The organism is Xanthomonas sp. CFBP 7698 (assembly GCF_003600855.1).
Taxonomy (GTDB): Bacteria; Pseudomonadota; Gammaproteobacteria; order Xanthomonadales; family Xanthomonadaceae; genus Xanthomonas; species Xanthomonas cannabis.
Map to the genome: position 1 here is coordinate 173,015 of NZ_PRDN01000005.1, position 110,626 is coordinate 283,640.

The 110,626-nt window shown below is 66.8% G+C and carries 109 protein-coding genes, 1 tRNA gene and 1 other RNA gene (2 of these 111 cut by a window edge); 54 read left to right on the top strand and 57 right to left on the bottom strand.

Translation table 11 applies throughout. The annotated features are described in order from the left end of the window. Positions 1–175, bottom strand: partial view of a hypothetical protein gene (locus XnspCFBP7698_RS17815; RefSeq protein ID WP_104581226.1) — the 5' portion only. It extends 272 nt beyond the left edge of the window; only the first 175 of its 447 coding nucleotides appear in the window; it begins with the start codon at positions 173–175; its stop codon lies off the left edge, out of view. A gap of 250 nt (positions 176–425) precedes the next feature. Between XnspCFBP7698_RS17815 and XnspCFBP7698_RS17820 the strand changes: the two genes are divergently transcribed. From XnspCFBP7698_RS17820 to XnspCFBP7698_RS17830, 3 genes are all read left to right on the top strand, one after another. Further along, a complete protein-coding gene (locus XnspCFBP7698_RS17820; RefSeq protein ID WP_179456633.1) occupies positions 426–668 on the top strand; it encodes a hypothetical protein in 243 nt (80 codons plus the stop codon). An 88-nt stretch (positions 669–756) separates the two neighbouring features. Next, positions 757–1,752 (top strand): porphobilinogen synthase, encoded by a 996-nt coding sequence (gene hemB, locus XnspCFBP7698_RS17825; RefSeq protein ID WP_104581225.1) that lies wholly within the window; start codon positions 757–759, stop codon positions 1,750–1,752. 677 nt (positions 1,753–2,429) lie between these two features. Further along, positions 2,430–4,961, top strand: a complete 2,532-nt coding sequence (locus tag XnspCFBP7698_RS17830; RefSeq protein WP_104581224.1) for a sulfite reductase flavoprotein subunit alpha — start codon at positions 2,430–2,432, stop codon at positions 4,959–4,961. Positions 4,962–5,193: 232 nt separating this feature from the next. Here the strand turns inward: XnspCFBP7698_RS17830 and XnspCFBP7698_RS17835 are convergent, their stop codons facing one another. Then, positions 5,194–6,093 (bottom strand): PD40 domain-containing protein, encoded by a 900-nt coding sequence (locus XnspCFBP7698_RS17835; protein ID WP_104581223.1) that lies wholly within the window; start codon positions 6,091–6,093, stop codon positions 5,194–5,196. Positions 6,094–6,145: 52 nt separating this feature from the next. Between XnspCFBP7698_RS17835 and aroE the strand changes: the two genes are divergently transcribed. The 9 genes from aroE (at position 6,146) to XnspCFBP7698_RS17875 (ending at position 14,633) form a co-directional block, all read left to right on the top strand. Beyond that, a complete protein-coding gene (gene aroE / locus XnspCFBP7698_RS17840; protein WP_104581222.1) occupies positions 6,146–6,997 on the top strand; it encodes a shikimate dehydrogenase in 852 nt (283 codons plus the stop codon). Between the two features lie 10 nt (positions 6,998–7,007). Continuing rightward, on the top strand, positions 7,008–7,361 hold the full coding sequence (locus XnspCFBP7698_RS17845; RefSeq protein ID WP_104581221.1) for a hypothetical protein: 354 nt from the start codon (positions 7,008–7,010) through the stop codon (positions 7,359–7,361). Then, the gene (locus XnspCFBP7698_RS17850; protein ID WP_039406336.1) at positions 7,358–7,594 is read left to right on the top strand and encodes a hypothetical protein; all 237 of its coding nucleotides are present in this window, start codon (positions 7,358–7,360) and stop codon (positions 7,592–7,594) included. The genes XnspCFBP7698_RS17845 and XnspCFBP7698_RS17850 overlap by 4 nt, the downstream gene beginning before the upstream one ends. A gap of 218 nt (positions 7,595–7,812) precedes the next feature. Then, positions 7,813–9,945: an ATP-dependent DNA helicase DinG gene (dinG, locus tag XnspCFBP7698_RS17855; RefSeq protein WP_104581220.1), complete on the top strand. Its 2,133-nt coding sequence runs from the start codon at positions 7,813–7,815 to the stop codon at positions 9,943–9,945. Between the two features lie 255 nt (positions 9,946–10,200). Further along, on the top strand, positions 10,201–10,791 hold the full coding sequence (locus tag XnspCFBP7698_RS17860; protein ID WP_104581219.1) for a DUF6624 domain-containing protein: 591 nt from the start codon (positions 10,201–10,203) through the stop codon (positions 10,789–10,791). A 586-nt stretch (positions 10,792–11,377) separates the two neighbouring features. After that, positions 11,378–12,883, top strand: a complete 1,506-nt coding sequence (katB, locus tag XnspCFBP7698_RS17865; protein WP_184390185.1) for a catalase KatB — start codon at positions 11,378–11,380, stop codon at positions 12,881–12,883. 59 nt (positions 12,884–12,942) lie between these two features. Then, positions 12,943–13,518 (top strand): ankyrin repeat domain-containing protein, encoded by a 576-nt coding sequence (locus tag XnspCFBP7698_RS17870; RefSeq protein ID WP_104581218.1) that lies wholly within the window; start codon positions 12,943–12,945, stop codon positions 13,516–13,518. Positions 13,519–14,139: 621 nt separating this feature from the next. Beyond that, the gene (locus XnspCFBP7698_RS21585) at positions 14,140–14,313 is read left to right on the top strand and encodes a hypothetical protein (protein WP_158255460.1); all 174 of its coding nucleotides are present in this window, start codon (positions 14,140–14,142) and stop codon (positions 14,311–14,313) included. A 95-nt stretch (positions 14,314–14,408) separates the two neighbouring features. Beyond that, positions 14,409–14,633 (top strand): hypothetical protein, encoded by a 225-nt coding sequence (locus XnspCFBP7698_RS17875; protein ID WP_047692873.1) that lies wholly within the window; start codon positions 14,409–14,411, stop codon positions 14,631–14,633. 33 nt (positions 14,634–14,666) lie between these two features. Here XnspCFBP7698_RS17875 and XnspCFBP7698_RS17880 read toward each other — a convergent pair whose 3' ends face one another. Beyond that, positions 14,667–14,972, bottom strand: coding sequence for an NIPSNAP family protein (locus XnspCFBP7698_RS17880; protein ID WP_104581217.1), 306 nt, complete (start codon positions 14,970–14,972; stop codon positions 14,667–14,669). Between the two features lie 125 nt (positions 14,973–15,097). Here XnspCFBP7698_RS17880 and dusA point away from each other — a divergent pair, with 125 nt between their 5' ends. The 6 genes from dusA (at position 15,098) to XnspCFBP7698_RS17910 (ending at position 21,862) form a co-directional block, all read left to right on the top strand. After that, positions 15,098–16,102 carry a tRNA dihydrouridine(20/20a) synthase DusA gene (gene dusA / locus XnspCFBP7698_RS17885; RefSeq protein ID WP_104581216.1) on the top strand — a complete coding sequence of 335 codons (1,005 nt, stop codon included), beginning with the start codon at positions 15,098–15,100 and terminating at the stop codon, positions 16,100–16,102. Positions 16,103–16,430: 328 nt separating this feature from the next. Beyond that, positions 16,431–16,730 (top strand): hypothetical protein, encoded by a 300-nt coding sequence (locus tag XnspCFBP7698_RS17890; RefSeq protein WP_104581215.1) that lies wholly within the window; start codon positions 16,431–16,433, stop codon positions 16,728–16,730. A gap of 71 nt (positions 16,731–16,801) precedes the next feature. Further along, positions 16,802–17,485, top strand: coding sequence for a response regulator transcription factor (locus XnspCFBP7698_RS17895; RefSeq protein ID WP_002808458.1), 684 nt, complete (start codon positions 16,802–16,804; stop codon positions 17,483–17,485). A 74-nt stretch (positions 17,486–17,559) separates the two neighbouring features. Next, a complete protein-coding gene (locus XnspCFBP7698_RS17900; protein ID WP_184390380.1) occupies positions 17,560–18,930 on the top strand; it encodes an ATP-binding protein in 1,371 nt (456 codons plus the stop codon). A gap of 110 nt (positions 18,931–19,040) precedes the next feature. After that, a complete protein-coding gene (locus XnspCFBP7698_RS17905; RefSeq protein ID WP_104581213.1) occupies positions 19,041–20,636 on the top strand; it encodes a DUF1800 domain-containing protein in 1,596 nt (531 codons plus the stop codon). Positions 20,637–20,677: 41 nt separating this feature from the next. Further along, entirely contained in the window at positions 20,678–21,862 is a 1,185-nt protein-coding gene (locus XnspCFBP7698_RS17910; RefSeq protein ID WP_104581212.1) for a DUF1501 domain-containing protein, read from the top strand. 86 nt (positions 21,863–21,948) lie between these two features. On the opposite strand, the gene XnspCFBP7698_RS17915 is transcribed toward XnspCFBP7698_RS17910, so the two are convergent. Together XnspCFBP7698_RS17915 and XnspCFBP7698_RS17920 are read right to left on the bottom strand one after the other, a co-directional pair. Continuing rightward, a complete protein-coding gene (locus XnspCFBP7698_RS17915) occupies positions 21,949–22,704 on the bottom strand; it encodes a M90 family metallopeptidase (RefSeq protein ID WP_104581211.1) in 756 nt (251 codons plus the stop codon). Positions 22,705–22,712: 8 nt separating this feature from the next. Beyond that, positions 22,713–23,027 carry a hypothetical protein gene (locus XnspCFBP7698_RS17920; RefSeq protein ID WP_039414699.1) on the bottom strand — a complete coding sequence of 105 codons (315 nt, stop codon included), beginning with the start codon at positions 23,025–23,027 and terminating at the stop codon, positions 22,713–22,715. Positions 23,028–23,102: 75 nt separating this feature from the next. On the opposite strand from XnspCFBP7698_RS17920, the gene birA reads away from it, so the two are divergent. The 4 genes from birA (at position 23,103) to XnspCFBP7698_RS17940 (ending at position 25,780) form a co-directional block, all read left to right on the top strand. Next, complete coding sequence (birA, locus tag XnspCFBP7698_RS17925; RefSeq protein ID WP_343125106.1) at positions 23,103–24,083, top strand: bifunctional biotin--[acetyl-CoA-carboxylase] ligase/biotin operon repressor BirA; 981 nt, start codon at positions 23,103–23,105, stop codon at positions 24,081–24,083. After that, on the top strand, positions 24,080–24,808 hold the full coding sequence (locus XnspCFBP7698_RS17930; protein WP_104581209.1) for a type III pantothenate kinase: 729 nt from the start codon (positions 24,080–24,082) through the stop codon (positions 24,806–24,808). The genes birA and XnspCFBP7698_RS17930 overlap by 4 nt, the downstream gene beginning before the upstream one ends. A gap of 9 nt (positions 24,809–24,817) precedes the next feature. Then, positions 24,818–25,672 carry an SPOR domain-containing protein gene (locus XnspCFBP7698_RS17935; RefSeq protein WP_104581208.1) on the top strand — a complete coding sequence of 285 codons (855 nt, stop codon included), beginning with the start codon at positions 24,818–24,820 and terminating at the stop codon, positions 25,670–25,672. A gap of 32 nt (positions 25,673–25,704) precedes the next feature. Next, a tRNA-Thr gene (locus XnspCFBP7698_RS17940) sits at positions 25,705–25,780 on the top strand. Positions 25,781–26,362: 582 nt separating this feature from the next. On the opposite strand, the gene tmk is transcribed toward XnspCFBP7698_RS17940, so the two are convergent. The 5 genes from tmk to XnspCFBP7698_RS17965 form a co-directional block, all read right to left on the bottom strand. Continuing rightward, the gene (gene tmk / locus XnspCFBP7698_RS17945; protein ID WP_104581207.1) at positions 26,363–27,031 is read right to left on the bottom strand and encodes a dTMP kinase; all 669 of its coding nucleotides are present in this window, start codon (positions 27,029–27,031) and stop codon (positions 26,363–26,365) included. A 584-nt stretch (positions 27,032–27,615) separates the two neighbouring features. Further along, positions 27,616–28,155 carry a GTPase gene (locus tag XnspCFBP7698_RS17950; protein ID WP_047692844.1) on the bottom strand — a complete coding sequence of 180 codons (540 nt, stop codon included), beginning with the start codon at positions 28,153–28,155 and terminating at the stop codon, positions 27,616–27,618. After that, positions 28,152–29,069, bottom strand: coding sequence for a hypothetical protein (locus XnspCFBP7698_RS17955; protein WP_047692842.1), 918 nt, complete (start codon positions 29,067–29,069; stop codon positions 28,152–28,154). Before XnspCFBP7698_RS17955 ends, XnspCFBP7698_RS17950 begins: the two co-directional genes overlap by 4 nt. 94 nt (positions 29,070–29,163) lie before the next feature. Further along, entirely contained in the window at positions 29,164–29,523 is a 360-nt protein-coding gene (locus XnspCFBP7698_RS17960; protein WP_047692840.1) for a hypothetical protein, read from the bottom strand. Positions 29,524–29,589: 66 nt separating this feature from the next. After that, the gene (locus XnspCFBP7698_RS17965) at positions 29,590–30,042 is read right to left on the bottom strand and encodes a roadblock/LC7 domain-containing protein (protein ID WP_039404601.1); all 453 of its coding nucleotides are present in this window, start codon (positions 30,040–30,042) and stop codon (positions 29,590–29,592) included. 332 nt (positions 30,043–30,374) lie between these two features. Here XnspCFBP7698_RS17965 and rocF point away from each other — a divergent pair, with 332 nt between their 5' ends. The 7 genes from rocF to XnspCFBP7698_RS18000 all read left to right on the top strand — a co-directional run bounded on the left by rocF (position 30,375) and on the right by XnspCFBP7698_RS18000 (position 36,817). Further along, positions 30,375–31,298: an arginase gene (gene rocF / locus XnspCFBP7698_RS17970; protein WP_039404638.1), complete on the top strand. Its 924-nt coding sequence runs from the start codon at positions 30,375–30,377 to the stop codon at positions 31,296–31,298. A gap of 109 nt (positions 31,299–31,407) precedes the next feature. Continuing rightward, positions 31,408–31,560 carry an entericidin A/B family lipoprotein gene (locus XnspCFBP7698_RS17975; RefSeq protein WP_039404598.1) on the top strand — a complete coding sequence of 51 codons (153 nt, stop codon included), beginning with the start codon at positions 31,408–31,410 and terminating at the stop codon, positions 31,558–31,560. A gap of 77 nt (positions 31,561–31,637) precedes the next feature. Then, complete coding sequence (locus XnspCFBP7698_RS17980; protein ID WP_016904515.1) at positions 31,638–31,772, top strand: entericidin A/B family lipoprotein; 135 nt, start codon at positions 31,638–31,640, stop codon at positions 31,770–31,772. 239 nt (positions 31,773–32,011) lie between these two features. Beyond that, positions 32,012–32,221 (top strand): CsbD family protein, encoded by a 210-nt coding sequence (locus tag XnspCFBP7698_RS17985; protein WP_039404591.1) that lies wholly within the window; start codon positions 32,012–32,014, stop codon positions 32,219–32,221. Between the two features lie 182 nt (positions 32,222–32,403). Further along, the gene (locus tag XnspCFBP7698_RS17990; protein ID WP_104581206.1) at positions 32,404–33,693 is read left to right on the top strand and encodes a tryptophan--tRNA ligase; all 1,290 of its coding nucleotides are present in this window, start codon (positions 32,404–32,406) and stop codon (positions 33,691–33,693) included. A 189-nt stretch (positions 33,694–33,882) separates the two neighbouring features. Continuing rightward, complete coding sequence (locus XnspCFBP7698_RS17995; RefSeq protein ID WP_104581205.1) at positions 33,883–34,821, top strand: MBL fold metallo-hydrolase; 939 nt, start codon at positions 33,883–33,885, stop codon at positions 34,819–34,821. Positions 34,822–35,164: 343 nt separating this feature from the next. Next, positions 35,165–36,817 (top strand): M28 family metallopeptidase, encoded by a 1,653-nt coding sequence (locus tag XnspCFBP7698_RS18000; RefSeq protein ID WP_146093261.1) that lies wholly within the window; start codon positions 35,165–35,167, stop codon positions 36,815–36,817. A gap of 275 nt (positions 36,818–37,092) precedes the next feature. Here the strand turns inward: XnspCFBP7698_RS18000 and XnspCFBP7698_RS18005 are convergent, their stop codons facing one another. Beyond that, positions 37,093–37,482, bottom strand: a complete 390-nt coding sequence (locus XnspCFBP7698_RS18005) for a Rap1a/Tai family immunity protein (RefSeq protein ID WP_104581203.1) — start codon at positions 37,480–37,482, stop codon at positions 37,093–37,095. A gap of 120 nt (positions 37,483–37,602) precedes the next feature. Here XnspCFBP7698_RS18005 and yedA point away from each other — a divergent pair, with 120 nt between their 5' ends. After that, positions 37,603–38,499 (top strand): drug/metabolite exporter YedA, encoded by an 897-nt coding sequence (gene yedA, locus XnspCFBP7698_RS18010; protein ID WP_104581254.1) that lies wholly within the window; start codon positions 37,603–37,605, stop codon positions 38,497–38,499. Next, positions 38,496–39,413 (top strand): EamA family transporter RarD, encoded by a 918-nt coding sequence (gene rarD, locus XnspCFBP7698_RS18015; RefSeq protein WP_047692824.1) that lies wholly within the window; start codon positions 38,496–38,498, stop codon positions 39,411–39,413. The genes yedA and rarD overlap by 4 nt, the downstream gene beginning before the upstream one ends. A 79-nt stretch (positions 39,414–39,492) precedes the next feature. Here the strand turns inward: rarD and XnspCFBP7698_RS18020 are convergent, their stop codons facing one another. From XnspCFBP7698_RS18020 to XnspCFBP7698_RS18040, 5 genes are all read right to left on the bottom strand, one after another. Next, entirely contained in the window at positions 39,493–40,608 is a 1,116-nt protein-coding gene (locus tag XnspCFBP7698_RS18020) for an alpha/beta fold hydrolase (RefSeq protein WP_104581202.1), read from the bottom strand. 185 nt (positions 40,609–40,793) lie between these two features. Beyond that, positions 40,794–42,119 (bottom strand): ABC transporter permease, encoded by a 1,326-nt coding sequence (locus tag XnspCFBP7698_RS18025; RefSeq protein ID WP_162183169.1) that lies wholly within the window; start codon positions 42,117–42,119, stop codon positions 40,794–40,796. Between the two features lie 7 nt (positions 42,120–42,126). Then, entirely contained in the window at positions 42,127–43,287 is a 1,161-nt protein-coding gene (locus tag XnspCFBP7698_RS18030) for an ABC transporter permease (RefSeq protein WP_047692823.1), read from the bottom strand. 12 nt (positions 43,288–43,299) lie between these two features. Then, positions 43,300–43,989 carry an ABC transporter ATP-binding protein gene (locus XnspCFBP7698_RS18035; protein ID WP_039404566.1) on the bottom strand — a complete coding sequence of 230 codons (690 nt, stop codon included), beginning with the start codon at positions 43,987–43,989 and terminating at the stop codon, positions 43,300–43,302. 371 nt (positions 43,990–44,360) lie between these two features. Further along, complete coding sequence (locus XnspCFBP7698_RS18040) at positions 44,361–45,605, bottom strand: efflux RND transporter periplasmic adaptor subunit (protein WP_199680228.1); 1,245 nt, start codon at positions 45,603–45,605, stop codon at positions 44,361–44,363. A gap of 414 nt (positions 45,606–46,019) precedes the next feature. On the opposite strand from XnspCFBP7698_RS18040, the gene XnspCFBP7698_RS18045 reads away from it, so the two are divergent. The 3 genes from XnspCFBP7698_RS18045 to XnspCFBP7698_RS18055 all read left to right on the top strand — a co-directional run bounded on the left by XnspCFBP7698_RS18045 (position 46,020) and on the right by XnspCFBP7698_RS18055 (position 48,918). Beyond that, positions 46,020–47,207 carry a sensor histidine kinase gene (locus tag XnspCFBP7698_RS18045; RefSeq protein ID WP_104581201.1) on the top strand — a complete coding sequence of 396 codons (1,188 nt, stop codon included), beginning with the start codon at positions 46,020–46,022 and terminating at the stop codon, positions 47,205–47,207. An 81-nt stretch (positions 47,208–47,288) separates the two neighbouring features. Then, a complete protein-coding gene (locus tag XnspCFBP7698_RS18050; protein ID WP_047692816.1) occupies positions 47,289–47,891 on the top strand; it encodes a response regulator transcription factor in 603 nt (200 codons plus the stop codon). Positions 47,892–48,129: 238 nt separating this feature from the next. After that, on the top strand, positions 48,130–48,918 hold the full coding sequence (locus XnspCFBP7698_RS18055) for a ThuA domain-containing protein (protein WP_104581200.1): 789 nt from the start codon (positions 48,130–48,132) through the stop codon (positions 48,916–48,918). A gap of 253 nt (positions 48,919–49,171) precedes the next feature. Here XnspCFBP7698_RS18055 and XnspCFBP7698_RS18060 read toward each other — a convergent pair whose 3' ends face one another. Next, positions 49,172–49,714, bottom strand: a complete 543-nt coding sequence (locus XnspCFBP7698_RS18060) for a cytochrome b (protein ID WP_123137645.1) — start codon at positions 49,712–49,714, stop codon at positions 49,172–49,174. After that, a complete protein-coding gene (locus XnspCFBP7698_RS18065; RefSeq protein WP_047692811.1) occupies positions 49,711–50,802 on the bottom strand; it encodes a catalase family peroxidase in 1,092 nt (363 codons plus the stop codon). The genes XnspCFBP7698_RS18060 and XnspCFBP7698_RS18065 overlap by 4 nt, the downstream gene beginning before the upstream one ends. 162 nt (positions 50,803–50,964) lie before the next feature. On the opposite strand from XnspCFBP7698_RS18065, the gene XnspCFBP7698_RS18070 reads away from it, so the two are divergent. Together XnspCFBP7698_RS18070 and XnspCFBP7698_RS18075 are read left to right on the top strand one after the other, a co-directional pair. Beyond that, the gene (locus XnspCFBP7698_RS18070) at positions 50,965–51,480 is read left to right on the top strand and encodes an RNA polymerase sigma factor (RefSeq protein ID WP_104581198.1); all 516 of its coding nucleotides are present in this window, start codon (positions 50,965–50,967) and stop codon (positions 51,478–51,480) included. Beyond that, the gene (locus XnspCFBP7698_RS18075) at positions 51,477–52,229 is read left to right on the top strand and encodes an anti-sigma factor (RefSeq protein ID WP_104581197.1); all 753 of its coding nucleotides are present in this window, start codon (positions 51,477–51,479) and stop codon (positions 52,227–52,229) included. Before XnspCFBP7698_RS18070 ends, XnspCFBP7698_RS18075 begins: the two co-directional genes overlap by 4 nt. A 55-nt stretch (positions 52,230–52,284) precedes the next feature. Here XnspCFBP7698_RS18075 and XnspCFBP7698_RS18080 read toward each other — a convergent pair whose 3' ends face one another. From XnspCFBP7698_RS18080 to XnspCFBP7698_RS18110, 7 genes are all read right to left on the bottom strand, one after another. Then, entirely contained in the window at positions 52,285–53,655 is a 1,371-nt protein-coding gene (locus XnspCFBP7698_RS18080) for a leucyl aminopeptidase family protein (RefSeq protein WP_104581196.1), read from the bottom strand. A gap of 42 nt (positions 53,656–53,697) precedes the next feature. Continuing rightward, the gene (locus XnspCFBP7698_RS18085; protein WP_104581195.1) at positions 53,698–54,435 is read right to left on the bottom strand and encodes an HAD-IA family hydrolase; all 738 of its coding nucleotides are present in this window, start codon (positions 54,433–54,435) and stop codon (positions 53,698–53,700) included. A gap of 100 nt (positions 54,436–54,535) precedes the next feature. Continuing rightward, on the bottom strand, positions 54,536–55,642 hold the full coding sequence (locus XnspCFBP7698_RS18090; protein WP_104581252.1) for an AI-2E family transporter: 1,107 nt from the start codon (positions 55,640–55,642) through the stop codon (positions 54,536–54,538). A 167-nt stretch (positions 55,643–55,809) separates the two neighbouring features. Then, complete coding sequence (locus tag XnspCFBP7698_RS18095) at positions 55,810–56,193, bottom strand: hypothetical protein (protein WP_047692800.1); 384 nt, start codon at positions 56,191–56,193, stop codon at positions 55,810–55,812. Then, positions 56,190–56,672, bottom strand: coding sequence for a hypothetical protein (locus XnspCFBP7698_RS18100; RefSeq protein WP_039404543.1), 483 nt, complete (start codon positions 56,670–56,672; stop codon positions 56,190–56,192). Before XnspCFBP7698_RS18100 ends, XnspCFBP7698_RS18095 begins: the two co-directional genes overlap by 4 nt. 3 nt (positions 56,673–56,675) lie before the next feature. Beyond that, complete coding sequence (locus XnspCFBP7698_RS18105; protein ID WP_010374821.1) at positions 56,676–57,038, bottom strand: hypothetical protein; 363 nt, start codon at positions 57,036–57,038, stop codon at positions 56,676–56,678. A 116-nt stretch (positions 57,039–57,154) separates the two neighbouring features. Continuing rightward, the gene (locus tag XnspCFBP7698_RS18110) at positions 57,155–58,591 is read right to left on the bottom strand and encodes a Do family serine endopeptidase (protein ID WP_039404527.1); all 1,437 of its coding nucleotides are present in this window, start codon (positions 58,589–58,591) and stop codon (positions 57,155–57,157) included. Positions 58,592–58,834: 243 nt separating this feature from the next. On the opposite strand from XnspCFBP7698_RS18110, the gene XnspCFBP7698_RS18115 reads away from it, so the two are divergent. Next, positions 58,835–59,674, top strand: coding sequence for a histidine biosynthesis protein HisIE (locus tag XnspCFBP7698_RS18115; RefSeq protein ID WP_104581194.1), 840 nt, complete (start codon positions 58,835–58,837; stop codon positions 59,672–59,674). Between the two features lie 420 nt (positions 59,675–60,094). On the opposite strand, the gene XnspCFBP7698_RS18125 is transcribed toward XnspCFBP7698_RS18115, so the two are convergent. The 8 genes from XnspCFBP7698_RS18125 to XnspCFBP7698_RS18160 form a co-directional block, all read right to left on the bottom strand. Further along, on the bottom strand, positions 60,095–60,757 hold the full coding sequence (locus XnspCFBP7698_RS18125; RefSeq protein ID WP_047692795.1) for a DUF3313 domain-containing protein: 663 nt from the start codon (positions 60,755–60,757) through the stop codon (positions 60,095–60,097). Between the two features lie 55 nt (positions 60,758–60,812). Further along, positions 60,813–61,016, bottom strand: coding sequence for a hypothetical protein (locus tag XnspCFBP7698_RS18130; RefSeq protein ID WP_233549024.1), 204 nt, complete (start codon positions 61,014–61,016; stop codon positions 60,813–60,815). Between the two features lie 183 nt (positions 61,017–61,199). Further along, positions 61,200–62,384 carry an ATP-binding protein gene (locus XnspCFBP7698_RS18135; RefSeq protein WP_047692793.1) on the bottom strand — a complete coding sequence of 395 codons (1,185 nt, stop codon included), beginning with the start codon at positions 62,382–62,384 and terminating at the stop codon, positions 61,200–61,202. Continuing rightward, on the bottom strand, positions 62,381–63,046 hold the full coding sequence (locus tag XnspCFBP7698_RS18140) for a response regulator transcription factor (protein WP_047692791.1): 666 nt from the start codon (positions 63,044–63,046) through the stop codon (positions 62,381–62,383). Before XnspCFBP7698_RS18140 ends, XnspCFBP7698_RS18135 begins: the two co-directional genes overlap by 4 nt. Before the next feature lie 148 nt (positions 63,047–63,194). Further along, positions 63,195–64,082 carry a TIGR01777 family oxidoreductase gene (locus XnspCFBP7698_RS18145; RefSeq protein ID WP_104581251.1) on the bottom strand — a complete coding sequence of 296 codons (888 nt, stop codon included), beginning with the start codon at positions 64,080–64,082 and terminating at the stop codon, positions 63,195–63,197. A gap of 212 nt (positions 64,083–64,294) precedes the next feature. After that, positions 64,295–64,888 (bottom strand): DUF4142 domain-containing protein, encoded by a 594-nt coding sequence (locus XnspCFBP7698_RS18150; protein WP_104581192.1) that lies wholly within the window; start codon positions 64,886–64,888, stop codon positions 64,295–64,297. 77 nt (positions 64,889–64,965) lie between these two features. Then, positions 64,966–65,232 carry a hypothetical protein gene (locus tag XnspCFBP7698_RS18155; RefSeq protein WP_166750701.1) on the bottom strand — a complete coding sequence of 89 codons (267 nt, stop codon included), beginning with the start codon at positions 65,230–65,232 and terminating at the stop codon, positions 64,966–64,968. Positions 65,233–65,285: 53 nt separating this feature from the next. Continuing rightward, a complete protein-coding gene (locus XnspCFBP7698_RS18160) occupies positions 65,286–65,567 on the bottom strand; it encodes a hypothetical protein (protein ID WP_039404509.1) in 282 nt (93 codons plus the stop codon). A gap of 651 nt (positions 65,568–66,218) precedes the next feature. Between XnspCFBP7698_RS18160 and XnspCFBP7698_RS18165 the strand changes: the two genes are divergently transcribed. Both XnspCFBP7698_RS18165 and XnspCFBP7698_RS18170 read left to right on the top strand, forming a co-directional pair. Next, on the top strand, positions 66,219–67,325 hold the full coding sequence (locus tag XnspCFBP7698_RS18165; protein WP_104581190.1) for a DUF3182 family protein: 1,107 nt from the start codon (positions 66,219–66,221) through the stop codon (positions 67,323–67,325). Beyond that, entirely contained in the window at positions 67,325–68,188 is an 864-nt protein-coding gene (locus XnspCFBP7698_RS18170; RefSeq protein WP_104581189.1) for an alpha/beta fold hydrolase, read from the top strand. Before XnspCFBP7698_RS18165 ends, XnspCFBP7698_RS18170 begins: the two co-directional genes overlap by 1 nt. A gap of 226 nt (positions 68,189–68,414) precedes the next feature. On the opposite strand, the gene XnspCFBP7698_RS18175 is transcribed toward XnspCFBP7698_RS18170, so the two are convergent. From XnspCFBP7698_RS18175 to XnspCFBP7698_RS18185, 3 genes are all read right to left on the bottom strand, one after another. Continuing rightward, complete coding sequence (locus XnspCFBP7698_RS18175; RefSeq protein WP_104581188.1) at positions 68,415–69,215, bottom strand: hypothetical protein; 801 nt, start codon at positions 69,213–69,215, stop codon at positions 68,415–68,417. A 207-nt stretch (positions 69,216–69,422) separates the two neighbouring features. Then, complete coding sequence (locus XnspCFBP7698_RS18180) at positions 69,423–70,646, bottom strand: RtcB family protein (protein ID WP_179456588.1); 1,224 nt, start codon at positions 70,644–70,646, stop codon at positions 69,423–69,425. Between the two features lie 54 nt (positions 70,647–70,700). Continuing rightward, positions 70,701–71,825: a slipin family protein gene (locus XnspCFBP7698_RS18185; RefSeq protein ID WP_104581186.1), complete on the bottom strand. Its 1,125-nt coding sequence runs from the start codon at positions 71,823–71,825 to the stop codon at positions 70,701–70,703. A 75-nt stretch (positions 71,826–71,900) separates the two neighbouring features. Between XnspCFBP7698_RS18185 and XnspCFBP7698_RS18190 the strand changes: the two genes are divergently transcribed. After that, positions 71,901–71,976: non-coding RNA, sX9 sRNA (locus tag XnspCFBP7698_RS18190), on the top strand. Between the two features lie 1,289 nt (positions 71,977–73,265). On the opposite strand, the gene fabR is transcribed toward XnspCFBP7698_RS18190, so the two are convergent. Continuing rightward, positions 73,266–73,913: an HTH-type transcriptional repressor FabR gene (fabR, locus tag XnspCFBP7698_RS18205; protein WP_039411152.1), complete on the bottom strand. Its 648-nt coding sequence runs from the start codon at positions 73,911–73,913 to the stop codon at positions 73,266–73,268. A gap of 93 nt (positions 73,914–74,006) precedes the next feature. On the opposite strand from fabR, the gene XnspCFBP7698_RS18210 reads away from it, so the two are divergent. Together XnspCFBP7698_RS18210 and XnspCFBP7698_RS18215 are read left to right on the top strand one after the other, a co-directional pair. Continuing rightward, the gene (locus XnspCFBP7698_RS18210; RefSeq protein WP_104581184.1) at positions 74,007–75,083 is read left to right on the top strand and encodes a ferredoxin reductase; all 1,077 of its coding nucleotides are present in this window, start codon (positions 74,007–74,009) and stop codon (positions 75,081–75,083) included. A gap of 9 nt (positions 75,084–75,092) precedes the next feature. Beyond that, entirely contained in the window at positions 75,093–76,214 is a 1,122-nt protein-coding gene (locus XnspCFBP7698_RS18215) for an acyl-CoA desaturase (protein WP_123137646.1), read from the top strand. A 399-nt stretch (positions 76,215–76,613) separates the two neighbouring features. Here the strand turns inward: XnspCFBP7698_RS18215 and XnspCFBP7698_RS18220 are convergent, their stop codons facing one another. Then, positions 76,614–78,185 carry an EAL domain-containing protein gene (locus XnspCFBP7698_RS18220; RefSeq protein ID WP_104581182.1) on the bottom strand — a complete coding sequence of 524 codons (1,572 nt, stop codon included), beginning with the start codon at positions 78,183–78,185 and terminating at the stop codon, positions 76,614–76,616. A gap of 382 nt (positions 78,186–78,567) precedes the next feature. On the opposite strand from XnspCFBP7698_RS18220, the gene XnspCFBP7698_RS18225 reads away from it, so the two are divergent. Further along, entirely contained in the window at positions 78,568–78,744 is a 177-nt protein-coding gene (locus tag XnspCFBP7698_RS18225; RefSeq protein WP_068835690.1) for a hypothetical protein, read from the top strand. A gap of 583 nt (positions 78,745–79,327) precedes the next feature. On the opposite strand, the gene XnspCFBP7698_RS18230 is transcribed toward XnspCFBP7698_RS18225, so the two are convergent. From XnspCFBP7698_RS18230 to XnspCFBP7698_RS18240, 3 genes are all read right to left on the bottom strand, one after another. Then, a complete protein-coding gene (locus XnspCFBP7698_RS18230; RefSeq protein WP_039411161.1) occupies positions 79,328–79,837 on the bottom strand; it encodes a lipocalin family protein in 510 nt (169 codons plus the stop codon). Between the two features lie 219 nt (positions 79,838–80,056). After that, complete coding sequence (locus XnspCFBP7698_RS18235) at positions 80,057–81,577, bottom strand: YifB family Mg chelatase-like AAA ATPase (RefSeq protein WP_104581181.1); 1,521 nt, start codon at positions 81,575–81,577, stop codon at positions 80,057–80,059. Between the two features lie 15 nt (positions 81,578–81,592). Then, entirely contained in the window at positions 81,593–81,877 is a 285-nt protein-coding gene (locus XnspCFBP7698_RS18240) for an accessory factor UbiK family protein (RefSeq protein WP_039411142.1), read from the bottom strand. Between the two features lie 153 nt (positions 81,878–82,030). On the opposite strand from XnspCFBP7698_RS18240, the gene XnspCFBP7698_RS18245 reads away from it, so the two are divergent. Then, positions 82,031–82,405 (top strand): P-II family nitrogen regulator, encoded by a 375-nt coding sequence (locus XnspCFBP7698_RS18245; RefSeq protein ID WP_199680230.1) that lies wholly within the window; start codon positions 82,031–82,033, stop codon positions 82,403–82,405. 458 nt (positions 82,406–82,863) lie between these two features. Then, positions 82,864–84,837, top strand: a complete 1,974-nt coding sequence (locus XnspCFBP7698_RS18250) for a beta-N-acetylglucosaminidase domain-containing protein (RefSeq protein ID WP_104581180.1) — start codon at positions 82,864–82,866, stop codon at positions 84,835–84,837. A 219-nt stretch (positions 84,838–85,056) separates the two neighbouring features. Here the strand turns inward: XnspCFBP7698_RS18250 and XnspCFBP7698_RS18255 are convergent, their stop codons facing one another. Next, on the bottom strand, positions 85,057–85,713 hold the full coding sequence (locus XnspCFBP7698_RS18255; protein WP_184372067.1) for an RIO1 family regulatory kinase/ATPase: 657 nt from the start codon (positions 85,711–85,713) through the stop codon (positions 85,057–85,059). A 546-nt stretch (positions 85,714–86,259) separates the two neighbouring features. Between XnspCFBP7698_RS18255 and XnspCFBP7698_RS18260 the strand changes: the two genes are divergently transcribed. Beyond that, positions 86,260–87,072 carry an outer membrane beta-barrel protein gene (locus XnspCFBP7698_RS18260; RefSeq protein ID WP_104581179.1) on the top strand — a complete coding sequence of 271 codons (813 nt, stop codon included), beginning with the start codon at positions 86,260–86,262 and terminating at the stop codon, positions 87,070–87,072. Positions 87,073–87,264: 192 nt separating this feature from the next. Further along, the gene (locus tag XnspCFBP7698_RS18265) at positions 87,265–87,873 is read left to right on the top strand and encodes a PH domain-containing protein (RefSeq protein ID WP_104581178.1); all 609 of its coding nucleotides are present in this window, start codon (positions 87,265–87,267) and stop codon (positions 87,871–87,873) included. 370 nt (positions 87,874–88,243) lie between these two features. On the opposite strand, the gene speE is transcribed toward XnspCFBP7698_RS18265, so the two are convergent. Then, positions 88,244–89,101: a polyamine aminopropyltransferase gene (gene speE / locus XnspCFBP7698_RS18270; RefSeq protein ID WP_123137647.1), complete on the bottom strand. Its 858-nt coding sequence runs from the start codon at positions 89,099–89,101 to the stop codon at positions 88,244–88,246. 233 nt (positions 89,102–89,334) lie between these two features. Here speE and speA point away from each other — a divergent pair, with 233 nt between their 5' ends. Further along, positions 89,335–91,221 carry an arginine decarboxylase gene (speA, locus tag XnspCFBP7698_RS18275; protein WP_123137648.1) on the top strand — a complete coding sequence of 629 codons (1,887 nt, stop codon included), beginning with the start codon at positions 89,335–89,337 and terminating at the stop codon, positions 91,219–91,221. 324 nt (positions 91,222–91,545) lie between these two features. Then, a complete protein-coding gene (locus XnspCFBP7698_RS18280; protein ID WP_123137649.1) occupies positions 91,546–92,673 on the top strand; it encodes an acyltransferase in 1,128 nt (375 codons plus the stop codon). A gap of 255 nt (positions 92,674–92,928) precedes the next feature. On the opposite strand, the gene XnspCFBP7698_RS18285 is transcribed toward XnspCFBP7698_RS18280, so the two are convergent. The 5 genes from XnspCFBP7698_RS18285 to radC all read right to left on the bottom strand — a co-directional run bounded on the left by XnspCFBP7698_RS18285 (position 92,929) and on the right by radC (position 97,824). Beyond that, positions 92,929–93,684 (bottom strand): SDR family NAD(P)-dependent oxidoreductase, encoded by a 756-nt coding sequence (locus XnspCFBP7698_RS18285; protein ID WP_047692751.1) that lies wholly within the window; start codon positions 93,682–93,684, stop codon positions 92,929–92,931. Between the two features lie 48 nt (positions 93,685–93,732). Beyond that, positions 93,733–94,266 (bottom strand): hypothetical protein, encoded by a 534-nt coding sequence (locus tag XnspCFBP7698_RS18290; RefSeq protein WP_104581174.1) that lies wholly within the window; start codon positions 94,264–94,266, stop codon positions 93,733–93,735. 6 nt (positions 94,267–94,272) lie between these two features. Further along, entirely contained in the window at positions 94,273–95,160 is an 888-nt protein-coding gene (locus XnspCFBP7698_RS18295; protein ID WP_104581173.1) for an SPOR domain-containing protein, read from the bottom strand. Between the two features lie 175 nt (positions 95,161–95,335). After that, the gene (argS, locus tag XnspCFBP7698_RS18300; RefSeq protein WP_104581172.1) at positions 95,336–97,024 is read right to left on the bottom strand and encodes an arginine--tRNA ligase; all 1,689 of its coding nucleotides are present in this window, start codon (positions 97,022–97,024) and stop codon (positions 95,336–95,338) included. 86 nt (positions 97,025–97,110) lie between these two features. Then, the gene (gene radC, locus XnspCFBP7698_RS18305; RefSeq protein ID WP_184372119.1) at positions 97,111–97,824 is read right to left on the bottom strand and encodes a DNA repair protein RadC; all 714 of its coding nucleotides are present in this window, start codon (positions 97,822–97,824) and stop codon (positions 97,111–97,113) included. 60 nt (positions 97,825–97,884) lie between these two features. On the opposite strand from radC, the gene coaBC reads away from it, so the two are divergent. From coaBC to XnspCFBP7698_RS21445, 3 genes are read left to right on the top strand one after another with little or no spacing between them, the layout of a single operon-like run. After that, positions 97,885–99,150 carry a bifunctional phosphopantothenoylcysteine decarboxylase/phosphopantothenate--cysteine ligase CoaBC gene (gene coaBC / locus XnspCFBP7698_RS18310; protein ID WP_104581171.1) on the top strand — a complete coding sequence of 422 codons (1,266 nt, stop codon included), beginning with the start codon at positions 97,885–97,887 and terminating at the stop codon, positions 99,148–99,150. Continuing rightward, entirely contained in the window at positions 99,147–99,614 is a 468-nt protein-coding gene (gene dut / locus XnspCFBP7698_RS18315; protein WP_039411114.1) for a dUTP diphosphatase, read from the top strand. The genes coaBC and dut overlap by 4 nt, the downstream gene beginning before the upstream one ends. A 12-nt stretch (positions 99,615–99,626) precedes the next feature. Next, positions 99,627–101,972, top strand: coding sequence for a phosphomannomutase/phosphoglucomutase (locus XnspCFBP7698_RS21445; RefSeq protein ID WP_146093260.1), 2,346 nt, complete (start codon positions 99,627–99,629; stop codon positions 101,970–101,972). A 104-nt stretch (positions 101,973–102,076) separates the two neighbouring features. On the opposite strand, the gene XnspCFBP7698_RS18325 is transcribed toward XnspCFBP7698_RS21445, so the two are convergent. The 9 genes from XnspCFBP7698_RS18325 to pyrE all read right to left on the bottom strand — a co-directional run bounded on the left by XnspCFBP7698_RS18325 (position 102,077) and on the right by pyrE (position 109,223). After that, complete coding sequence (locus tag XnspCFBP7698_RS18325; protein ID WP_123137652.1) at positions 102,077–102,604, bottom strand: hypothetical protein; 528 nt, start codon at positions 102,602–102,604, stop codon at positions 102,077–102,079. A 340-nt stretch (positions 102,605–102,944) separates the two neighbouring features. Then, complete coding sequence (locus XnspCFBP7698_RS18330; RefSeq protein WP_039411109.1) at positions 102,945–103,286, bottom strand: lipid-A-disaccharide synthase N-terminal domain-containing protein; 342 nt, start codon at positions 103,284–103,286, stop codon at positions 102,945–102,947. Further along, positions 103,286–104,008 carry a glycosyltransferase family 2 protein gene (locus XnspCFBP7698_RS18335; protein ID WP_047692737.1) on the bottom strand — a complete coding sequence of 241 codons (723 nt, stop codon included), beginning with the start codon at positions 104,006–104,008 and terminating at the stop codon, positions 103,286–103,288. Before XnspCFBP7698_RS18335 ends, XnspCFBP7698_RS18330 begins: the two co-directional genes overlap by 1 nt. A gap of 514 nt (positions 104,009–104,522) precedes the next feature. Next, the gene (locus tag XnspCFBP7698_RS18340; protein ID WP_123137650.1) at positions 104,523–105,488 is read right to left on the bottom strand and encodes an SDR family NAD(P)-dependent oxidoreductase; all 966 of its coding nucleotides are present in this window, start codon (positions 105,486–105,488) and stop codon (positions 104,523–104,525) included. 204 nt (positions 105,489–105,692) lie between these two features. After that, positions 105,693–106,001 carry a helix-hairpin-helix domain-containing protein gene (locus XnspCFBP7698_RS18350; protein ID WP_042824054.1) on the bottom strand — a complete coding sequence of 103 codons (309 nt, stop codon included), beginning with the start codon at positions 105,999–106,001 and terminating at the stop codon, positions 105,693–105,695. 34 nt (positions 106,002–106,035) lie between these two features. Next, positions 106,036–106,965 carry a ParB/RepB/Spo0J family partition protein gene (locus XnspCFBP7698_RS18355; protein WP_039413397.1) on the bottom strand — a complete coding sequence of 310 codons (930 nt, stop codon included), beginning with the start codon at positions 106,963–106,965 and terminating at the stop codon, positions 106,036–106,038. After that, positions 106,965–107,762 (bottom strand): AAA family ATPase, encoded by a 798-nt coding sequence (locus tag XnspCFBP7698_RS18360; RefSeq protein ID WP_039413394.1) that lies wholly within the window; start codon positions 107,760–107,762, stop codon positions 106,965–106,967. Before XnspCFBP7698_RS18360 ends, XnspCFBP7698_RS18355 begins: the two co-directional genes overlap by 1 nt. 113 nt (positions 107,763–107,875) lie before the next feature. Beyond that, a complete protein-coding gene (locus XnspCFBP7698_RS18365; RefSeq protein ID WP_104581169.1) occupies positions 107,876–108,541 on the bottom strand; it encodes a hypothetical protein in 666 nt (221 codons plus the stop codon). A 22-nt stretch (positions 108,542–108,563) separates the two neighbouring features. After that, on the bottom strand, positions 108,564–109,223 hold the full coding sequence (pyrE, locus tag XnspCFBP7698_RS18370) for an orotate phosphoribosyltransferase (protein ID WP_104581168.1): 660 nt from the start codon (positions 109,221–109,223) through the stop codon (positions 108,564–108,566). A 118-nt stretch (positions 109,224–109,341) separates the two neighbouring features. Here pyrE and XnspCFBP7698_RS18375 point away from each other — a divergent pair, with 118 nt between their 5' ends. Both XnspCFBP7698_RS18375 and XnspCFBP7698_RS18380 read left to right on the top strand, forming a co-directional pair. Then, a complete protein-coding gene (locus tag XnspCFBP7698_RS18375) occupies positions 109,342–110,142 on the top strand; it encodes an exodeoxyribonuclease III (RefSeq protein ID WP_104581167.1) in 801 nt (266 codons plus the stop codon). Positions 110,143–110,401: 259 nt separating this feature from the next. After that, positions 110,402–110,626 carry the 5' portion of an MFS transporter gene (locus XnspCFBP7698_RS18380; RefSeq protein ID WP_166750676.1) on the top strand. Its footprint extends 1,071 nt past the window's final position, so 225 of the gene's 1,296 nt are visible here — the first part of the coding sequence; the start codon lies at positions 110,402–110,404; its stop codon lies off the right edge, out of view.

Sequence of the window (110,626 nt, forward strand, 5' to 3'; positions counted from 1 at the left end):
CGCTGGTGGATTCGAGCTGGGCGATCTCCACCGAGCCGACCGGGGCGTTGGAATACACCTGCACCTGCGCGGGGTCGATTGGCGCGCGGGCCTGGCCCAGCATCACCTTGGAACTGCTGGCGCAGCCGGCCAGCAGCAGGGCCAGCGTGGCGCCGATGACGATGTGCTTGTTCATGCAATAGCCCCCTGTTGACGACAGTGACAGCGATGATCCGGTGGCCGAACTGAAGAGTGGCTAACAACACGGCGCGGGCGGCCGTGGTGCGAGTGGTTGCGAAGTGCACCGGAGTTTGACGCACCCTAGCCACGCCCATGTGAGGCTGCCGCCAAGCCGCCATTGGTCAGGGTGACCACCCGCCCACGGCGTCTTGGCAGGCGCACCGTTAAGCTGCGCCTTTCTTCGACGGACGAGGTGGCACGTGGGACTGATCAGCCTGCTCTGGGGCATTGTGGCGCTGCTGTGGATGGTGCTGGCCTTCATCCCGCTGCTGGGGTGGGGCAACTGGTTCCTGATTCCGTTCGCGGCGGTCGGCGCCATCATCGCGGCGATCGCGCTGTTGTTCACCTCGGCAGGCAACCGTGGGCGGGCCAAGACCGGCCTGCTGCTCAACGGCCTGGTGATCGTGGTCGGGGTGATCCGCCTGAGCCTGGGCGGCGGGGTGATCTAAGCCGTTGCAGCGCTGCGACAGTGCGTCGCAGCGCGTCTGCGGCAAGGCGGCGGGCGTAGACTTGTGGGCTGTCTCCAGGAGCCTTGTCATGGCCCATCCGCACTATCGCCCCCGTCGCATGCGCCACGATGCGTTTTCGCGTCGGTTGATGCGCGAAAACACGCTGACCATCGATGACCTGATCTGGCCGGTGTTCGTGCACGAGTTGCCTGGCCGCGCGCCGATCGCCTCAATGCCGGGCGTGGAGCGGCTGTCGCTGGACGAGTTGCTGCGCGAGGCAGAGAACGCCCTGGAACTGGGCATCCCGGTGATCGATCTGTTTCCGGTGATCGACCCGGCCGGCAAGAGCTTGGACGCAGCCGAAGCCTGGAACCCGGACGGCCTGGCGCAGCGCGCGGTACGTGCGCTCAAGTCGCGCTTCCCCGAGCTGGGCGTCATGACCGACGTGGCGCTGGACCCGTACACCACGCACGGGCAGGACGGCATCATCGATCACAAGGGCTATGTGCTCAACGAGATCACCGTCGAGGCGCTGGTCAAGCAATCGCTGTCGCATGCGCAGGCCGGTGTGGACATCATTTCGCCTTCGGACATGATGGACGGCCGCATCGGTGCGATCCGCCGCGCGCTGGATGCCGATGCGCATCTCAACGTACGCATCATGGCGTATTCGGCCAAGTACGCCTCGGCGTTCTATGGCCCGTTCCGCGATGCGGTGGGCAGCGCCGGCAATCTGGGCAAGGCCGACAAGACCACCTACCAGATGGACCCCGCCAACGGCGACGAAGCCTTGCGCGAGATCGCGCTGGATCTGGAAGAGGGTGCGGACATGGTGATGGTCAAGCCGGGCATGCCGTATCTGGATGTGGTGCGCCGGGTAAAGGACGAATTCCGCGTGCCGACCTTCGCATATCAGGTCAGCGGCGAGTACGCCATGCTCAAGGCGGCGGCGGCCAACGGCTGGCTGGACGAGCGCAAGTGCGTGCTGGAAGCGCTGATGGCCTTCAAGCGCGCCGGTGCCGATGGCGTGCTGACCTACTTCGCCCCGCAAGTGGCGCGTTGGTTGCGCGAAGACGCACGCTGACCCGCACGGCGCGGCTGCGCCACGGCGACGCAGCCGCACGCGCTGAATGCGCGACTGACAGAGCCGTGGGTGGAGCCGAGTGCGGGAGTAAACCCCGCGCAGGAAGAGGCTAAAGCGCGCCGGTTCCAGTCACCCATCCGCGGCGAGCGGCCGCGCGGATGGGTTGAGTGCACTCGACCCGCAACGACATCATGGTTCGATGAGCGGCACGTTCCGAACGTTTTGCGGTGCGACCGAGTCGGTTCCCTGCGGTGTCCAACCCGCACGCACCGGGATGCACTGCGGCGTGGCCAATGCCGTTTCAAACAGCATCCAGGTGCCACGAAAGTCACTGCGATGACTGCGATCACTGCATCTGGAGCATGGCGATTCGGTGCGTCGTGTTCAGATGCAGCACGACCCGTTCCAGATCGCTCCAGGCGCTGTGCAGACACTTCCTGCCACGCCGGTAACGCCATGCGGATCGCGCTGTGTTGCCGATTTGGCCACATGCGATCGATCACCGCGTCGCACGCCGCATGCTGCACGGTCGTCGATCGAGAGCATCCAGCAGTCCCACGTGCGGCTGATGACGGTTGGACCACATGCGCCGCCGTGGCGCCGAGTCACCCATGCGGCGGCGCATGCGAGACGCATTCTCATCTACAATGCCGGGCCGTCACTGATCTTCTGCCGTCTTGATCAAAACGCTGCTGTTCCAGCTGCACTGGTTGCTCGGCATCACGGCCGGTCTGGTGCTGTCGGTGATGGGGCTGACCGGCGCCTCGATGTCCTTCGAGAACGAACTTGTTCGGCTGGCCAATCCGCCCCTCGTGCAGCTGGCCCAGCGGCACGCGGCAGGCGAGCGTGCGTTGCCGGTGGATGTGCTGCTGCAGCGGCTGGATCTGGCACCGACCACGTCCGGGCCGCCGCCGGTCACCCGGATGCTGATCGACCCCACCGGTGAGCGGCCCTCCAATGCGCGGCTCGCCGCCAAGGGCAGTGCACGTGTGTATTTCGACCCGTATACCGGTGAGCGGGTGGCGGCGCCGCGGCTGAGCAGTACGTTTGCCTTCCTTGAGGATCTGCACCGCCATCTGGCGGCGGGCAAACGCGGCCAGGCAGTGACTGGCGCCTGCACGCTGATCCTGCTGTTTTTCTGCGCATCCGGGCTCTATCTGCGCTGGCCACGCCGGTGGTGGAGCCTGCGCACCTGGTGGGTGGTGGAGTGGCGCCGGCAGGGCCGCAGTTTTCTGTGGAGCCTGCACGCGGTGTTCGGCACCTGGTGCCTGCTGGTGTATCTGCCCATCGCGTTGACCGGCCTGACCTGGTCCTATCCCTGGTACCGCGACGGCATGGCGGCCGTGCTCGGTGGCGAGCCCGCGGCGCGCGACGACCGGCGCGACCGGCGTCCGGCAACGGTGGATTTTGCGCGCGTGCAACGCACCCTGGATGGCATCCCGGCAACGCATCACGCCGCGCTGGATCTGCGTATTCCAGCGCGTGCCGGGCAGGCCTTGAATGTGCGGTTTCTGCCCGATCACGCGGATCACGACCGCGCCTTGAACGCCCTGGACCTCGATGCCGCCAGCGGTGCCGTGCTGCGCCGGCAGGACTACGCGGCAAGGCCGCGCGGGCAGCAGTTGATGGTCAGCATGTTTGCGCTGCATTCGGGCAGTTTCTTCGGCTTGCCGGGGCGCATCGTGGTGATGCTGGCCAGCCTGGGCATGTCGGTGTTTTTCGTCAGCGGCTGGATGCTGTATCTGGACCGGCGCGGCAAGAAGCGCGCGTTGCGCGCCGCCCGGGTGATGCTGCAAAGCGCCCCGCCGGCGTCGCAGGTCGAACCATGGTTGATTGCGTTCGCCAGCCAGAGCGGCTTTGCCGAGCGGCTGGCCTGGCAGGCGGCCGGGCATCTGCAGGCCGCCGGCCTGCCCGTGCAGGTGCGCCCGCTGGCACAGGTGGATGCGCAGCACCTGCAGGGCACGCGGCACGCCCTGCTGGTGATCAGCACCTTCGGCGATGGCGAGCCGCCGGATGCAGCACGCGTGGTCGAGCGTGAGCTGCTGCGCCAGCAGATCGCCTTGCCGCAGCTGGCCTATGCGGTGCTGGCACTGGGCGACCGCCAGTACGCGCAGTTTTGCGGGTTCTCGCGGCGTGTCGAACAGTGGCTGGACGCGCAGGGCGCCCGCGCGCTGTTTGCAACGGTGGAAATGGACAACGCCGATCCGCAGGCGCTGGCGCAATGGCATGCGCAGCTGGAGCAGATTGCCGGCGCACCGGTGGCCGCCGCGACCCTGGCGCGACCACGCCTGAGTTCTTGGACATTGCTGGCGCGCGCCCATCTCAATCCGGGTAGCGAAGGCGCGCCGATCTGGCGCATCGACCTGCAGCCACCGCCCGAGGCGCACTGGCAGGCCGGCGACATTCTCGAAGTGCAGCCCGCGCATGCCGACGCGCAGGTGCGGGCCTGCCTGGCCGCATGGAGCCTGCCGCCCGGGGCGCTGGTGCATGTCGATGCGCAGTTGCTGCCGCTCCATCAGGCCGCCGCCGAGCGTGTGCTGCCGCAGGCGCCCGCCACGCCGCCAGCGCAGCATCCGGATCCACAGGCCTGGCTGGATGCCTGCGACTGCTTGCCCACCCGCGACTATTCGCTGGCCAGCGTGCCGGCCGATGGCGTGGCGAGCGCGGTGGTCCGGCTGACCACGCGCAGCGACGGCAGCCCCGGCCTGGGCTCGGGCTGGCTGATCTGCCACGCGCCCGTCGGCACGCCGCTGCGTGCACGTCTGCGCACCAACCCGGGCTTCCATCGCGTCGAAGCGGCACCCATGGTGTTGATCGGCAACGGCACCGGCATCGCCGGGCTGCGCGCGTTGTTGCGCGAGGCCGAACTGGCCGGCGTGCATGGGCACTGGCTGTTGTTCGGCGAGCGGCAGGCCGCGCACGACCAGTTGTTCGCCGATGAGCTGCAGGCCTGGCAGGCCAGTGGGCATCTGCAGCAGCTGGACCAGGTGTTCTCGCGCGACCAGCCGCAAAAACGCTATGTGCAGCATCGGCTGCACGACACCGGCGAGGCGCTACGGCACTGGATCGATCGCGGTGCGGTGATCCATGTCTGCGGCAGCCTGGACAGCATGGCGCGCGCGGTGGACGCCACGCTGCGCGAACTCCTCGGCGAGGCACGCGTGGAATCACTGACCGCCGCCGGCCGTTACCGGCGCGATGTGTATTGAGCCAGCGCGGTTGCCGACTGCCTGCGTGAGGCAGCGCGCTGCGCACGGTGGCTGGATGGGGCCACCACATCGTGCGATACGGCGATCAGCACGACGGTGCGAGATCGTGTGCCGCGATGATGCGGCCTCGCCGGGGAGTGGTCCTACGTTTCAGCCACCCTGCGCGGCGCCGGCACAAGATCGTGCGTTGATCCGGCGATGAAGCCTCCACGCGTGCCACCGTGGCGCGCGCTCAGCGGCAGCTGGTATCGCCGTCCACCGACGGCGCCTTCATCCGGTACAGATCCAGTTGCCCTGCGCGTGGCGCGCGGGCACTGCCGGTGACCAGGAGTTCGCCCGGTTTGGCGACGTCCACCACTGCACCAAATGTGCGCTCCTGCGGGCCATTGAACGACAGCGGCACTGGCTGACCGTGAGCGTAGTGCCCGTCCTTGCAGGCAGCCAGCAGGAGCTGGCTGGGGCCTGCACTCTTCCCGCGCGTCCACACCAGCCCACGCCCGTCGCCGAGCCAGGCCGCATCCAGCTCGTCGGCCGGCGTATTGATGTCGCCCAGCGGTGCCGGTGCGGAGAATGCGTGCCCATCCCAGCGCGCCACGAATACATCCAGGCCACCGGCGCCACCGGCGCCACCGGCGCCGCCGTGGCCATCGCTGGCAAACAGCAGGCGCGTGCCATCCAGCGACAGGCTGGGCGCGCGCTCATCGCCGCGGCTGTTGATCGCGGCACCCAGCGATTGCACCGCACCGAGCTTGCCTTGCGCATCCACCGGCACCCGGTACAGATCGCTGCCACCGGCGCCGCCAGGCCGCGCCGAGGCAAACAGCAGCCAGCGTCCATCGGCACTGAACAGCGGCGAGGTATCGTCCTGGGCGCTGTTGATCGGCAGCGCTTGCGCATCCTGCCAGCGCCCACCGCGCAGCTGTGCCTGCCACAGGTCCCAGCCGCCGGCGCCACCGGCGCGGTCGCTGGCCCAGACGATGCGCTGCCCGTCCGGGCTGAGCGTGGCGTGCGCCTCGTTGGCCGCCGTGGACACCACGCCCATGCCTTCGATCCCGAATTCAGCAAGCCCCGAAGCAGACGGGACGCAGAGTAAACTCGCCGCCAGCGCGAGCAGTGTCCATCGATAGTGCATGCGGTGTTCCTGCCTCATCTTGCGCACAGTCTAGTCAACCAGAGAGCGTTTCATGCCCGTATCCCGTTATGCCGTATTCGGCCACCCCGTCGCCCATTCGCTGTCGCCGGCCATCCATGCCGACTTCGGGAAGCAGACCGGCATCGCGTTGGACTACACCGCCATCGACGCACCGCCGGAAGAGTTCACCGCCGCGCTGGAGCGCTTTGCCGATGAAGGCGGCAAGGGCGCCAACGTCACCCTGCCGCTGAAGGAAGCGGCCTGCGCGCTGGCCGGCAGCCTGAGCGATCGCGCGCGCCTGGCCGGAGCGGTCAATACGCTGGTGCGGAACGATGGCCAATGGCAGGGCGACAACACCGACGGCGTCGGCCTGGTACGCGATCTCACCGATCGCCATGGCCTGGATCTGCGCGGTCGCCGCGTCCTGCTGCTGGGCGCCGGTGGCGCCGCCCGCGGTGTGGCTCCGGCGCTGCTGGATGCCGGCATCACTGAAATGGTGGTGGTGAACCGCTCGCCCGAGCGTGCCGACGCGTTGTGCGATGCGCTGGGCGAACCCGGGCGCGTGGTGTCGCGCTACATCGAAGACCTGCGGGATCTGGGCGACTTCGAGTTGATCGTCAACGCCACTGCTGCGGGCCGCGACCGTGAGGCCGGCGCGTTCGCGCTGCCGCTGGGCCTGGTCAACAGCCTCACCGCAGCGGTTGACCTCAACTATGGCCCCACCGCCATCGCCTTCCTGGCCTGGGCGCGCGCGGCGCAATGCCGCTACGCCATCGATGGTCTGGGCATGCTGGTGGAGCAGGCCGCGGAAAGTTTCTCGCTGTGGCATGGCGTGCGTCCGCAGACCGACCCGGTCTACGCCGCGCTGCGCGCGCGCGAGGCGGTGCTGGTCAGCGCCGACTGAGCCGGCGGCGATGAACGTCACCGAGATCCTGCTCAGCCTGATCACCAGCCTGCTGTCGCGCGCACCGATGCTGATCGCACTGTTGCTGGGCCTGGTGTTGCTGTGGCGTGCCCCGCGCGGGCGCCTGCGCGGCGCTGCACTGGCCGCGCTGTGGGTGCTGCTGGGCTGCGTGCTGGCCGAGGTCGCCCTGCAGGCAATTCCGATGCTGCTGCTGCAGCAGGGCAACGTGCGCCAGATCAGTCTGGTCATGGGCATCGGCCGCTTCGTGCTGACCGCCGTGCAGGGCGTGGGGGTCGGGGTGCTGGTGTGGACCCTGGCGCGCAGCCTGCAACGACTGCCGCCGGCAGCCGGGCCGCGCGCATGATCCCGATCAAGCCGCTGGCGCTCGTGCTGATTGGCCTGCTCTGCGCAGGGCAAGGCGGTTGGACACTGCTGCACCCGCAGGCACTGGCCGCCGTCAACCGCGGCGGCCTGCTATACGAACGCTTCGGCCCGGCCGGCGTGGGCGTCGGCATGCTGGTGATGGGTGTGGTGACCTTGCTGATCGGTAGCGTGTGGGCGCGCTACGCCTGGCCGCGCCGCAGGGCGCGCGGCTGACCGGACACGTGGTCTTCGGCCGTCGCCTGCCCGGCCGCTGATCTCGCTCGCACGGCGCAGCACTGGTTCTTTGCTGCGTTGCCCGCACCCAGCCGCCGCCCGGCCACGCCGCCATGCGAGCGGCATGGCCGCAGCTGTGCCGGTGCACCGGACAAACACGTTCAGCTGCCCAACCGGCCGGTCGCAGGCGTTGCGCCGGTCCGTGCGAAAATAGCGCGATGACTGAAGTTGCCCCACCGGCCGGGCCGTCCGCGCCCGTTCCCACCCAGCGTGTTCTCACCGACCCGATCAAGGCCGGCATCCGCGATGCCTACGCCAAGCTGCAGGCCAATACACCCGGCTTTGCCACGCGGCGTGCGCAGAGCCAGATGATCGGCCTGGTCTCGCGGGCACTGGCCACCTCCGGCGGCATCGGCATCGCCGAAGCACCCACCGGCGTGGGCAAGAGCCTGGGTTATCTCACCGCCGGCGTGCCGATCGCGCTGGCCACCAAGAAGAAGCTGGTCATCAGCACCGGCACCGTGGCGTTGCAATCGCAGCTGGTGGAACGCGACATCCCTGCCTTTCTCAAGGCCACCGGGCTGGAGGCCACCGTGGCGCTGGCCAAGGGCCGCACCCGCTACCTGTGCACCCGCAACGCCGCCGAGCTGGAAGGCGACACCAACCAGAACGCCATGTTCGAAGACGAGCAGGGGCTCTACGACCGCCCGCTCAGCCCGGTGGATGCCGATCTGGCCAAGCGGCTGGCCAAGGCCTATGCCGCGCGCACCTGGAACGGCGACCTGGATGACGCGCCCGAGCAGATCTCGGTGCCGCTGCGCATGCGTATCACCACCCCGGCCTCCGGCTGCGCGGGGCGGCGTTGCAGTTACGCCGCGCAGTGCCCGGTGCTCAAGGCACGTACCGATGTGCGCGAAGCGCAGATCGTGGTCACCAACCATGCCTTGCTGCTGTCGTCGCTGTCGCTGGGCGATGCCGAAAACGGCCAGCCCTTGATCGCCCCGCCCGCCGACATGCTGCTGGTGCTCGACGAAGGCCACCACATCGCCGGTGTGGCCATCGACCAGGGTGCGGCCAGTCTGCCGCTGGACGAGATGGCCAAGCGCACCGGCCGCATGCAGATCCTCATTGCCGCCGCGTACCGCGCGGTGGACAAGGACAAGATCGGCAACCTGCTGCCCAACGAGGCCATCGAGGTGGCTGCGCGCGTTTCCAAACTGCTCAAGGCCTTCCATGCCGAAGTCGAGCGCCTGTGGAAGCCCGAGCCCGGCGAGCGCGATCCGTTGTGGCGTGCGGCCAACGGCAAGCTGCCGCCGCAATGGGGCCCGGCCATCGAAGAACTCGGCGAAGACACCCGCGCGCTGTTCAACTGGGTGCACGCTGCGCATAGCGCGGTGGCCAAGGGCAAGCAGGACGATGCGGCGCGCGAGCGCCTGCAGCGCAACCTGGGCCTGGCGCTGGAGATGGCCGAGCAGCAACACAATCTGTGGAGCGGCTGGCGACGCGAAGACAAGGAAGGCCAGCCGCCGATGGCGCGCTGGATCACTCTCTCGCGCGACGGCGACCTGATCTGCCATTGCTCGCCGGTCTCGGCTGCGCAGGTGCTGCGCACGATGATCTGGAACGAGGTGGATTCGGTGGTGATGACCTCGGCCACGCTCACCGGTGGCGGCGATTTCCAATCCTTCGCCATCGACAACGGTCTGCCCGAGCACGCCGAAATGGCCTCACTGGCCTCGCCGTTCGACCTGCCCAATCAGGCCGAGTTGATTGTGCCCAATTTCCCGGTCACGCCCGACGACCGCGAAGGCCACCCCAAGGAAGTGGCCAAGTATCTGGTGCGCGAACTGGACTGGACCGCCAAGGGCAGCATCGTGTTGTTCACCTCGCGCTGGAAGATGGAAAAGGTCGCCGACCTGATGCCGCTGGCGCAACGCAACCGCGTGCTTGTGCAGGGCGAGGGCAACAAGTCGCAGCTGATCACCGAACACCTGCGCCGCATCGCGGCAGGCGAGGGCTCGGTGCTGTTCGGCTTGAACTCGTTCGGCGAAGGGTTGGATCTGCCCGGCGAAGCCTGCACCACCGTGGTCATCACCCAGGTGCCGTTCGCCGTGCCCACCGACCCGCAAACCTCCACCTTGAGCGAATGGCTGGAAAGCCGCGGCCATAACGCCTTCAACCTGATCGCCATCCCGCATGCCTTACGCACGCTCACGCAGTTTGCCGGCCGCTTGATTCGTAGCTCCAACGACCATGGCCGCGTGATCATCCTTGATTCGCGCCTGCTTACCCGTCGCTACGGCAAACGCATCATCGATGCCTTGCCGCCGTTCAAGCGGGTGATCGGTTAATCCAGCCAATCAGGGTTTCTGCTGCGGATAGGTCGATATGACGGAATATCGTTATGCGACGCAGTGCGCTTTACAGCACTCATTTTGCTTGGACGACAAGTGTTCCGGAATGGAGATCGCGAGTAAATTTTGTTCCTTTCTGGTTTATGGTCAGACCAGTAGGTATCACGAATTTCCACGCTTATCCGAGAGACCCGTGGTGCTCCAGGGTGAGGCAGTTATCGAACGCGTTCCAGCATCGGGGGTTGCGTGCTCATGAAGACCGTGGTGATGGCGTTGCTGCTGTTGTGGCAGGTAGCGCTACCGGGGCAGGGTGTTGCCACAGACAGCAAAGCGCTGCAATCAGGGCATCAGTCCATGAATGCGTCCTACCGTGAACAGCTGTTAGCCCTGGCCGACGCCGATCAGAAGATCCGCGAACAGATTCGTGGCGCAGTCACGCCGCAGCAATTGCAGGCCAATCAGGGCGCGGCGAAGGAGGTGGCAATGCGTCTGGTCGCGTCGCAACGGGAAAACCAGGTGGCGCTGTCCGCCTTGATGGACAAATTCGGCTTTCCCGACATTGCCTCGGTCGGTCAGGACGGCGCACATGCGGGGTTTTTGGTTGCGCAACACTCCACTGATCGCGAGTTCCGCGATGCCTTCCTGCAGAAGATGCAGGCCGCATCAGAGCGTGGGTCCTACAGCACTGCCGACCTTGCGTTGTTTGTAGATCGGAACCTCGTCATGTCGGGCAAACCACAGCGCTACGGTACGCAACGCAAGGCCGACGGCAGCTTGTTCGAGTTGGAGAATCCTGCCCAGCTGCGGCAGCGCAGGACAGAGGCGGGTCTGCCTGACGAGTAGAGCGGCACCGGGGGGCACTGATCCGAATACGCTGCCATGGTCGCTGGGTGGCGCAGTGGGAGTACGCCTGCATTCGTGCGGAATCGGCAGCCTGTGTCCTGTCCCCTTGCGTGAGTGCGTGGACCCCCGCTATCGGCCAGACTAAGGGTCGGCGCAGTGCATGCTGTATCTGCTTGGCTCATGCAGCATGACGGCCGGAGCGGGTACTGTGCGGCAGCGTTCCGACAGGATGATTGAACGAGACCAGGTGCGTTCTGATCCACTGGATGTTAGATAGCGCGGACGCACTTGCACGCCGTGCACCACAACGCTCCACGGATTGTCTGTTCTTTTGCGTTGCACTATTTTTGTTGCTGTTGCCATGTGAGCAGATTTGGCGTGACGCTGCTGCTTAGGGAGCCTCAGCGAGATATTGCTACGATCTGCAACAGACGGTCACCCTTTAACGCGATGTGTATCACGCAACGCAGTCATCATCATGTTCGCCTATCGAAGCGATCAGAACTAATGACTTCTCACGCTTCGGTCTGCTGGCCATGATTCAGCTCCCTCAACACGAGCTGACGCCATGCGCCCTGGATCCCTCATGGTGCTAGCCCTGCTAGCCCCCACGCTGATCGCTCCGCCGGTCTTCGCCCAATCCGTCCTGACCCGCGACAACGGCGCCAAGGTTGGCGACAACCAGAACTCGCAGACTGCCGGTGCCAACGGCCCGACCCTGTTGCAGGACGTGCAGCTGATCCAGAAGCTGCAGCGCTTCGATCGCGAGCGCATCCCCGAGCGCGTGGTGCATGCGCGCGGTACCGGCGTCAAAGGCGAGTTCACCGCCACCGCCGATCTGTCCAACCTGACCAAGGCAAAGGTGTTCAGCGCCGGCGAAAAGACGCCGGTGTTCGTGCGCTTCTCCTCGGTGGTGCACGGCAATCATTCGCCGGAGACGCTGCGCGACCCGCATGGCTTCGCCACCAAGTTCTACACCAGCGAAGGCAACTGGGACCTGGTGGGCAACAACTTCCCCACCTTCTTCATCCGCGATGCGATCAAGTTCCCCGACATGGTCCACGCGTTCAAGCCGGATCCGCGCACCAACCTGGACGATGATTCGCGTCGCTTCGATTTCTTCTCGCACGTGCCCGAAGGCACCCGCACCCTGACCCTGCTGTATTCCAATGAAGGGACGCCGGCCGGCTACCGTTTCATGGACGGCAATGGCGTGCACGCCTACAAGCTGGTCAACGCGCAGGGCGAAGTGCATTACGTCAAGTTCCACTGGAAGACGCTGCAGGGGATCAAGAACCTCGATCCCAAGCAGGTCGCTGCGGTGCAGGCCAAGGACTACAGCCACCTGACCAACGATCTGGTCGGCGCGATCAAGAAGGGCGATTACCCCAAGTGGGACCTGTACGTGCAGGTGCTCAAGCCGGAAGACCTGGCCAAGTTCGATTTCGACCCGCTCGATGCCACCAAGATCTGGCCGGACGTGCCGGAGCAGAAGGTCGGCCAGATGGTGTTGAACAAGAACGTCGACAACTTCTTCCAGGAGACCGAGCAGGTGGCGATGGCGCCGGCCAACCTGGTGCCCGGTATCGAGCCGTCTGAAGATCGTCTGTTGCAGGGCCGTATCTTTTCCTACGCCGACACCCAGCTGTACCGCATCGGTGCCAACGGCCTGAGCCTGCCGGTCAACCGTCCGCGTGTGGCGGTCAACAACGGCAACCAGGATGGCCAGGGCAATATCGGTCAGACCACCAGCGGCGTGAACTACGAGCCGAGCCGTCTGGAGCCGCGTCCGCAGGAGACCGCCGCGCGTTACAGCGAATTGCCGCTGTCGGGTACGACCCAGCAGGCCAAGATCACCCGCGAACAGAACTTCAAGCAGGCCGGCGAGTTGTATCGCTCCTACAGCAAGAAGGACCGTGCGGACCTGGTGCAGAGCTTTGGCGAGTCGCTGGCCAACACCGACACCGAGAGCAAGCACATCATCCTGTCGTTCCTGTACAAGGCAGACCCCGAGTACGGCACCGGCGTCGCCCGCGTTGCCAAGGGCGACCTGGCCCGCGTCAAGCAGCTGGCCTCCAGCCTGCAGGACTGATCCACCCCGACGGCATCGCGGCCACGCCGCGGTGCCGTCCCCGTTTTCAGGAGAGCGATATGCGCACTCTGATGTTGGTTCTGCTGAGCGCGGTGTGCGCGCCGGCCCTCGCTGCCTCGCCGTCGGCGCCTGCCGCCGCGTCCACCTCGGCGGCCGCCAATCCCGAACAGGTCAAGCTGCAGCTGCGCGAGTACTTCTTCGATGCCGCGCGCGAAGGCCGGCAGGACATGCTGGCCGAGTTCATCCGCTCGCATTACGACCTCAACACCCGCGACGAAAAGGGCTATACCGCCCTGATCCTTGCTGCCTACCACGGCCAACGCCCGGCAGTGGAACAGTTGCTCAGCGCTGGTGCCGACCCCTGCGCGCAGGACAAGCGTGGCAACACCGCGCTCATGGGCGCCATCTTCAAGGGTGAACTGGGTATCGCCAAGCGCCTGATGCAGGCCGATTGCGCGCCGGACCAACGCAACAACGCCGGCCAGACAGCGGCGATGTACGCAGCACTGTTCCAGCGCACCGACGTGCTCAAGGACCTGGCCGCCAAGGGCGCCGACCTCAGCCTCAAGGATGGCCAGGGCAACGATGTGACCAAGCTGCAACGCGGCGAGTTCGCCACGGCACCGGCGCGCTGAGCGCAGCGATCGCGCGTTCCACCACGCGCTGCGTGCCTCGTCAGTGGCTCGCTCGCCGGGGCGTCGGCCACACTTCGCGCATCGATCCACTAGCGCTGCGCTCAGGCTGGGCGCAGCAGGTGCCTGCAACCTCGAGCAGGGTTCTGCTGCGCAGCGATGCACGGCGCCACTTCGCATCCGCGAACGGGTGGCCACGCTCCGACCTGAAGCGACCGGCACATCCTTGGACCGCCTGGTCAGTGGCCAGGCGCGCCGCGGACCGCCGTAAGCCGTCTTGCTCCCGGCAGGGCCTACCGGCGCAATGACCGCATCACGGACGCCCCGCATGACGCGATCGCCATGCCCCGATCCGGGGGCACGAGAGGACGCAGGCAACTGCTGCGGCCGCCGCACGCACGGCAACGTGGCCCGTATTGGGGAGACGTTTGCAGGAATAAGAAACGGCGAGGTAGAGCCGTGCATCGCATCCAACGGATTCCCCCGGGCCCCCGCACAGCACAGCCCACGGTGTCTCAGCGCCCGGCAGGCACGTGGGCACCAGCGCCGCTGGCAGGGCATCGGCAGACCGCACACGCCGCTCCACCAGGGTGGCCGTCCCATGCCGCGTCCTGCGAACGGTCGGTGCGCATCGCGATTGTGCAGCGCAGCATCGCGGTTTTGGCCCTGTCGGTTTTCCGCCACACCTGCGTTGGAACTCTGGCGAATGTGGTGGTTGAACCGGCGCGGCGTCAGGAGATTTCCGACGCGCAAAGCCTTGTGCGCCAAGGCTTTGACATAAAACTGAGCGCGCGCTGACCCGCTTGGGATTCGCTTGGAAAAAGCGCAGAAAACAGTTCAAGAACGGGCCGGGAACGCCGATGCTTCAGCCATCGCAGCTTGGAACCCCCGCCATGAAGATCGATCCCTCCCTCCCTTTCCTGATGTCGCTGTTGGCCATGGTGCTGTGCACCGCCACCGCCGTCGTCGCCCTGGTGTTTGGCCAGATCCACGTTCTGGCGACCTCGTGGAGCTTCTATGCGGTGATGGGCACGGCCCTGATCACGCTGGCGGCCTCGTACCACGCCCTCGGCAAGCCGCTGAGCGCCGAAGAGCGTGTGGGTTTCCGCAACCCGTAATTCCATCTGTGTCCTGTGCAGTGCGCGCCGCGCCTATGCCAGCACCGGACGCAAGAAGCTGCGTTCGTAACTGATGATGCAACGCGTTCGCTCGGCATAGGCGAACGCCGACAGACACGCTGCATCCTGCAGCGATGCCTCGCGATAACGCTCGTACTCGGCAAGCGAGGGAAACGAAAACAGCGCCAGCGCGATGTTGTTCGCCCCTTCCGAGGGAAGAAAGTAGCCGTGATGCTGGCCGCCAAAGCGCGTCACCAGCGGAATCCACAGCCGCGCGTAATGCTCGAATTCGGCCAGTTGATAGGGGTCGATCACGTAGCGCAGCGAACAGGTGATCATGGAGCGGGTCCGGCAGGCGGGGAGCTTCAGCATGCCATGCCGCACTGCCGCAGATTCATCGGCGCCCGTGTAAGCTGCTGATCCTGCTCCGTATTGCAATGGCTGCTCGCTGCGGCCAACCGTCGATGACCGCTTCCGCCGATCGCTACGCCGCCTCCCTGCGCCTGTCCGTCGCTCCGATGATGGACTGGACCGACCGCCATTGCCGGGTGTTCCACCGCCTGCTCGCGCCGTCCGCACGCCTGTATACCGAGATGGTGCACGCCAATGCGGTGATCCACGGCGATCGCACGCGATTGATCGGTTTCGACCCGGTGGAGCACCCGCTGGCCCTGCAGATGGGCGGCAGCGAGCCGGCCCTGCTGGCGCAGGCGGCGGCCATCGCCCAGGACTGGGGCTATGACGAAATCAACCTCAATTGCGGCTGCCCGTCCGATCGCGTGCAGGCCGGGCGCTTTGGCGCCTGCCTGATGCGCGAGCCGGCGCTGGTGGCGGAGTGCGTGGCGGCGATGTGCGCCGTCACCGACCTGCCGATCACCGTCAAATGCCGTTTGGGCGTGGACGACGATGACGACTACGCGGTGTTTGCCAGCTTTGTCGACCAGGTGGTCACCGCCGGCGCCGCGATGGTGGTGGTGCATGCCCGCAACGCCTGGCTCAAGGGTCTGTCGCCAAAGGAAAACCGCGAAGTGCCGCCGCTGCGGTACGACTGGGCCTACCGGCTCAAGCAGCAGCGCCCCGACCTGCCGGTCGTGATCAATGGCGGCATCGCCGCCGTCGACACGGCGCTGGCCCACCTGCAGCACACCGACGGCGTGATGCTCGGCCGCGCCGCCTATCACGACCCGTATGTGCTGCATCAGCTCGATGCCGCGTTGAACCGGCGCCCCGAGCAGTCGCGCGAGTCGTTGCTGCGAGCGCTGGAGCCCTATGTCGTCACTCAGCTGCAGCAGGGTCTGGCCTTGAAGCACATCACCCGTCACGTGCTGGGCCTGTTCCATGGTCAGCCGGGCGGGCGCGCGTTTCGGCAGGTATTGAGCGAGGGCGCACACCGCCCTGGCGCCGGCTGGGAGCTGGTGGAGCAGGCCCTGCAGCGGACCGACACCCGGCCCTGGCGCGTAGTGGCCTGAACTGGCCCGGCGCTTGCATATGCTGAATGGGCAGGTGGTATTCCGGAGTGGTATCGGCAAAGGCGTCGCTCCTTGGGCCTTTTATGGCAGCCGATGCGGAAGCCAGACTATTCATTTGACTGAACGGTGTTAACACCAAGCTAAAAAGTTCAGATCGGATTCACCCCGAAAAATCAAGAATTTGGCTCGATTTCGGGGTCCGACCACACCGTGACGTATGCCCGCTTTCACGGATTTTGAATGCTCCTGAACAACCCGCTAGGATTCGTTTGTGACCCAACCGCTATGCCGCGCTCGCCAAGTCGCTCTGGTTGCCCTCTGGGTCGCCATGGCCGCGCCATCGGCCTGGGGACAGGGTTATCCAATGGTGCAGGGGCGCGGGGGGGCGTCTGCCTCGTCACGCGACCAAGGCCGCACCCTGTCTGAAAACATCCGGCTGGTGCAGCAGAGGACCGGTGGAGAAATTCTTGCCGCTGAACGCGTGCCTTTTGGTGGCGGTAATCTCAATCGCGTCAAGTACATGAAAGATGGACGCGTACACACCGTGTATGAGCCGGAGCAGGCGCCGGCCACGCCGCCGCGTAACCCGCCGCCGCCTGATGCGCCGCCACGCGACGATAACCACTGAACGTAGATACTTCTGCGTTCAGTCTCATAAATTCTCCGGCCAGTGGCCGACAACGTAAGTAGGGAGAGTGCATGCGTATCCTTTTGGTCGAAGACGAAGCTCCGCTGCGCGAAACCCTGGCGGCGCGCCTCAAGCGCGAGGGCTTTGCGGTCGACGCTGCACAGGATGGCGAAGAAGGCCTCTACATGGGCCGTGAGGTGCCGTTCGACGTCGGCATCATTGATCTTGGCCTGCCCAAGATGTCGGGTATGGAGCTGATCAAGGCGCTGCGCGACGAGGGCAAGAAGTTTCCGGTGCTGATCCTGACCGCGCGTTCGAGCTGGCAGGACAAGGTTGAAGGCCTCAAGCAGGGCGCCGACGATTACCTGGTCAAGCCGTTCCATGTCGAAGAGTTGCTGGCGCGCGTCAATGCGCTGCTGCGGCGCGCGGCCGGCTGGAGCAAGCCGACCCTGGAATGCGGGCCGGTGGCCCTAGATCTGGCGGCGCAGACGGTGAGCGTCAATGGCGCCAACGTCGATCTGACCAGCTACGAGTACAAGGTGCTCGAGTACCTGATGATGCATGCCGGTGAACTGGTCTCCAAGGCCGACCTCACCGAGCATATCTATCAGCAGGACTTCGACCGCGACTCCAACGTGCTGGAAGTATTCATCGGTCGCCTGCGCAAGAAGCTCGACCCCGATGGCGAGCTCAAGCCGATCGAGACCGTGCGTGGTCGCGGCTACCGTTTCGCCATTCCGCGTACCGAAGGCTGAGTTCGCACGGCGGCAAGCAGGACGATCGGGTGCCGGTGCGCTCCAAATGGTACAAACGCTGGCGCCCGCGCTCCCTGCAGGCGCGCCAGCTGCTGGCCGCTACCCTCAGTCTGGTAGCTTTCCTTGCGCTGGCTGGCTACGCGCTAGATGTAGCGTTCGCCGATACCGCCGAACGCAACCTGCGCGAGCGGCTGAAGAACTACGCCTCTGCGTATGCTGCCAATATCGATTTTGTTCGCGATGGATCGCTGTACATCGGCGGGCAGCCGCCTGACCCACGGTTCGACGTTCCCGGTGGCGGGCTGTATGTCGAGGTCGTGCGCCCGGACGAGAGCTGGACCTCGATGTCGGCGGAAGGCCCGAACATTCCGCATGGCCGCATGCTCGAACCGCGGCAGGAAGAGTTCATCGGCCCGCTGGAAATGACCCAGATCGATGGCAGCCTGGGCCAGTTGTATCGTTACGGGCTGGGTGTGAGCTACGTCGAGCGCGAACACGGCGGCGAGATTCCGTACACGATCTACGTGATGGAAGACGCGCGCTCGATGGGCGCGCAGCTGCGCGTGTTCCGTGGTGCGGTGTGGTTCTACCTCGGTAGCGCCGGCGTGGTGCTACTGGTGTTGCAGGCCTTCATCCTGCAGTGGAGCTTGCGCCCGCTGCGGCGGGTCATCAACGAACTGACCAAGGTGCAGCGCGGCGAAATCCAGCGCATGAGCGAGCAGCATCCGCGCGAGCTGGAGCCGCTGACCGACAGCATCAATGCCTTCATCGAGAGTGAGCGCGACAACCTGGAGCGTCAACGCAACACGCTGGCCGACCTGGCGCATAGCCTCAAGACACCGATCGCGGTGCTGCGCACGCAACTGGACAGCGGTGCCTCCGAGCGCGATCTGCATGCGGAAATGGACGTGCAATTGCGGCGCATGAACGATCTGGTGTCGTACCAGCTCGCGCGTGCGGCATCCAGTGGCCACAAACTGTTCGCCGCGCCCTTGCCGATCGAGCCCAGCGCCGAAGAAATCGTGCGCGGGCTGGAGAAGGTGTACTCGGTCAAGGGCGTGCTGTGCGAATTCGACATTTCACCGGAGGCGCGCTTCCACGGTGAGCCTGGCGATCTGCAGGAACTGCTCGGCAACCTGCTGGAAAACGGCTTCAAATGGGCACGTAGCCGCGTGTTGCTCACGGCCCAGCCTGGTCCCACCACCGGTAGCCGGCGTGCCGGCCTGATCCTGTCGGTGGAAGACGATGGCCCCGGTATCGCGCCCGAGGATGTGGCCAAGATCCTGCAGCGCGGCGTGCGGGGCGACGAGCGCGTGCAGGGCCATGGCATCGGTATGTCGATCGTGCAGGATCTGATCAAGGCCTACCGCGGCGAACTGCAGGTGGTGCGCTCGCAGGAACTGGGCGGTGCCCGCTTCGATGTCACCCTGCCGGCGGGGCTGTGAGCGGCCGTCTGGCCCGATGAACCCATGGGCAATCGCCCACGCGGCTCCGACAACCGTTTAACGCCTCGAACGTTGGCTTGCCCATACTGGTCCGGTTGCAGGCAGTTGCGATGGAGAGCCGTATGGTCGAGCACGTTGCACAGCGTCCTTGCGTGAAAACACGTGCCAACCGGCAGCTGCGCCGATGGCGGCTGCCGCTGCTGGCTGCCGGCTGCGCAGTTGCGCTGCTTGGCCATGCCGCCGAGGCGGCGTTGACGCCGACCCAGGTGCGTTGGCTGCAACGTGCCAGCTACGGTGTGAATGCCGATGGCGCGGCGCAGTTGCAACGCCTTGGTCCCAGGCGCTATGGCGCCCTGTTGTTGCAGCCCAGCGACGATGCGGCGCTGCCGGCACCGGTGCGTGCCCAACTGCAGCGCTTCGATGCGCTGCGCACGCCGCTGGTGACCTTGCTGACCCAGTACGAGGCCGACAAGATCCGCTTGCAGACCATGCCCGATGGCGATGCGAAGGCAGCCTTGCGCAAGGACTGGCAGGCGCGCGGCGGACAGATGCTGACCCAGGCGCGGCAGGCCCAGTTGCTGCGTGCGGTATATGCGCCGGACCAGCTGCGCGAGCAGCTGGTGTGGTTCTGGCTCAATCACTTCAGCGTGTATGCCGACAAGGGCCGGGTGAAGTGGATGGCCGCCGACTACATGGAACACGCGATCCGCCCCAACGCCACCGGCAAGTTCGCCACGCTGGTCATGGCCACGCTGCAGAGCCCGGCGATGCTGGAGTACCTAGACAACGCCAAGAACGCCAAGGGCAAGGTCAACGAGAACTACGCACGCGAGTTGATGGAGCTGCACACGCTGGGCGTGCACGGCGGCTACACCCAGCAGGATGTGCAGCAGCTGGCCCTGATCCTCACCGGCGCCGGTTTGGTGCCGGTCAAGGCCGATGGAGCGCCGCCGGTTCCGATGGCCGTGCCCGGCCAGCCACCGGCGGTGCGCAAGGGCCTGTTCGAGTTCAACCCGGCGCGTCACCAGCCCGGCGACAAGGTCCTGCTGGGGCAGCGCATCGCCGCTGGCGGGCTGGATGAAATCGAACATGCCGTGCAGTTGCTGGTACGTCAGCCGGCATGCGCGCGCTTCGTGTCGCAGCGGATGGCCGAGTACTTCGTCAGCGATACGCCGCCGCCGGCGCTGGTGGCGCGCATGGCCAGCACGTTCGAGCGCAGCGACGGCGACATCGCCAAGGTCGTGCAGACCATGCTGAGCTCGGCCGAATTTGCACAGGCGCAACCGCGCAAGTTCAAGGACCCCAACCGGTTTGTGGTGTCGGCCATGCGGCTGGCCTACGAAGACCAGCCGGTGATCAACGCCGCGCCCATGGTCAGTTGGGTGCAACAACTCGGCCAGCCCCTGTTCGGGCGCATCACGCCGGACGGATGGTCGCTGCAGTCGCGGGCCTGGACCAGCTCCGGGCAGCTGGCGCGCCGGTTCGAGGTGGCGCGTTCGCTGGGCAGCGGGCCAAAGCAGGTGTTCCGGCTCGATGGCGACAGCGACACGCCGGTCCCGCCGCTGACGCAGATCGATACGCGCACGGCGTATCGCTGGATCGCGCCCTCGCTCTCCGGCGCGACGCGTCAGGCGCTGGAACAGGCCCGTTCGCCGGCGGAATGGAACGGGTTCTTGCTGTCCTCGCCGGACTTCAACTACCGCTGATTCTGTAGTTTGCGATGCGGTGATCGCCGCAGGAGTGCACCATGCAACGACGTCAATTTCTGCTTGCCTCGGCAGCTGCCGCGAGTCTGCCGTGGACCGGCCGCCTGTTCGCTGCCCCGCGCGAGGGCGCGCGCATGCTGGTGGTGTTTTTGCGCGGCGGCTACGACAGCAATAACCTGCTGGTGCCGCACGCCAGCGATTTCTACTATCAATCGCGCCCCACGCTGGCGATCGCGCGGCCGGACCCGTCCAACCCCGACAGCGCCATCGCGCTGGATGCGCAGTGGGGGCTCAACCCGGTGATGCGCGATGCCTTGCTGCCGCTGTGGCAACGCAATCAGCTGGCATTCGTGCCGTTTGCCGGCACCGATGACACCTCGCGCAGTCACTTCGAAACCCAGGACGATATCGAATCCGGGCAGGCTGGCACGCACCGCGATTACCGCTCGGGGTTCATGGCGCGGCTGTCGGGTGTGCTCAGCGGGGTGCCGGCCATTGCCTTCACCGATTCGCTGCCGTTGACCTTTCAGGGCGGCGCGGATCTGCCCAACGTCTCGCTCAAGGGCATCGGCAAGGGCGGGCTGGATGCACGGCAGGCGCAGATCCTGGCGCAGATGTACGACGCCACGCCACTGGCCGCCGCCGCGCGCGAAGGTCTTGCCTTGCGTCAGCAGGTCACCGCGCAGCTGCGCGAAGAGATGGAACAGGCCGGCCGCGGCGCTGCCAGCGCGCGGACCTTTGCCGATGAAACCCGGCGCATGGCCACCCTGATGCGCGAGCGGTACCGCCTGGGATTCGTCGATGTCGGTGGTTGGGACACGCATGCCAACCAGGGCAGCGTCGCGGGCGGGCTGGCCAACAACCTGCGCAACCTCGGCGAGGGGCTGGCCGCCTATGCCGATGCGCTGGGTCCAGCCTGGAACGACACCGTGGTGGTGGTGATTTCCGAATTCGGGCGTACCTTCCGCGAAAACGGCAGCAAGGGCACCGATCACGGGCATGGCACCACTTATTGGGTCTTGGGCGGCGGCGTGCGCGGCGGCCGCATTGCAGGCGAGCAGGTGGCTGTAGAGCAGGCGCACCTGCTGCAGAACCGCGACTACCCGGTGCTGACCAACTACCGCAGCCTGTTCGGCGGCGTGCTGCAGCGTCTGTGGGGCCTGTCGCCAGCGCAACTGCAGCGTGTGTTTCCCGGTGCGACACCGCGTGACCTGGGCCTGGTGTGAGCGGGCAAAACACCCTGTGGTGCGCGTGACATCACGGGCATCGATGTGGAACGACGCGCGCCATCACCCGACAGGTCGCGCCGCACTCATCGCTGTGCAGCCGACGCAAACGGCGATGGGCCGTAGACCCTGGTCAGATGTGCGGCGACCGCCGGCATTGCACGCTCCAGGACATGCGGTGCCGAGAAGTGGTATTCGCTGACCACGGCAAAGAACTCTTCCGGTGCTTCTGCAGCGTACGGGTCGATCTCGGTGTGCTGACCTGCATCCACCCGTTGGCAGAACGCATCGTAGGCCTGCTGAAAATCCTGCGCCCAGCGGCGTTGCACCGCACGCGGCAGGGGCGGCGTGCCGTCGAGTGCTCCATCCAGGGCATCGAGCTTGTGCGCCATCTCATGCACGATCACGTTGAAGCCGGCGTTCGGGTCGTCCAGATCCGCTTGCACGTCGGCCCAGCTGACGATCAATGGACCCTGTTCCCAGGCTTCGCCAATCAAGGTGTCGTCCCAGGCATGCATGACGCCGGCGGCATCGACGTGGGTACGCTGCACCCGAAATGCGTCCGGGTACACGATCAGTTGCGACCAGCCGCGCCAGCCAGCCGCGCCGATTTCCAGCAGCGGCAGGCAGCAGGTGGCCGCCAGCAACACGTGGTCCTGCGGCTGCAGCTGCAGTCCATCGACCGGCGAGATGGTTTTTTGGTGCAGGAACTGCGCAGTCAGCGCACGCAGGCGGTGCTGGCGGTCCGTATCGAGCGCAGCGATCCAGGCACACCCGGTGCAGACCGGTTGCCACAACGCATCGTCGATCTGAAGCGGCGGCCGGCGCAGCCAGCGCGTCAACCACTGGATCAGCGGAACATGCCCGGCAGGAAGCTGTGCCAGCGCGGCATCATGCGCATGCGCGGAAACAGGCCGTCGCCATCGTTGCCACCGCCGCCGGTTGCCGGTGCGGGCTTGTGCTGCGGCGCGCGTGCGGGTGTGGCCGGCTCGCCGTTGGGCGTCCTGCCGCGCGCGGCCGAATTGGTGCTGACGCAGCTCTCATGATCGCCGTCGACCAACTGGTCCGATGCCAGTGCGGCAAGCGGAGCCAACAACAGAAGCAGGCAAACCGTGAGTCGGCGCATCGTCCACATCCAGGGCAAGCGGCGTGAGTCGCCGATCATAACGCGGTTTTCACTGCCTCACGCAAGCCGCGCTGGGCGGCCGGGAAGCCTTGGCGCATACTTTCACGGATCGATTTGGGAACCGTTGCCGTGGACGACCGCGCGTTGCTGGCCAAACTTGCAAGCGGCCGGCTCTCCGGCGATGCGCTGGCGCGCGATGCGGGGCTGACCCGCGCTGCGGTGTGGAAGCGCATCCAGAACCTGCGCGCCGCCGGTATCGCCATCGAGGGGCGGGCCGGTGACGGCTACCGTCTGGCCACGCCGCTGGACCTGCTGGATGCCGCGCGCATTCGCGCCGCCATGCCCGCCGACGCCGCTGTCGGCCTGGCCGGGTTGGAGGTCGCCTGGACCCTGGAGTCCACCAACACCACGCTGCTGGCGCGTCCGGCCCCGGAGCAGGGCGTGGAGGTGTTGCTGGCCGAGCGCCAGACCGGCGGGCGCGGGCGCCGTGGCCGGCAATGGGCCTCGCCGCTGGCTGCGCATATCTATCTGTCGGCGTCGCGCCGGTTCAGCGGCGGACTGGGCCAGCTGGCCGGGCTCAGCCTGGCGGTGGGCGTGGCGGTGGCCGAGGCCTTGCGCGGCTGCGGGTTTGCCGACGTCGGCCTGAAATGGCCCAACGACCTGCTGGCACGCGAGCGCAAGCTGGGCGGCCTGCTGATCGAAGGCGGCGGCGAGATGGCTGGCAACGCACGTGCGGTGATCGGCCTGGGCTTGAACGTGCACATGCCACCGGCCGCCGCGGCCACGATCGACCAACCGTGGGTAGATCTGCAGATGCTGGCCGGCCGCGCGGTGTCGCGCGACACCGTGGTGGCGGCGGTGTTGTCGGGTCTGCTGCCGGCACTGGACCTGTTCGAGGCGCAGGGGCTGGCGCCGTTTCTGAGCCGCTACGCGGCGCTGGATGTGTTGCGCGGCCGCACCGTGCAGGTGGAAGAAGCCGGCACGCTGCATCAGGGTGTCGCGCTGGGTCTGGCCGCCGACGGGGCGTTGCGCGTGCAACTGGGCGATGCCGAACGCCTGTTCCATTCCGGAGAAGTCAGCGTGAGACCTGCATGAGCGCGTGGTTGTTCGACCTGGGGAATTCGCGGTTCAAGTACGCGCCGCTGCAGGGGCACCGTGCCGGCGACGTGCAGGCCTGGGCGCACGGTGCCGAAGCGATGGACGCCGCCGCATTGTCGGCGCTGCCGTCCGGACGCGTCGCGTACGTGGCGAGCGTGGCGGCCCCGGCACTGACGCAGCGGATGCTCGGCTGCCTGCAGGAGCGCTTCGCGCAGGTCCGCGTCGTGCGCACCAGCGCCGAGTGCGCCGGCGTCCGCATCGCTTATGCCGATCCCGGCCGGTTCGGGGTGGATCGCTTTTTGGCCCTGCTGGGCGCGCGCGGCGATGCGCCGGTGTTGGTGGCGGGGGTCGGCACCGCGCTGACCATCGACGTGCTCGGCGCCGACGGGCAGCATCACGGCGGCCGCATTGCGGCCTCGCCCACCACCATGCGGCAGGCCCTGCATGCGCGTGCGGTGCAGTTGCCGGCCAGTGGCGGCGAGTATGTCGAGCTGGCCAACGACACCGACGATGCCCTGACCTCTGGCTGCGATGGCGCCGCGGTGGCGCTGATCGAGCGCAGCCTGCAGCACGCGCAGCGCAGCCTGGGCACGCCGGTGCGGCTGCTGCTGCATGGCGGCGGCGCGCCGCCGTTGCTGCCGTTGTTGCCGGATGCCAGCTTCCGTGCCGCGCTGGTGCTGGACGGGCTGGCAACCTGGGCGACTGCGTCGGCCAGCCCGTAGAATCGGGGCATGTACGTCCGCGCGCTGATCGTTGTCCTGCTCATCCTCAATGCCGGGGTGGCGTCATGGTGGGCGGTGCAGCCGCCACCGGCGCCACCGGCCGCGCCGCCGCAGCCGGCCGGTGTGGCCCGGTTGGACGTGCTGCCGCCGCGTGCCGCCGCCGCGATGCCGCGGGCGCAGGAGACCGCTGCCGCGGCTGCGGATGTGCCCCCGGCCGCTGCGCCCGTCCCGCCGCAAACCGCGCCGACTGCGGTGGTGGCGCCCGCCTCGACGCCGACGCCCGCCACGGCCAGGCCGGTGCCTGCGCCCACCGACAGTGCGGTACCGGCGAAGAGCACCTCCACCGCTGCCAAGGTGGCGACTGCAGCTGCAATGCCACCGACAACACCGCCACCGACTACACCACCGAATCCCGAACGCTGTGCCAGCTTCGGGCCTTATGCGGCACGTGGGGATGCCGACGCGGCCCTGACGCGCCTGCGTGGGCAGGCCGCCCGCGCCAGCCTGCGCGAGGACAAGGACGCCGGTGTCAGCACGTTCCGGGTGATGCTGCCCAATGTCGGCGACCGCGCGGCGGCGCAGGCGCTGGTCAAGCGCATTGCCGCCGCCGGCATCGGCGACTATTACGTCATCGCGCAGGGCGAGGACAACACCGTGGCCCTGGGGCAATACCAGAGCCGCGAGCGCGCCGAGCGGCGCCAGGCGAGTCTGGTGGGCGCAGGCTTCCCGGCGCAGCTGGTGCCCAGCGGTACCGGCCAGTCGCGCTGGTGGATCGATGTCCGCAGCGCGGCCACGGCCGCCGCGTTGCAGGGCGCAGCCGGTGCAACGCGGCAGCGATCGCTAGATTGCGCCGCGCTGCGCTAGAATGCGCACCGGCGCGCAATGCGCCTGCCTTTGCCGGCATAGCTCAGTTGGTAGAGCAACCGCCTTGTAAGCGGTAGGTCCCCAGTTCGAATCCGGGTGCCGGCACCATCCTGCAGAGATCATCCCCCAAAGTTCGACCACGCTGATCGTGCACGCGTGTGGGCTGTGCCATGCCGGATTCCGCAGCGGCGGGTCCGCGTGCGATGCGGCGGGCCTGGCATCGCAGGCGTCCTGCTGGCATCGACGTGATCGAGCGGCCTTGCCCTGGCCAACCTGCACGTGCGAGGAGCCGGCGTGGTTCATGGCGTGAGGTGTGTCGGTTGGACGTTGCCGGCGCGGTTGGCCAACGTGTTCGCACAGACGCGTGCTGCATGGACAGACACCCCGACCTCTCTGCGCTACAGCACCACTGTGGCGGCGGCACAGTGGGCAAACGCCCGGGTCCAGGATCTCCAACGCGCGGTTCTGACAGGCCGGGCTGTGGCGCCCCTGCGACAACCGCCAGGTGCAGGCTCGCCGTGGCATCGATGCACGCCTTTCCTCATTCTCACCGACCCGTCTCCCCCTTCTGCCGAAAGACAGGACCTGGTCACGACGTGGTGCGTGTCCCAGCTGCGCGAGATGTGACCCGGGTCGGCTGGGCCGCCCTGTCTGGCCTGAAGCGCGCAGCCCCCGCGCTGCGCCCAGTGATCAGGCGGGACGGCCGGCAGAGAGCAGCTGGAGCGCAGCCGTGCCGGCGTCGCCGCTCACGCGCTCGGCCAGGGCGGCTACGACAATGGCGAGGGCGCGGCGCAGCACGCTGTCGGCGTCGGCGCTGGCGTCCAGCACGTGTTTGCCCGGCAATTCCAGTGCGGCAAAAATCGCGCGGCAGCGCTCCAGGTTGTCCTGGGTTTCGAAATGGTTGGGTGCGTCGCCACGGGCGCGGATACGGGCCAGGCCGGTGGGCGGCGGCAGGTCGAGCAGCAACAGCACATCCGGGCGCGGGGCGAAGGCATTGCGTTCCAGCAGTGCGTCCAGTGGCAGGCCGGCGGCGCCCTGGTAGGCGACCATCGAAGGAAAATAGCGGTCCAGGATCACGATGTCGCCGCGCGCCAGCGCCGGCGCGATCAGATTGTCCACGTGTTCGTGGCGATCGCGGATCAGCAGCTCGGCCTCGTCGTCCGCGCTCAGGCGCCCGGTGGCTGCGGATTGACGCAGCTGGGTGCCCCAGGGGCCATTGGTTGGCTCCTTGCTGGAGACCACGCGTGCGCCGGCGGTCTGCAAGCTAGCCGCCAGGCTGCGCGCCAGCGTGGTCTTGCCGGCGCCGTCGATGCCTTCGATGGCGATCAATAGCCCGCCGGGCTTCAGTTCGATTGTCATCGCGCTACTTTATCTGATCGTGACGATGGACCAGTAGCCGCAGCGCGGCGGCAACGCCGGCCCGGGCGCTGTCGATGCTGGACGAGCGAGCACCTGGCGATACACGATGGCCACTGCCGCGGGCGCATGCCTGCAATGAGCAGTGGACGCCGCGGTGCGGCGGCTTCGAGGGCATCCCACGCGCCATCCCGAAGCTCATGACGCATCCCTAATCGCCAATCCCCAATCCCCAATCCCCAATCCCCAATCCCCAATCCCCAATCCCCAATCCCCAATCCCCAATCCCCAATCTCGAATCCCGGCCCTATTGCCAAATACTTATTACCGATATGTCCAGCACGATGTCGGAATCGTCCCGATGTCCCGGCCGCTGCCCCCTGGGCATACTGAACAAGTCAGACGTAGCGCTCATTCGTGTCATGACTGAGTCGCGTTTCTGGCTTCAAGGAAGAAGGACGCGTCGCCGCCACCCTAGAGGCGGCATCCCCCGCGTGACGCCCTCTCAGGCCCGTCGTGACCGGATTCCTTGTTCTTATGGTGCGGTTTATCGGTACGTGCACGGCACGCGCGCGCCTTACGGCCGATCACGTCGCCGAGGTATAGCGATAGGACAGCAGTGATTTCACCAGGAAGGTGATCTGGGTGGCCGAGCGCGCATCCACGCGCATCACCGGGATGCGGAAGCCTTCGGCCACCAGTGCCTCGCGGAACGGCGGCACCAGGAAATCCTCGACCTCGTCGGTCATGGTGATGCCCACCGCCAGGCTGGCCTCGGGCGCGATTTGCGAAAACTCGCGCAGCAGGGCCAGGGTGGCCTCGAGCATCTGCGGATCGCGCGCATTGGTCAGCACGATCACGCCCAGCGCACCGTCGCAGACCAGCGGCCACATGAAATCCAGATATTTCTGCCCGGGCACGCCATAGACGTGCAGCAGCTCGCCGTCTTCCAGCTCGATCGAGCTGTAATCCAGCGCGACCGTGGTGTAGGTCTTGTCGCCGTAGGCATCCTGGCTGAGCGGCATTTCGGTGCTGACCGGCTCCACATCGGAGATGGCACGTACCGCCGTGGTCTTGCCGGCGCCCATGCCGCCAACGAACACCAGTTTGTTGGCTGGAAGACTCATGACTGCGCCTGAAAGAGTGAGAGGCCAAACCGACGTGCGACCCAGGAAAAGAACCGGGAATTGCTGCTGTCCGGACGACGCGGCGTAGAAGGCACGGGAATCTCCGCAGTCTGGGCAAGGCCGCTGGCAAGTGCAGCGGCGAACAGGCATTCCACCGTTTGCAGCGGGAGCTTGCAAGCATTGGCCAGGGCCTGCGGACGCCACGGGCGCGCATGCAGGTGGGCGATGGCCAGCAGTTGTGCGGGCGAGCTGGTGTCGGCACTCAGCTCGGGCCACTGACGCAGTTGCAACGCATGCGCCGGCTCCACCGCCGGCAGCGCGGGACGCAGATGCTCGGGCAGGGCGAAGTACAGCGCTTCGAAGGAGAGCCGTTGGGGCAGCGCGACGTCGGCGTCGTCGGCCACGCGCTGCCAGCCGGGCCGGTCCAGGGCGGCCACCAGCGCGGGCAAGCCGATGCCGGCCGGCAGATGCACGCAAGCGTTGGCCGGGTCCACCCGCACCTGCAGGCTCGCATGCCGCACCATCACCGTGCCGGGTCCGAATTCACCGCGGCAATGACGCAGCAGCAGTGCCGGTTCGGCCACCTGGGTGGTGTGCGGGGAGGACAGCAACAGGCGCATCTGCTCGTTGAGTTCGCGCACCGTGGCGCCATGCTTGAGCCAGGCGCCGGCAACCGGTGTGCGCGAGACCACCAGCACCCGCACCGGCTGGCCCTGCAGCGCCTGCCACGCGGCCAGGCCGTCGGCGGTTTCCAGACCCAGCACCACCACGTCGGCCGCATGCTGCGGCCATTCGCCCAGCTGCACGTCGATGCGCTCGGCAAGCAGCAGCGAACATGCCAGTTTCAGGCGCGTGGTGTGCAGCAGGTCCAGGCCGGCCGTGGCGACCCGCATGGCGTGAATGGGTGTGGTCATGAGTGGGCGCCGTCGTGGCGCAATGGAGCGACAACGCCTGCCGGTACGTACCGGCAGGCAGGGCAGGCGACGCGCAGGCGCCGCCCGTGGGGCATCAACCGAAATCCAGGGTCTTTTCGAACGCCTTGAGCTCGTGGCGGGCCATCGCCAGATTGGCCTTGGCGCGGTCCAGCACGACGTACAGGAACAAGGTGGGGTTGCTCTCCAGCGGGCGCAGCAGGTGGTACTGGCGCGACAGGGTGATCAGGATGTCTTCGATGGTGTCGTTCAGGCCGAGCTGCTCGGCGATGCGGCGCTTGGCACGCACCACGTCGGTATTGCCGGCCGCGGCCAGCTCGAGGTTGAGCTCGGTGCCGCCGGTCATGCCCAGCGCCATGCCGCTATCGCTGTCGACCAGCGCGGCGCCCACGAAACCGGCGAGCGAATGCAGTTGTTCCAGAGTGAGTTTTGACATCGGTGGTCCCCTTCCAAACGGTGAGAAAAATCGGTGCGCTCAGGCAAGCACGAACAGTGCCAGGCCTCAGCCGGCCGGCTGTGCCAGGGCGGTGGCCAGGCGGCCGGCGCAATCGCGCGCATTGAACAGCAGCGCGGCGGCATTGAGGTCAGGCCCGCCCACCGCCGTCAGCGTCAGCGGCTTGTCGGCGCGGATGCGGATCAGCACCAGCTGCCCCCCGCGGGTGCTCACGGTGGCGTAATCGGCCTCGCTCAGGCGCGATTCGCGCGCCAGGGTCTCGCCCAGGGTGAGGAACGAGTTGGCCATCGCCGCCAGGCGACGTCCATCCACGTCCAGGCTGGAGTGTTCGGCGATGGCGCGGCCATCGGCGGTGGACAGCATCAGCAGGCGGATGCCGGGCTCGCGTTCGATGGTCTGCGCAAATTCGCGCCCGATGCGCTGCAGGTCGTACTGATGCGACGCGCGCGCGACTTCACCCACGGCGGCCTTGACGACCTGGTTGACGGCGTTGTGCGGCATGAAGATCCCCTGTTGCTGATGGCCCGAGCGCGTGCGTGGTGCATGTCCTGCGCTGGCCGGCGCACCATACCATCCAGGTATAAGCGCACAGTCACACCAGCCACAGCGGTTTCACTGGGCGGTCAGACAAGCAGAATCTGCAAAGTCCAGCGCGCCACAAACTGCCGTGGCACGTCACAGTAGCGGCGCGGCGAGGCAGATCTAAACCCCTCGCCTCGGCCAGCTGCGTGAGGCCGGCAAGCCGATGCAGGCACATGCCGTGCTGCGCTGCCGCGCGTCAGCGCCCGGGCGCGCCACTAGACTGCACGGCTTTCTCGATGCTGGAGCAATGCATGGCAACGCAGTACCTGCCGGTTTCCCTGATAGGCGTTCCCACCGACATCGGTGCCGGCCACCGCGGCGCACGGATGGGGCCGGAGGCGCTGCGCATTGCCGGCTTGCAGGAGGCCCTGATCGGCCGTGGCGTGGAGGTGCGTGATCTGGGCAACCTGGATGGCCCGCGCAATCCCTGGCAGCTGCCGCAGGCCGGCTACCGGCATCTGGACGAGGTGGTGGCCTGGAACCAGGCGCTGATGGACGCCAGCTATGCCGAACTGCAGGCCGGGCGGATGCCGATCATGCTCGGTGGTGACCATTGCCTGGGCATCGGCTCGATCACTGCGGTGGCCAGGCACTGCCGCGAGCAGGGGCGCCCGTTGCGGGTGCTGTGGCTGGACGCGCATTCGGATTTCAACACCAGCGAGGTGACCCCGTCCGGCAATGTGCACGGCATGCCGGTGGCCTGCCTGTGCGGGCTGGGTCCGCAGGCGCTGACTCACCTGGGCGGCAGTGCGCCGGCGCTGTTGCCCGAGCAGGTGCGGCAGATCGGCATCCGCTCGGTGGATCCGGAGGAGAAGCGGCTAATCAAGCAGCACCGTATCGACGTCTACGACATGCGGTACATCGACGAAGCCGGCATGAAGCGCACCATGGAGGCCGCGCTGCAGGGCATGAGCGCCGAGACCCACCTGCATGTCAGTTTCGATGTGGATTTCCTCGACCCGAGCATCGCGCCGGGCGTGGGCACCACGGTGCCCGGTGGCCCCAACTACCGCGAGGCGCAGCTGGTGATGGAGATGATTGCCGACACCGGCCGCATGGGATCGCTGGACATCGTCGAACTCAATCCGGTGCTGGACAACCGCAACGCGACCGCCGAACTGGCGGTGGATCTGGTGGAGAGCCTGTTCGGCAAGTCGACCCTGATGCGAGATTGATCCAGCGCTGAACGTGGCGTGCTGCCGTTCACATCAAATCCACGTGCGCGCAGTCAGATTTGGCGCCAAGCGAGGTGCGACCGCACCGGGCGCAGACCGAGGAAGACCGATGAAGCGACTGCTGACACTGATGGTGCTGGGCCTGTTTTCGGCCGGCGTAATGACTGGCTGCAACACCATGGCCGGCGCCGGCAAGGATATGCAGGGTGCGGGCGACAAGGTCGAAAAAACGGCCGAAAAATGCAGCGACGGCAAGTGCTGATCCCAACGTCTTGCGTGTGATGTGTTCGATTTGATTGATCTGCGGCAACTGGCCGCTTACCTACGAAGGAGTCTGTTATGAAGCGTGCAATTGTGCTGCTGGTGCTGTCGGTGTTGTCGGTCGGTATGCTGTCGGGTTGCAACACCGTCGCAGGTGCCGGCAAGGACGTGCAGGGCGCCGGCGAGAAGGTGGAAGACGCAGCGCGTAAGTGATCTGACGCCGCATGCAAAAAAACGGGCCGCAAGGCCCGTTTTTTTTTTGCGCCCAGCCTGGGCCAGCGCGACGGTCGCACCGCAGCTGCGCGATTGCCAGATCGGTTGACGGTATCGCGCGTCGGCAACGGTTCAGTGCGGTGATCGCCGGCTTGACACCTCTTGATGAGCAACGAACGCATCCGTGGGCACCCTGATCCCACGGTCAATCGCGGCCGCATCGCAGCGGAGTCAACGCAATGAACACTGACATCATTTCCGGCAAGTGGACCCAGCTCAAAGGCAAGATGCAGGCGAAATGGGGCGACCTCACCGACGACGATTTCAAGGTTGCCGAAGGTAACGCCGAATACCTGCAGGGCAAGCTGCAGGAACGGTATGGCTGGGACCGCGACCGCGCCCAGACCGAAGTTCGCGCCTTCGAAAAATCCTTGCGCGACGACACCTGATCCACAACGCGCCGCTCCCGGCGGCAAGCGACGTCGCAGACCACGGGCCGCCACTGCGGCCCGTTTATGCGTGTGTGGGCAGGTGACAGGAATCCGGTGGCAGCAACACACCGCTGGCAGCTACCCGATAGGCACGGCGCGGAACCGCTAAACTTGCACGCTGACTTCCTGGCACTACGCAGATGACCACTCGCGTCCTCACCGGCATCACCACCTCCGGCACCCCGCACCTGGGCAATTACGTCGGTGCGATCCGCCCGGCCATCCAGGCCAGCGCCGCCGCCGATGCGGAAAGCTTCTACTTCCTTGCCGACCTGCATAGCCTGATCAAGGCGCAGGACCCGGCGCGTACCCAGCGCTCCACGCTGGAGATCGCGGCCAGCTGGCTGGCCTGCGGCCTGGATCCGGACAAGGTCTGGTTCTATCGGCAGTCCGATGTGCCCGAAACCACCGAGCTGATGTGGTTGCTGACCTGCGTGGCCGGCAAGGGCATCCTCAACCGCGCGCATGCCTACAAGGCGGCGGTGGACAAGAACCGCGCCGACGGCGAGGACGACGATGCGGGTGTGACGGCCGGGTTGTTCATGTATCCGGTGCTGATGGCGGCCGACATCCTCATCTTCAATGCGCACAAGGTGCCGGTGGGGCGCGACCAGATCCAGCACATCGAGATGGCGCGCGACTTTGCGCAGCGGTTCAACCATGTGTACGGCCGTGATTTCTTCACCTTGCCCGATGCGGTGATCGACGAGCAGGTGTCCACCCTGCCGGGCCTGGACGGCCGCAAGATGAGCAAGAGCTACAGCAATACCATCCCGCTGTTCGGCTCGCGCGAGGAGCTGCGCAAGCTGGTGTTTTCCATCCTCACCGATTCGCGCGCGCCGGGCGAAGCGAAGGACACGCAGGGCTCGGCGTTGTTCCAGCTGTATCAGGCATTTGCCACGCCGCAGGAAACCGCCGGCTTCGCGCAGGCCTTTGCCGATGGCATCGGCTGGGGCGATGCCAAGCAGCAGCTGTTCGAGCGGATCGATCAGGAGATCAGCCCGTTGCGTACGCGCTACGAGGCGCTGATGGCCGAGCCGGCCAAGATCGAGGCGATCCTGCGCGCCGGGGGCGCACGCCTGCGTGCGCGCTATGCCACGCCGCTGCTGGCCGAGCTGCGGAACGCGGTGGGTCTGCGCGACCTGGCCGATCAGGCCGGCCCTGCCGTTGCGCAGGGCGGCGACAAGCTCGCCTTGCCGGTGTTCAAGCAATACCGCGAACCCGATGGCCAGTTCTATTTCAAATTGAACGATGGCGCAGGTGCACTGCTGCTGCAGAGCGACGGGTTTGCCTCGCCGCGCGATGCCGGTCAACTGATCGCGCGGTTGAAACAGGCCGAGCAGGTCAGCGATCTGCAGTTGCCGGGCGTGCATGCGCAGGTCGAGGCAGCGCTGATTCTTGCGGCGATGCGGGCACTGCGAGAGGCATGATCGACGCACGCGCGCAAGGGGTGGCGGCCTTGCGCGCCTTGTTGACCACATCGCGCACTGCGTGCTGGCCAAGCGCGCGCCGGCCCTGGGGTGGAGGCTGTTAATTCGTCGTTGCCTGGAACCGGCGGCACAGCATCTGCGTAATCCCTGCGCCTACACTGCGATGGTCCAGGGAGCGACGGGGTAGGAATGACAGCAGTGGCCGATTCCAGCATCCACACCATCGATACCGGTTTTGGTGGTGTGCAGTTCGATGCGGCGTATCTGATCGTGGAGGCGCACCGCGCGGCGTTCGTCGATTGCGGGACCTCGCACTCGGTGCCGCACCTGCTGGCGGCCCTGCAGGCAGCGGAGCTGACGCCGGCGCAGGTGGAGTGGTTGATCCTGACCCATGTGCATCTGGATCACGCCGGCGGCGCCGGTGCATTGCTGCAGTATCTGCCCAATGCCCGCGTGCTGGTGCATCCGCGCGGCGCGCCGCACCTGGTCGACCCCACGCGGCTGATTGCCGGCGCCACCGCGGTGTATGGCCAGGCCGAGATGGCGCGCAGTTATGGCGCGATCGTGCCGGTGCCGGCCGAGCGCGTGGTGGAAGCGGCCGATGGCCACTGCGTGCAGTTGGGCGAGCGCGCGCTGTTGACACGCGACACGCCCGGACATGCGCGCCACCATCTGTGCGTGTGGGATGCGCGTAGCCGCAGCTGGTTCACCGGCGACACCTTCGGGCTGTCGTATCGCCAGCTCGACAGCGCGCAGGGCGCCTTCATTCTGCCGACCTCCTCGCCGGTGCAGTTCGAACCGGAGGCGATGCTGCAGTCGATCGCGCGGTTGATGGATACCGAGCCGCAGGCGATGTATCTCACCCACTACGGGCGGGTCGAATCGCCTGCACCGTTGGCGCAGGCGCTGGTGCAGCAGATTCATGCGATGACCGAGATTGCAGTGGGCTGTGCCTCGCGTGCAGACCGCCACCGTTGCCTGGTGGCCGCACTGACGGAGCTTTATCTGGAGCGCGCACGGCAGCACGGCTGCCTGCTGGACGATGCGGGCGTGGAGCAGTTGCTGGGTACCGATATCGAACTCAACGCGCAGGGGCTTGCGTGCTGGCTGGACCGCGCCGCACGCTGAGCCGACGACCTTGGCGCTGATGGTCTTGCGTGTATGGGGAGCCGGCCAGCGCTGCCGATGACGCGCCTGGCATCTGTGTCGATTGCGGCGCTGGCCGCATTGCGCGATGTCTGCAAACTGCTTCGCACCGATGGCCGATGCCTGATCGCTGCCGCTGATCATGCCACCGTGGAGCCGTGGAGCTGCAGCACGTACGCGCAGTGGTCAGCGTCTGCGCACGCCGGGTTTGCAGCGCTGCCGCGCGCGGGAGCTAACCGGTGTCTGCGGTATCGCGCTCCCGATCGGGCCGCGCGCTTGTAAACTGTCTGTCATCCGTCCGTTGCAAGGCCTCACCGTGAATCCGATGCGCATCCTGCTGTTGTCCGCCTGCCTGTTTGTGGGAGGTGTGGCACAGGCCGCCAACGATCTGCCCGGTGGCGGCATCGATGCCGAAGCGTTGTCGCGGCATGTGCGCCTGCTGGCATCGGACGACTTCGAGGGCCGCGCGCCGGCCAGCGCCGGCGAGCAACGCACCGTCGATTATCTGGTCGAGCAGTTCAAGGCGGCCGGGCTGCAACCGGGCGGCGAGCAGGGCAGCTGGACCCAGGCAGTGCCGCTGGTGCGCGCGCAGGTCGATGGCCCCGTGCGCGCGCGCCTGCGCGTGGGCGGCAAGACGCAGACGCTGGTCAACGGCACCGATGTGACCTTGCAGAGCCTGCGTCCGCAGGCCGCAGTGGCGCTGAAGGATGCGCCGCTGGTGTTCGTGGGCTACGGCATCAGCGCGCCGGAGCGGCAGTGGGACGACTACAAGGGCGTGGATCTGCGCGGCAAGATTGCGGTGGTGCTGATCAACGATGCCGACTTCGAGAGCGCGCAGCCGGGTGCGTTCGATGGCAAAGCGGTGACCTACTACGGCCGTTGGACCTACAAGTACGAAGAAGCCGCGCGGCGCGGTGCGGCCGGGGTGCTGATCGTGCACGAAACTGCGCCGGCCGCGTACGGCTGGGCCACGGTGCAGAGTTCGGGTCTGTCGCCGCTGTTCGATATCGAACGCAGCGACGCCGATGCAAAGGCGCAGCACGTGCCGGTGCGTGGCTGGATGCAGCGCACGCTGGCGCAGACGCTGTTCAAACAGGCAGGGCTGGATTTCGAACAGGCCAAGGCGCGCGCGCAGCAGCGCGATTTTGCGCCCGTCGCGCTGGGCGATGCCACGCTGTCGGTAGAGTTCAAGCTCAAGCGCGAACGGGTGGTCACCCATAACGTGGTGGCCAAGCTCACCGGCAGCCAGCACCCGGACGAGACGGTGATCTTTTCTGCGCATTGGGATGCGTTCGGGATCGGCAAGGCCGATGCCAGTGGCGACACGATTCGACGCGGTGCGGTGGACAACGCCACTGGCGTTGCCAGCGTGCTGGAACTGGCGCGCGTATTCGCCGCCGGCCCCAAGCCGCAGCGCACGCTGTACTTCATCGCGTTGACCGCAGAGGAAAAGGGCCTGCTCGGTGCCAACTACTACGCGGCGCATCCGCTGGCGCCATTGGACAAGACCGTGGCGGTGCTCAACATGGAGATGTTCAGCCCCGATGGCCCCACCCGCGACATCGCCTCGTGGGGGCGTGGACGGGTGTCGCTGGAAGGCGACCTGGAGACGGCCGCCAAGGCACGTGGCCGCACGTATTCGCCGGACCCGAATCTGGAGGCGGGCTTCTTCTACCGCGCCGACCATTTCGCGTTCGCGCGCATGGGCGTGCCGGCGATCACCGCCGGCCCCGGCCTGGACATGCTCGAAGGCGGCGTTGCTAAGGGCAAGGCGCTGCGTGACAAATACTTCGCCGATTGCTACCACCAGCCCTGCGACCGCTGGACGCCGCAGTGGGATGCCAGCGGGCATGCCGCCGATACCACCCTGGTCTATGACGTGGGCGTGGCACTGGCCAACGGCCGCCAGTGGCCGAGCTGGCAGGATGGCTCGGAGTTCAAGGCGATCCGCGCGCGCAGCGATGCGGCGCGCAGGTAAGGGCCGCCAGAAAACGGCTGCGCAGCCAACAGGCGGGCGCGGCGGTTGCCTGGAATCGGACTGCGCCACGCAAACGCTCCGGTTCTAAGCGTGCTGTCCGCACTCCACACTGGCCGCACGACGGCTCGTGCGCCGCTGCAGAGCGTGACGCCTAGGTGACCGCCGCGTTTCGCTAGCGCGGCCTTTATGCCTGCCTTGCGTTGGTGCCGCTGCTGAGGGCATCGGCGCAGCACGGCCTCATGCAGCGCTTTGCAGCCGACTTTCCTGCAAGCGTTCTACTTGCGGCACGGATAGCGTTTGGCCAGCACCTGGACGATCAGGCCAGGTGCTGGCTCATCCAGGCGCGCATCGGGCAATGCGCTGAGATCGGCCAGCACCACTTGCAGATCCGGCGGGCCTGCCTTGCCTGCAGGCATGCACCACTGCGTGCGGTAACTGGCGCTGGCCACGCCCAGCAGGTAGGCGCCGGCACGGCTGGCCGACACCATGACCTTGAGTTCGGGCTGCCCGGGTGCGTCGATCTCCGGTGCCAGCGAGCCGTCCAGCCCGGCATCGATCAGCGCATGGCCGGTGAGCTCCCAGGGCTCGGGTGCGCGTGCGGCGGCTGCGGTGGTGGAGAACAGGGCAAGAGCGACCAAGGCCGACCAGGGAGTGCGACGTGGCATGGGCATTCCATCGTGATGAGCGTCGAGCGCACCATACCGCGTGCGCTGCGCACCGTCTGTGCGGTGTCGGCGCGTGCAGGTGATCTAGAATTGAAGCTTCCGCTGCAGTTGGCAGGTCCGATGTCTTCCTCTCACGACGCTGCCGCACCCGCGCGCAGCGGGCTGGTCGTTCTCGCGTTGTTGCTGGTGTATGTGGTCTGGGGCTCGACCTATCTGGCGATCCGCTTCGCGCTGGAAGGCGGTGCGCAGCCGTTGACGATGGTGTCCGGCGCGCGCTTCATCGTCGCCGGCAGCGTGCTCTACGGCGTGCTGCGCTGGCGCGGCGTGGCGGCGCCCACGCGCGCGCAATGGAAAAACGTGGCCTTGATGGGCGCGGCGCTGTTGCTGTTGGGCAACGGCATGGTGGTGCTGGCCGAGCGCAGCGTGTCCTCCGGCCTGGCCGCCACTGCAGTGGCCTCGGTGCCGTTGTGGATGGCCTTGTTCGGCGCCCTGCGCGGGCAGCATGCCAGCGGCGGCGAATGGTTGGGCATCGTGATCGGATTCCTGGGCGTGGTGTGGCTCAACGCCGGCAGCAGCCTGACCGCAACGCCGGGCGGGCTGGTGTTGCTGCTGATCGCGCCGATCGGCTGGGCATTCGGCTCGGTGTGGTCGCGTGGCCGCGACCTGCCATCGCCGTTCATGACCGCCGCCGGGCAGATGCTGTGCGGCGGCGTGTTGCTGGTGAGCACCGGCCTGTTGATCGGCGAGCGGCCGCAGGCCTGGCCCACTCCGCAGGGGCTTATGGCGGTGGCGTACCTGTGCGTGTTCGGCTCGATCGTGGCATTCACCGCCTATGTCTGGCTGCTGCATCACGTGCGCCCGGCACTGGCCGGCAGCTATGCCTACGTCAATCCGGTGATTGCGGTGGCATTGGGCGCGTGGCTGGGGCACGAGCGTTTCACCGCCCACGACATCGGCGCGATGGCGGTGATCCTGGCCGGCGTGCTGGTGGTCACCCTGGCCAAGGCGCGCCGATGAGCGCGGCCGTGCCGGTGTCGGCGGTGGAGGCGCGGCGCGGTCTGTTGATGACCGCCGCGAGCTTCGTGATCTGGGGACTGGTGCCACTGTATTGGCACCTGCTCAAGGTGGTGCCGTCGCTGCAGATCATTGCGCACCGCATCGTGTGGAGCGCAGTGCTGGTCGTTGCGTGGCTGGTGGCGACCTCGGGGCTGCATTGGTGGCGCACGATTGCTGCGCAGCCGCGCGCGCTGTGGATGCTGGCCGCCAGCAGCGTGGCGATTGCCTTCAATTGGGGCCTGTATATCTGGGCCATCAATGCCGGGCATGTGATCGAAGCCAGCCTGGGCTACTTCATCAATCCATTGCTGAGCGTGTTGCTGGGCGTGCTGGTGCTGAAAGAGCGCCTGCGTGGCATCCAGTGGCTGGCGGTGGCGTGCGCTGCCGCAGGCGTGCTGTGGCTGACCATCGATGCCGGTGCACCGCCGTGGATTGCGCTGGGGCTGGCGATCTCGTTCGGCCTCTACGGGTTGCTGCGCAAGCTGGTGTCGGTGGACCCGGTGGCCGGGCTGGGTGTGGAGAGCGTGTACCTGTTCGTGCCGGCACTGCTGCTTGCCGCATGGGGCGAGCAGGGCCATGGCGGCGCGTTCTTCAGCGGCTGGGACCTGCGAACCGACCTGCTGCTGATCTTCGGTGGCGTGGTGACGGCGGTCCCGCTGATCGGGTTTGCGTACGGCGTGCGGCGGATCCCGCTGTCGCTGGTGGGCATCCTGCAATACATCGGGCCGAGCCTGCAGCTGTTGCTGGGCGTGTGGTTCTTCCATGAGCCGTTCGACCAGGGGCGTGCGATCGGGTTTGCGGCGATCTGGCTGGGCTTGCTGCTGTTCGTCGGCGACAGCGTGGTGCGTTCGCGGCAGCCGGTGGTCACGCGCTGAGCAAGCGCCGCACTGCAGGCAGTGCGTGTGGCCTTGATCAGCGCGACGGCCTCGCATCGGCGCGCCGCGCTGGCCGCGATCAACTGCGCGGCATTGCCAATGGGCTGGTCACTGCCAGCGTGGAAGCGGGCAGCGCCGGCGGTGCAGGGCAATGGCCGGGGTCGCGTTGCACCTGCGCCAGCCAGTGATCGATCGGCCCGCCGAGCAGGTCCAGCCGTAGCGGCAGGCTCAGATGGTTTTCGCCGGGAAGCTCGACGTAATGCGCACGCGCACTGGCCAACGCCAATGTGCGGCCATGCGCCACCGGAATGTGCTGATCGGCATCGCCATGCAACAGCAGCACGCAGCTGCGCGTGTCGGCCAGGGCGTGCGCGACATCGACATGGTCCAGGTCCAGCTTGAGTTGCGTATCGGCGGCGGCGATCACCGCGTCGATATTCTGGTCGGCATAACGCCAGCGCGCATAGGCAGCCACCGCCTGCCCGCGCCACCCGTGCGGCTGGCTGGCGAGCAGATGCGGCACCATGTCGCGGATGCCGCGGCCGGCATTGGCGAACGATTCCATCGCCACCACGCCGGCCACGCGCGGGCCGAGCTTGTCGGCCGTGAACAGTGCGGTGGCCGCGCCATAGGAAATGCCGAACAGATACAGCGGCCCGGCAATTTCGCCGCGCGGTTGTAGCGCATCGAGTACATCGATCACGTCATCGGATTCGCGCGTGCCGTAACCGGACGGCCCGCCGCCGGAATGGCCGTGGTTGCGCAGGTCGATGGTGACCACCCGGTAGCCGGCCTGGGCCAGCTGCAGCGACCACGGCAGCAGCGAATCGCCATCCATCATCCAGCCATGCAGCAGCACCACGGTGCCACGCGGCGCCGGCGGCGGCGTGGTGGGCACGGTGAAGCCGAAGTCCACGTCCAGCGCATGCGCCGGGTCGTTGCGCTGGCCGAGGTAGCGGTACTGCATGGCGTACTGGCCGGGATCGATCGCCCGCCAGAAGATCGGTACCTGATCGCGGGTCACCACATGGCCGCTGCGGTTGGGCACCGTGGCGATGGTGGCGGCGATGCGTTCTTCATCCAGCAACGGCGACACGCCACCGGGCGCGACCAGGCGCTCGCTGAGCGAGGTGGAGGACGAGGAACAGCCGGCCAGCCACAGGCAGGCGCAGGCCAGCAGAATCAGGCGCGTCATGGCGAAGATCGATGGATGCAACGGCCGGGCAGGCTACGGCCTGCCGGCCCGCGCAGCTACCGCGCTGCGGTGACAAAACCATGACAGCCTGCAATACATTCAGCTGCAGCGACGCGCTTACTCTGCTTTGGCTGTTACCATTCCCCACTCCCGATTCCCCATTCCCGGGTGGGCCAACGGCCCGCCTACACCTCACGCAATGCCGTGGTGATCGGCAACCGCGCCGCGCGCAGTGCCGGGAACAGCCCACCCACCAGCCCGATGCCCAGCGCCCATTTCAGCCCGCTCCACAGCAGCTCCGGCGAGACCTTGAACTGGAACACCACCTGGCTGAAGTTGTTGCCCAGCGTGGAGACGGTGTAGCCGTTGAACACCGCCCAGGCGATCAGCCCGCCCAGCAGCCCGCCCAGCAGTGCCAGCAGCATGGTTTCCAGCATCAGCGCCATGATCACCGGCGTGCCGCGAAAGCCGATGGCGCGCATGGTGGCGATCTCGCGCGCACGCGTGGCCACTGCCGCATACATCGTGTTGAGCGCGCCAAACACCGCGCCCACCGCCATGATCGCGCCGATCACCGTGCCCAGGATGCTGATCAACCTGTTCAAGCCGCCGCCCTGTTTGCCGTAGTAGGCGCGGGTGGTTTCCACATCCAGCTTGAGCCGCGGGTCGGCGGCCATTGCCGTCTTGAACTGCTCGAAGCCGGCCTTGCCGCTGGTGCGCGCGGTGATCGACTGGTACGCACGGCGGTTGTAGGTGGTGGCCAGCGTCTGCGCATCGGTCCACAGCTCCGAATCGTGCGCATCGCCGGAGGCGAAGACACCGACCACCGTCCATTGCTGGCTGCCCAGGGTGAGCGTCTTGCCCAGCTCCAGCCCGCGGAACTGATTCAACGCGCCCTTGCCGACCACGATCTCGCGCAGGCCGGTGTTGAAGCGGCGGCCCTGCACGATCCTGACCTTGGGGTGCACCGCCCAGGCCTGTTCGCCCACCCCGCGCAGCTGCGCGTTGACGTCGGTGCCATCGGAGCGGGAGGCGACGTTGACCACCTGCGACAACTCCGGCGAAACCATCGGGCGCCCGTTGGCATCGGTGGCAATGCCCGGCAGGCTGCCGATCAGCGGCACCAGGTCGCGGGTGATCACCGAGTTGGTCTCGGCCTGCGAGCCGCCGCGCAGGACAATGGCGGTGGTGTCGTCGCCGGTGCTATTGAGCGTAGCCTGGAAGCCCTGGCCCATCGCCAGCATTGCCACCAATACACCGACCACACCGGCAATGCCGACCACGATCACCGAGGTGGAACCCCAGCGTTGCGGCAGGCTGGCGATGCCGATGCGTGCAGCGGCCAGCGACAGGCGGCCACTGCGGGTGGCGACCAGCCACACCGCCAGCAGCACCGCGACCGGCGCCAGCCAGATCCACGGCAGCGCGATCCACAGCCCCAGGCCGAGCGCCAGCAGCACCACGGACACCACAGTGACGCCACGATCTTTCCATTTGCGTTGCATGTGCATGCTCCTGTCAGCGGCCGGCGAGGGCATCGACGATCTTCAAGCGCTGCGCGCGTAACGCCGGCAGCACACCCACCACCAGGCCGATGCCGACCATCAGGGCCAAGCCAACCAGCCAGGTCTGCAGCGGTACGCTCTGCGTGGGCATCAGCCCGCCGCTGCGCGCGGACACCGCCGGAATCACCAGTGCCGCCAGGCCCATGCCGATCAGCCCGCCCAGGCCGATCAACAACACCGACTCGATCATCACCAGGCTCAGCACCGTGCGGTCCTGGAAGCCCAGCGTCTTGAGCGTGGCCAGCTCCGGGATGCGCTCGCGCACCGCCTGGGCCATGGTGTTGCCGGTGAGCAGCAGCAAGGTGAAGAACACCGCGGCCATGATCGAGGTGACGATCAGGCCGATATCGGCGAACTGCTTGACGAAGGCCTGCTGAAACGCCGATTCGGTTTGCGACTTGGTTTCGTGATCGGAGTTGGCCGACAACGCATCGATGGCCTGCGCCACGCGCGAGGCCTGGTCGGGGTTGCTCAAGGTCACCGTCAGCCAGCTCACCTGGTTCTTGATGTAGTCGTTGGATTCGTCGAAGTATTTCCAGTTCATCATCAACTGGCGTTCCTGATTGGCCGCCACGGTGCGGTCCTTCATGCGAAAGATGCCGACCAGCTGCAGCGGCCAGTCGTTGCTACCGCTACGCGGAAAGATGGTGGCCTGCAACGGGATGGTGTCGCCGATCTTCCAGCCATGCTCCTTGGCCAGGGCTTCGCCGACCACCGCGCCGGTGCGCGTGGTCTGGAATGCCTTGAGCTGATCCTTGGGCAACGCGTATTCGCTGTAGACGTCGAAGAAGTTGGGCGCCACCGAAAAATTGGGGAAGAAATTCTTCGGGTCACGGTAGATGCCGCCAAACCACATCGCCGAGGTCACATCGCGCACGCCAGGCACGCTACGCACCTGCGCTTCCAGGCGGATCGGCAGCGATTGGGTGATGGACAGGCGCGAGGCCACTACCAGCCGGTTGACCCCGCTGACGCTGCCGCCGGAGGTAAACGCCACCCGCACCGAATCGAGCATGCCGAACAGCAGGAAGGCCGCCACCACCGACAACAGCGTCAGCAAGGTGCGCGTCTTGCTGCGGAACAACTGCGCCCACACCAATGACAGATACTTCATGGCAGCGTTCCTTCAGAGTACGAGCGGCGCATCGGCCAGCTCGCCCTTGTCCAGATGGATGGTGTGGGTGGCGTATTCGGCGGCCTTGGGGTCATGGGTGACCATGACGATGGTCTTGCCATGTTCGCGATTGAGTTCCTGCAACAAACGCAGGATCTCTTCGGCGTTGTGGCGGTCCAGGTCGCCGGTGGGCTCGTCGCAGATCAGGAAGGTCGGGTCGGACACGATGGCGCGTGCAATGGCCACGCGTTGCTGCTGGCCGCCGGACAATTCGCTGGGCTTGTGGTTGCGGCGTTCCTGCAGGCCGACCAGGGTCAAGGCGATCTCGGCGTTGCGCTTGCGTTGCGCCGCATTGAGCGAGGTGAGCAGCAATGGCAGCTCCACGTTCTTTTGCGCGGTGAGCATCGGCATCAGGTTGTAGAACTGGAACACGAACCCGACGTGGTGGCTGCGCCAGGTGGCGAGCTGGCCGCCGCTCATGCGGTCGATGCGCTCGCCTTCGATCTCGATCTCGCCGCCGCTGGGGGTATCCAGTCCGCCGATCAGGTTGAGCAAGGTGGTCTTGCCCGAGCCAGACGGACCCATCAATGCCACGAAATCGCCGCTGGCGATCTCCAGATCGATGCCGTGCAGCACCTGCACCTGCTCGGGGCCGCGTTGGTAGGTCTTGGTGATGTTGCGCAAGCTGACGAGAGCGGTCATGGCGACTCCTGGTGACGCAATGGATGAGAGAGCGGTACGGCACGGCGACGGCGACGGCGAGTGCATGCGGGCGGTGCGGAGGCACGCGCCGCAGCGACGACGGTGAAGCGATCAAGCAATGGCGTGTTGCAGCGTGTGACGGGTAGCCAGATGCACCAACCCGCTGTGCAACCGTCGCGCGGAACCTCCGTGGTCCATCGCGGCGGCGTCGCGCTCAACAGCGCGCAGCGACTCCTTCAGACAGCGGTTTGAAATGCACTGACGACAATGTTTCGTTTCCGCTTGGAACAGCCGATGCAGCCCGTAGCGATGACATGCCTGCCACGCAAGCGCGCGACCCGACACCGCAGCGCACTGCACCGCCTTGGCCATCACTGCGCAGCGTCCGCCTCGGCCTCGGCCACGGTGTCGCCATCCTTCAGCGCCTGTGGCGGATTCACCACCACGCTGTCGCCGGCAGCCAGTCCCGACAGCACCTGGCGGTCTTCGCCCATGCGCATGCCGGTCGTGACGGCGCGCTCGCTGACGGTATTGCGCTCGCCCACCACGAAGGCCACGGTGCGCGTGCCGCGTTCGACCAACGCCGCAGCGGGCACGCGCACGCCTTGCGGCTTGGCCGCCTCCTGTGGCCTGGCCTGCTCCAGAAAGCTCACCCGCACGCCCATCTCCGGCACGATGCGCGCATCCTTGACCTTGAGTGCCACCCGCACCTTCACCGTGGCCTTGCCACGGTCGGCCGTGGGGATGATGGCGATCACCTCACCGGGGATCTTCCACTCCGGATACGCGTTGAGCACCGCCTCCACCGGCATCTTCGGCTGCACGCGGCCGATGTAGGACTCGCCGACCTCCACTTCGATTTCCAGCGATTCCATGTCCACGATGGTGCCGATGCCGGTGCGGGTGAAACCGCCACCGGCCGAGAGCGGCGACACGATCTCGCCCGGCTGCGCGGCCTTGGCGGTGACCACGCCGGCGAAGGGAGCGCGCACCACATTGAAGTCCGAGCGGATGCCGGCAATGGCCAGCTGATCGGAGGCCACCTGCACATTGCGTTGCGCGTTCTGCAACTGTGCACGCAGTGCGTCGCGCTGCGCGGTGGCCTGTTCGTACTGCGAGCGCGATACCAGCTGCGCGCCGACCAGCGATTGCAGTCGCGCGGCATCGGCATTGGCCACGGCCAGCTGCGCCTGCATGTTGTCGACCTGGCTGCGCGCGGCCGACAGCTGCGAGGCCGACAGCGTACGCTGCGCGTCGGCGTCCAGCGGGTCCAGCGTGGCCATCACCTGGCCCTGTTCCACCCGCATGCCTTCTTCGATCATCACCTCGCGCACCTTGCCGGTCACCTGCGCCGACACCGTGGCCATGCGCCGCGCCACCACGTAGCCGGAGGCATCCAGCACCGAGGCGCTGCTGCTGCCGGCGCTGATCGCCACCACTGGTGCGGTCTGCACCTTGGCCACCGGAGTGCGGGTGAACCACCACGCGGCAGCGGCCAGCGCGATGACGATGACGATGGCGGCGATGATCCAGCCGGCGCGGCGCGCCGGTGGCGGCGTGGCAGGACGCTGGCGGTCGATGCGGAGTTGTTTGAGCAGATCGGCGGAGGTGTTCATCGAGAACCAGGACAGAAGGCTGCGCAGAATGTGACTGCCTGCAAGGCGCGCCGCAAGCTGCCGGAAGTCACCACCTGCAAGGCGGCGACAAACGGTAGGATCTGCCGGGCTGCTGCGATTGCGCTGCAGCATGCAATCTGGCGACGGCACTCACCAGTGACAGCTGTCACCTGCACGCCATGACAGGTGCGACTGTGCGGCCTACCTGCAGGCGCGCACGCTTGCCTATCGATCAAGCCGGTACCTGCGTATGTGCCATCCCCACCGCATGTGCTGCCCAGGTGCGGCGCATCACGACGGTCATTGCACCTGGTGGCAATGCTTGAGGTTGCTGATCCATTCCGCAATGCATTGCGGCACGCCCAGGCGAGCGCGGCAATGGCAGAATCCACTCACTTCTCCGGATCCATCCCGATGCCTCTGACGCTCCCGGCCTGGCTGCGGCCGGCTCCAGATTCGCAAGTGGCCGCGCGCCTGGCGCAGGGCCAGTCGCCATGGATGGACTGCGTGCACCTGCTGTGGTCGGCCTGGGTGTTCGTGGTGCCGGTGTTCTCCTCGCGCGGTTACGATGCGACCTGGCTGTTGTGCACGGCGCTGTCGTATCCATCGTTTCTGCTGCTGTACGCGCGCATGTTGCTGGCACCGCGCGGTACGCTGTACCGCTATGCGTGGGCGATGGGCATGCTCAGTGCGGCGCTGCTGCCGGTGTACGCCTCGGGCATCAGCTACTTCGTGTTTGCCTGCCTGAGCCTGCGCCCGTCCACGCGACATGCGCTGTGGCGGCATTTCGCCATCCTGCTGCTGATGAACGCGTTGTACCTGGCCTGGGCGCGCTGGCTCGGAATGGCCTGGCAGGGGTTAGCGTGGTTTCCAGTGTCGGTGCTGGTCATGTCCGTGGTGATGGCGGTGTACAGCATCAATGAACGCAAGGACGCATTGCTGCGCCTGTCGCAGGACGAAGTGCGCCGGCTGGCGGCCACCGCCGAGCGCGAACGCATCGGTCGCGATCTGCACGACCTGCTGGGTCACACCCTGTCGCTTGTCGCACTCAAGTCGGATCTGGCCGCGCGCCTGATCGAACGCGACCCGCAGGCGGCACGCAACGAAATCGACGCCGTGGCGCAGATCTCGCGTGACGCGCTGACGCAGGTGCGCCGTGCTGTTACCGGCATCCGCGCCGCCGGGCTGGTGGCCGAGCTGGCCTCGGCAAAGGTGCTGCTGGACATGGACGGCATCGTGCTGGAACACATGCTGGACGCGTTGCCTCTGCCACCCGAACATGAAACCGCGTTGGCGCTGGTGGTGCGCGAGGCGGCCACCAATGTGCAACGCCACGCCCAGGCCAGACGGGTCCGGGTCAGCCTGCGCGCGCAGGACGGCCGGGCGGTGCTGGAGATCACCGATGATGGGCGCGGCGGGGTGATCGTGCCCGGCAATGGCCTGGATGGCATGCGTGCGCGCCTGCAGGCCCTGGGTGGCGCATTGGACGTGGATGCGCTGCCCCGCGGCATGCGCCTGCGCGCCAGCGTGCCGTTGCCGCACCCCATGCCGGATGCGGCGCACCCACCGTTGCCGCTGCCCTTGGTGCCGCAACCGCGCTGAGCGCTCACCGGCCCGACCGCTGCACGTCGCCGGCCCGCGCTGTTATCGTGCGCAACCGTTGCACAGAGGCGAGCGCGAGCGATGATCCGGGTGTTATTGGCCGAAGACCAGGCCCTGCTGCGCGGCGCGCTGGTGGCCCTGCTCGGGCTGGAGGATGACATCGAGGTGGTTGGCAGTGCGGGCGATGGCGAAACCGCTTGGCGCGAGCTGCAACGTCTGCAGCCGGACGTGCTGATCACCGATATCGAAATGCCCGGGCTCAGCGGCCTGGAACTGGCTCAGCGCATCCAGCGCCAGGCGCTGCCGGTGCGGGTCATGATCGTCACCACCTTTGCGCGTCCCGGGTTCTTGCGGCGCGCGCTGGATGCCGGCGTGTCGGGTTATCTGCTCAAGGACGCGCCGGCCGAACAACTGGTCAGTGCCGTGCGCCAGGTGCAGCGCGGCGGGCGGGTGATCGACCCGCAGCTGGCCATCGATGCCTGGGTGGAAGCGGACCCCCTGAGCGAGCGCGAGCGCACCGTGCTGCGCCTGGCCGGCGAAGGCCGCTCGGCCAGCGAGATCGCGCAGCAGCTGCAGCTCTCGCATGGCACCGTGCGCAACTACCTGTCCGAATGTATCGGCAAACTGGGCGTGGCCAATCGCATCGAGGCGTATCGGTTGGCGCGGCAGAAGGGCTGGTTGTAACGCCGTCAGTCGATGCCTGGCGTGTGCGGTCAGCTGGAGTTTGCGATAGGTGAGACTGCATGCGCTTGAGCAGCGCTTGAGCAGCGCTTGAGCAGCGCTTGATCGACGCGATCGCGCGACGAAGGCATGGCATCACACGCATCACCCACCCATCCGGCAGCTATTCCAAACGCGTGCGAAGGCATGCGATTTGCACGCAGGTACACTGCGCAGCATTGGAAAACACGGCGAGCAATGCATGAAATCTCTGTGGCTGTCGGGCCTGCTGTTGATGTGCGCTTTCAACGCATCGGCCGAGCAATTCAAGATACTGGTGGCAGCCATTCCTAACCAGTATCACCACGACTATATCCCTGTGGCCAAGCCGCAATTCGAGGCGATGGCGCGCAAGCATTATGTCGAGATGGTGTGGGCATGGAATGCCAAGGCGTTCGAAGGCGATCTGTCGCAATACGCGGCCATCGTGTTGCTCAATACGCCGGCGACCGATCTGGACCCGGCGCAGCGGGCCAACTTTCAAAACTACGTGCGCAATGGCGGTGGCGTGGTCGCCGTGCACAAGGCCTTTGCGATCAAGCGCGGTGACTGGGAATGGTACGACCACATGATCGGCCGCTCGTTCCGCACCCATCCATACATGCAAACGGCGATGGTGGATGTGGTCGATGCCAATTTCCCGGCCACGGCCGGCCTGCCCAAGCGCTGGGTGTGGAGCGACGAGTGGTACGAATACGATCCACCGTACAGCGATGACCTGGTCACGCTGCTCACCGTCGACGAAAGCAGCTACGACCCCACCCTGATCTGGCCAGGCCAGGTCGCCAGGGGCATGGGCAAACAGCACCCGGTCGCGTGGTATCACCACTTCGAAGGCGGCCGCGTCTTCGCCACTGCGTTGGGTCATCTGGCCGAGGCGTACAACGATCCGCGCTACCTCGATCACCTGTACGGTGGCATCTATTGGGCGGCGACTGGCAAGGGCATCGAAGCATCTGCGCCAGCGGCCAAAACAAAACGCCAGCGTTAAGCACTAGCCCCTCTCGCGGCGGGAGAGGGGCCGGGGTGAAGGTACGGAGCGCAGCCACATGGAAGGGAGCATTGCGAGGCTTCGCCCGTCCCCTCATCCGCCCCTGCGGGGCACTTTCTCCCATAAAGAAGGGCAATGTCCCGGCGGGAGAAGGGACAAGCTCCCCTCCTATTGAAAAGGGTGCGTGGTGGAGGGTGCATCCGCGCAGCGAAATCACTCTGCACAACACGTTATCCATCCCAGCTCCACCCCATCAACGCGCCGACCGCTCCCCACGCGCCATGATGGAAAACACGCCGTCCCGGCGCACCCAGGCATGAAACAGCGCTGCGCTCAGATGCGCCAGCACGGTGGCGAACAACAGATACGCCAGCCAGCCATGTGCGCTGCGCAGCCAGGCATACAGCGCCGGATCATGCGGGGCGATCGGCGGCAGGTTGGCGCCTGGCCATAGCACGATCGGGTAGCCACCGGCCGACAGCATCGCCCAGCCGATCAGCGGCATGCCCAGCATCAACGCGTACAACAGCCAATGCGAGGCGATCGCCGCGGCCTTCTGCCAGGCAGGCAAATCCGCAGGCAATGCCGGCGGGCGATGGCGAAGACGATTGATCAGGCGCAGCACCGCCAGGACCAGAATCGCGATACCCAGTGGACGATGCAGATCGATCAACCACGGCCGTTGCGTCACCGAGGCGACCATGCCGACGCCAACGAACAGCATGGTCAGGATCATCGCGGCCATCAGCCAATGCAGCACGCGCGCGGGAAGATTGAAATGCGTCGGACGGCTCATTGACGTGCTCCCTGGCCGGTGGCGGCGCTGCCTGTGCCGTTGGCGATTTCGCGCTCGCGGCGATTGAACGACTGCGAATACACCGACGAGCGCGCTGCCAGGATCGGGTCCTTGGACGCAGCAAGGCCCTTGGGCAGGATCAGCGGGTCGTAATTCAGATCGCGGCAGGGGCCAGTGGCCTGCGGCTGCGCATGATCGATCGACAGCGTTCCGGCCACGATCTGCTTGCGGCTGGCCGGCCATGGCTGCGATGGGTCGTCCACCGCATCGCCGGGTTCGGCGATGGTCAGCACCATGTCCCAGCGCAACGGCCCCTGCGCCAGCCGCGTGTCCAGATCGGTGGCGAGAAAATCGCCATCGGCCTGCTTGCGTTGCTCGGCGCTCAATTCCTTGAACGGCGTATGCGGGCGCATCGACCAGCGGATGTAGCGTTCGCGTCCATCGGCGGCAATCGCACGGAAGGCGTTGACGCCGTTGTACTGCGTGTTGGCCCAGCTGTCCGACCATGGCGCGGTCTTGGCCCACTGCTGGAACTTGGCCGCTTCCGGATACTGCTTGCCGAACGCCGCCAGTTTTTCCGGGTCCGGCTTGCCGGTGGCCGGGTCGGGTTTGGAGGCCACGTTCAAGGCCTGGAAACCGGCCGGGGTGGCCACCACGAAGAACGGAAAGCTGTTCATCGCCGTACGCCATTCCTGCCCGTCGTCGCTGCGCAACAGCAGCGCCATGCTGCGTACGCGCGCGGCACCGTCGGCGCCGTGCGGGTCGCCGCCGCCGATGGACATGCGCCCCAGCACCGGCGTGCTGGCCTGGCTGAAGATGCGCGCCGACGACACCCAGGTGGCCTTGCCGCTGGACTGGAACTGCCCGCTCACGCACACGCCCTTGGTATGCGCGCGGCGAAAGCCCGGATGCGGCGGCCCGCTGGATTCGATGGTGTCGGTCATGCGCGCGGCGGTGAGCCGGTCGCCGCCGATCCAGCCCGCCGTCCAGGCGAATGCGATGGCAACGCCGCCGGCAATGGCGGCAATGCCCAGCAGCGGCAGCACAGGGCTGCGCGCGCGTGGGGGCGAGGGAGGTGGCAACGTCATGGCTGGCTCCGGTGGTCGATGCGGTGAGTGGTCGATGCAGTGAGACGCCGTGTAAGACGGGTTATTCCGCGATTGCGAAAATACGTGCTGCACGCGCACGAATCGTGGGAATAGTCCACGCTCCAGTGCGTCTACTGTGTGATGTCACTACCAAACCTGCCAATGGATGCTCTGGACGATGACCAACTACGTGCCGTGCTGCCGGCGCTGCGCCGCTTCGCGCGGTCGCTGAGCGGCGAGGCCGCCAACGCCGACGACCTGGTGCAGGCCACGCTGGAACGTGCCCTGCGGCGTTGGCGCACCCGGCATACCGCCGACGCTGTGCAACCCTGGTTGTTCGCCATCCTGTACCGGCAGTTTCTGGATGGGCAGCGCCGTGCCGCGCGCTGGCAGCGCGTGGTGGGCCTGTTCGCGCCACAACAGCCCAGCCAGTCCGCCTCTGCCGAACAGGTGCACGACGGCCGTGCCATGTTGGCCAGTCTGGCGTTGTTGCCAGCCGAACAACGCGCCTTGCTGCTCCTGGTCAGCGTGGAGGGCTTCAGTTACCGCGAGGTGGCCGACACCCTCGGCATCCCGATCGGCACGGTCATGTCGCGCCTGTCGCGTGCGCGCGAACGCTTGCGCGCAGTGAACGAGGGCCACGTGAGCCACACACCTGCATTGAGGATCCTCAAATGACCACCACACCGCCCGACGAGCATGCCTTGCACGCCTACGTCGATGGCCGCCTGGCACCGGAGCAACACGCAGCGGTTGCGGCGTGGCTGCAGGCACACCCTGCGCAGGCCGCGCGCGTGGCAGGCTGGAAGCGCGATGCCGAAGCGCTGCGTGCCGCGCATGCCGGCCTGCCCCCAGAGCCGGGCACAGGTGCGCTGACGCCTGCGGCGATTCGCCGTGGCCTGCAGCAACGCCGCCGGGCGGTGTTTGCCACGGCCGCCAGTTGCGTGTTGGCACTCGGCCTGGGCACCGGGCTGGGCTGGCAGCTGCACGAGAGCCGGATGACCAGCCAGCGGATTCCGATGGCCGATGCCGTGGCCGCGTACCGGCTGTTCGCCGAGACCGGCGCGCAGCAGGGCGCTGCGCTGGAGGTACAGCGCCGTACCGAGCTGGAGCCCTGGTTGCGCGCGCATTTCGGCAATGCCGGTGTCGTGCCGGATCTGCGTGCGCAGGGCTACACGCTGCGCGGCGGGCAATTACTTTCCACGCCGGAGGGCGCGGCCGCCATGCTGATCTACGGCGATGCCGACGGCGCGCGCATCGGCCTGTATCTGCGTCCACGCAGCGGCCCGATGCCGACCGGCGAACGTCGCGATGGTGGTCTGTTGGCGCAGTACTGGGCCGAAGGCGACACCGCGTTTGCGCTGGTCGGCCCGGCGACGCAGACACGCCTGCGCACGATCGCACCGTTGCTGCGTCCCCAGGGATGACCAGCGCAGCTGCAGGCGGCTGGCACTCGCCGGCGCGTGGTGTGACTGGCCGCGCTTACCCGGCGTAACGCTGCTGCAGCATCGCAAATGCCGAGCGCAGGGCCAGCGCTTCGCCACCGGCCGGGCGGCCGGGGCGGTCGCTGTCGTTCCAGGCGTACACGTCCAGATGTGCCCAGCGTTGGCCTGGGGCCACGAAGCGTTCCAGATACAGCGCGGCGGTGACGGCGCCGGCCATGCGCGAGCCGGCGTTGGCCATGTCCGCCACGTGGCTGTTGAGATAGCGCAGGTACGGGCGCCACAGCGGCATGCGCCAGACCGGGTCGCGGGTCTGTTCGCCAGCGCTGATCCAGGCCTGCGCCAGCGCATCGTCGTTGGCGAACAGGGCCGGCAGATCCGGGCCCAGCGCGATGCGCGCGGCCCCGGTGAGCGTGGCGAAATCCAGGATCAGGTCCGGCTTCTGTTCGGTGGCATAACTCAAGGCATCGCACAGCACCAGCCGGCCTTCGGCATCGGTGTTGTCCACTTCCACGCTGACACCGGCACGGGTGGTGATGACCTCGCCGGGGCGAAAGGCTTCCGGGCCGACCGCGTTTTCCACCGCGGCAATCAGCAGGGTCAGCCGCACCGGCAACCGCTGCGCCATCACCAGGCCGGCCAGCGCCAGCGCATGTGCGGCGCCGCCCATGTCCTTTTTCATGTTGCGCATGCCATCGGCGGGCTTGAGATCCAACCCGCCGGTGTCGAAGCACACGCCCTTGCCGACCAGTACCAGATGCGGGTGCGCCACATCGCCCCACTGCAGCTGGATCAGCCGCGGCGCACGGTGCGAGGCGCGTCCCACCGCGTGGATGGTGGGGAAGTTCTGCGCCAGCAGCGCGTCGCCCACGATCGCATCGACCTGCGCGCCATGCGCCTGCGCCACCGCACGGGTGGCCTCTTCCAGATGCTGCGGTCCCATGTCTTCGGTGGGCGTGTTGACCCAGTCGCGTACCTGCACGCAGGCCTCGATCAAGGCGCGTGTCTGCGCCGACGGCGTGGCCGCCAGTTCGGCCGGTGCGCGTGGCACCTTGCGGTACCGCGCGAAGCGGTAGGCGCCCAATCCCCAACCCAGGTGCAGCAACGCCTGTTCGGCATCGCTCAAGGCGTTGGCCAGCGTCCAGCGGCTGGCAGGCGGCAATGCCATCGGCGCGTGGGCATAGGCATACGCGTCGGCGCGGTCGCCGATGCCGACGATGGCGCCGGCCAGCCCGTGGTCGCCGGGCAGCAACAGCACGCTACCGGGCGCGGCATCGAATCGCTGCGCCTGTGCCCACGACAACACGCGCGTGGGCTGCTCGGCGCACCAGCGTGCAAAGCCCTCGCGGTCGAGCACATACAGCGGCAGGGCCGCGGCGTTGGAATCGGTGAAACCGGTGAGGTGCGACATGGAAATCCTCGAATGCGGCGCCATGCGCCGAGCAGAGTGGGCTCAGGCGGGAATGCTGATGCCGGCGCGCGTGGGGCCGGGATGCGGCTGCTGCGCATCTAGCCAATCGGCCAGCCCGGTCATGCTGTCGAATTCCAGGTCCGGCTGCTGGGTGGGGTGCGACCACACTGCGCCTTCGCGATTGATCCAGCACGCGCGCAGGCCCGCATCCAGCGCGCCCAGCACGTCCATGCGCACGTGGTCGCCCACATGCAGCACCTGTGCCGGCGGCAGTTCCAGGCGTGCGCATGCGGCGTGGAAGATGCTGGCGTCGGGCTTGGCACTGCCGTGTTCGCGCGAGCCCAGCTGAAACGCGAAGTGATGCATCAGCCCGATGCGTTGCAGATCGGCATTGCCGTTGCTGAGCGCGGCCACCGGCACATGCGTGGCAATGCGCGCCAGCGCGTCGAGCGCATCCGGATAGCATTCCACCTGGTTACGCGCGGCGTAGAACACTTCATAGGCTGGCTCAAGCAACGCCAGGTCGCCACCGCTTTCGCGCAACGCCATTTCCAGCGTTAAGCGCCGCAACGCGCTGAGGTCGTGGTGCAGGTGCGGGTTGTCGGCAAAGCTGCGCTCGCGCAGCTCCCGCATCGCTTCCACCGGAAACCGCTCGGCAGTGACCGGGCTGTGTTCACGCATCCAGTCGTACAGCACCTGATCGATGCGCGCCCCGATCGGCGCGAAAGGCCACAACGTGTCGTCGAGGTCGAGAGTGATGGCGCTGATGTGGAAGCTCATCGCGAGATTTTACGGTCTTGCGTTGGGAATGGGGAATCGGGAGTGGGGAATGGGTAGAGCAACGCCACTGCTCTTGCGATTCCCGATTCCCGATTCCCGGCTATTCCAACAGCCTGGCCCAGCGCTGCATCCCCTCTACCCGGCTCAGCACCATCTTGATGCAGACCAGTAGCGGCACCGCCAGCAGCAGGCCGACCATGCCCCACAGCCAGCCGAACAGCATCAGCGCCAGGATCAGCATCAGCGGCGAGATCGCCATGCGGCGTCCCAGCACGATGGGGGTGACCACCTGGCCTTCGATGGTGTGCAGCGCCAGGTACAGGATTGCCGGCAGCAGAGAGGACACCGTGGTGCGGAATTCCACAAAGCCCATCAGCAGCATCAGCATCACGCCGATCAATGGGCCCACATAGGGCGCGAAATTCAGCAGTGCCACCACCGTGCCCCACAGGATCGCTTCGGGCAGCGGGATCTGCAGCACATACAAGATGCCGGCAAATACCAGGCCGACCAGCGTGTTGATTACGCTGATGGTGAGCACGTAACGCGAGACTTCGCGTTCGATGTCCAGCATGATTTCGGTGGTGAAACGTTGCTGCTGACGGTTCGGTAGCAAGGCGATCGCATGCCGCTGCAGGCTCTCGCCATACACCATGAAGAAGAACGTCAGCAGCACCACCGCCAGCACCGACGCGGCCAGTTTGGGCGTGCGCACCAGCGCCTTGTAGGGGTCGTCCATCTGCGTGCGCACGATCTGCACGCCGCGCTGGCCTTCGCCACCGGCCGCGCGTGCAAAATTTTCTGCGGCCTGGTTGGCCTGCATCACCGGCTTGGTGAGGTCGCGCACATCGCGCGCAATCTGGCGCATCTGCCGCGGTGCCTGCTGCGCCCATTCGGCAGCCGGGCCGGCCAGCTGTGCCGCCAGGGCCACGGTGCCGGCCAAGCCCAGGCACAACACCAGCAAGGCACCGACAAACCGCGGGATGTACAGCTTGCGCAAACCGCGCAGGATGGGGTTGCCGATGAGGGCGAAGAACGCCGCCAACATGACCGGCAGGATGATCGTCTGCGCTGCCCACAGCGTATAGCCAACAGCGAGCGTGGCCAGCACCACCAGCGAGGCGGGTGCGCGCGGACGCGGGGCCGGTGGTGGCGGGAGCGAATCTGCCGCGACGGCAGCATCCAGCGGATCGAGAGGAAGAGACATGCGTGCCCTGGCAGCAGACTGGCGTGCCGCCAGCGGTGCGCCATTATCGGCACAACGCGTCAACGGCGCGCACAGGGTCTGTGCGCGCGGTGTCATTACGAACTGGTTGATGCAGCGGGCTCAGCCGCAGGTGTAGCAATGCGTGCGGCGTGTGCCCGCACGCTGGGTCAGGCGGCGTGGTCGGCCGGCACCTGCACCACCGTGACCGGCGGGTCGGCGGCCACTTCTTCGGCATTGTCGGCAGCGCGTTCGGCCTGTTCGGAGGCTTCCTGTGCGCGATGCGCAGTGAACAACGCGGAGATGGTGCTGATCATCTGCAAAATCTTGGGGATGCCACCAAGCTTGCTGGCAATGCTGCCCAGCGCAGCCTGCGGTTCGTTGCGACCGGTCACAAAGCCCAGCCCGAAACCGACTGCCAGGATGCGCACCGGCGACCAGCCGGCGCGCCAGGTCTGGCGCAACTGAGCCCAATGCGAGCGCGTTTCCTGCGCCCGCCCTTCCACCAGGAATTCAGCGCGTTCGACGCGCTGACGCAAGGCGCCAAACTTCATGAGCGTGCTCCATTGGCGGCTGTGGCCGTGTCGTCGTCACTGGAGTCATCGAAGATGCCCAGCTTGATCAACTGCCGCCGCGTGGCATTCATGCCGGTGTGATCGAAGTAGAAGAACACCCGCCACGCCGCGATGCCGGTGACCAGCAAACTGGCTAACGCGGTGAAGAACATCGCCTGAAACCACGACAACCCGGCGCGTTGCAGCAACGCAATGATGGCGCCCGCCAGCAACAGCCAGGACGAGGCGCCAAAAACGACCGCGACACAGGCCCATGCAAGGCCACGCCCGAACGCACTGCGTGCCAGTTGCAGATCGGCCGACACCAGCCGGCGTAACGCGCGGCTGGTGTCCTTGGCCGAGCCCAACGTCGCACGGCCGGCGGCACCGACCGCGCGTACGCTTTCGTCCAGTCCTGGCGTTTCCGGGCGCGCGTCTGGCGCGCCGGAGCCGGCAGCTGTAGAGGCCTGATCGCTCACGGTTTAGTTATCGTTGCTGCGTGCCAGCTTGGCGATGACCCAACCCGCTGCAAATGCCACGCCGAACGCGGCGAGCGGACGCTCGCGGATCAGGTCGGTGGCGCTTTCGAGCAGATCGTTGCCCTTGGCCACCAGTACGTCCATCTGCTCTTTGGCAGCGGCGCCACCAAATTCGGCGGCGGCCATGCCGGCAAGCGCGGTGTCGGAGAGTTCGGCCTTGACGTTGGCGCGGCCCAGCTTGAGCTCGTCGCCTGCAGCGCTGGTGGCGCCCTTGACGGCTTCGCCGGCAGCGCTGGCGGCCGACTTCAGGTGGGTGCCGGCTTCGCTCAGGTTTTCCTTCAGCTGATCGGTGTTGGTGGGGCTCATGCGATATCTCCTTGGGTCATTGAGGGCAGCCGTCACTCACGTGCGGTCGTGCGGTAGCAATAGCATCGGGGGGGTGTAGGAGGCGTTAGTGGACGCAGCCCGCAGTGCACATCGCGTCAACGCATGAGCGCGTCGTATTGCGCGTTGCCACGCAGGATGCGCACTACCAGCTGTTGTGGTTTGCGCTGGAAATTGGCGCGCCAGCTGGCAAGGTCGGCGAACTCGCCGACGCTGCTGGCCACGATCACGTCACCGGACACCAGGCCGTTGGCCGCAGCACGGCCACCGCGTTTGACCTCGCTGACCATTACCCCGGTGATACCGGACTGACGCAGCGATTCGGGCAGGTCCACGAAGGTGGCACCGCTCAGGCGCGGGTCGAGCATGTCGCCGGTGACCGCGCGGTCCTGCTCCTTCAAGGTGGCCTTGAGCTTGAGCGGTTTGCCGTCGCGGCGGATTTCCAGGGTGACCGCACTGCCGACGGCCTGCAGGCCCTCGTAGTTGTGCAGCGCCTCCGCACTGTCCACGCGTTGATCGTTTGCTGCCACCACCACATCGCCGGGTTGCACGCCGGCCGCGGCGGCCGCCGAGCCTGGCAGCACGCGCGTCACCAGTGCGCCGCGCAGCGAGTCCACGCCCAGCCCCTGCAACATCTGCTGGGTGAGGTTCTGGGTTTCCAGGCCCAGGGTGCCGCGCACCACCACGCCCTTGGTCACCAGTTGCTCGACCACGTTGCGCGCCAGGTTGGACGGAATCGCCAGGCCCAGGCCGATATTGCCGGCCATGCTGCCCTGCGGATTGAAGCTGGCGGTGTTGATGCCGACCAGTTGGCCTTGCAGATTGACCAGCGCACCGCCCGAGTTGCCGGGATTGATCGAGGCATCGGTCTGGATGAAGTTCTGGTAGCCCAGGCCGCGAATTCCGCTGCGGCCCACCGCCGAGACGATGCCGGAGGTGACGGTCTGGGTGAAGCCGAACGGGTTGCCGATGGCCACCACAAAATCGCCCACGCGCAGTGCGTTGCTGTCGGCCAGTTTGATATCGGTGAGGTTGTCGGCCTTGATGCGGATCAGCGCGATGTCGGTGTCGGCATCGGAGCCGATGAAGTCTGCCTTGACGGTGCGCCCGTCGCCGAGCGTCACCTGCACGTCGTCGGCATTCTCGATGACGTGGTGGTTGGTCAATACATAGCCCTTTTGCGCATCGATGATGACGCCCGAGCCCAGCGATTCGTTGATGCGATCCTGTGGCACCTGCGGGAACAGCCGGCGCAGGATCGGGTCGTTGAAGAACGGGTTGCGCACGCGCACCACCTGTTTGGTGTTGACGCTCACCACTGCCGGCATCGCCTGTTGCAGCATCGGTGCCAGCGAGGGCACCGGCTGCCCGGCGACCGACGCCGGCAACGCCGCCGCCGTTGGCAGGGTGAAGGTGGCATTGCCGGCCGGCGTGGCCTCGGCGCGGTTGTCCAGCCAGGCATTGATGCCGGTGGCGGCAAAGCCGCCGAATGCGGCAGCCAGTGAGAGCGTCAGCAAGGTGGGAAGCGGTCGCATGGAGCGTCTGTCCGGGTTACGCGGTGGAAGAGGAATAGGGCGTCTGACTGCGTAAATCAAGCTGAACGAGAGTGCCAGCGAGCAATTTAACTGCCGGTGAAAGCGCGGCGCAGGCCTTGCCGCCGCTGCGTTGACAGCCCGTTGAGCCCGGCGTAGCGTCCGCTTGATCCGATGCCTGTTCAGCAGACGCATGCTCTCGCGCATCGCCCGCGTTTCCCGCACTGATGCCCTTAAGGAGGGTCTATGAGCAACGGCAATGGTGTGACGGCAACCCTGTCCGACGCCGTCGATAGCGTAAAGAGCACTGCCACCGAACTGACCGACAGCATCGCCAGCACCACCAGCGAGGCGGTCGCCAACGTGCAGGAAGCGGCCGGCGCGGCGGTGCAGGAGGTCAAGGTACGTGTCGCCAAGGCACGCAAGGCGGTGGTCAAGGCGGAGCAGGACGCAGCCAGCAAGGCTGCCGACGCAGCGGGCGCCGTCAAGCGCCGCGTGGCCAAGACCAAACGCTCGTTGACGGCTACCAGGGACGCAGCGAAGGACAAGCTGGTTGCGACCAAGGACGCCGCCAAGCAGAAGCTCGTCGCCACCAAGGACGCGGCGAAGCAGAAAATCACCTCCACCAAAGAGGCGGCCAGGCAGAAGCTGAGCAGTACCGGTGCCGCTGCCAAGAAGAAGATCACCGACACCAAGGCCAACACCAGACAGAAGCTGGAAACCGCCAAGGCCAATGCCAAGGCCGACGCGGCCGCGCTGAGTGCCAAGACCGCCGCCAAGAGCGCGGCACGCAAGACCGCTGTGGCAACGGTGGATGCGCGCACCGCGGCGAAGAAGGCTGCGGCCAAGTCGGTGTCGGTCAAGAAGGCGGTTGCCAAGAGCATCGCCAAGAAGGCACCGGTCGCCAAGCAGACCGCCACACGCCAGGCCGCCGTGAAGAAGGCCCCGCTGAAGAAGGCAGTGACCAAGACCGCCCTGAAGAAGGCGGCCAAGGTGACCAAGACCCCGGCAACGCGCGCAGTGGCCAAGACCACCGCCGCCCGCAAGGCGGTCGGCAAGAAGGCCGTAAAGCGCGTCACGCGCTGACGCTGGACGCCAACACGTGATGCGCGCGCCAGGTAAGCGTGCATCACGCGAGGTGCAAGAAGGCCGGCGCTGGGCTGCAGCGCCGGCCTTTTTTGATACGTCAAAAACGCATGCGCTTGCGATGGCACCGCGCCGCGTCGCGCGTGGCCAGCTGACGGAGCAAGGGGCTGGGCAAGGGCAGGCGCGAGGTGCGATGTGCGCTTTGCGCGAGGCTTCGCTCGGACCCTCATCCGCCCCTTCGGGGCACCTTCTCCCGGCGGGAGAAGGGAAGGCGCTGCAGACTCACAGGACACGCGCAACCCGTTCAAGCACTACGTCCGCCTTTAGCCTTCCGCTTCCCGCTTCCCGCTTCCCGCTTCCCGCTTCCCGCTTCCCGCTTCCCCATTCCCGATTCCCGATTCCCGATTCCCGATTCCCGAACTATTCGATCCCCTCGAGCAACTGCTCGGCCCCCTTGCGAATCCCGGCCTTCGCTGCGCCGTAGGCGCCCAGGCTGGCCTTGATGTTCATGGCGCTGGGATACTGTTTCTCGACATAGGCGGCGAGCAGGCGGTCGCTTTGGGCGTCGAAGATCTCCACCGCATAGCTGACCGAACCGGAAAATGCACCTTCCTTGCCGCGTGCGGCCTGCACCGCGTTGTAGGAGCCGCCGCCCAGGTCCACCTTCATGACGGTGCCCAGTACGCGCTTGCTGGGCTTGGCGCCGGTGAGGGTGAGGCGCACCCGCACGGTATCGCTGCCGGCCACCGTGGTCGGGCGCCAACGCCGTGCAAGGGCGTAGCCAAATTGCTGCTGCATGTCATCGGCAAGCATGCGCCTGTCCTGTTCGGGCACCTCTTCGAACTGCGCATCCGGCCCGCGGTAGATGGCTACCGGTTCGACGATGGCCGCCCGGTAACGCGTCCAGTCCACGTTGCTGTGATAGGCGTACGGCATGCGGTCTCCGCGGCTGCCGTCGTGTGGGCGCAAATAACTGGACGACGGCAGTTGGCTGTACGGCAACGGGCGGGTGCTGGAGCAGCCGATCAGACTGATGCCGACAACGGCAAGCGTGCAGCAACGAGTGACGAAATGGACAGACATGACAAAGACCTGGATAGAGTGAGGACGGTGGAAGGGCCAGTGCGGGCAGCGAGGTTCAGTGCAGCAGCACGCGCGCCAGTGCCAATGCAAATGCAAGGCCTGCCGCGCTCAACAGCACGCTGCGTGCTGCCCAACGTGGCAGTCGGCGGACGTGGCGCGCGCTGCGGATATCGGGCAAGGCGCACCAGATGTCGCGGTTACGTGTGCCGGTGCGGCCACAGCGACATGCTGGCGACGCGGCAATGTGACTGACCGTCATGCCGACGCTGTCGTTGGCTGCGGCGTGCGTGGCCCACGGCGACAGGGCGGCGATGGGCGAGGTGGAGCGGGTCGAGGAAGTCATCACCATGCAGCCTGGATGCGTGTGGTGCGTGCACTCTAGGCGGCCAGGATTGGAAACTTATTGGAGGTGCCGGGCCGCAGTACCGTCCGCCCTGGGTGTTCACGCCGTGGTCGGCGCGCGGTCATCGGCGAACACCACGCGCACGCACAGGCCACGCCCGTCGTTGCCTTCGCAGGTTTCGATGGTGGCTCCGTGCAGGCGGGCAATGCCCGCCACCAGCGACAGTCCGATTCCGCTGCCCTGCACCTCGCTGCCGGGCACGCGATAGAACCGCTCGAAGATGGACGCATGCGCCGCGTCCGGTACGCCGGGGCCGTCATCGCTGACCTGCACGAACGGGTGCAGTGCATCGGCGCGCAGGCAGTAGCCGCAACTCACTTCCACGGTGCCGCGAACGCGTCCGTAGCGGATGGCGTTGTCGACCAGGTTGCGGATCAGGATGCCCACTGCATCCACATCGCAGCGCAGCAGGCAGGGTGCCGCCTCCACGTGCAGATTGAGCTGGCGGGCATCGGCCTGCACGCTGAATTCGTCCAGGACATGCGAGATCAGTTCGCCCATCTCGACCTGTTGGTAGGCAGCCGAACTGATGCCGGCATCCAGCCGCGCCAGATCCAGCAATTGTTCGGCCAAGCGATTGCTGCGGCGCGCGGTTTCCAGCAACTGGCGCAGGGCAGCGTCCTTGTCCTGCAGCGTAGATGCGCGCAAGGCGACTTCGGCGTAGGCATGCAGCGCCGAGAGCGGAGTGCGCAGTTCATGCGCGGCGTCGGCGACAAAATTGCGCTCGGCCTGCACGGCCTGTTCCACCCGTGCCAGCAAGGTGTTGAACGCGGCGATCAGCGGACGGATCTCGTCGGGCACCCGATCCAGCGGGACGGGGTCGGTGTCCAGCCCGGTGCGTTGCGCAATGGCGCAGGAGACGCTGCGCAACGGCGCCAGCGCGGTACGTACCGCCCACCACACCAGCACGCCAAGCACGCCCAGTTGCACGGTGTTGAGCACCATCGCGATCAGGGTCTGCTTGAAACTCATGCGCGAGGACGCATTGCCGATCGGCGTTTCAAGGTCTGCGCCGTTGGCCGGCGCTGACGGGCTGTCGAAGCGGTGCTGCAGCGCTTCGGGCAGGATGCCGACCAGGTGGTCGCCCAGCAGGTTGAGCTCCTGCTCGAACACGCTATGGTGACCCTCGGTGACCAGCGCCACCAGGATCCACAGCGAAGTGGACCAGCTCAGCAGGACGATGGCGGCCAGCGCCGCCAGCATGCGTGCCTGCAGGGACTTCATGCGGGGGACTTGCCGACCATGTACCCCTGGCCGTAAACGGTGGAGATGAGCTCTTCGCCCAGCTTGCGGCGCAACTGATGCACATACACCGCGATCATGTTGCTGCCGCCGTCGGACGGGCCGCCATACACGCCTTCTTCCAGCTGATCCTTGGTGACCACGCGCCCGGCACGTTCCATCAAGGCCAGCAGCAGTCGATATTCGTGCGCGCTCAGCGCCACCCATTTGCCGGCCCTGGTGACCTTGCGGCTGCTCGGGTCCACGCAGACATCGCCCTGGCTGAGCAGCGGCACCACGCGGCCCTGGCTGCGCCGGGTGACCGCGCGCAGCCGTGCCATCAGCTCATCGAACTGAAAGGGTTTGACCAGGTAATCGTCGGCGCCGGCGTCCAGGCCGCGGATGCGGTCGGTGAGCTGGCCGCGTGCGGTCAGGGCGATCACCGGGGTCGGGTCGTAATGGCTGCGCATGAAGCGGAGTACCGCCAGCCCCGACTCGCCGGGCAGGCCGATATCCAGCAGGACAGCGGTGTAGCGATGGTCCACCAGCGCCGCCCTGGCGGTGGCGGCGTTGCCCACGTGGTCGATGGTCCAGCTGTGCTGGCGCATGCCGTCGCAGATGGCGTTGGCCAACAGGGGGTCGTCTTCGACAAGCAGCAGGTGCATCAGGGTTCCGCCGGGCGCCGGGCCATTCCAAGATCCGCAGCACTGTCGGAGATGCGCGTTAGGCAAATATTAGTGCATGCGCAAACCTGCCGGGCAGGCGAACCGAGGAGCGGCAGGTTTGCGCAGGCGAGCTGCCTGCGCGGCCGGCTCAGCGCTGCAGAATCGCGCGCAGGGCCGGCTCCAGCTGCTCGTGGCGGAAGCCGAACCCGGCAGCGAGCGCACGCTGCGGCAGCACGCGCTGGCTGATCAGCAGCAGGTCGGCCATTTCGCCAAAGCCCAATCGCAGCAGCCCGGCCGGCAGCGCCAGCAAGGCAGGGCGGTGCAGGACCTTGGCCAGGGTGCGGGCAAATTCCGCATTGGTCACCGGGTTGGGGGCGGTGGCGTTGTAGGCGCCGGGCTGCCCGTGCTGCAGCAGCCATACCAGCAGCGCGACCATGTCGGCGCGGTGGATCCAGCTCATCCAGTGCCGCCCATCGCCGAATGGCCCGCCGCCACCCAGCCGGAACGCCGGCAGCATGCGTGCCAGTGCGCCGCCGTCGCGGTCCAGCACGATGCCGGTGCGGACCCAGCTTACGCGTGGGCCAAGCGCGCCGATGCGGGCGGCGGCGGCCTCCCAGTCGCGGCAGAGTACGGCCGAAAAATCCTCGCCGGCGCCGTCCGCTTCGGTCAGCGCCGCGTCGCCGCGCTCGCCGTAATAGCCCACCGCCGAACCGGACACCACCACTGCCGGGCGCTGCTGCGCCGGCTGCTGCGCGATCCAGTCGTACAACCGGTCAGTGGTGCCCAGCCGCGACTCGCGAAAGCACTGCTTGCGTGCATCGCTCCAGCGGCCGGCCGCCAGCGGCTCACCGGCCAGGTTGATGACGGCCTCGGCCTGCACGCCGTCCAGCGTCTCCACGGCGGTGATGCCGGGCAGGCTGCGGCTGGCGCGGCCGGTATTGCGGGTCAGGACGCAGACCTGATGGCCGGCCTGCACCAAGGCCGGGCACAGCGCCTGGCCGATGAAGCCGGTACCGCCGGTGATGAGCACGCGCATGAGAAGTTCCTGGCCGGAGGGATGCGGCACCATAGGCCAGTGCGGACTGGAGCGCAGTGAAGCCGACGCAGCAATACGGCCAGCGGCCGGTGACGCGCGGCATCAGGCGCGCCGGTCCGGCGCCGTGATGCAGCGCCGGGTAGCCGCCTCATCCCCAAACGCAAACGCGCCGGACAGGCCGGCGCGTTTGCAAGGTGCTGGGTGCAGCGTATTTATTTCGACGACGACACCGCATGGGCGCGTTCGAAGTGTGCCGACACTACACGACGGGTTTCTTCCAGGTGCTGCTTGACCGGTGCGCTTTCGGCGGCGGGCAACAGCTCCGAATCCAGAATCTTGATGGTGTCGCCATGGTCGATGACCATGTTGCGCATGAAGGCATTGCGGTACGCATCCTTGCCATCGGGCAGCGTCAAGGTCTTCTCCAGCGCCTCCACTGCGGCCTTGCCCTTGGCGCGCACCGCGTCGGCGCGCGGGCTGTCCTTTGCGCCCAGGGCCTTGGTCTTCTCGAGGTTGGCCTGGTGGTCGTGCAGCATCTGCTCGGCAAACGGGCCGGTGGAGCCGCCCAGGTCCTGCCCGATGGCCTGCTTGGCCAGCGCAATCTCGTTTTCGTCAATGGCAGCCAGCACGCCCAGCACTGCACCGTCGCCCTTGGCCAGCTCGGTCGCTCCGCTGCCGCTGACCGGCGCGGCAGTCGGTTCCGGCGACACCGCCGGTGCAGTGCGCGAGGCATCGCCACCAGGGCGATCGCAGGCGGTGAGGGTCAGCATGGCAAGTAGTGAAACGGCAGCGAGAGTGGATTTCATGGAGGTCCTGAGGTGAGTCGGCAATGGCCGACGATGAAATGCAAAGGAGCCGCTAGGCGGCTCCGGTGATGCGTTGGTCAGGCCCACTGCGGCTGGGCGACCGGGGCGATGCCCATGGGTCTGACCGGCGCGCGAACCGCGTCCTGCGCCGTACGGCACACGCGTGCCATGCGCGCGGTGCGCTCACGAATGATGGCGTGCTCGCTGGCAGGTGCGCTGCCGAGCAGGCTTGCCACATGGAAGCCAAGGATTTCCTCCGCGCGGTCGCCCTGGTCGCTGATGATGTGCGGAACCAACCGCTCCAATCGTTCCAGCTCCTGCTGCACTTGATACGGGGTTTTCATGACGATCTCCAATGAATAACGGGTCTTGCTCAACGCCGGCGTTACTGGCGTGCTCAACTATTGCGCGTGCCCAGACGTTGCCAGCAGTCGGTCGCCAACTGTTCGTAGTTGGACTGGGTGCTGGATGAAATGAAGTGGTGCTCAAGGCGATCGCGAAACAGCCGCAGACGTTCCTGATCGCTCGAACGCGGTGCCTGCAGGTAGATGTCGCAGGCCATTTTCACCACCGGGGACAATTCGCTGAACTTGCCGCTACCCAGGTTCCCCTGGGCGTGCCGCGCCTGCCAATGCGCGATTTCGGCTTGTACATCGATAACGGATGGGTCTCTGCTCATGGCTTGGGGCGTTCCGGATTAAACAAACTTGACGTGCAGGGTAACTGCGGGTATGTCAACGAATGATCATCGAACGCGACAATAGTGCGTTAATGGGAACACCAACACTTAATTGCTCAGGCTGCGTCGGCATCTCTACACGCTGTGCATGCATCCTCGTTCGCCTGATTGATGTTGTTCGGCGTGATGGACTCTGTTCGATGGACGAACATGTCTAACCCGCAGCGCGATGCAGCACGACGTTGCGATCATCACAGTCGCACTGCACGGCGCGGCTTCCAGATTTCACGCAATCGCCTGCGTGCAGCGCCGCATTTCACGGAAGATTCTGAACCGCTCCACACCTGTGTAACGTCTGATCCTTAAGGTAGGCAACGACGTATAGGAGAGAGTACTCAGGATGCAGGACAGCGAAAGCAGTCATCGTAAGCCGCACCATGCCAGCGGAACACCGGAAGCACGTGTGTGGTGGCACGCCCTGTTGGAGCTGCGCGGGGGCCGGGTGGCCATCAGCCTGATCGTGGTGGTGTTGATCGTGGTAGGTCTGTATTTCGCCATGAAATAGACCTGGTTTCAGGGTTTACAGCGGCGCGTTCCGGCACGCAGCGGGAGGCGCCCGATGTGGCACGGGCACGAGCACGGGGACAGCGGATGGCAGAGCCACGGTACTTGCAGGTGCTCGGGCATACCACGCGTGCCGTGGCCGAGCACGGCCACGAACGGGCCACCCATGCCTGGGTGTGCAGCGAGCTTGCGCGCCTGCTGGGCGCGCATGATGCAGGCCTGGACACTGTGATTGCGTCTGCCGCAGGCGACCAACATGCTGCGTTGCATGTGCCCGACGATACGCTGACTAGCGAGCAGGCCCGTGCGCTTGGCATCGATGGTCGTCACGGCCTGCTGGGCGGCATCGTGCCGCATGCATTTGTGGCCACCAAGGTGATCGGCCACCCCTTGATCGATCCTGCGGCAACGCGTATCACCGGTTGGAATCAGGCGCTGGCGCTTGCGCTGATCCCGACCACCTTGCCAGGCTACACGGTGTTCTCGCGGGACGATGCCTTGCAGGCGTTGGACCGATTGCTGCCCGATGGCCAGGTGCGCCTGAAGCTGCCCACCGGCGTCGGCGGCAACGGGCAGTGGCGCATCGCCGATGCGGCCGCGCTGGCAGTCGCACTCGACGGGTTGCCCGAACACTATCTGCAAACCCACGGCGCAGTGCTGGAGCGCAATATCCTGCAGCCGCTGACGCACAGCGTGGGCGAGCTGTGCGTGGCTGGCGTGCAGATCGCGTACTACGGGACGCAATGCAGCGTGCGCAATGCCGAGGGCGAGGATGTCTATGGCGGCTCGTCGCTGCGCGTCCATCGCGGATCGCTGGAGGCACTGTTGGGCACCGGGCTGCCGCCGCTGCAGCGCCGCGTGGTGGAGCAAGCGTGCCGGTACGATCGCAGCATTGCCGCTGCATTTGCGGGCCTGCAGGTGTCCCGGCGCAATTACGATGTGGTCAGCGGTGAAGACCCGCACGCCGGCGCGGTGTGCGGCGTCCTCGAGCAGTCCTGGCGGATCGGTGGCGCCACCCCGGCCGAACTTGCGGCCATTGCCTGTTTTCAGCAACATCCGGGGCTGCACTGGGTGCGGGCATCCACCCACGAGATCTATGAAGGCGAGCCGCCGGCTGACGCACAGGTGTACTACCGTGCAAGCCGCCCCGACGCCGGCCCGCGCTACAAATACCGGAGGGTTTCAACCGACTGATGGAAGCCAAACTTTCCAGTATCGACATCGCAGTCGATCACGATGCACTCAGCGGCACCTTGCTCACGCCCACCGGTATTCCGGCGGTGCTGTTCGTCCACGGCTGGGGCGGCAGTCAGCACCACAGCCTGGTGCGTGCGCGCGAGGCGGTAGGTCTGGGCTGCATCTGCATGACCTTCGATTTGCGTGGGCATGAGGGCCATGCATCGATGCGGCAGACCGTCACCCGCGCGCAGAACCTGCGCGACATCATTGCCGCCTACGACCAGTTGGCGGGCCTGCCGTATGTGGATCCGCAGTCGATTGCGGTGGTCGGCCTGAGCTACGGTGGTTATCTGTCCGCCCTGCTGACACGTGAGCGCCCAGTGGAGTGGTTGGCACTACGTTCGCCTGCGCTCTACAAGGATGCGCAGTGGGACCAGCCCAAGGTCAGCCTCAATGCCGATCCGGATCTGATGGCCTATCGGCATCGCACGCTGACGCCCGACGACAACATTGCGTTGGCGGCATGCGCTGCGTACACCGGCGATGTCCTGCTGGTCGAAGCCGAGCGCGATGTCATCGTGCCGCAACCGGTGCTGCGCAATTACGCAAATGCCTTTGGCAAGGCGCGTTCGTTGACCTCGCGGGTGATCGCCGGAGCCGACCACGCCCTGAGCGTCAAGGAGCATCAGCAGCGCTACACGCGCGCACTGATCGACTGGTTGACCGAAATGGTGGTGGGTCGCCGGATTGCGCTGGCCCGTGAAGTGGTGGCAGCGCGCAAGCAGCTGATCAAGCAGCAGGAAGAGGCGCCATCGGCGGGAGCCGACGCTGCAGTGTTCCGCGGCGACATCCGCGCGGTGGAGAAGACGTCCGGGTAGTCGATCGCGCACCTGTCTGCCAGCGCTTGGCGGCACCGTTGCGCTGGATGGATCGCCACTGAAGAACGCGTCATGCGGGTGAGCGTTGCGATCTGCTTGCAGCGCGGTTGTCTCAATTACTCTGGCGCCGCCACAAACTCACAACAAACGAAACGGGCCCATCGGCCCGTTCGTTTGCATCATGCAGTGACGCGGTTGACGCGCCAGCTTGCACCCCAGAAAGCCGTTACACGCGTGGGTCGGTCGGGTTACGACGCGCAGCGTCGCCGTGATGATCCGAATCGAAGGCTTCCCGCACGGCGTGCTTGGCCTTTTCCCAGTTCAGACGCGAATCGGCCTTGAAACGGTCCCAGCCATCGCCCAGATCACGTTCCAGATGGTCGTCCCACTGGCGGCCGGCGTGCTGCTGGCGCGCCTGCATGCCGTACCGGTAGGCCGGGCGATAATCGTCATACGAATATTCGGCGTCACGGTAGCTGGCACTATCGAAGCGACCAGCGTAATGGGTATCGCCGTCGCGATACACGGTGTGGGTACGGTCGGCGCGGTCCCAGGCATCACGCGCAGCGAGGCGGGCATCGTCCCACTCCAGGCGCGATTCACCACGGTTGCGGGGCCATTCGCCGGCCAACGTGGCTTCGGTTTCTTCCCAGGTGCTGGTCGGGCGTGTTTCGCGCGCCTGCAGGCCGAACCCGTACACGGTGGCGTAGTCGCGGTCGTAGTCGGTGCCTTCCTTGTAGTAAGGACGGTTCCGGTGCTCCTGGCGCCAGTATTCGGTTTCCACGGTAGGGTCGAGGCGTTCGGCCACACCCTTGCCTGCCGCCGCGCCGGCAACCACGCCGGCCGCCGCGCCGATCAAGGTGCCCAACGGACCGAACACCGTGCCTGCCAGCGCACCTGCCGCTGCACCGCCGGCGATGCCGCCCACGCCCACACCCACCGGGTGCGAACCGGGTGCGCCAGAGATCGGGTCGCGGTTCAAATCCTTTGCTTCTTCCTTGCGTTCCTGCTTGTCGAGATTGCTCATGCCGCCTCCGGTTGCCTGGTGATGGGTGCGCCCTGCAACGCAGGCCGCGAATGTGGCGCAACGATGGCGTCGCGAGAGTGAAACGCGTGTGCTTGGATGTGAGTGCGATCGCGACATGACTGAACTGTGCAGTGGCGTTGCGGATGAGGTCGCTGACCGGTGTTGCATGCAACTTGCAGAGCAAGGGCCGCTGCTGCGGCCCTTGCTCTACCCCTTGATGCACACCACCTGGCGCAACGTATGCAGTACTTCGACCAGATCCTGCTGTGCTGCCATCACTGCCTCGATCGATTTGTAGGCGGCCGGCGACTCATCGATGACGGCGGCATCCTTGCGGCATTCCACATGCGCCGTTGCCTGGCGATGCTGGGCGAGGGTGATCTGTGCACGTGCGGCCGTCCTGCTCATCACGCGGCCTGCGCCGTGACTGCAGCTGTGAAAACTCTCCGCGTTACCCAACCCGCGCACGATGTAGCTGCGCGTGCCCATGCTGCCCGGAATGATGCCCAGCTCGCCGGCGCGTGCGCTCACCGCGCCCTTGCGGGTGATCAAAAGCTCCTCGCCCGCGTGCGTCTCCTTTTGCACGTAGTTGTGGTGGCAATTGACCGCGAGCTTTTCCAGCTGGAATTTCGGCAAGCGGTGACGCATCTCGGCCAGCACGCGCGCCATCATCGCCTCGCGGTTTTCGCGTGCGTAATCCTGCGCCCACGACACCGCTTCGACGTATTCGTCGAACAGGGGCTCGCCCTGCATGAAGAACGCCAGGTCCTTGTCGGGCAGATGAAAGCCCAGCACGCGGTGCGCCAGTTGCTCACGTGCGCGCTCGATGAAGTAGCTGCCGATCAGGTTGCCGGTGCCGCGCGAGCCGCTGTGCAGCATCACCCACACCGCATCGGTTTCGTCCAGGCAGAGTTCGATGAAGTGATTGCCGCCGCCCAGCGTGCCGATCTGGCATTCCAGCTTGTCGGTGCGGATGCGCCTGTGCTGCTGTTTGATCGCGTCCAGACGTTGCACCAGCCCCGAACGGGCGATGCGGGTTTCGATGCTGTCGGGCAGCGTGCGGTGTTCGCCGTCGCGACCGTTGCCCACCGGCACGCTGCGCTCGATGCTGGAGCGCAACTGCGCCAGATTGTCCGGCAGATCACTGGCACGCAGCGTGGTACGCACGGCGGCCATGCCGCAGCCGATGTCCACGCCCACCGCTGCCGGGATGATGGCGCCACGGGTCGGGATCACCGAGCCCACGGTTGCGCCCTTGCCCAGATGCACGTCGGGCATCACCGCCACCCAGGGGCCGACGAACGGCACCGCGGCGATGTTGCGCAACTGCGCATGCGCCTGCGCTTCCAGCGGCACGCCGCGCACCCAGCCCTTGATCGGGGTGGTGCTGCCTTCGGCATGCAGTAATTCAAAATGTTGTGAGGTACTCATTGTCGTCATTCCCTTGCGGCAGCGCGTGGCAGATCCTTCCGCCACGCGCAGCCTTCATTGCCTGATCGTCACCAATTGCTTCAGCACGCCATCCAGGCCGCCGAACACGGTGAGCTTGTCGATCTTTTCGGTGACCTTTTCCAGCGCCTCCAGTTCCTTCAAACGCATCAGCACCGGGCTGTCTTCGATCAGCTTGGCGGTGTTGAGCAACGAACGCGTGGCGTTGGCCTCTTCACGCCGGCGGATGACGTTGGCTTGCGCCTGCTTCTCCGCCTGCACGACCGCATTGAGGATCTCGCGCATTTCGCCCGGCAGGATCACGTCCTTGACGCCGACGCCCAGCACTTCGATGCCGAAGCCGCTCACGCTGCCACGCACATACCCGAAGATATCCGCATCCAGGCAGGCCTTGTCGCCCAGCAACTCGTCCAGCGTCTTGGCCGACACCGCACGGCGCAAGCCGTATTGCAACTCGCGGTACAGATATTCGCCGGCCTTGGCCACGCGCGTGCGCATCGCCACGGCATCGGTGACGCGCATGCTGGCGGCCAGGTTGACCCGCAACGACACCTTGTCGCGCGTCAACAGCTCCTGCCCGTAGACCTCGACCGACTGCACGCGCAGATCGATCACCTCAGTGGCGATGTTCTTCTGGAAATTCCAGAACGCGTATGCCCCCGGGCCGAACGGTGCAACCAGCTTGCCATCGATGAACACCAGCCCTTGCGACTCGGCGGGCACGTCCATGCACACTGCCACCCGCGACAGCGTGCCGAGCTGACGCAACCTGCGCTGCACATCGGCAGGCACCTGCAGCCCATCGCCCAGCGGCAGGGTCTGCACCTCGATCGCTGCCGGCCCACGCCAGTACAGCGCGCGCGTGCCCGGTGGCAGCACCTCCTCAAGCTTGCCGTTGCGGATCAGCAGGCCGACCTGCGCGGTCCCGATATCGGCCAGCACGAAGTGCTGCGGCAGGGTGCTGCCGAGCGTGTCGATCAGCATCTCCGCATCGGGGCCGACGTAGGCGCCCTGAGTGATTGCGTGGACGATGACTTCGCTGCGGCCCAGTGGGTCGAACAGGCGATAGACACCGGGGACGAGCACGCGCTCGAACCGACGGTTGCGATACACCAGGCCGCGCTCGCCGTCACCGATCACGACCCTCTTGGTCCAAAACATGGCACTCCTCCTTAGAGCAGCGAACAACACTACTGCGCGGCCGCCAGGCGGGCGCGGGCGGTGCTCGGAATCCTCATGTACCACTCGTACACTCCGGTTCCTGCGCGCCGCCCGCACCCACCTGACGACCACTCGCTACGTGTTGTTAGCCGTTCTTAATCTGGCTCTGGTGGTCCGATCCAAAGTGACTGCCGTCGCGCCGCCCGGATCGGACTGCTGGCGAGACGTGTGCCGATGCAACGCGGCGTTGAAAGGTGGAAACGCCGGTGACGGCGGCCGTGCGGGGCGCGATGCGCTGTTGGCGCCTGCATGCGCGTTGCCGCCGCTGTGCGATGTAGTGCGCAGCGGTTGCGAACGGTGCAGCGTGCGCGTCCAGGGCAAGGGTCCGGCCACGGCGCCGCTGCTGCAGGCAGTCACGCGATGGGTTGCCTGTTTGCCTGCGGCATGGGCGTTTCCGTAAAGGGACTTGCGTCCCGAGAAATGACCGATAAGGTCATGCATGGAGCGGGATTCGAACCCGCGACAGACAGATTACAAATCTGTTGCTCTACCCAACTGAGCTATCCAGTGGTGAGTATTCCGGAATCGAACCAGACCTGCGGATTGCGCCGCCGCTCCACCAGGAGCCGATACCCGTAACGAGAAACATGAGAAAGGCTTCGGTATACGCCACGGCACAGCCGCGCGCACCAGCTGGAATAAACTCCAGGCCGCTGAATCTCTTTCACAGTGTTTCTGATCACCGTTTTATTCAAACGGTACTCTTGTATGTGTATGACCACGCGCCGCCCGTGCCCGACACCTGGGCACAGCGCTTTCGCGCCTGACCGCTTTGCAACGTCCATGTGGTCGGGCAATCCATGCCCGGGTGCCTGGAAGGTCATCCACACGATGCGATGCGAACGCATAACGAAAAACGCCCCCGGATGCAGCATCCGAGGGCGTTCGCTTGCCTCGGAGATCGGGTGACCGATCTCCTTGTCAGGACATCAGTCGAATCGGGTGATGCGCACGGCTGCTTTCTTCGTGCACACAAACGATGCCGCGCGGTGTGCGCTGGGCAGTCGATTGAATGTGGCGGAACGGAGCAGGGGCATGAGGTCGGTTCGTTGAAAATGCAGGCGTACCTGCCGAGGGCGCGAACATTACCTGCGTCCTTTTCATTGCGCAAGCACTTTATGCAATTATTTTTCGGATTATCTTTCGGATAGTCGAAAGAGAATGCAGCTGTGTAACGACCGCAAGGCGGTATTGGATTTGAATGCGGCGGTCGGTATCCGGCGCTGACCTGATGTCAGGCATTGCAGAGGAAGCACGCCGACAGCACGTAGCAAGCATTTGTCAGACGGTATGTACGGCGTGCTCAGCATCGGCGTATGCGCTGGTCCATGCGCCGATGCCGCTGCTCGTTCGCGGCAACGCCATCGCCAACGCGAACAATCAGCCGCCGTGCGTGCCCAGGGTGCGCGCGCCGGTGAGGATCATGCGCAGCATCTGCGAGATCTGTTCGACCAGCTCGGGATCTTTTTCCGGCGGGGAGTCCATCGCCACCGCGCCCATCGCAAATACCAGCCGGGTGATCGCCTTGGACACCAGCGCCGGCGCATGCAGCTTGGCATTGTCGGCGGCCGCCAGGCGGATCAGGTCCACCCGCAGCTCGTCTTCGAAGTAGGTGAGTTCGCGCTCCACCGCCTGCTTGAAGGCGTCCGAACCCACCGCACCTTCGCGCAGCAGCACGTGCAGCAACTTGTCGTCGGCGCGCAACTGCTCCATGAAGGCTTCCACCGAGACGCGGATGACGCTGCGGTCGGTGGAGGTGGCGCGCTGGCGCGCCTGGCCGATGATGGTGCGCAGCGAGCGCCCGGCCAGGTCGATCAAGGCCACGGCGAGCTCGTCCATGTCGCGGAACTGGCGGTAGAAGCTGTTCGGCGCGATGCCGGCCTCGCGCGCCACTTCACGCAGGCTCAGGGTGGACAGGCTGCGGTGCGGGCCGATCAGCGACAACGCCGCGGCGATCAGGTCCTCGCGTGAAATCGCCGGCTTGCGTGACGGCGGCGCGTCGTGGGAAGGCAGGGCGATGGAGGTCATGAGGCAGCAGCCGGGCGTGGGCATGAATCATAGCGCTTCCGGCCGATATACAACTGTATACACGTGTGTGCATGCACGCGTATAGTGCGCCCTATGAGCCTGGCATCCACTTCCAAGTCCAAGTCCCCCCTGCCTGCACGGCTGGCGCGCCGCCTGGTGTCGCCGCAGCTGTTCGATTTCTGGGCAACCCGGATCAACCCGCTGTGGACGCTGGAGCGGCCGATGGCCCGCCTGGTCGGGCGCAGCGCCGCCAGCCGCGATGCCGTGACGCTGGTATTGCAGCCCAATGGCCATTGGCAGGGTCTGCAGGCCGGTCAGCACGTCAGCGTTGGCGTGGAGATCGATGGCCGCCGCCTGCTGCGCAGCTACAGCCCGACCGTGCTGGCCGACGGCCGCCTGGCGATCACCGTCAAGGCGATCGAAGGCGGGCAGGTCAGCCGGTACCTGGCGCGCGATGCAGCGCTGGGCACGGTGGTGTCGCTGGACCCGGCCTTTGGCGACATGCTGCTGCCGGCTACCCCCACCCCGTTGCTGTTGCTGGCCGCCGGCTCGGGCATCACCCCGATGCGCGCGCTGCTGCAGGCCGCCGCGCAGGCCGGCATGCCGGTGGACGTGGACCTGCTGTACTGGGTGCGCCAGCGCGACGAAGCCTGCTTCATGGATGAGTTCGAGGCGATGGCTGCGGCGCATCCGCGCCTGCGCGTGCGCCTTCTCACCACTCGCGAGGGCCAGACACCGGCCGCGCGCGTGGACAACTATCCGCTGGAGCAGATTGCCGCGCTGGACCGGCGCCATGTGATGGCCTGCGGCCCGGGCGGTTTTGTGCAGGCGGCGCGCGAGCGCTTGCAAGGGCGCGTGGCCGCCTTTCAGGCCGAAGCCTTCAGCGTGCCGGCACTGGACGAAAGCGAAGCCGGGCAGGTGCAGGTCCAGCTGTCACGCAGCGGCCGTACGCTCACCCTGCCGCGCGGCCAGTCGCTGCTGGAAGGACTGGAAGCCCAGGGCCTGCGGCCGAAGCACGGCTGCCGCATGGGCATCTGCAACAGCTGCGCCTGCGCGCGCCAGGCCGGCACCACGCGCCACCTGCTGACCGGTGAGCGCAGCAACGAACCCACCGCACAGGTCCGCCTGTGCATCAGTGCCCCGAGCACTGACCTGATCCTGGATCTGTAAGGAACCCTCATGAGCCGAGTCCACAACCGTGCCCTGTCCGCTGCCGAACTGCAGTCCTTCGGCGACGAACTCGATGCCATCCGCGCCCGCGTGCAGCGCCAGGTGGGCGCCGACGATGCGCGCTACATCCGCCGCATCGTGGCGGCCGTGCGCTGGACCGGCGTGGCCGGCCGTGCGCTGCTGTTTCTGGGTGCGTTCGTGCACAGCGTGCTGATCCCGGCCTGGATCGCCGGCGTGGTGCTGCTGACGTTGTCCAAGATCCTGGAGAACATGGAGCTGGGCCACAACGTCATGCATGGCCAGTACGACTGGATGGGTGACCCGCAGCTCAACGGCAACACCTACGAGTGGGACATCGTTGCCACCGGCGACAACTGGCGCAAGACGCACAACTTCAAGCACCACACCTACACCAATGTGCGCGGCATGGACGACGACATCGGCTACGGCCTGCTGCGCATCTTCCCCGAGCAGCGCTGGCGCCCGTTCTACCTGATGCAGCCGTTCATCGCGGTGGTCTTTGCGCTGCTGTTCGAATGGGGCGTGGCGATCCAGGACCTGCGGCTGGGCCGCTGGTTCGCCGGCAAGATGAAGGCGGCCGAATTGCGCGCCTCGTTCCTGCCGGTCGGCCGCAAGATCGGCCGCCAGATGCTCAAGGACTACATCGTGTTTCCGGCGCTGGCCGGCCCGTTCTTCCTGACCGTGCTGCTGGGCAACCTGGCCGCCAACGTGCTGCGCAGCATCTGGACCTTCGTGATCATCTTCTGTGGCCACTTCACCGCCGATGCGGAAGTGTTTCCGAAGGAATCGATCCGCAACGAGTCGCGTGGCCACTGGTACCTGCGTCAGCTGCGCGGTTCGTCGAACCTGACCGGCGGCAAGCTGATGAACGTGCTGTCGGGCAACCTGAGCCACCAGATCGAACATCACTTCTATCCGGACCTGCCGGCCAATCGCTACGCGCAGATTGCGGTCGAGGTAAAGCAGATCTGCGCCCGTTACGGCCAGCACTACAACACCGGCTCGCTGCCGCGGCAGTTTGGCCAGGTGATGTGGCGGATCGTGCGGCATGCGTTTCCCAGCCGGCCCAAGCCGGTGCGCGAACGCAGCGGCGCATTGCAGAGCGCCTGATCGGGCGCGCTGCCGCTATCGGAAGGCCGCCATTGGCGGCCTTTCTTTTTTGCAGGTAGGGCGCGTGGCAACGGTGGTGGAGGTGTCCAGCCCAGGGTTCTCGCACGCAGGCTGGTGCCTGGTTCGGCCATGGGCAGCGCCCGTCGCTGTCTTGCGGCGATGGTGGCCAACACTTGGGCGCGCAGCTGGAGCAGGATGCGCTGCGCACGCAGCCTGGTCGGGCGCAGCACCGACTTTCCCGTCGTGGTTGGATGATCGGCTCGCGCGTGTCTGTCGATGACGCGCACAGCGCCAGCCCATATCGGTCGGCGATGGGCGCGCGACGCGGCGGCAAATCTGCCTTCGACCCACCGCTGCAGCGAGCCGACCCGGCACGTGCGGGTGATGCCGCCGAGTGGATCAGTGCGCCGCGCTGCGGGTCTGCGCGTGGTAGGCGATAAAGCCGGTTGCCGGCAGCGCGCGCGAGAACAGCCAGCCCTGCGCCAGGTCCACGCCATGCGCGCGCAGGTAATCCAGCTGTTCCTGGCGCTCCACGCCCTCGGCGATGGTGCGCAGCTGCAGCGTCTTGGCCATCTCGATGATGTGCGCGGTCACCGAACTGGTGGCCGAGTGGGTGCCGATGGTGTCCACGAACGACTTGTCGATCTTCAGCGCATCCAGCGGCAGCCCCTGCAGGTATTGCAGGCTCGAATAGCCGGTGCCGAAATCGTCGATCGACACCGTGTGGCCGGCGCCGCGCAGGTGGGTGATGGTGGTGCGCGCCGCGTCGATATCCATCAGGCTGCGCTCGGTCGCCTCTACCCACAGTTGTCCGCTGTCCACCCCGGTGCCTTGCAGCGCCTGCGCCAGGACCGACTGCACCCGGCCGCTCTTGATGTCGTCTGCCGACACGTTGATGGCCACATGCAGGGTCGGGTCGGCGGCCAGGGTGGGGCCGAGCTCGCGGATGACCTCGGCCACCACCAGATCGGTGATCGGCAGGATCAACCCGCTTTCTTCGGCCAGCGGAATGAAGGCATCCGGCGGCACCAGCACGCCGTCGGGTTGCTGCCAGCGCACCAGTGCCTCGGCACCGACGCAGTGGCCGCTATCGAGCGAGATGATGGGCTGGTAGTGCACGATGAATTCGCCGCGCTGCACCGCAATCTCCAGCCGTGCCAGCGGCGAGAGGCGGCGCCGCGACACCCACAGCACCAGGCCCACCAGCAGCACGGCCACCGCGATGCCGGCTGGCATCACCTGCAGGCGTGCCGCAGCCAGCGGCCCGCGCAGATAGGCCGCCGGCTCGGTCACCACCGCCGCCCAGTCGCCACGGCGGTCGCGGCCGTGCAGCACCTGTGGCTGGGTGTCGCCGTCGGTGCGGGACGTGGCGGCGTCGGCGGGCGGCGCCACCAGCAACTGTTCGGCCGCGGTGCCGGTGCTGCTGAGCACCTGGCCGTCGGGCGTGCCGATCGCCAGCTGCAGGCCCGGCGGGATGTTGATGTCGGCCAGCGTGTTCGGATTGATGAGGGCGTTGTAGTTGCCCAGCTGCAGCGCCATCAACGGATGTTGCGGATTGGCCAGCGGCAGCAGCCGGGTAGTCACTGCAATGCCGCGCTTGACCACGAAATCCGGAGCGGTCTGCGGGATGTTGTCGGGAAACTGCCCCCACGAGGTGCAGCGCAGCCAGCGTTGCCGAAAGTGGCCCAGCTCGACGATGTAATGGCTGGTCAGCACCAGCGCACGCATCTGCGCCAGATGTGCGGGCGAGCAGGGCGGCGCCTGCGAGGCGGCCATGCTCAACAACGCGCCATGCGCTTCGTCGAAGGCCGTGTCGGTACGCCGGATCGACAGCGCCGCCAGTTGGCTGAGCCTGCTCTCCTCGCGCGACAGCGCCAGCCGCCAGGCCAGGTAATACGACAGTCCGATCGGGAGCGTTGCGCACAGCACCACCAGCAGCACGGTCAGACTGATGATGCGTTGACGCTTCATGTCCTCACCCGCATCGACATACAGGCCAGCTCACGCACACGGCCTTGCATGATGCCGGTGGCGCAGCACGCATCGAGCCAGTGCCATGGCACTACCACCGCGCCAGGCAGTGCGCCGTAACGGCGTTAGGTGAACAACGGAAGTGGACGGATGAGGCTGCACGTCGCGAATGTACGACACACGCGTGCATTGCGCGCGTCCGTGGAGCGAAGTCGCTGTGATTTTCTTGCGGCGGACCATGTACGCACAGGGGGGCCGCTGCGTTGTAGGGATTCACGCGCCTGCACGCACGGGCGCGCTAGGGTCGGTGCGTCTGTGCTCGCCACCGCGGGCTGCGGGGCCAGCCGGTCCCCTGCAAGGCGCTCTCACTGGAGGAATCACCATGACAACGCAGAAAGAACGCGTCGGCGGCACCGACGCAGTGCCGATCTTCAAGATGCACGAAACCACGCGCGACGGCGAACTGATCAAGTACGTGGTGGGCGATACCGGTGTGGCCTTCGATAGTCTGGAAGGTGCGCAGGCCGCGGCCAAGGATCTGGGCACCCTCAACGGGTAAACCGGCCGGGCGGTATGGCCGCCCATCGCGCGCATGAACCGGTGCGGCCGGGTCAGGATGGCGGTGCCGATCTGGTAGTGCTGGTCCGGGCCCGGCCGTTCTCATAAGGCTGCCGGCGGGAGAGGAAGGGTGTGGTCCGGCATGCGTCAGCTCGCGCCGCGGGCTGGACGACGCTGCGGCGGCTGTCGCCGCAGTCAAGCCGGCGCGCCCGCGTAGTCTGGGGAGCGTGCCGCCGAGTTTGCTTGCGCGGTGTTGCGATCGCCCGCTGCTGACTGCTGGTCGGGAAATCCGAATGGCGTGGCGCCGCATGCGCCAGCTCGCGTCGCGGGCTGGACGACGTTGCGGCGGCTGTCGCCGCAGCCAAGCCGGGGCGCCAGCCGAGTCCGGGCGACATGCTGCAGCGTCGCATGTGCGGCGTTGCAAGCGTGCGTGCGTGGCGCGGATGCTGCGCCGTCGAACGTGCCACGGATCAGTTGGCTATCCGTTGCACGCGCTTGCACTCAGGCGCTGCAGGAGGCAGGTCGAACGGGGCACCGTGCAACCGCTCGGCTATCGCGCAGCAGCGCTGGTACCTCGCGGGGTTTCAGGGAAGCGGTTGTTCGGTCAATCGTCCGGTGTGTGGGGTGTGGATCAGCGGCGCCAGATCGAACCCCTGCTCGCGCGCCTGCGCCAGATAGGCCTGGGCGATGTTCTCATCCAGCTGCGGCAGCCGCGCCAGCAGCCACAGGTACTTACGATCGGGGCTGCCCACCAGGGCGGCGGTGTACTCGGGATCGATCCGCATCACCCAGTAATCGCCCTTGGTGAAGGGAATCCAGCGCAATCCTTCGGGCAGGAACGTCACTTCCAGCCGGCCGTGCGTGTCGTCGATGGCGCGGGCCTCTCCCACGGCCTCTTCCAGCTCGCCCGCCGCAGTCAGGCAGCGGTTCTGCACGCGCACGCTGCCGTCGTCCTGCAGCGAATAGTGCGCCGACACGTCGGTGCAGTCTGCATCCTCGAAGCGGATCGGCAGCCGTGCAATCTCGTACCAGGTGCCCAGATAGCGGTTCAGATCCAGCGACGGAACGGTGGTCAGGTCGGGATGTCGGCTCATGACGGCCTCTGCGCAATGGAGTGGCCGACGTTGTACGCGGAGCGCCATGAAGTGGATGTTGCGATGTCCCGCCTTGCGCTCGATGCGGCGACCAAGCATCGCGCGGCGCTGCCCGCAGTCGCGTATCACTGCCCGCAGTCGCACATCACTCAGGGCGTGCGGAAGCCGCTTGTGTTGCTCCAATCGCCGCAGCACGGTTCCGGCATTACGGCCGCCCCGCTAGGCCGCGCTGGCAGGGGCAAGCGCGCGATCGAGCTTGCGATAGCCGATGGCTTCGGTCAGGTGGCGCGTGGCGATGACGGCACTGTCGTCCAGGTCGGCGATGGTGCGCGCCACGCGCAGGATGCGGTGCATCGAGCGTGCGGACAGTTGCAGGTGCTCGATCGCGCGCTCCAGCAGCAATTGGTCGTCGCCGTGCAGGCGGCAGTGGCGATCGGTGTCCGGCTGGTCGAGGCGTGCGTTGGGCAGCGGGCCGCGCGCAAGCTGGCGCTGCCGCGCGGCGACCACGCGTGCACGCACGCTGGCGCTGTCCTCGCCCGGGTTGCCACTGCGCAGCGCTTGCGGCGGCAGGCGCGGTACATCGACATGCAGGTCGATGCGGTCCAGCAGCGGCCCGGAGATGCGGCTGCGATACCGGCGGATGCTGTCGCTGCTGCAGCGACAGCGCCCGCTGCCATCGCCGGCCCAGCCGCACGGGCACGGGTTCATGGCGGCAACCAGCTGGAACCGTGCCGGGAAATCCACGCTGCGCGCTGCCCGCGAGATCGTGACCAGCCCCGATTCCAGCGGCTCGCGCAGGACCTCGAGCGTCTGTCGTTGCCACTCGGGCAGCTCGTCCAGAAACAACACGCCGTTATGGGCCAGCGAGATCTCGCCGGGGCGCGGATGCGTGCCACCACCGACCAGGGCGACCGCACTGGCGGTGTGATGGGGGGATCGATAGGGCCGCTGCCGCCAGCGCGCCAGATCCAGCCCGCGCCCGCTGATGGAGCGGATGGCGGCGGTTTCCAGCGCCTCGGCATCGCTGGCGTCCGGTAGCAGGCCGGGCAGGCGCGAGGCGAGCAGGGTCTTGCCGCATCCGGGGCTGCCCATCAGCAGCAAGTGGTGGCCCCCCGCGGCGGCGATCTCCAGTGCGCGGCGTGCGTGCGGTTGGCCGCGCACATCGGCCATGTCGGGCAGGGCCGATGTGCCCAGGGCGGCCACCGCCAGCGCGGCGGCTGGTGCCTGCTGGGTGCCGTTGAGCGCGGCGCACACCTCCAGCAGGGTGCGTGCGGTAAAGGCCTGGACATGCCCGGCAATAGCGGCTTCGGCGCCATTGGCCAGCGGCACGATCAGCCGCCGCCCGGCCTGTGCGGCCGCCAGGGCCGCCGGCAGCACGCCGTCGACGCCGCGCAACTCGCCGGTCAGCGCCAGCTCGCCTAGGAATTCGTACTCGGCCAGCGCCTGCCGGTCGATCTGCCCGCTGGCAGCCAGGATGCCAAGCGCAATTGGCAGATCGAAGCGACCGCCGTCCTTGGGCAGATCCGCTGGCGCCAGGTTGATGGTGATGCGCCGCGCCGGGAATTCAAACTGGGCACACAGCAGGGCCGCACGCACGCGTTCGCGCGATTCGCGCACCGCCGCCTCGGGCAGGCCCACGATCTGGGTGGAGGGGAGACCCCCGGAGAGATGCACTTCCACCCGGACCTCGGGCGCTTGCACCCCTACGCGGGCACGGCTGTGCACCAGCGCCAGACTCATGGTGGGCGGCTCAGCTCAGGGACTGTCGGCGCTGGCAGCGGCGCTGGGCGGTGCGCCCGCTGCGCGCGCTTCCAGTGCGGCGACGGCCTGTTCGAGCGCGTCGAGTTTTTCGCGCGTGCGCAGCAGCACCGCGCGCTGCACGTCGAATTCTTCGCGGGTGACCAGGTCCAGCTTGCCCAGGCCGGCCTGCAGCGCGCCCTTGAAGGTGCTCTGCAGTTCTTCGCGCGATTGACGCAGGCCCGGTGGCACCAGGTCGCTGAGGCGGCGGGCGAGGTCGTCGAGCTGATTGAAATCGATCATGGTGTTCTCCGCAGGTCCGTAGGAAGCCTAGTGCAGGCCGGGACACGCGGGACATCGGCAAGGCAGTCGGCAGGCGGTAAGGATAGTCCCATTCGGCTGTGGTCCGCGGTGACGGCGCTGCCGCATTAGATGAGTGTTGCCTGCGTCCACGGTATGCTGCGCGGCCGTCATGCCCTGGGATCTGCACCGATGAAAATGATCATGGCCATCGTCAAACCGTTCAAGCTCGACGATGTGCGCGAAGCGCTCGCCGGCTGCGGGGTGGCAGGCATCACGGTGACCGAGGTCAAGGGCTTCGGCCGGCAGAAGGGTCACACCGAGCTGTATCGCGGCGCCGAATACGTGGTCGACTTCCTGCCCAAGGTGAAGATCGAAGTGGCGGTGACCGACGACCAGGCCGAGCGCGTGGTCGAAGCCATCGTGGCGGCGGCCGGTACCGGCAAGATCGGCGATGGCAAGGTGTTCGTCTACGACCTGGGCACGGTGGTGCGCATCCGCACCGGCGAGCTGGATAGCGACGCGCTGTAGGAGTGAGCGCACGCCGTAGGCCGAGCCTGCGGCGGCGTTGCCGGTCTCCGCGCGACCGTGATGCCTGGGTCGAAGGTGTCGGCATCAACGGGCCCGATCGACGACAAGCCGGCCCAGCCCGTGATGCCAAACGGTTCGCGCGACGGGGTCTGCGGCTGCCTGACGGCTGCCTCCTTAAGCGACGTACCAGCCAGCGGCGCCCCTACCGGTACCGACAAGTATCCGTTGACCGCGAGTCGGCTGTTGCTCTGAGCCGCGTAGCCATCTCGCCTCATACCATTTCAATACCGCAGCCTGCAGGCTGCGCGGCGCCGGTCCTGTATTGCGGGAATGCCTCGCGACAGCAGCTTTCGTTACGCGCAAAACGGACTCGACCTATGGCAAGGCGCTGCTCTTGTCCCCGCGTAGCGACTTGCCTACTCTAGGCGTTAATACCATTCCAATACCGGAGTTCGGACATGAAGCGACGCAGTGGCAAGTCGGGCTTGCGCCTGCTCCCGATGGTGGTGGCGCTGGGCCTGGCGACATCGGCGCTGGCCGAGTCGGTCACCCAGCCGGCGATCTTTCCGGCCCCGGTATCGATCACCCTGGATGGCGAGACGATCAGCCTGGGCCGGTCCGTGGTGCTAGTGGTCGCGCCTAGCGCGGACAAGGCCACAGTCGCGCTGGTGCGCAGCATCCTCACCACGGCCGGCGTCAGCAACATTGCCACTGCCACGCGCCTGCCCGCCACGCTGGACCGCCCGCACATCGTGCTCGGCACCGGCGATGCAGCAGTGGTGCACGACGCGCTGACGCGCAGCAAGGCCGTGCAGGACACGCACAAGGAGGGCTACACGCTGGCCAGCGTTGCCCTCGATCGCGGCAGCCTGATCACCCTTGCCGGCCACGACGGCGATGGCCTGTTCCACGCCGCGCAGACGCTGCGCCAACTGCTCGCGCGGCCGGCCATCCCGACGCTGACGATCCAGGATTACCCGGCCATGCCGATCCGCGGCACGATCGAGGGCTTCTACGGCGCGCCGTGGTCGATGGCCGATCGCAGCAAGCACATCGATTTCCTCGCCCGTACCAAGGCCAACACCTACATCTACAGCCCCAAGGACGATCCGTACGCGCGCGACCGCTGGCGCGAGCCGTATCCGAAACCGACCTTGAAGGCGCTCGGCCAGCTGGCTGCCACCGCCAAGCGCAATCACGTCGATTTCGTCTACGCGATCTCACCGGGCCCGACCGTGTGCTTCTCAGATCCCGCCGACGCCAAGGCACTGCTGCGCAAGTTCGATGCGTTCCGCGCGCTGGGCGTGCGCAGCTTCTATGTGGCGCTGGACGACATCGAATACACCAAGTGGAACTGCGAACGCGACAAGGCCACCTTCGGTGAGTCCGGCGCGCAGGCGGCGGGCATCGCGCAATCGCACCTGCTCAATCTGGTGCAGGCCGATCTGGTTGCGCGGCACGATGCAGCGTCGGAATTGATCATGGTGCCGACCGAGTATTACGACGCCAAGGAGAGCCCCTACAAGGAAGCGCTGCGCAAGCATCTGGACCCGAAGATCGTGGTGCAGTGGACCGGCACCGACGTGGTGCCGCCGGCCATTTCCATTCCCGATGCGCGCGCCGCCACCAAGGCGTTCGGCCGCAAGACCTTGTTGTGGGACAACTACCCGGTCAACGATTTCGAAACCTCGGCCGGGCGCCTGCTGATGGCGCCGTACGCGCGGCGCGAGGCCGGCCTGTCGGCCGAGTTGTCGGGCATCGTCTCCAACCCGATGAACCAGGAAGTGCCCAGCCGCGTGGCGGTGATGGGCTTGACCGCCTTCGCCTGGAACGACAAAGGCTACGACGCAGAACGTACCTGGCATGCGGCGGCGCGCGATCTGGCCGGCGGCGATGCGCGCGTCACCGCGGCATTGCTGACCTTCTTCGACACCCAGCACCTGGCGCCCACCTTCGGCAGCCAGCCGTGGCAGGAACAGGCGCCACGGCTGAAGGCCGTGCTCGACCATGTGCGCGAAGCGATCGCGCTGGGCGATACGGCAGCGTGCACGCAGGCGATTGCCGAGTTGGCGCATACGGCCGACGAGCTGGCCGCCGCACCGCAGATCATCCGCGACGGGGTGGCCGACAAGGGCTTTGCCGCACAATCGCGTCCCTGGCTGGAGGCGATGGAGGGCTGGGGCCGCGCGCTGCAGCAGACCGCAGCCGGGCTGGATGCTGCCAATCGCGGCGCCACCGAGGCACCGGCGTTGTTTGCGGACGCGGCTGCGCTTGCAGCCAAAGCGGCGGCCATCCCATCGATTCCCGGCGCCACCCGCTTCGGCGGCCCGGTCAAGATCGCCGACGGCGTGCTCGACCGCTTCGTCACCGATGCACCGAGCTTGATCGCCTATCGCGCGCCGGCAGTTGCCGCTTCGGCAGCAGCAAAGTGATGGGTTAGTGCGCAGGCACCGCGACGCGTAGGGGTGACGGTTCGCGTCGCAGTGCAGGCAAACGCGCGAGCGCCATTGCCACTGCATCGCAGCACGTGGCATGCACAGAGCACTCGGGGATGTTCCGCGCTGCAGATCAAACCGATGCAATCAGCGCAGCGGATGACGTCACAACGTTGGCCAGCCGCTCCAAGAACGGCTCCCGGCCAGCAGCGCGGGTTACGCAGTGCCTTTCAGACGCCGATACAGCCGCTTCCAACCGCTGCGAATGGCATGCACCCAGCGCGGTTCGGCGCTGCGTGCGGCTTCGTCGGCCGTCGGTGCAATGCCGGCCAGGCGCTGGCGCATTTTCTGGAAGTTGGCCACGTCGCTGCGTTGCAGCTGACGCGCCAGCGTGCCGCGACGCAACCAGCGCGGGAATCGCCACGCCGAAGTGAAATCGATCAGCACCGGCACGCCCGCACTGACCACCACATTGGTGCCATGCAGATCGTTATGCGTGATGCCGAACGCATGCAGCCGGCGCAAGGCCTGCTGCAGTTGCTGGAAGACCTCCTGGCCCACCACCGCGCTGGCGCTGAGGGTGTCGCCGGGAATGAATTCCATGCCCAGTGCCAGCCCGCCCAGCGTGCCGAGCAGGGCCGGCGCATGCCGCCATCCCTTCAGCTGTTCCAGCATCCTGGCCTCATGGCGCACCATCAGCCGCGCGACCGGCGCCAGCAGCGTGCGGCGGTAGCGGCCGTAGTCCTTGACCACCGCCAGTTGCCCATCCACGTGGGTGCGGTAGACGTCGGGTTCCAGCAGGCGGGTGCCCTGCTTAAGCAGAACGGGCGTGACGAGATGCAGGCTGGACACGTCCAGCGGCTGGTAATGCATGACAGTTCTCCGGACCTTGGCGGCGCGGAGATGTCACGCGTTGCGCAGGTTCACGATGATCGGGAGGGATCGGTCCGCGCAATTTTAGAACTTGTGAGTATTGAAATTACAGTTGTTTAACAAATGAAATGTTCCGGAGGTGGAACGGCATTGCTAATCAATTGCTTGGCGGCCTCGTCCCGAAAGGTTCGCGGGCATCGCGTGGAGCCGCGCGTGCGCGGGCAGAAACTGGCGTCGGCGGTGCCCTCTGCCCGCTTCGATCAGCGCCTGACTTGCGATCGCTTCAACCAGGCGCGGGCGATCACATCTCTTCTTGACAGCTGCTGAGACTCCAGACACTGTGCCGGCTGCGGTCAGGGGGCTGCATCACGCGTTAGTACGGGCACGTTCTCAGGGGCGGCGCCTGGATCGATGTCGCACGACATCCGGTGATGCCGGGAAAGCCCCCGAATTCGACAGCAACTGCGCCACTTCCAGACGCCGTCAGGTGACCCCTGCGTGCGCAAGGATGCGGGAACGATGGAGTACGACTCATTGGGGGAAGCGATGAAAAGGACCGCAACACTGCTGTTGGCCTGCACGGCCTTCGGCGTCACGGCACAGGCCTCGGCGCAATCGTTGTCGCGCGGCTGGGACAGCTATCGGCAACAGCAAAAGCAGCAGACCGGCAGCCAGGACGCGAGTGCGCCGGCGGCGCAGTCATCGCGCACCTCGCAAGCCGGCATCGGCGGAGCGCCGGTTGCCGTCGGTGGAAGCGGCACCAGCCAGACCGGTGAGGCTGGCGGATTCAGTACGGTGGCCGAGCAGGCGTCGGTAGTGGCGGCGCCGGTCGCGCCGGCCTACGTACCGCCGCTGCCGCGCGAAGAGGAGCAGCGCCTCAAGAGCGGCCTGTTCCTTGGCGTGCAGAGTGGCAAAGCCAAGGTGTTTGAAAACGGCAAGCAGGATATGCAGGGCTTTAACGTTGGCTACCGCTGGCGCGCAGGTCCGGTCACATTGATCGGCATCGAAGCCGCAACCGGGAAAGTGGATGGTTCCAAGGATGCGGATGGCTTTGTCGTCATTCCCAATGTGGATTTTGGCAGCATCGGTGGAACGGCGCGCTTCAACCTTGGCGATGTTCCCCTTTTTGCGCTCGTGCGGCTGGGCTATTGGGGCGGCAAAGCGAAAGGTGAGGACTACAACGAGCGCGTCTATGGCGCCTACGTCGGCGCCGGTCTTGGCGTAGATATCGGCAAGCACGTCAGCTTGAGCGCGCTTTACACGAATTATGTCTACGCTGACGAGTATTACGATGACTACGAAGACCTCACGATCAATCGTGCCGAAGTGCTGAGCTTCGGAGCCGAAGTCCGCTTCTGATACGGGTCGATGGTCACGAAGAGCGGGCGGCAACGTCCGCCCTTTTTCGTGAGCTAGCGTCGCATCAGCTGCGCAGTGGAACGCAGCGCAGGTGACGCCGTGCCGCCGGAGCTCATCGGCATTGCATAGCCATCCATGCGGGTTGTTGTAGTGTCGTGGTCAACGCAGTGAGTCAGCCGTTGGCGAGGGCCTATGGACGCAGTGGCGCAGTTTTTGACAGACGAGCAGGATCCGGTGGCAGTCGGCAAGATCCTGCCCAAGGTCAGTGAGTTGCTGACCCGCGACGAGCAGGTCGAGTACATCGCGGTGCAGAAGAAGATGGTGATGAACCTGTCGCCGGATGCGGTGGTGCTGACCAACCGAAGGTTCATCGTGGTCTACCCCAAGTTGTTCGGCATGACATTCCGCGACTTCCCCTGGCGCGAGGTGCTCGATGTGCACATGAGCGAACAGATGCTCGGGGCGACCATCATGTGCCGCACCACTCAAGGCACCTCCGCCTCCATCGATAGCCTGCCCGAGAAGCAGGCGCGGCGCGTCTATGCCTATGCGCAGCAGGTGGAAGAATCGGCCTACGAAAAGCGCCAGCAGCTGGAGGTCGACAAGTTGCGTGCGGCGGCCGGCGGTGTGGTGGTGCACGCGCCCACTGCGCAAGGCGCGGTGCCGCCGCAGGCCAATCCCGCACCTGCCGCTGACGACCCGATGCAGGTGTTGAGCAAGCTCAAGCAACTGCTGGATGCGGGGCTGGTCACGCAGGACGAATTCGACGCAAAGAAAACGGAAGTCCTGGCCCGGTTATAGGCTGCGCGGTCACATACATTGGTCGGCATGGCATGGGCAGCGGCATCGACGGCAGCGTGACGCTGCAATGGCGCGCAAGACCGATGCATCCCGCGCACGGCTGCACTGTCGATCGATTGCCGTTCAAGGGAATGTGAGCGGCGCATCGCCGCACCATCGGCATCGGTGCGCCAGCACACCAGGCGCAACGCACTGGCAGATCAGCCCGCGCGCTGCAGGGGCGCAGGCAGTCTCGTCAACGGGCGGCTGCCGACAGCCTGGGCGTCACTTCCAGGCTGTTGCGGCCGGTGTCGTCAATCGGCCGCAACCATTCAAGCATCGCGCCTGCGCGCGCGGTCCGCGCCCGCAGGCGAAGGGTTGTTCGCTGCGCTTACTCGCCCAGTGCCTTGGCCACGAAGGGCGGGGCGACCAGCACGCCGGTGTGCAGGTGGGCGGTGTAATACAGCGTCTCGAAGCCCTTGGCCTGCGCGGCGTCCTGACGGAACGCGAAATCGGCCTTGGCCTGCTTGCTGGCCATGGTCACGCTCCACCAGCCGGTGGGGTAGCACGGCTGCGGGAACGGCAGGGTCTTGAACGACTGGAAGCCGGCCTTGCCCATTTCGGTGCGCATTTCGTTGATCAGGTCCAGCAGCGCCAGCGGCGATTCGGACTGCTGCACCAGGATGCCGTCGTCCTTCAACGCCTTGAAGCAGCTCTCGTAGAACGCCTTGTTGAACAGGCCCTCGGCCGGGCCCACCGGATCGGTGGAGTCGACGATCACGATGTCCACGCTGCCGGCCGGGCAATTGGCCATGTAGGCCACGCCATCGTCGAACAACAGTTCGGCGCGCGCATCGTGGTTGGAATCGCACAACTCGGGAAAATACTTCTCCGACATGCGGGTGACCTGCTCGTCGATATCGCACTGGGTGGCGCTTTCCACGCCGGGGTGCTTGAGCACCTCGCGCAGGGTGCCGCAGTCGCCGCCGCCGATGATCACCACGCGCTTGGGCGCGGGGTGGGTGAACAGCGCCGGGTGGCTGATCATCTCGTGATAGAAGAAGTTGTCGCGGCTGGTCAGCATCACCGCGCCGTCGATGAGCATCAGCTTGCCCCAGTCCGTGGTCTGGTAGATCTCGATCTTCTGGAACGGGGACTGCACCTCGTCCAGCTTGCCGCTGATGCGGAAGCCGATCGCCGACCCGGTGGGCTGGAAGTGTTCGATGTACCAGTTGTCGTTGGCGCTCATGCAAAAATCCTGAAAAGAAGGGGAGCTGTCCCTTCTCCCACCGGGAGAAGGTGGCGCAAAGCGCCGGATGAGGGTCGGGCGCAGCCTGGTGCAGTCACCTGCGCAGCGGCTGAACCTGCATTCCACCCCGCTCCAGCAGGAGAGGGGCGTGAAGTCGGCGCGGATTGTAACGGACCCTGCGCATGCCAGGCGTTACACTTCACGCCCTTTTTTATTCCAGCCGAGACAGCGAAATGAGCGATTGGTCCCTCGACCAAGCCCGCAAGACCTACTCGATCCCGCATTGGGCCGATGGGTATTTCGATGTGAACGCCGCCGGCCACGTGGTGGTCAGCCCGACCGCCGACGGCCCGTCGGTGTCGCTGCCCGAAGTGGTGGACGCCGCGCGTGCGGCCGGCGCCAAGCTGCCGCTGCTGGTGCGCTTCCCGGACATCCTGGGCCAGCGCCTGGGCAAGCTGCAGGCGGCCTTTGCGCAGGCGCAGTCGGAGTGGGATTACGCCGGCGGCTATACCGCCGTGTACCCGATCAAGGTCAACCAGCACCGCGGCGTGGCCGGTACCCTGGCCGGCCACCACGGCGACGGCTTCGGGCTGGAAGCGGGCAGCAAGCCGGAGCTGATGGCGGTGCTGGCGCTGTCGCGCCCGGGCGGGCTGATCGTGTGCAACGGCTACAAGGACCGCGAATACATCCGCCTGGCGCTGATCGGGCGCAAGCTCGGCCTGCAGACCTTCATCGTCATCGAAAAGCCCTCCGAGCTGAAGCTGGTGCTGGAAGAAGCACGCGCGCTGGACGTCAAGCCGGGCCTGGGCGTGCGTATGCGCCTGGCCTCGCTGGGCGCGGGCAAGTGGCAGAACAGCGGTGGCGACAAGGCCAAGTTCGGGTTGTCGCCGCGGCAGGTGCTGGACCTGTGGAAGACCTTGCGCGACACCGAGTACGCCGATTGCCTGAATCTGCTGCATTTCCACATGGGCTCGCAGATCTCCAACGTGCGCGACATCGCCAACGGCATGCGCGAGGCCACCCGCTATTTCGTGGAGCTTTCGCGGCTGGGCGCCAAGATCAGCCATGTCGACGTCGGTGGCGGCCTGGGCATCGATTACGAAGGCACCCGCTCGCGCAGCTATTGCTCGATCAATTACGGCCTGCATTCGTACGCCAGCAACATCGTGCAGCCGCTGGCCAGCGCCTGCGAAGAGCACGGCCTGACCCCGCCGCGCATCGTCACCGAATGCGGGCGCGCGATGACTGCGCACCATGCGGTGCTGATTGCCAATGTCTCCGAAGTGGAGCAGGCGCCGGAAGGCCGCGTGCCCGATGCGCACGACGATGAACCGGCAGCCATCCGCCACCTGCGCGAGATCCACGACGAACTGGATGTGCGCCCGGCGGTAGAACTGTTCCAGGAGGCGCAGCATTTTCATGCCGAAGGCTTGAGTGCCTACGCCCTGGGCCAGATCGACCTGACCCATCGTGCGCGTATCGATGATCTGTTCTATGCCATCGCGCACGGCGTGCGTGCGCGGTTGAGCTTCGACGAAAAGAGCCACCGCCCGGTGCTGGACGAGCTCAACGAGCGGCTGGTGGACAAGTACTTCGTCAACTTCAGCGTGTTCGAGTCGATTCCGGATGTGTGGGCGATCGACCAGGTGTTCCCGATCGTGCCGATCGAACGCCTGAACGAAGCGCCGCAGCGGCGCGGCATCATCGCCGACATGACCTGCGATTCCGATGGCATGGTCAAGACCTATGTCGAGAACGAGAGCCTGGACAGCTCGTTGCCGTTGCACACGTTGAACCCGGGCGAGAGCTACCGCATCGGCTTCTTTCTGGTCGGTGCCTACCAGGAAATTCTCGGCGACATCCACAACCTGTTCGGCGATACCGACGCGGTGGAAGTGGCGGTGGAGGGCGATGGCTATCGCATCGTGCAGCAGCGTCGCGGCGATACCACCGACGTGATGCTCGACTACGTGGGCTATCAGCTGGATACGCTGCGCGCGACCTACGCCGAACGCATCGCCGCCGCGCAGCTGCCACCGGAGCGCGCAAAGGAACTGACCGACGCGCTGGAAGCCGGGCTGACCGGCTACACCTATCTGTCCGACGAACCGTTGGGCTGATCGTGCACGCGCTGCGGCACTGCCGTGGCGCGCAGTAGGGCGCTGAAGCCGTGTCACGGCACTCGCCTGGAACGGCAACGGCAGCAACTGCTGCGATGGCGCGACGATCGCGGTGCCGGTGTCGTACCCCCACCAGGTTGACCTGCACCTGCGTTGCCGCTGATGGATGGCGATGCGCGCAGCGCCGGCAGGGACCGTCTGCTGGCGCATGGCATGCCCGGGCGGCACTGCCCGATGCAATGGCAATGACACGACCGCCACATCCCGGCGCCATCACACCGGCCATGCGGCACAATCGACGTCCTTCGGTCATCGAGCGTGCGCATGCGCTATCCCGCCTTGGACCTGCTGCGTGGCATCGCCATCGTCTGGGTGATGCTGTTCCATTCGTTCGTGGTCGGCGGGCTGGGGCCGGACTGGGCGTGGCTGTCGCGCTATGGCTGGATGGGCGTGGACCTGTTCTTCGTGCTGAGCGGCTTTTTGATCGGCAGCCAGGTGCTGACGCCGCTGGCGCGCGGGCAGGGGCTGGACTTCACCGATTTCTACCTGCGTCGCGCCTTCCGCATCCTGCCGGCATTTCTGCTGGTGCTGATCGTCTACATCACATGGCCGGGGTTTCGCGAAGCGCCCGGGTTGGCGCCGTGGTGGATGTTTGCCACCTTCACCCTGAACCTGTTCGTCGATTACGGCCAGCAGGCTGCGTTTTCGCATGCCTGGTCGCTCTGCGTGGAGGAGCATTTCTATCTGGTGTTTCCGCTGCTGGCCATGGTGTTGCTGCGGCGCCCGTCGGCCGGGCGATTTATCGCGTTGTGCATGGCAGTGGTGGTGGCAGGCATCGCCTTGCGCACCAGCGTCTGGCTGCATAACACCGCGCTGGACCAGATCGGCGGTGGCCAGCAGCGCAACTGGTTCGTCGAAGATATCTACTACCCCACCTGGAACCGTCTCGATGGCCTGCTGGCCGGTGTGATGCTCGCGGTGCTGAAGGTCTTCCGCCCGCAGACCTGGCAACGGCTGCAGCAGTACGGCAGCGCGTGGTTGCTGGCGGGCGTGGCGGTGCTGGCGCTGGCGATGTGGTTGTTTCGCGAGCGCACCGGCCTGATCGGCAATGCCGTGGGCTGGCCGGTGCTTTCGCTGGGCTTGGCATTGCTCGTGCTGGCCGGCACTGCCACCGGCAGCGCCTTCGGCCGGCTGCGGGTGCCGGGCGCAGCGTGGCTGGCAGCCATTTCCTACAGCCTGTATCTGACCCACAAGGCCATGTTCCATGTGACGCAGGGCTGGCTCGGCGCCGCGCTGGACGGCCACGGCCTGCTCGCATTTGCCGTCTATGGCGGGGTGGCGCTGCTGGTGGGCGCGTTGCTGCACTACGCGGTGGAGCGGCCTTTCCTACGCCTGCGTGGAATGGTGCTGCGGCGGCACGCCAGGCCGGACGGTGGTGCCGAGTCGGCATAGCGCGCTCACGCCGATCAGCACCACTGCTGCTGCGTGCGCTCTGGTCGGACTTCGTCCATCGATCCCATGCCGATGATTGCTTGGCAAACGACGCTACGCGGCATCGCCGTTGCCACGCGCGTGCCTTGGTCGCATGAAGGCGTTCCTGGAAGAAAGGCCGCGCAGTGCGCGGCTTCTCAGGCATTGCGCGATGGCGTCCTGCATCCGTGCACGCTCAGCCCTTGCCGATGCATGCGTCCAGCATGCATCGGCATGTCACTGCGCGTCGCGCGCCACCTGAAATCCGGCGAACGATTGCGTCACCGGCATGATTTCCAGCCGGTTGATGTTCAAGTGGGCCGGCAGGCTGGCGACATAGAAGATCTGCTCGGCGATGTCGTCGGCGGTCATCGGGGTGGCACCGCGATACAGCGTGTCCGAGGCGGCCTGGTTGCCGCCGGTGCGCACCAGGGTGAATTCGGTTTCGGCCATGCCGGGTTCGATCGAGGTCACGCGCACGCCGGTGCCGTGCAGGTCCGCGCGCAGCCCCAGCGAGAACTGCTGCACGAAGGCCTTGGTGCCGCCATAGACGTTGCCGCCGGTGTATGGGTAGGTGGCCGCGACCGAGGCGATGTTGATGATGGCGCCGCGGCGCGCGATCAGCGCCGGCAGCAGGCGATGGGTGAGCGTGACCAGCGCGGTGACATTGGTGTCGATCATCTGTTGCCACTGGGCCAGGTCGGCCTGCTGCGCCGGCGCGGTGCCCAGCGCCAGGCCGGCGTTGTTGACCAGCACATCGATGTCGGCAAACGCCGGCGGCAGCGCGTCGATGGCAGCCGACAGGGCCTGCGCATCGCGCATGTCGAACGCGGCGGTGTGGACCTGGCCGGCCGGCAGCTCGGCCGCCAGCGCCTGCAGGCGCTCGGCGCGTCGGCCGGTGGCGATGACCTTCCAGCCAGCGGCGGCGAAGCGGCGCACCGCAGCGCTGCCGAATCCGGAGGTGGCACCAGTGATCAGGACGGTCTTGGACATGCGGAACTCCAGGGGGACGGGGGATTCAGGACTCACTGCAAGGCAGTTTCAGAGCGCAGGGGGAGGACTTGCCATTGCGGCACGCCGCGCACGCAGCATCTCTTCGGTCAAGCTCTCGCGCGAGACGACATGACCACGGCGCAGCCGCAGCACCACGTAGGCGCCCGCTGCGTGCGTGGCAGGCGTCGCGGTGGACGGCAGTGCGACGATCACTTCGCCATCCACCCACACGGCCGGCACTGGCGCTGGCTGGCCGGGGAACAGGACCTCCAACGGCAAGGTCGGTGGCGCATCGGCGCAGGCGCCCAGCACGACGCGATCGAGCACCAGTTGCTGCGCGTCCAGACGCCAGTCCGCGCGATAGCCGCGCCAGTTGGCGGTGCAGCTGCCCATCGCACTGCGTGCGTGCGCCACGAAGCGCGTCCAGGTGGCCGGGTCATCCAGGGGCCCGGACAACGGCTCGGCCAGCAACGTTGCCTGCTGGCCGTCGATCTGGATGCGGTCGCGGATCTGATCGGTGGCCTGCGCCGCGCCGGTCAGTGCCAGCGTTCCCAGCAACAGCCCGGCGCAGCGACGCAGCATGCGCGCTTACTGCGCCTTGATCGCAATGGCCGGTAGGCCGCTGCCGGTGAGTTTCTGCTTGGCCTCGGCCAGTTCGCCGGCGCTGCCGTAGGGCCCCATACGCACGCGGTATACGGTTTTCCCGCTGATTTCGGCCGATTCCACGCGTGCGGCCAGCCCCATCATCGCCAGCTTGGCCTTGGTGGATTCGGCATCGCCGGAAGCGCCGAACGAGCCGGCCTGCAGGATGTAACGGGTGTTGTCGGTCACCGCCGCTGCAGCGGGCGAGGGCGCTGCAGCGGCAGGCGTTGTCGCAGGCTTCGGCGCCGTGGCCGCGGGCGTGGTGATGGCCGCAGTGCCGGCCGGCGCCTGCGTGGCTGCCGGCCGGGCCGGAGCGGTTTCCGGCAGCGGTTTGGGTGCGCTGGCGGCAGATTCGTTCAAGGGCACCGGCACGCTGGCGGCTGGCGTAGCAGCGGCCACGCTTGCGGCCGCACCGGGTGCTGGCGGCACCGGCTTGCCTTCCAGCGCTGCGCGCGCACGCGCGGCCTCTTCGGCGCGTGCGCTGGCGGCCAGCTCGGCATCGGACATCTGCACTTCCTTGCCGGGCAGCAAGGTATAGAAGTCGTACTGGGTCTGCGCATCGCCGGGCTTGGGCTGCGGCTTGGCAGGCGGCGTGCTGGGCTTGGGCAGTTCGGCCGGGGTATCGGTGTCGGCGTCGGCCACCGGTTCGGGCTGGGCGTCCGGGTTGGCACGCGGGCCCACGCGCAGGAAGCCGTCGCCGTCCTTCTTGAACAGGTTGGGGGCGGCCAGGAAGATCACTGCCGCAATCGCGGCGCCCGCCACCAACCACACCCAACCGGGGGTGCCATTGCTGGTGTTGCGTCGTGCCTGGCTCTTACCGCGTCGTGCTGCCATCTACCACTTCTCCGAATCATGTCGTTGCGGGCCGTGGAAGGCCCTGCGTGTAGCGCGCGCGATCCGCGTCGCCGTCAGGCGGTTGCGCCCGGCAGGTGGCACGGCCCGCGCGCGCTGCGACCGCGCGGGCCGCGCACGCCCAGTCGATCGCCGCGCCTGTGTTTTCCCGCAGCGCTTACATCTTTTCCGGGGCGCTGACGCCGAGCAGTTCCAGGCCGTTGGCGAGCACCTGTTGCGTCGCGACCGCCAGGGTGAGCTTGGCGTCGCGCTCGGCGGCATCGTCCACCAGCACCTTGCTGTTGTGATACCACGTGTGGAAGGCGTGCGCCAATTCACGCAGGTATTGCGCGATCTGGTACGGCTCCAGTGCCTGACCGGCGATTTCCACCACTTCCGGGTAACGCGACAGCTCCAGCATCACGGTGAGCGAGTGCTCATCGTCCAGCCGGGCGAGCTGGGCAAGACCGTGGCCCTGCTCGTATTTGTAGCCCTTTTCCTGCGCCTGGCGCAGCACGCTGCACACGCGCGCATGCGCGTACTGCACGTAGAACACCGGGTTGTCGTTGCTCTGCGCGCGCGCCAGGTCGATGTCGAAGGTGAGCTGCGAATCGGGCTTGCGCGCAATCAGGAACCAGCGCACCGCATCGGCGCTGGTTTCTTCGATGAGGTCGCGCAGGGTGACGTAGCTGCCGGCACGCTTGGACAGCTTCACTTCCTCCCCGCCACGCATCACCGTGACCATCTGGTGCAGCACGTATTCCGGCCAGCCCTGCGGGATCCCCAGTTCCAGCGCCTGCAGGCCGGCGCGCACGCGCGTCAGCGAGCCGTGGTGGTCGGCGCCCAGTTCGGTGATCGCGCGCTCGTAGCCGCGCTGCCACTTGGTCAGGTGGTAGGCCACGTCCGGCACGAAGTAGGTATAGGTGCCGTCGGACTTGCGCATGACGCGGTCCTTGTCGTCGCCGAAGTCGGTGGACTTGAGCCACAACGCGCCGCCTTCCTCGTAGGTGTGTCCGGAGGCGATGAGCTTCTGCACCGCCTCTTCGACCTTGCCGTCCTTGTACAGCGAGCTTTCGAGGAAATAGATATCGAAGTCGACGCGGAAGGCGGCCAGGTCGTGGTTCTGCTCGTTACGCAGATAGGCCACGGCGAAGCGGCGGATCGATTCAAAATCGGCCGGATCCTTGGTGCCGGTGACCAGGTGGCCTTCCAGGTCCACGGTGTCGCCGGCCAGGTAGGCGTTGGCCACGTCGGCGATGTAGTCGCCGCGGTAGCCGTTCTCCGGCCAGCCCGCGCTGTCGGGGGTCAGCCCCTGCGCGCGTGCCTGCACCGACAACGCCAGGTTTTCGATCTGCACGCCGGCATCGTTGTAGTAGAACTCGCGCTTGACGTTCCAGCCATTGGCGTCGAGCACGCGCGCCAGGCTGTCGCCGATCGCCGCTGCGCGGCCGTGGCCGACATGCAGCGGGCCGGTCGGGTTGGCCGAGACGTATTCCACGCCTACCGAGCGCCCGTTGCCGGCCAGGCCGCGGCCGTAGTCGTGGCCCTGCTTGATCACATTCGCCACTTCGCGCTGGTAGGCCGTGGGGGCGAGATGGAAGTTGATGAAGCCGGGGCCGGCGATCTCGACCTTGGCCACGTCCTCGCTGGCCGGCAGTGCGGCCACCAGCGCCTGCGCCAGCGCGCGCGGATTGCTGCGCGCCGCCTTGGCCAGCAGCATCGCCGCATTGGTGGCGAAGTCGCCGTGTTCGCGTGTCTTGGGTCGCTCGACCACAAAATCCGGCGGCAGGGTGTCGGCAGGCAGGGTGCCGTTGGCGCGCAAGGCTTCGATGCCTTGGCCGATCAGTGCGCGGAGTAGGGCTTTCACGTGGGATCTGCTTGGAACCAAACCAGCGATTTTACCCGACCGCGGGCCCTGGGGTCCGGGTGATGGTTCAGGTCAACGCGGCGGCCTCATTGCAGCCAGCCGCGCTCGGCCAGTGAGACGGGGCGGCCATCGCCGATCACGAAATGGTCGAGCAGGCGGATATCCACCAGTTCCAGGCCCTGCGACAGGCGCACCGTGACTGCATGGTCGGCCTCGGACGGCTCCGGATTGCCGGAGGGGTGGTTGTGGCCGACGATCACCGCTGCAGCGTTGTGCAGCAGCGCCTTGCGCACCACTTCACGCGGATGGATATCGGCGCCGTCGATGGTGCCGGTGAACAGCTCCTCGAAGGCGATTGCGCGATGGCGATTGTCCAGGAACAGCGCCGCAAACACTTCGTAGGGCCGCGCGCGCAGCCGCTGCGAAAAATAGTGGCCCACGCTGAGCGGGTCGCTGAGCACGTCGCCGCGCTCCAGCTCGCTCATCAGATGACGATGCGCCAGCTCCATCGCGGCGCTGAGCTTGCACGCCGAGGCCGGGCCCAGGCCGCGCAGCCGCGCCAGGACCTTGGGCGGACGATCCAGCAGCGGGCGCAATGGGCCGTGGCGATCCAGCAGATCGCGCGCGGTCTGCACCGCATCCTGGCCGCGCAGCCCGGAGCCGACAAAGATCGCCAGCAGCTCGGCATCGGAAAGCGCAGCGGCACCGCGCGCCAGAAGTTTCTCGCGCGGACGTTCGTGGGTGGGCCAGTCGTGTATGTGCATATGGCGAGATTGCCGGTGCTCATCGCCGACGCCCATCAGGCCAAGCGGGGGCATCGGCTAATCTAGTTGTCCTTGTAACCGTAGGACGACCCCGACGTGATCGGCTCCACTCAGGCCCGCCCCCTGGACGGACAGCGTTTGCTGCTGTGCGTCGGCGGAGGCATCGCCGCTTACAAATCGCTTGAACTGGTCCGTCGCCTGCGCGATGCCGGCGCACAGGTGCAGGTCGCCATGACCGCCGGCGCACAACAGTTCGTGACCCCGCTGAGCTTTCAGGCGCTGTCCGGGCACCCGACCCGCACCACGCTGTGGGACAGCGCCGCCGAGCAGGCGATGGGGCATATCGAGCTTGCCCGCTGGGCCGACCGGGTGGTCGTGGCCCCGGCCACCGCCGACCTGCTGGCGCGCCTGGCGCACGGTCTGGCCGACGATCTGGTCACCACCCTGTGCCTGGCCACGACTGCGCCGCTGACCGTGGCCCCGGCCATGAACCATCGCATGTGGCTGCATGCGGCCACCCAGGCCAACGTGGCGACGTTGCGCGCGCGCGGCGTGGCCGTGGTGGGCCCGGACGACGGCCCGCTGGCCGAAGGCGAATCCGGCCCCGGCCGGCTGGCCGAGCCGGCGGCGATCATTGCGGCACTGGCGAGCGATGCCGCCACGCTCGCCGCCGCGCCCTCGGTCAGTGCTGCGCCGGCCTTCGTGCCCAGCAGCGCGCAACTGGAGGGCCTGCGCATCGTGATCAGCGCCGGCCCCACGTTCGAAGACCTCGATCCGGTGCGCTACGTCGGCAATCGCAGCAGCGGCAAGATGGGCTATGCCCTGGCCGCCGCCGCGGCCCGCCAGGGCGCCGAGGTGGTGCTGGTCAGCGGGCCGGTGCACCAGACCACGCCGGCCGGCGTGCAGCGCATCGACGTGCGCTCGGCCGCGCAGATGCGCGATGCGGTACTGGGTGCGTTCCCGGCAGACATCTACATCGGCGCCGCCGCGGTGGCCGACTACACCCCCAAGCGGGTGGTCGCGCAGAAGATCAAGAAGACCGGCGAAACCCTGACCCTGGAACTGGTGCGCACCCCGGACATCCTGTCCGAGGTGGCCGCGCAGACCGGTGCGCTCAAGCTGGTGGTCGGATTTGCGGCCGAAACGCACGACGTGGAGCACTACGCGCGTGGCAAGCTGGCAGCCAAGCGGCTGGATCTGATCATCGCCAACCAGGTGGGGATCGAAGGCGGCGGGTTCGAAAGCGACAACAATGCCGCCACCGCCTATTGGCAGGGGGGCGAGCGCGTGTTTCCCAGCAGCAGCAAGACCGAACTGGCTGACCAGTTGCTGGCCCTGATCGCGGAGAGATTGCAGGCATGAGCATCCCGACCCAGTCCTTGCAGGTGAAGCTGCTCGACCCGCGCTTCGGCGATCTGTGGCCGCTGCCGGCCTACGCCACCGAAGCCAGCGCGGGCATGGACCTGCGCGCGGCCCTGGAAGCGCCGATGACGCTGGAGCCGGGCGATGCGGCGCTGATTCCCAGTGGCATCGCCATCCATCTGGCCGACCCGCAGGTGTGCGCGGTGATCCTGCCGCGCTCGGGGCTGGGCCACCGGCACGGCATCGTGCTGGGCAACGGCACCGGGCTCATCGATGCCGACTACCAGGGGCCGCTGCTGATCAGTACCTGGAATCGCGGCCGTGAGGCCTTCACCATCGAGCCGGGCGACCGGATTGCGCAATTGGTGATCCTTCCGATCGTGCGCGTGGGCTTGCAAGTGGTGGATACTTTCGTCGACAGCGCGCGGGGAGCGGGTGGATTCGGCCACACCGGCGTGCGCTGACGGGGGAGTCACATGAGCAAGGCGAACGAGCGCAGGCAGTCGATGTCCAGCGTGCGTACGAGTGGTCCGGTGCTGGGGGGCGTGCTGGTGCTGCTGGCGGCCTGGTTTGGCTGGAGCAGCTACACGCAATGGCGTGAGGATGCGATTGCGCACGACCTGGAACAGGCGCGCGATCGCGCCGTGCAGGGTGTCAGCCAGGCGATGTCTGCGCAGGCCAGCCAGCTCGACGCGGTGCTCAAACAGCCACCGGTGGCCGCTGCGTTGGCCAACGGCGATGCGCTGGCCGCCGCCTCGGCAATCCGCGAGCGCTTCAAGGGCGCCGAGGACGTGCAGGTGCTGCCCGGCGATCTAGCTGCCGCCTATGCCAATCCCAAGGACTTCGGCTATGCGCGACTGAGCCTGCTCGAATCGGCGCTGGTGGCCGAGCGTGCACAGGTCCATGTGGTGCGCGATGCCAGGCAGGTGCGTTTGGGCGTGGCCGCCGCAGTACGCCTGGGCGCGCAGCCGGCGGTGGCGTATGCCCGGCTGCCGCTGCTGCGCCTGACCGGCCCGCTGGATGCGATTGCGGTACCCGGCAGCGCCTATCTGGCCTTGCGCCAGGGCAGCTACAACGTGGCCCAACAAGGCGACGTGGGCCTGGCCGATGCCGCCGAGACCCTGGCACGCCCGCTCGGCACCAGTGGCTTGCGCGTGGCCGCTGCGGTACCGCAGAGCGACAACGGCCCATTGGGTCTGGGCGCGCTGGGGTGCGCCATCGTGGCCGCCTTGCTGCTGGCCATCGCCGTGTTGCTGGTGCTGGCCAGCCGTGGCCGGGTGGCACTGCCACGTCGTCGCGTTGCCGGCGACACTGCGGCCGACGAACCCACCTTCAGTCAAAGCCTGCAGCACGACGCCAGCCTTGCCAGCGACGCGCGTGCGCTGGACCAGGCGGTATCGCCTGCACCGCCGCCGCTGTTGCCGGTGGTCCAGGTCGCCACCGAAATGTTCCGCGCCTACGACATCCGCGGGGTGGTCGAGAAGGAGCTCAATCCCGGGGTTGCAGCGCTGATCGGCCAGGCCATCGGCAGCGTGATGCAGGCGCAGGGGCTGCGCGATGTGGTGGTGGGCCGCGATGGGCGGTTGTCCGGGCCGGAGCTGACCACTGGCCTGATCGAAGGCCTGCGGCGTGCCGGCTGCAACGTGACCGACATCGGTCTGGCGCCCACGCCGGTGGTGTATTTCGGTGCCTATGAACTGCGCGCCGGCAGCTGCGTGGCGGTGACCGGCAGCCATAACCCGCCGGACTACAACGGCTTCAAGATCGTCATCGGAGGCGAGACGCTGTCCGGCGCGGCCATCACCGAACTGCATCAGCGCATCAACGAAGGCCGTCTGCATACCGCGGCCACGCCTGGCGACCTGGAGCAGCGCGACATCAGCGACGCCTACATCCAGCGCATTGCCGACGACGTGCAGCTCGACCGCCCGATCAAGGTGGTGGTGGACGCTGGCAATGGTGCGGCCGGCGACATCGCGCCACGCCTGCTGGAGGCCATCGGTGCCGAGGTCGTGCCGCTGTATTGCGATATCGACGGCACCTTCCCCAACCATCACCCCGACCCGAGCGAGCCGCACAATCTCGACGACCTGGTGAACATGGTGCAGCGCTTCGATGCGGACATCGGCGTGGCCTTCGACGGCGATGCCGACCGCCTGGGCGTGGTCACCAAGGAAGGCACTGTCGTGTTCCCGGACCGCTTGCTGATGCTGTTTGCCGCCGACGTGCTGCAGCGCAATCCCGGCGCGCTGGTCATCTACGACGTGAAGTGCACCGGCAAGCTGTCCGACTACGTGCTGCGCAACGGCGGCAGCCCGCTGATGTGGAAGACCGGGCATTCGCTGATCAAGTCCAAGATGCGCGAGACCGACGCCGAACTGGCCGGTGAGATGAGCGGGCACTTCTTCTTCAAGGAGCGCTGGTACGGATTCGACGACGGCATCTATGCCGCCGCACGCCTGCTGGAGATCCTGGCCCAGCGCGAGGAAACCCCGTCCGGGGTGCTGGACGCGCTGCCCGAGAGCGTGTCCACGCCGGAGATCAAGGTCCCGGTGGACGGCGATGCGCATGCGCTGGTGGCACGGTTTGTGGAGCGTGCGCAGGCCGGCGAAGAATCGCCGTTCGAATCGGCGCGCCTGTCCACGATAGACGGATTGCGCGCGGACTTCGTGGACGGCTGGGGCCTGGTGCGCGCCTCCAATACCACGCCGATCCTGGTGCTGCGTTTCGAGGCCGACAGCGAGGCCGCGCTGGAGCGCATCCGCGCGCTGTTCCGCAGCGAACTGCAGGCCCTGCTGCCGGAGCACCCACTGGCGTTCTGAACACCGCACGCTTGCGGCGCACCGCCCTGCCTGTAGAACGCCAGGGTGCGCGCCGACGGACATCGATCGCCTGCCTTGAGGGAGCGCACCGGCGTCGACGCGGCTCACCGCGCGCCACCTGTTGCCGCCAGCTGCGCTGGAGGGTGGGGCGCACGCAGTGGTGCAGGGTCGCGCTGGTCGTGCAACCACACCGCATCCCAATACGGATACGCGCCGATCCGCTCGGCCAGGCCGGCGCGCAACGGCAAGGCCACCAGGCTGCGCGCAAAGTGGCGGTGGTCGGCCTGCGGCGCAAGCGCGGTCGCTTCGATGTCCGGCTGCCAGACCGTGCCGCCGCGCCCGCGCGCACGATTGACGGCATCGCCGGCGGCCTGTCGTGCAGCAAGCGCCAGCTGCAGCACGGTGGCCTTGCCCGGTGCCTGCACCAGGGCGCACCACCGTTGTGGCAGCAATACCCAGCACAGCAGCCGTGCGCCAGGCCACTGGCCCGGCAGGGCCAGACTGGCGGCTGCAGCACGCGCGCAGCGCCAGTCTGCAAACAAGGGCACACCCTGATGTGCATGCAGGCACAGCGACCAACACGCCGCAGTGGGCGCCGGCAGGGGCAGGGGAAAGTGGCGCGCGCTGGACATGCGCATAGCCTGCCGACGGGGTGATGGCGGCACTATCGGCCAGCTGCCCGCACGCAGGTCGGTAAGCTTCGCAGCCTTGTGTACGACTCGGCTACCGAGCGCCGGCGCTCGCGCGTGACAACCCGCTATGACGGATCCATCCGATCGCCACACAGTCGGCACACGCACCGGACCGCGGCAGACGCCACGCGTCTGGCTACGCGCCCGCATCACAGCACATGCCAAACGTCGGTCGCGCCCTTAGACGTCCATCAACCCCTGCTGCTTGGCGACGCCCATCCCGACCGCAGGGCCATCGCCAGCGCCGGTGACCGTGCACGTCCGCAATCCCGGCAACACATCAATGTGCCGCGCGATCGCGCTTCCAGCCGCGATGCTTCACGTCCAGATACAGGCTGTAGAACGCGGTAAATGCCGGGAACAGGTTCTGCAGCACGCCCACCGAATCCTGCTTGGCCGAGAACACGAAGTAGCTCAGCGTCATCAGGCTGCCGACCACGCTCATGTACCAGAACAGGCGCGGGATCACCGGCTTGCCGGCGCGCTTGGAGGCCACGAACTGCACCAGCCAGCGGCCGCCGAACATCAGCGCGCCCACATAGCCGATCAGCTTCCAGCCGGTGACGTGGATGCCGGTCCAGTACAGCCAGGTCAGCTGTTGGTCGAGAAACGACGGTTCCATCAACGTTCCTCCACCACGGTGCGCTTGCTGCGGGTGATCAGCCACGCCACGCCGCGCAGGTCGCGGATACCGACCAGGGCGCGATTGAGGTTGTTGTACTTGGACACGCCGGCGGTGCGATGGCGGTGGTTCACCGGCACGCTCACCGTGCGCCAGCCGGCGCGCTGCATCAGGGCCGGCAGATAGCGGTGCATGTGGTCGAAATAGGGCAGGTCCAGAAACGCCTCACGCTCGAACAGCTTGATGCCGCAGCCGGTATCGGGCGTATTGTCCTGCAGCATGCGCGAGCGGATCGCATTGGCCCACTTGCTGGCCCAGCGTTTGGAGCCGGAGTCCTGCCGGTTGACCCGCCACCCGGCGAACAGTTTGACCTGTGCCTGTGCCTGGCTGCGCGCGATCAGCAGCTTGGGGATGTCGGCCGGGTCGTTCTGGCCATCGCCGTCGAGCGTGGCAATCCAGCTGGCGCGCGCGGCCTTGACCCCGCTGCGTACCGCCGTGCTCTGGCCGCTCTGGGTCACGTGATGCAGCACGCGCAGCTCCGGCGTGGTGGCCTTCAGGCCTTGCAGCACCGCCAGGGTGTCATCGCGCGAATGGTCGTCGACATAGATGATTTCGAAGGCCACCACCCCGCGCAAGGCGCGCGTGATTTCCTCGACCAGGGCCGCGACGTTGTCGCGCTCATTGAACACCGGGACGACGACGGAAAGCTGAGGTTGGCTCATGGATTCGTGGTGGCCGGATGAAGGCTGAGCGAAAAAGATCGCGCATTGTGCCCTGACTGTCTGAGTCAGGCATGAAGCAAGCACACCTCATGTGCCGGGCTGCGACCCGCAAGCGGCCTGTAGCGTGTGGTTGGGCGCGAGCAGAGACGGCAACGGCACGGGCGAATACCCGGATCATGCCGTTTCAGCGCAGCCACGCCAGGGTCTTGCACCGCGATCTGCCCTGCGATCAGCCGCTGCGCGGGCGACGAGAGGCGGCAAGATGGCCATGCGATGTCGCCTCGCAGCCCAAAACCACACCGGTCGGCCACCGCAAGCCATGCGGCGCGCCTCCGGCAGCCGCCAACACACCGATCCCGACCAGGGGCCGAGAGGGGCAAGACCTGGTGAACGGTGAACGGTGGTCAGGTGGGAGTGGACAGCGCGCAGGAACCGGAGTGTACGAGCCGACCATGCCGATTCCGGGCACCGGCCGGACCCGCCCGGCGGCTGCGCAGCAGCGTTGTCAGCCGCTCTAGGCGCGCTCGCCGAAGTAGCTGCGGCACCAGTCCACCACCTGCGGCAATCCGCGTTCGACCGGCGTGGCCGGGTCGAAGCCGAACGCCGCCTGCGCGCGCCGGGTGTCGGCCATGGTGCGGATCATGTCGCCCGGCTGCATCGGCCGGTAGACCTTGTCGGCCGGCCGGCCGGCGGCCTGGGCGATCACGTCGATGAAATATTCCAGCTCCACCGGGGTGTGGTTGCCCAGGTTGAACACCCGGTGCGGTACCGGCTCCCCGCTCGGCGCGTCCAGCGCGCCGAGCACGCCGGCCACGATGTCGTCCACGAACGTGAAGTCGCGCTGCATCCTGCCGTGGTTGAACACCTCGATCGGGCGCCCGGCCAGCACCGCGCGGCTGAAAAGCAGTGGCGCCATGTCCGGCCGGCCCCAGGGGCCATACACGGTGAAGAAGCGCAGCCCGGTCGCGCGCAGGCCGTACAACTGCGCGTAGGTGTAGCCCATCAATTCGTTGGCAGCCTTGGTCGCCGCATACAGCGAGCGTGGCTGGTCCACGCGCTGGTCTTCGGAGAACGGCGGCGTGGCCGAATCGCCGTACACCGAGCTGCTGGAGGCATACACCAGGTGCTGTACGCCGCGGTGCCGGCACAGCTCCAGCATGTTGACGAAGCCGGCCAGGTTGCTGTCGACGTAGGCATGCGGGTTTTCCAGCGAGTAGCGCACCCCGGCCTGCGCGGCCAGATGCACCACGCGGGTGGGCCGGATCTCGTCGAACAGCGCCGCCAGACCATCGCGGTCGGTCAGATCCAGCGTGCGCAGATCGATGTCCGGGCACAACGCGGCAACCCGGTCGTGCTTGAGCTGCGGATCGTAATAGCTGTTGTAGTTGTCCAGGCCGACCACCGTGTCGCCACGCGCGGCCAGCGCGCGGCAGGTGTAGGCACCGATGAAACCGGCGGCGCCGGTGACGAGGATGGTCATGGCTGTGATCCTGAAAAATGCGGAAACAAAAGGCCGGTGCGACTGATCTGCATGCGCCAGCCGCCACAGGCATGGCTGCATGCGGCGCCGGCGGGTTGATGCTGCTGACGCGTCTGCAGGGCGCAGCGCGCCAGTCTCGGCTCGCAGTGGGCGCGGCTCATGCGGTGCTCCAGGGAAGGACGGCAACGCGCCATGCGTGGTCGTTCACCGCAGGGCGAGCGGCGCTTCGCTGGCGAGCTTGGCCTTGCGTTCGGCACTGAACTTCCACCACGGCTGCGCCGGCTCGCCTTCCATGAAACGCAGGATCGACAGGAACACATCGATCACGCAGGGGTCGTGCAGCACGCCCGTGCGCAGGCAGAGCTGTGCATGCATGTCGTAGGCATCGCGACCGCGCAGCTGCGCAGGCACGCGGATACCGATCAGGCGCAGGTCCTTTTCGCAGGCCGGCCCGACATTGGGCAGGTCGGTCAGCTGCAGCAGATGCTGGCGGTCCACCTTGGCGGGATTCATTGCCGACGAGGATCCTGTTGGATTGCGGCCGCGATCAGCCGCGCTGCGCGCGCAGGCGTTCCAGGACGCCTTCCAGGGTGTCCAGATCGGTGTAATGGATCACCAGCTTGCCCTTGCCGCCGCGGCCATGGTTGAACACCACCTTGGTGCCCAGCGACTCGGACAGTTCGGTCTGCAGCGAGGCGATATCGGCCTGCGGAGCTGCGGCCACCGGCTTGCCCTTGCGCAGCGAACCGGGCACCTTGCCGGCGGCGAATTGCTGCGCACGGTGTTCGACCTCGCGCACCGACCAGCCCTGGTCGGCCGCTTCCTGTGCCAGCTTGCTGGCCAGCTCCGGTGCCAGCGTGAGCAGCGCCCGCGCATGGCCCATTTCCAGGCGGCGGGTTTCCAGCAGCACCCGGATCGCCACCGGCAATTCCAGCAACCGCAGCAGGTTGGACACCGAGGCCCGCGAGCGGCCCACTGCCGCGGCGGCCTCGGCATGGGTCAGCGAAAATTCGTCGATCAGCCGCTGCAGCGCCTGCGCTTCTTCCAGCGGGTTGAGATCCTCGCGCTGGATGTTTTCGATCAGCGCCATCGCGATGACGGTGCGGTCGTCCAGCTCGCGCACCACCACCGGCACCTCGGTCAGCCCGGCCAGCTGCGAGGCGCGCCAGCGGCGTTCGCCGGCCACGATCTCGAACTGCCCCGGCGCCAGCTCGCGCGCCACGATCGGCTGGATCACGCCCTGCGCCTTGATCGACTCCGCCAGCTCGGCCAGCTTGACCTCGTCCATCTCCTGGCGCGGCTGGTACTTGCCCGGTTGCAGCTGGCCTACCGGCAACTGGCGCAACGTGTCACCCGGCTGCAGCACGTCGTCGCTGGTGGCGCCGGGTGCCGTTGCCGCTGCTGCGCCCTTCGGGCCCAACAGCGCTTCCAGGCCACGGCCCAGGCCGCGCTTCTTCGCCAGAGGCGGCTTGCTCATCAGACGGTCTCCACGGGCCGGACGGCCTTATTACGGTCGTTCTGGCGGCGCACGATTTCGCCGGCCAGCCCCAGGTAGGCCACGCCACCCCGGGAGCTGCGGTCGTAACCGACGATGCTCTGGCCATGGCTGGGCGCCTCGGCCAGGCGTACGTTGCGCGGCACGATGGTGCGGAACACCTTGTCGCCGAAATGCTCGGTCAGCTCCGCCGACACCGCGTTGGCCAGGTTGTTGCGGATGTCGAACATCGTGCGCAGCACGCCTTCGATTTCCAGCGCCGGGTTGAGGTTGGCGCGCAGCGCTTCGATGGTTTCCAGCAGCGCGGTGAGCCCTTCCAGCGCGTAGTACTCGCACTGCATCGGCACGATGATCGAATCGGCCGCGGTCAGCGCGTTGAGCGTCAGCAGCGACAGCGCCGGCGGGCAGTCGATCAGGATGAAGTCGTACTCGTCGCGGATCGGCGCCAGCGCGCGCTTGAGCCGCTGTTCGCGCTCGCCCTGGTCCATCAGCTGGATCTCGGCGGCAGTCAGGTCGATGTTGCCCGGCAGCAGGTCGAAGCCTTCCGGCGCGGTGACCCGGATCTCGGCTGCGGTGTTTTCGCCCAGCAGCAGATCGCAGGTGGACGCGGCTACATCGCGCTTGTCGATGCCGCTGCCCATGGTGGCATTGCCCTGCGAGTCCAGATCCACCAGCAGCACACGCTTGGGCGCGCGCGCCAGGCCGGCCGCCAGATTGACTGCCGTCGTGGTCTTGCCGACGCCGCCCTTCTGGTTGGCAATGGCGATGATCCGGGCCATGCGGGAGAGCCTCGTGGGCAAGGAGTAAGACCGGCCATTATGCGGGCAGGGCGTCGGATCGGGAAATGCCGCCCGCCGCGGCCGTGCGCCTGGACGGGAATGACGGCCGCCGCTCAGCCGGCGGGCGGAGCGCCGCCGGGCGGTTCCTTCATGGCGCGGTAGCGCTGCAGGATGTCGGCGATCTCGCCGTCCAGCGCCACCCGTTGCTGCTCGAAGCTGGTCTGCAGGCGCAACTGCGCCATCAGTTCGCGATGGCGTTGCTGAATGTCGCCAGCCAGCTTGTCGGCCACGGCCTGGCCGGCCAGTTCGCGGTCGCCGGCCGTGCGCAGCATGCTGGCCAGCCCTTCGCGCAGGCTGGTCACATTGAAGCGCGCGGTATGGATGTTGTTGTCGACGATGGCGATGCGCTCGTGGAAGACCCGGCGCAAGTCGTCTTCGCTTTGATACGACATCAGCATCGCCTGGTCGGTGCGCTGGCGCATCTGCTCGGCAGCCAGATCGGCCTGGCGTTGCTGCTCGCTGGCCGCAGCGGCCGCACGCTCGTCGCTGCTCATCGCGCGCTGCACCTCGGCGCTGCGCAGCCCGCTCTTGACGTTGAACTCGTCGCGCGCCTGGTTCACCGCCTCCGGTGGCAGCGTGTCGCTGCACACCCGGGCGCCGTTCTGGTTCCAGCAATACAGTTTCTTGGCCGTCGGCTTGTCCTGCGCCAGGCCAGGGGCCACGACGACGGCTGCCGCAACGGCAGCGAGCAATGCCAAACGTGTGTGTCTCGGCATCATCGCAGCCCCCTGTCGCCTGCCGTCAGCCTGTGGTGTCGGTTCCGTAGCGGCCACGATAGGCCAGCAGCGGTTCCCGGTAGCCAACAAGGTCGGCGTTTCCTTGCGCAAAAGCAAGCAGATCGGCAAGGTTGGCCACTGCGATCACCGCAATACCGGCCTCGGCCGCCACCGCCTGCGCCGCCGACCGGCGATCCTGCTCGGAGGCGATCTCCTGCCGGTCCAGCGCCACCACGATGCCCGACGGCGTACCGCCAGCGGCGCGGATGATGCCCAGGGCCTCGCGGATGGCGGTGCCGGCGGTGATCACGTCGTCCACGATCAGTACCTTGCGCCCGGCCAGCGGCGCGCCGATCAGGGTGCCGCCTTCGCCATGGTCCTTGGCCTCCTTGCGGTTGAACGCCAACGGCAGGTCACGCCCACGCCCGGCATAGGCACAGGCCAGTGCGGTGGCCAGCGGGATGCCCTTGTAGGCCGGGCCGAACAGCAGGTCGAACTCCACGCCGGCCGTATCGATCGCATCGGCGTAGCACTGCGCCAATTCCGCGGTCTTGACCCCGGAATCGAACCGCCCGGCATTGAAGAAGTACGGGCTGACGCGCCCGGACTTGAGCGTGAACTCGCCAAAGCGCAGGGCATCGGCGCCCAGGGCCAGCTGCAGGAAACGGGTGCGGTGGTTGGTCATTGGACGGGAATGGAGAATCGGGGATCGGGAATGGTAAACGCATCGCGCGCCGGCAGCCTTCCGCACGCGCCTGGGGTAGGCTTTACGACTCTCTATTCCCGATTCCCCATTCACGCCCATGCGCATCATCAGTTTCAACGCCAACGGCCTGCGCTCGGCCGCCAGCAAGGGGTTCTTCGACTGGTTCGCCACCCAGGATGCCGACGTGCTGTGCATCCAGGAGACCAAGGCGCAGGAGCATCAGCTGGCCGGGCCGGAATTCTTGCCGGCCGGTTACAAGGCCTGGTTTCGCGATGCCAGCACCAAGAAGGGCTATAGCGGCGTGGCGATCTATGCCAGGCGCGAACCCGACGAAGTGCGCACCGCCCTGGGCTGGCCCGAGTTCGACGAAGAAGGCCGGTACATCGAGGCGCGCTTCGGCAACCTCAGCGTGGTCTCTTTCTATATCCCGTCCGGCTCTTCGGGCGAGCTGCGCCAGGGCTACAAGTTCCAGGTGATGGAATGGCTGCGGCCGATCCTCGACGAGTGGCTGGCCAGCGGCCGCCAGTACGTGTTGTGCGGCGACTGGAACATCGTGCGTACTGCGCTGGACATCAAGAACTGGAAGTCCAACCAGAAGAATTCCGGCTGCCTGCCGCCCGAGCGCGACTGGCTCAACGGCCTGTGCGCCGACGCGGCAGACGACGCCAACCCCGCCGAAGGCCGCGGCTGGATCGATAGCTACCGCGTCCTGCACCCGCAAGGCCAGGACTACACCTGGTGGAGCAACCGCGGCGCGGCGCGCGCCAACGACGTCGGTTGGCGCATCGACTACCAACTGGTCACCCCCGGCCTGCGCGACACCCTGCGGGCCTGCTCGATCTATCGCGAAGAGCGCTTCTCCGACCACGCGCCTTACATCGTGGATTACGCGCTGTGAGTCAGCGCCCGCGGCTGGCTGAAGTGGGGCAGCGCCACGGTGCCGGGGCGACCAGGCAGTCGGCTGCGCGCAGTCCGCAGGTATCCGCAACGAGAAACATCGCGCCGCTTGGGCGCCGCCGTTGCGCCGTGGGCCACGTTGCCCTCGCAGCTCCTCCGGTACCGAGCGCAATGTTCGCTTCCGCCAACGCGGCCCGCGCAGGTGCTGGCCACAATGGCGGCGTCGTCTCGTTCGCTTACCGCATCCAGCGGCTGCACGCATGACCAAGCCTGCACAACGTTACGAAGGCCTGCGCGGCATCCGACAGGCCTTCACCACGCCATCGGCGGCGACCATGGCGCTGCTCGGCTTCGGCAGCGGGCTGCCATTTTTGCTGATCGCCTCGCAGACCTTGTCGACCCGGCTGCGCGATGTCGGCCTGGACCTGGGCAGCATCGGGCTGATCAGCCTGGCCAGCTTTTTCTATCTGCTCAAGTTCCTCTGG

Coding starts and splice junctions, on each gene's coding strand:
- hemB (WP_104581225.1), top strand. CDS start 757: ATGGCCCATCCGCACTATCGCCCCCGTCGCATGCGCCACGATGCGTTT.
- XnspCFBP7698_RS17835 (WP_104581223.1), bottom strand. CDS start 6,093: ATGCACTATCGATGGACACTGCTCGCGCTGGCGGCGAGTTTACTCTGC.
- aroE (WP_104581222.1), top strand. CDS start 6,146: ATGCCCGTATCCCGTTATGCCGTATTCGGCCACCCCGTCGCCCATTCG.
- XnspCFBP7698_RS17845 (WP_104581221.1), top strand. CDS start 7,008: ATGAACGTCACCGAGATCCTGCTCAGCCTGATCACCAGCCTGCTGTCG.
- XnspCFBP7698_RS17850 (WP_039406336.1), top strand. CDS start 7,358: ATGATCCCGATCAAGCCGCTGGCGCTCGTGCTGATTGGCCTGCTCTGC.
- dinG (WP_104581220.1), top strand. CDS start 7,813: ATGACTGAAGTTGCCCCACCGGCCGGGCCGTCCGCGCCCGTTCCCACC.
- XnspCFBP7698_RS17860 (WP_104581219.1), top strand. CDS start 10,201: ATGAAGACCGTGGTGATGGCGTTGCTGCTGTTGTGGCAGGTAGCGCTA.
- katB (WP_184390185.1), top strand. CDS start 11,378: ATGGTGCTAGCCCTGCTAGCCCCCACGCTGATCGCTCCGCCGGTCTTC.
- XnspCFBP7698_RS17870 (WP_104581218.1), top strand. CDS start 12,943: ATGCGCACTCTGATGTTGGTTCTGCTGAGCGCGGTGTGCGCGCCGGCC.
- XnspCFBP7698_RS17875 (WP_047692873.1), top strand. CDS start 14,409: ATGAAGATCGATCCCTCCCTCCCTTTCCTGATGTCGCTGTTGGCCATG.
- XnspCFBP7698_RS17880 (WP_104581217.1), bottom strand. CDS start 14,972: ATGATCACCTGTTCGCTGCGCTACGTGATCGACCCCTATCAACTGGCC.
- dusA (WP_104581216.1), top strand. CDS start 15,098: ATGACCGCTTCCGCCGATCGCTACGCCGCCTCCCTGCGCCTGTCCGTC.
- XnspCFBP7698_RS17890 (WP_104581215.1), top strand. CDS start 16,431: ATGGCCGCGCCATCGGCCTGGGGACAGGGTTATCCAATGGTGCAGGGG.
- XnspCFBP7698_RS17895 (WP_002808458.1), top strand. CDS start 16,802: ATGCGTATCCTTTTGGTCGAAGACGAAGCTCCGCTGCGCGAAACCCTG.
- XnspCFBP7698_RS17905 (WP_104581213.1), top strand. CDS start 19,041: ATGGAGAGCCGTATGGTCGAGCACGTTGCACAGCGTCCTTGCGTGAAA.
- XnspCFBP7698_RS17910 (WP_104581212.1), top strand. CDS start 20,678: ATGCAACGACGTCAATTTCTGCTTGCCTCGGCAGCTGCCGCGAGTCTG.
- XnspCFBP7698_RS17920 (WP_039414699.1), bottom strand. CDS start 23,027: ATGATCGGCGACTCACGCCGCTTGCCCTGGATGTGGACGATGCGCCGA.
- XnspCFBP7698_RS17930 (WP_104581209.1), top strand. CDS start 24,080: ATGAGCGCGTGGTTGTTCGACCTGGGGAATTCGCGGTTCAAGTACGCG.
- XnspCFBP7698_RS17935 (WP_104581208.1), top strand. CDS start 24,818: ATGTACGTCCGCGCGCTGATCGTTGTCCTGCTCATCCTCAATGCCGGG.
- tmk (WP_104581207.1), bottom strand. CDS start 27,031: ATGACAATCGAACTGAAGCCCGGCGGGCTATTGATCGCCATCGAAGGC.
- XnspCFBP7698_RS17950 (WP_047692844.1), bottom strand. CDS start 28,155: ATGAGTCTTCCAGCCAACAAACTGGTGTTCGTTGGCGGCATGGGCGCC.
- XnspCFBP7698_RS17955 (WP_047692842.1), bottom strand. CDS start 29,069: ATGACCACACCCATTCACGCCATGCGGGTCGCCACGGCCGGCCTGGAC.
- XnspCFBP7698_RS17960 (WP_047692840.1), bottom strand. CDS start 29,523: ATGTCAAAACTCACTCTGGAACAACTGCATTCGCTCGCCGGTTTCGTG.
- XnspCFBP7698_RS17965 (WP_039404601.1), bottom strand. CDS start 30,042: ATGCCGCACAACGCCGTCAACCAGGTCGTCAAGGCCGCCGTGGGTGAA.
- rocF (WP_039404638.1), top strand. CDS start 30,375: ATGGCAACGCAGTACCTGCCGGTTTCCCTGATAGGCGTTCCCACCGAC.
- XnspCFBP7698_RS17975 (WP_039404598.1), top strand. CDS start 31,408: ATGAAGCGACTGCTGACACTGATGGTGCTGGGCCTGTTTTCGGCCGGC.
- XnspCFBP7698_RS17980 (WP_016904515.1), top strand. CDS start 31,638: ATGAAGCGTGCAATTGTGCTGCTGGTGCTGTCGGTGTTGTCGGTCGGT.
- XnspCFBP7698_RS17985 (WP_039404591.1), top strand. CDS start 32,012: ATGAACACTGACATCATTTCCGGCAAGTGGACCCAGCTCAAAGGCAAG.
- XnspCFBP7698_RS17990 (WP_104581206.1), top strand. CDS start 32,404: ATGACCACTCGCGTCCTCACCGGCATCACCACCTCCGGCACCCCGCAC.
- XnspCFBP7698_RS17995 (WP_104581205.1), top strand. CDS start 33,883: ATGACAGCAGTGGCCGATTCCAGCATCCACACCATCGATACCGGTTTT.
- XnspCFBP7698_RS18000 (WP_146093261.1), top strand. CDS start 35,165: ATGCGCATCCTGCTGTTGTCCGCCTGCCTGTTTGTGGGAGGTGTGGCA.
- XnspCFBP7698_RS18005 (WP_104581203.1), bottom strand. CDS start 37,482: ATGCCACGTCGCACTCCCTGGTCGGCCTTGGTCGCTCTTGCCCTGTTC.
- yedA (WP_104581254.1), top strand. CDS start 37,603: ATGTCTTCCTCTCACGACGCTGCCGCACCCGCGCGCAGCGGGCTGGTC.
- rarD (WP_047692824.1), top strand. CDS start 38,496: ATGAGCGCGGCCGTGCCGGTGTCGGCGGTGGAGGCGCGGCGCGGTCTG.
- XnspCFBP7698_RS18020 (WP_104581202.1), bottom strand. CDS start 40,608: ATGACGCGCCTGATTCTGCTGGCCTGCGCCTGCCTGTGGCTGGCCGGC.
- XnspCFBP7698_RS18025 (WP_162183169.1), bottom strand. CDS start 42,119: ATGCACATGCAACGCAAATGGAAAGATCGTGGCGTCACTGTGGTGTCC.
- XnspCFBP7698_RS18030 (WP_047692823.1), bottom strand. CDS start 43,287: ATGAAGTATCTGTCATTGGTGTGGGCGCAGTTGTTCCGCAGCAAGACG.
- XnspCFBP7698_RS18035 (WP_039404566.1), bottom strand. CDS start 43,989: ATGACCGCTCTCGTCAGCTTGCGCAACATCACCAAGACCTACCAACGC.
- XnspCFBP7698_RS18040 (WP_199680228.1), bottom strand. CDS start 45,605: ATGAACACCTCCGCCGATCTGCTCAAACAACTCCGCATCGACCGCCAG.
- XnspCFBP7698_RS18045 (WP_104581201.1), top strand. CDS start 46,020: ATGCCTCTGACGCTCCCGGCCTGGCTGCGGCCGGCTCCAGATTCGCAA.
- XnspCFBP7698_RS18050 (WP_047692816.1), top strand. CDS start 47,289: ATGATCCGGGTGTTATTGGCCGAAGACCAGGCCCTGCTGCGCGGCGCG.
- XnspCFBP7698_RS18055 (WP_104581200.1), top strand. CDS start 48,130: ATGAAATCTCTGTGGCTGTCGGGCCTGCTGTTGATGTGCGCTTTCAAC.
- XnspCFBP7698_RS18060 (WP_123137645.1), bottom strand. CDS start 49,714: ATGAGCCGTCCGACGCATTTCAATCTTCCCGCGCGCGTGCTGCATTGG.
- XnspCFBP7698_RS18065 (WP_047692811.1), bottom strand. CDS start 50,802: ATGACGTTGCCACCTCCCTCGCCCCCACGCGCGCGCAGCCCTGTGCTG.
- XnspCFBP7698_RS18070 (WP_104581198.1), top strand. CDS start 50,965: ATGGATGCTCTGGACGATGACCAACTACGTGCCGTGCTGCCGGCGCTG.
- XnspCFBP7698_RS18075 (WP_104581197.1), top strand. CDS start 51,477: ATGACCACCACACCGCCCGACGAGCATGCCTTGCACGCCTACGTCGAT.
- XnspCFBP7698_RS18080 (WP_104581196.1), bottom strand. CDS start 53,655: ATGTCGCACCTCACCGGTTTCACCGATTCCAACGCCGCGGCCCTGCCG.
- XnspCFBP7698_RS18085 (WP_104581195.1), bottom strand. CDS start 54,435: ATGAGCTTCCACATCAGCGCCATCACTCTCGACCTCGACGACACGTTG.
- XnspCFBP7698_RS18090 (WP_104581252.1), bottom strand. CDS start 55,642: ATGTCTCTTCCTCTCGATCCGCTGGATGCTGCCGTCGCGGCAGATTCG.
- XnspCFBP7698_RS18095 (WP_047692800.1), bottom strand. CDS start 56,193: ATGAAGTTTGGCGCCTTGCGTCAGCGCGTCGAACGCGCTGAATTCCTG.
- XnspCFBP7698_RS18105 (WP_010374821.1), bottom strand. CDS start 57,038: ATGAGCCCCACCAACACCGATCAGCTGAAGGAAAACCTGAGCGAAGCC.
- XnspCFBP7698_RS18110 (WP_039404527.1), bottom strand. CDS start 58,591: ATGCGACCGCTTCCCACCTTGCTGACGCTCTCACTGGCTGCCGCATTC.
- XnspCFBP7698_RS18115 (WP_104581194.1), top strand. CDS start 58,835: ATGAGCAACGGCAATGGTGTGACGGCAACCCTGTCCGACGCCGTCGAT.
- XnspCFBP7698_RS18125 (WP_047692795.1), bottom strand. CDS start 60,757: ATGTCTGTCCATTTCGTCACTCGTTGCTGCACGCTTGCCGTTGTCGGC.
- XnspCFBP7698_RS18130 (WP_233549024.1), bottom strand. CDS start 61,016: ATGACGGTCAGTCACATTGCCGCGTCGCCAGCATGTCGCTGTGGCCGC.
- XnspCFBP7698_RS18135 (WP_047692793.1), bottom strand. CDS start 62,384: ATGAAGTCCCTGCAGGCACGCATGCTGGCGGCGCTGGCCGCCATCGTC.
- XnspCFBP7698_RS18140 (WP_047692791.1), bottom strand. CDS start 63,046: ATGCACCTGCTGCTTGTCGAAGACGACCCCCTGTTGGCCAACGCCATC.
- XnspCFBP7698_RS18145 (WP_104581251.1), bottom strand. CDS start 64,082: ATGCGCGTGCTCATCACCGGCGGTACCGGCTTCATCGGCCAGGCGCTG.
- XnspCFBP7698_RS18150 (WP_104581192.1), bottom strand. CDS start 64,888: ATGAAATCCACTCTCGCTGCCGTTTCACTACTTGCCATGCTGACCCTC.
- XnspCFBP7698_RS18155 (WP_166750701.1), bottom strand. CDS start 65,232: ATGAAAACCCCGTATCAAGTGCAGCAGGAGCTGGAACGATTGGAGCGG.
- XnspCFBP7698_RS18160 (WP_039404509.1), bottom strand. CDS start 65,567: ATGAGCAGAGACCCATCCGTTATCGATGTACAAGCCGAAATCGCGCAT.
- XnspCFBP7698_RS18165 (WP_104581190.1), top strand. CDS start 66,219: ATGGCAGAGCCACGGTACTTGCAGGTGCTCGGGCATACCACGCGTGCC.
- XnspCFBP7698_RS18170 (WP_104581189.1), top strand. CDS start 67,325: ATGGAAGCCAAACTTTCCAGTATCGACATCGCAGTCGATCACGATGCA.
- XnspCFBP7698_RS18175 (WP_104581188.1), bottom strand. CDS start 69,215: ATGAGCAATCTCGACAAGCAGGAACGCAAGGAAGAAGCAAAGGATTTG.
- XnspCFBP7698_RS18180 (WP_179456588.1), bottom strand. CDS start 70,646: ATGAGTACCTCACAACATTTTGAATTACTGCATGCCGAAGGCAGCACC.
- XnspCFBP7698_RS18185 (WP_104581186.1), bottom strand. CDS start 71,825: ATGTTTTGGACCAAGAGGGTCGTGATCGGTGACGGCGAGCGCGGCCTG.
- fabR (WP_039411152.1), bottom strand. CDS start 73,913: ATGACCTCCATCGCCCTGCCTTCCCACGACGCGCCGCCGTCACGCAAG.
- XnspCFBP7698_RS18210 (WP_104581184.1), top strand. CDS start 74,007: ATGAGCCTGGCATCCACTTCCAAGTCCAAGTCCCCCCTGCCTGCACGG.
- XnspCFBP7698_RS18215 (WP_123137646.1), top strand. CDS start 75,093: ATGAGCCGAGTCCACAACCGTGCCCTGTCCGCTGCCGAACTGCAGTCC.
- XnspCFBP7698_RS18220 (WP_104581182.1), bottom strand. CDS start 78,185: ATGAAGCGTCAACGCATCATCAGTCTGACCGTGCTGCTGGTGGTGCTG.
- XnspCFBP7698_RS18225 (WP_068835690.1), top strand. CDS start 78,568: ATGACAACGCAGAAAGAACGCGTCGGCGGCACCGACGCAGTGCCGATC.
- XnspCFBP7698_RS18230 (WP_039411161.1), bottom strand. CDS start 79,837: ATGAGCCGACATCCCGACCTGACCACCGTTCCGTCGCTGGATCTGAAC.
- XnspCFBP7698_RS18235 (WP_104581181.1), bottom strand. CDS start 81,577: ATGAGTCTGGCGCTGGTGCACAGCCGTGCCCGCGTAGGGGTGCAAGCG.
- XnspCFBP7698_RS18240 (WP_039411142.1), bottom strand. CDS start 81,877: ATGATCGATTTCAATCAGCTCGACGACCTCGCCCGCCGCCTCAGCGAC.
- XnspCFBP7698_RS18245 (WP_199680230.1), top strand. CDS start 82,031: ATGCTGCGCGGCCGTCATGCCCTGGGATCTGCACCGATGAAAATGATC.
- XnspCFBP7698_RS18250 (WP_104581180.1), top strand. CDS start 82,864: ATGAAGCGACGCAGTGGCAAGTCGGGCTTGCGCCTGCTCCCGATGGTG.
- XnspCFBP7698_RS18255 (WP_184372067.1), bottom strand. CDS start 85,713: ATGCATTACCAGCCGCTGGACGTGTCCAGCCTGCATCTCGTCACGCCC.
- XnspCFBP7698_RS18260 (WP_104581179.1), top strand. CDS start 86,260: ATGAAAAGGACCGCAACACTGCTGTTGGCCTGCACGGCCTTCGGCGTC.
- XnspCFBP7698_RS18265 (WP_104581178.1), top strand. CDS start 87,265: ATGGACGCAGTGGCGCAGTTTTTGACAGACGAGCAGGATCCGGTGGCA.
- speE (WP_123137647.1), bottom strand. CDS start 89,101: ATGAGCGCCAACGACAACTGGTACATCGAACACTTCCAGCCCACCGGG.
- speA (WP_123137648.1), top strand. CDS start 89,335: ATGAGCGATTGGTCCCTCGACCAAGCCCGCAAGACCTACTCGATCCCG.
- XnspCFBP7698_RS18280 (WP_123137649.1), top strand. CDS start 91,546: ATGCGCTATCCCGCCTTGGACCTGCTGCGTGGCATCGCCATCGTCTGG.
- XnspCFBP7698_RS18285 (WP_047692751.1), bottom strand. CDS start 93,684: ATGTCCAAGACCGTCCTGATCACTGGTGCCACCTCCGGATTCGGCAGC.
- XnspCFBP7698_RS18290 (WP_104581174.1), bottom strand. CDS start 94,266: ATGCTGCGTCGCTGCGCCGGGCTGTTGCTGGGAACGCTGGCACTGACC.
- XnspCFBP7698_RS18295 (WP_104581173.1), bottom strand. CDS start 95,160: ATGGCAGCACGACGCGGTAAGAGCCAGGCACGACGCAACACCAGCAAT.
- radC (WP_184372119.1), bottom strand. CDS start 97,824: ATGGGCGTCGGCGATGAGCACCGGCAATCTCGCCATATGCACATACAC.
- dut (WP_039411114.1), top strand. CDS start 99,147: ATGAGCATCCCGACCCAGTCCTTGCAGGTGAAGCTGCTCGACCCGCGC.
- XnspCFBP7698_RS21445 (WP_146093260.1), top strand. CDS start 99,627: ATGAGCAAGGCGAACGAGCGCAGGCAGTCGATGTCCAGCGTGCGTACG.
- XnspCFBP7698_RS18325 (WP_123137652.1), bottom strand. CDS start 102,604: ATGTCCAGCGCGCGCCACTTTCCCCTGCCCCTGCCGGCGCCCACTGCG.
- XnspCFBP7698_RS18330 (WP_039411109.1), bottom strand. CDS start 103,286: ATGGAACCGTCGTTTCTCGACCAACAGCTGACCTGGCTGTACTGGACC.
- XnspCFBP7698_RS18335 (WP_047692737.1), bottom strand. CDS start 104,008: ATGAGCCAACCTCAGCTTTCCGTCGTCGTCCCGGTGTTCAATGAGCGC.
- XnspCFBP7698_RS18340 (WP_123137650.1), bottom strand. CDS start 105,488: ATGACCATCCTCGTCACCGGCGCCGCCGGTTTCATCGGTGCCTACACC.
- XnspCFBP7698_RS18350 (WP_042824054.1), bottom strand. CDS start 106,001: ATGAATCCCGCCAAGGTGGACCGCCAGCATCTGCTGCAGCTGACCGAC.
- XnspCFBP7698_RS18355 (WP_039413397.1), bottom strand. CDS start 106,965: ATGAGCAAGCCGCCTCTGGCGAAGAAGCGCGGCCTGGGCCGTGGCCTG.
- XnspCFBP7698_RS18360 (WP_039413394.1), bottom strand. CDS start 107,762: ATGGCCCGGATCATCGCCATTGCCAACCAGAAGGGCGGCGTCGGCAAG.
- XnspCFBP7698_RS18365 (WP_104581169.1), bottom strand. CDS start 108,541: ATGATGCCGAGACACACACGTTTGGCATTGCTCGCTGCCGTTGCGGCA.
- pyrE (WP_104581168.1), bottom strand. CDS start 109,223: ATGACCAACCACCGCACCCGTTTCCTGCAGCTGGCCCTGGGCGCCGAT.
- XnspCFBP7698_RS18375 (WP_104581167.1), top strand. CDS start 109,342: ATGCGCATCATCAGTTTCAACGCCAACGGCCTGCGCTCGGCCGCCAGC.